The organism is Shewanella aegiceratis, assembly GCF_019457495.1.
Classification (GTDB): Bacteria; Pseudomonadota; Gammaproteobacteria; order Enterobacterales; family Shewanellaceae; genus Shewanella; species Shewanella loihica.
This window is the reverse complement of the sequence record NZ_CP080416.1, coordinates 57,672-173,014: the sequence shown is the minus strand read 5'-3', so window position 1 is coordinate 173,014 and position 115,343 is coordinate 57,672. Positions and strand designations below refer to the sequence as shown.

Sequence of the window (115,343 nt, the reverse complement as noted above, 5' to 3'; positions counted from 1 at the left end):
GCGCTCAACCTTCTCACCTTCGAACACGTTCAGGTTACGCCACTTAGGAATCATCTCCTCGTATGGCTTACCACCATCGGCAGGTGTGATCACCAGACGACGCTTACCTTTGGTCTCTTTACCGAACGAGATAGTACCTGAGTACTCAGCCAAGATGGCAGGCTCTTTCGGCTTACGCGCTTCGAACAAGTCAGCAACGCGTGGCAGACCACCGGTAATATCGCGAGTCTTAGAGGATTCTTGCGGAATACGTGCAAGCGCATCACCAACGGCGATTTGTGCGTTATCGTCTTGGTTAACGATCGCCTTACCAGGCAAGAAGTATTGCGCTGGTACTTCGGTACCAGGGATCATCAGGTCATTGCCATCGGCACCAACCAGACGGATCGCTGGACGCATCTCTTTACCCGCAGTAGGACGTTGACCCACATCCATAACCACGATTGAAGATAGACCTGTGAGCTCATCGGTCTGACGTGTCATGGTGACACCTTCGATCATGTCGACGAACTTGATGCTACCCGCTACTTCAGAAACGATTGGGTGAGTGTGCGGATCCCAGTTAGCGATGACTTCACCGGCGTTAACCGCTGCATCTTCTAGCTTCTCTAGGATAGTACCGTAAGGCACCTTGTAACGCTCTTTCTCACGACCCAGCTCATCGATAATCGCGATTTCAGATGAACGCGATACGATAACCAGCTTGCCTTCGGTGTTAACAACGTGCTTAGCGTTGTGCAGCTTAACGGTACCGGCGTTCTTCACCTGTACGTTGTTTTCTGCAGACGCTCTCGATGCCGCACCACCGATGTGGAAGGTACGCATCGTCAGCTGTGTACCTGGCTCACCGATTGACTGAGCAGCTACCACACCAATCGCTTCACCTTGGTTAATCAGGTGACCACGTGCAAGGTCACGGCCGTAACACGCCGCACACACACCGAAGTCTGTGTCACAGCTGATTACAGAACGAACCTTAACTTCGTCGATAGAGTGTTCTTCGAGCTTGTCACACCACGCTTCATCCAGCAGGGTGTTACGCGGCGCAAGTACATCTTCGGTACCTGGGTAGTAAACATCTTCAGCGACCACACGACCCAGTACACGCTCACGTAGCGGCTCAACAACATCACCACCTTCGATCAGCGGCTTCATTGTCAGACCTTCGTGTGTACCACAATCGTCTTCGATAACCACTAAGTCTTGTGCAACGTCAACCAGACGACGAGTCAGGTAACCCGAGTTCGCTGTCTTAAGCGCGGTATCCGCTAGACCCTTACGCGCACCGTGAGTAGAGATAAAGTACTGGAGTACGTTTAGACCTTCACGGAAGTTCGCTGTAATTGGGGTTTCGATGATCGAGCCATCTGGCTTCGCCATCAGACCACGCATACCCGCTAGCTGACGAATCTGTGCAGCACTACCACGAGCGCCCGAGTCGGCCATCATGTAGATGCTGTTGAACGAAGCTTGAGTTTCTTCTTCGCCGTCACGGTTAATCACTGTCTCGGTAGACAGGTTATCCATCATCGCCTTAGAAACTTTTTCGTTCGCACTTGCCCAGATATCGATAACCTTGTTGTAACGCTCACCGGCGGTAACAAGACCCGACTGGAACTGCTCTTGAATCTCAAGTACTTCAGCTTCGGCATCGGCAACCAGAGAGTATTTCTCATCTGGAATCACCATGTCGTTGATACCCACAGACGCACCAGAAACGGTCGCGAAGTGGAAACCGGTATACATCAGTTGGTCAGCGAAGATAACAGTATCTTTCAGACCTAGCTGACGGTAACAGGTGTTCAATAGCTTAGAGATCTGCTTCTTACCCATGTTCTGGTTAACCAGATCATAAGAAAGGCCTTTCGGCAGAACCTGAGACAATAAAGCACGGCCCACAGTAGTATCTACGATACGACGTGACTCGGTGCGCTCACCGTCTTCAGCGATAGTCGTCTCGGTAATACGTACCTTAACGCGAGCATGCAGCTCGGCAACGCCAGTACGGTATGCCTTTTCTACTTCGGCAACAGATTCGAATGCCATGCCTTCACCGCGGCCGTTGATACGCTCACGGCTGGTGTAGTACAGACCCAATACAACGTCCTGTGACGGTGTGATCACCGGCTCACCGTTCGCAGGTGACAGGATGTTGTTGGTAGACATCATGAGTGAACGTGCTTCCAACTGAGCTTCTAGCGTCAGTGGCACGTGAACCGCCATCTGGTCACCGTCGAAGTCAGCGTTGTATGCCGCACACACCAATGGGTGCAGCTGAATCGCTTTACCTTCAATCAGTACCGGCTCAAACGCCTGGATACCAAGACGGTGAAGTGTTGGTGCACGGTTAAGCATCACAGGATGCTCACGGATCACGTCATCGAGTACGTCCCAAACCTCTGGTACTTCGCGCTCAACCATCTTCTTAGCAGCTTTGATGGTAGTAGCCAGGCCACGACCTTCCAGCTTGCCGTAGATGAATGGCTTGAACAGCTCGAGTGCCATCTTCTTAGGCAGACCACACTGATGCAGACGCAGAGTAGGACCTACGGTAATTACCGAACGGCCTGAGTAGTCAACACGCTTACCCAGTAGGTTCTGACGGAAACGACCCTGCTTACCCTTGATCATATCGGCCAAAGATTTCAGAGGACGCTTGTTAGAACCCGTGATCGCACGACCGCGACGACCGTTATCCAATAGCGCATCAACAGACTCTTGCAGCATACGCTTTTCGTTGCGTACGATGATGTCCGGTGCAGCCAGGTCTAACAGACGCTTCAAACGGTTGTTACGGTTGATCACGCGGCGATACAGATCGTTCAGATCTGAAGTCGCGAAACGACCGCCATCCAGTGGAACCAATGGACGCAGATCAGGTGGCAGAACCGGTAGCACCTTGAGGATCATCCACTCTGGCTTGTTGCCAGACTGGTAGAAGGCCTCGATCAGCTTCAGACGCTTAGTAATCTTCTTACGACGAGTCTCAGAGTTGATCGATGGCAGCTCTTCGCGCATCTCTTCAATCTCTTTCTCAAGATCGATAGCGCGCAGCAGCTCAAGTACTGCCTCGGCACCCATCTTGGCTTCAAACTCATCACCGTACTCTTCGAGTGCGTCGAGGTAGTTTTCCTCGGTCAGCATCTGACCGCGCTCGAGGCTGGTCATGCCAGGCTCAATTACGACGAAAGATTCGAAGTAAAGCACACGTTCGATGTCGCGCAGAGTCATATCCAGCATCAAACCGATACGAGACGGCAGAGACTTCAAGAACCAAATGTGCGCTACTGGGCTGGCTAGATCGATGTGACCCATACGCTCACGACGTACTTTAGTTTGGGTTACTTCAACGCCACACTTCTCACAAATCACACCACGGTGCTTAAGGCGCTTATACTTACCGCATAAACACTCGTAGTCTTTAACTGGACCAAAAATACGCGCACAGAACAAACCTTCACGCTCAGGCTTGAAAGTACGGTAGTTGATGGTTTCTGGCTTCTTAACTTCACCAAATGACCAAGAGCGGATCAGATCAGGCGACGCTAGGCCGATCTTGATGCCTTCAAATTCTTCAGTCTTGCTTTGCTGTTTCAGAAACTTTAATAAGTCTTTCACGTTTCTCTCCTGAAGGAGTTAAACCAGGTGCCCTGCTCTCGCAGAGCACCGTTTATTGCCAAACTTCGGCGATGGCCAAGTCTTACTCTTGATCCAACTCGATGTTAATACCGAGCGAACGGATCTCCTTCAGCAATACGTTGAAGGACTCAGGCATACCTGGTTGCATCTGATGGTTACCGTCGACGATGTTCTTATACATCTGAGTACGACCGTTAACGTCATCAGACTTAACAGTAAGCATTTCTTGTAGCGTGTAAGCGGCACCGTATGCTTCAAGTGCCCATACTTCCATCTCACCGAAACGCTGACCACCAAACTGAGCTTTACCGCCCAGAGGCTGCTGAGTAACAAGACTGTAAGAACCTGTTGAACGCGCGTGCATCTTATCGTCAACCAAGTGGTTAAGTTTAAGCATGTACATGTAACCTACGGTTACTGGACGTTCAAACTCGTTACCGGTACGACCATCAAACAACTTCAGCTGTCCAGAGGTTGGCAGACCTGCTAGTTCAAGCATGTCCTTAATCTCTTTCTCTTTCGCGCCGTCGAATGCTGGAGTCGCAGTCGGAATACCGCCTTTGAGGTTCTTAGCAAGACGTAGAACTTCTTCATCGGTGAACGAGTCGATGTCGACCTGCTGCTGCACGTCTTCACCCAGTTCGTACACCTTCTTGATGTAGCCACGAAGCTCTGCAAGTTCACGCTGCTCTTCGAGCATAGCGGTGATGCGATCACCAATGCCCTTGGCCGCGGCACCTAAGTGCACTTCGAGAACCTGACCTATGTTCATACGTGATGGTACACCTAGTGGGTTCAGTACGATATCCACTGGGTTACCGTTTTCGTCGTACGGCATATCTTCGATTGGGTTGATCTTAGAGATCACACCCTTGTTACCGTGACGACCCGCCATCTTGTCACCAGGCTGGATAGTACGTTTAACCGCCAGGTAAACCTTAACGATCTTCAGTACGCCAGGTGCCAAGTCATCACCTTGGGTGATCTTGCGGCGTTTGATTTCAAATTTCTTATCGAAATCGGCTTTCAGCTCTTCATGCTGCTCGGCAAGTTGCTCGAGTTCGGTCTGCTTAGTTTCGTCTTCAATGGTTTGTACCAGTAGTTGAGGACGTGGCAGAGCATCAAGCTCGGCCTGTGCAAAACCTGCTCCAATGAGAAGGTTACGCGCACGGCCGAAGACACCTTCTTCAAGGATCTTGAACTCTTCGGTCAGGTCTTTCTTAGCCTGAGCGATGTGCATCTCTTCGATTTCTACAGCACGCTTGTCTTTTTCAACGCCGTCACGGGTAAATACCTGAACGTCGATGATGGTACCCTTAACAGAGTTAGGGACACGCAGTGAGCTGTCTTTAACGTCAGAAGCCTTCTCACCGAAGATAGCGCGTAGCAGCTTCTCTTCAGGGGTCAGTTGAGTCTCGCCCTTAGGCGTAACCTTACCAACCAGGATGTCGCCACCCTTCACTTCTGCACCGATGTAAACGATACCTGATTCATCCAGCTTAGACAGCGCAGACTCACCCACGTTAGGAATATCGGCGGTGATCTCTTCGCTACCCAGCTTAGTATCACGAGCGATACAAGAAAGCTCTTGAATGTGGATAGTGGTGAAACGATCCTCTTGCGCAACGCGCTCAGAGATTAAGATCGAATCCTCGAAGTTGTAACCGTTCCAAGGCATGAATGCGATACGCATGTTCTGACCAAGCGCAAGATCACCCAGGTCGGTAGATGGACCATCTGCCAATACGTCACCACGAACCACTGGCTCGCCAACGCTACAACATGGACGCTGGTTGATACAGGTGTTCTGGTTAGAACGCGTGTACTTGGTCAGGTTGTAGATGTCGATACCGGCTTCACCAGGAGTCAGCTCGTCTTCGTTAACCTTAACCACGATGCGGCTCGCATCGACATAGTCAACGTAACCACCACGCTTAGCGGCAACAACTACGCCTGAGTCAACGGCCAATGTACGCTCAATACCAGTACCTACTAGCGGCTTGTCAGCTCTAAGTGTCGGTACTGCCTGACGTTGCATGTTCGCACCCATCAATGCACGGTTCGCGTCATCGTGTTCTAGGAACGGAATCAGAGAGGCTGCCACAGAGATGATCTGCTGTGGTGATACGTCCATGTACTGAACGTCTGCTGCACGCATAAAGGTAGATTCACCCTTATGACGACAAGCGATCTGCTCTTCAACCATACGGCCATCGGCATCGACTTCGATGTTAGCCTGTGCGATCACGTAACGACCTTCTTCGATAGCAGACAGGTAATCCACCTGATCTGTGATCACACCATCAACCACTTTGCGGTATGGTGTTTCGAGGAAACCGTAAGAGTTGGTGCGCGCGAAGCTTGCCAACGAGTTGATCAGACCGATGTTTGGACCTTCAGGGGTCTCAATTGGACATAGACGACCATAGTGAGTTGGGTGAACGTCTCGAACCTCGAAACCTGCACGCTCACGGGTCAGACCGCCTGGGCCAAGCGCAGAAATACGACGCTTGTGTGTCACTTCTGACAGCGGGTTGTTCTGGTCCATGAACTGAGACAGCTGAGAAGAACCGAAGAACTCTTTCACTGCCGCAGAAATCGGCTTAGCGTTGATCAGATCTTGTGGCATCAGCTCATTAAGATCGCCAAGAGACAGACGCTCACGTACGGCACGTTCTACACGAACGAGACCAACACGGAACTGGTTCTCAGCCATTTCACCAACACTACGGATACGACGGTTACCCAGGTGGTCGATATCGTCGACTTCATCGTTACCGTTACGGATTTCGATGATCTTCTGCATTACTGCAACGATATCTTCTTTGGTCAGGATACCTGTACCTTCATCGTCATCGATACCGAGACGACGGTTGAACTTCATACGACCCACTTTAGACAGGTCGTAACGCTCTTCACTGAAGAAGAGGTTTTGGAATAGCGCTTCGGCAGCATCCTTGGTTGGCGGCTCGCCAGGACGCATCATACGATAGATCTCAACCAGCGCCTCTAGGCGGTTAGTGGTTGAATCGATACGTAGGGTGTCAGAGATATAGGCACCGTGGTCAAGCTCGTTGACGTATAGGGTGTCGATATCTTTGATGCCGGCCATAGACAGCTTAGCAAGATCTTCCAGGCTGATTTCGGCGTTAGCAGAAACCAGTACTTCGCCCGTATCTGGGTCGATGTAGTCTTGTGCAGCGATCTTGCCTGAAATGTACTCAACAGGTACTTCAAGCTCTGTGGTGTTTGTCTTTTCAAGTTGACGAATGTGGCGCGCAGTAATACGGCGGCCCTTCTCAACTATGATGTTACCTTCAGCATCTTTGATGTCGTAGCTGGCTGTCTCACCACGTAGGCGATCGGCAACCAGTGCCATGACTAGGCTATCTTTCTTGATCTTGTACTGAACACGTTCGAAGAACAGATCGAGAATATCTTGAGTAGAGTAGTCAAGTGCACGCAGTATGATAGACGCCGCAAGCTTACGACGACGGTCGATACGTACGAACAGTGCATCTTTAGGATCGAACTCGAAGTCCAACCATGAGCCACGGTAAGGAATAATACGTGCGTTATAAAGCACCTTACCTGAAGAGTGGGTCTTACCACGGTCGTGATCGAAGAATACACCAGGAGAACGGTGCAGCTGAGAAACGATAACACGCTCAGTACCATTGATAACAAAGGTACCGTTTTCAGTCATCAGAGGGATATCCCCCATGTAGACTTCTTGTTCTTTAATGTCTTTAACTGTGCCAGGCGCAGCTTCACGATCATACAGCACCATACGCAGTTTAACGCGTAGTGGAGCAGAGTATGTAACACCGCGAATTTGACACTCTTTCACATCAAAAACTGGCTCACCTAGCTTATAGCTGACATATTGCAGCTCTGAATTACCAGAAAAGCTCTTGATGGGAAAAACGCTACGGAAAGCGGCTTCTAAACCACGCTCACCTGTAGGATCTTGATCGGTGAACTTCTTAAACGAGTCCAACTGGATTGACAGAAGGTAAGGGATATCCAACACTTGTGGACGCTTACCAAAGTCTTTGCGAATACGCTTCTTTTCAGAATAGGAGTAAACCATGGGTTTCCTCTGATTGCGAGATGTGACCAAGACTGAAACAACGCAGGGTTGCAACAGCACGTTTGCCCATCACCGTTGAAAGCAAGAACCTAACCAATAATCTCTGCTAGGGACTGCGAAATCTGGCGACAAACGGTGAATAAAAAATCGCCTACGCTTACAGCGCAAAAAAGGCCGACGGTTAAAAAACCGCCAGCCTCCGCCCGATCACTCGGGAGGTTGTAAGTTAGAGTATAACTTACTTGATCTCTACTTGAGCACCAGCTTCTTCAAGCTCTTTCTTCAGTGCTTCAGCTTCTTCTTTAGAGATGCCTTCTTTAACAGCTACTGGAGCTGATTCAGCCATACCCTTGGCTTCTTTCAGGCCTAGACCTGTAGCGCCACGAAGAGCTTTAATTACTGCAACTTTGTTGTCGCCGTGAGAAGTCATAACTACGTCAAACTCTGTCTTCTCTTCAGCAGCAGCGCCTGCATCAGCACCACCAGAAACAACAGCAGCAGCGGCAGAAACGCCGAACTTCTCTTCCATTGCTTCGATTAGTTCAACAACTTCCATTACAGACATAGCTGCAAGGGCTTCTAAGATTTGGTCTTTAGTGATAGACATAACAAAAAATTCCTAATTGTACTGAATTCAATTTATTTAAGCGGCTTGTAAAATTAAGCAGCTTCTTTCTGATCGCGTAGAGCGGCCAATGTACGAACGAACTTGCCAGCAGATGCTTCTTTCATAGTCATCATGAACTGTGCTAGTGCTTCTTCGTATGTTGGTAGTTTTGCTAAACGATCAATGTCGCTTGCAGGGATTAATTCCCCTTCAAAGGCTGCTGCTTTGATTTCAAAGTTCCCTTGAGCTTTCGCGAAATCTTTAAGAAGACGCGCAGCGGCACCTGGGTGCTCGTTAGAGAATGCAATCAAAGTAGGACCAGTAAACGTTTCGCTTAGGCACTCGAAATCAGTACCTTCAACAGCGCGCTTAACTAGTGTGTTACGTACAACTTTAATGTAAACACCAGATTCACGAGCGGTTTTACGAAGACCGGTCATATCACCTACAGTCACACCGCGAGAATCGGCAACAACTGCAGATAAAGCACCTTTGGCAGCTTCGTTGACTTCAGCAACAATCGCTTTTTTGTCTTCGAGTCTTAATGCCATTGGCTTTACTCCTGGATTCAATCTAGGGATATCCCTAGCAATTACCATACTAAGTATTAAATACTCAGTTACTTACGGCGCGAATATCCAGGCAGAATAAATCTATCTGGGGTCCGACACCGTCTACGTAGGGAATTAAGCTAACGTTTATTCGTTAACACCTACGGTCTTGGACGTGAACCATTTACACGAATGAAAATGGTCCTCAACCCACAAGGTGCGCGCATTATAGACTAATCCCCGCACCTTGTAAAACAAGCTAAGAAATTAAGAAGTTGGGTTCAGAGTGCTCTGATCAACCGCAACACCTGCACCCATAGTGGTAGAGATGCTTACTTTCTTAACGAAAACGCCTTTCGCTGCAGCTGGCTTAGCTTTGATAAGCGCGCCTAGCAGAGCGTCTAGGTTTTCTTTCAATTGAACTGGTTCGAAGTCCACTTTACCGATGGTAGTGTGGATGATACCGTTCTTGTCGTTGCGGTAACGAACCTGACCAGCTTTAGCGTTCTTAACAGCTTCAGCAACGTTTGGCGTTACAGTGCCAGTCTTAGGGTTAGGCATCAGACCACGTGGGCCCAGGATTTGACCTAACTGACCAACAACGCGCATTGCATCTGGAGATGCGATAACTACGTCGAAGTTCATTTCACCAGCTTTAACTTGTGCAGCAAGCTCGTCCATACCAACTAGCTCAGCACCGGCTTCTTTAGCGGCGTCAGCGTTAGCACCTTGAGTAAACACAGCAACACGTACTTCACGACCAGTACCGTGTGGCAGAACAGTCGCGCCACGAACGTTTTGGTCTGATTTACGTGGGTCAACACCTAGGTTAACCGCAACGTCAACACTTTCAACGAACTTAGCAGTAGCTAGTTCTTTCAGTAGTGCAACAGCTTCGTTGATGTCGTAGCTCTTAGTCGCTTCTACTTTCTCGCGGATCAAACGCGCGCGTTTAGTTAGCTTTGCCATGATATTAATCCTCTACTACCAAACCCATTGAACGCGCAGTACCTTCGATTGAGCGAGTCATCGCTTCAATGTCAGCACCAGTCATATCAGCGGCTTTAGTCTCAGCGATTTCCTGGACAGCGCTACGCTTGATAGTTCCCACTTTTTCAGTGTTAGGACGGCCTGAACCAGACTTAAGACCAGCAGCTTTAAGCAGCAGGAATGAAGCAGGTGGCGTCTTAGTTTCAAAAGTGAAAGAGCGATCAGTGTAAACAGTGATCACAACAGGAATTGGCATACCTTTCTCGAACTTTTCAGTACGAGCGTTGAATGCTTTACAGAATTCCATGATGTTGACACCTTTTTGACCCAATGCAGGACCAACTGGTGGCGACGGGTTTGCAGCACCGGCTGCTACTTGTAGTTTGATGTAACCATCAACTTTCTTTGCCATGAGACATTTTCCTCAAGTTTGGGTACAAACGCTAGCGGCGACATGCCGATTAGCTCCCCGAAAATAATGGGTGCGGATTATACAAAAATCCGCACCCATTTCCAATACGTTTTGTGCTTTATTTAATCAGCTTTTTTCGATCTGGCTGAAATCTAGCTCTACCGGTGTTGAACGACCGAAGATCATTACAGACACCTTAACGCGGTTCTTCTCGTAGTCGACCTCTTCAACGGTGCCGTTAAAGTCGGCAAAAGGACCGTCGGTTACGCGAACCACTTCACCAGGCTCGAACATCACGCGATGAGTCGGAGACTCAGTCGTCTCTTGTAGACGCTGCAGAATCGCTTCAGCTTCGCGATCAGAGATAGGCGCTGGACGATCAGAGGTACCACCGATAAAGCCCATCACACGAGGGATGCTCTTCACCAAGTGCCAGCTTTCATCGTTCATTTCCATCTGTACCAACACATAGCCAGGGAAGAACTTACGCTCGCTCTTACGACGCTGGCCTGCACGCATCTCAACCACTTCCTCTGTAGGTACTAGTACCTCGCCGAAGTAATGCTCCATGCCGTGCATTTTGATGTGTTCAAGCAATGATTTGCATACACGACCTTCATAACCCGAAAAGGCCTGAACCACATACCATCTTTTTTTAGCTTCAGTCATATGAAATGCCTATACGCCCGTAATAAAATTAACAATTCTCAGCAGTACCGCATCCATTCCCCACAGAACCAATGCCAGTACGCCTGTTGCCAGTAGTACGATAAATGTCGTGTTTAGGGCTTCTTGACGCGTCGGCCATACCACTTTACGCACTTCAATGTGAGACTCGCGAGCGAAAGTCAGCGCTTGTTTACCCTTCTCGGTTTGAAGCGCGATAAAACCTGCTATAGCAAATGCCACTACGACACCGATAGCACGAACTAATACACTAGCTTCGCTATACATCTGATTAGCAATAATGGCGGCCGCTAGCAGTACGACTACTATGCCCCATTTAACGATATCCAGAGAGCTTCCCTGGTTTTCAGTATTTGTTGTCATCGGTTAATTCCGTTACTCACTACGACCTGAGCTTAAGTCTGGCCGGGCATAAAAAACTCGCAAGTGCTGAGATTGCCCAGTCCATACCACTAACATTCTCCGAACATACTCCCAGAGCAAGCAGTAAGCCCAGAGGGTCAAAAATCGGCCATAGATTGTATTCTTATTCCGCGCAGTAAGCAAGGCTAAGCCGCACAAGGATAAGCACAATATCTGGGAGTTCTAAAACAAAAAAGGCAGCCTAAGCTGCCTTTTTCAGTGTGTTTGTAAAATCAAATGCTATTAAGCGATGATCTTAGCTACAACACCAGCACCAACTGTACGGCCACCTTCACGGATAGCGAAACGTAGACCTTCGTCCATCGCGATTGGGCAGATCAGGGTAACAACCATCTTGATGTTGTCACCAGGCATTACCATTTCAACGCCTTCTGGCAGCTCGATAGTACCGGTTACGTCAGTTGTACGGAAGTAGAACTGTGGACGGTAGCCCTTGAAGAATGGAGTGTGACGACCACCTTCTTCTTTTGACAGTACGTATACTTCTGATTCGAACTGAGTGTGTGGAGTGATTGAACCAGGCTGAGCCAGTACTTGACCACGCTCAACTTCATCACGCTTAGTACCACGTAGTAGTACACCACAGTTCTCACCTGCACGACCTTCGTCAAGCAGCTTACGGAACATTTCAACACCAGTACAAGTAGTCTTAGTAGTTTCTTTGATACCTACGATTTCTACTTCGTCACCAACTTTAACGATACCACGCTCAACACGACCAGTTACTACAGTACCACGGCCTGAGATTGAGAATACGTCTTCGATTGGCAGAATGAATGCACCGTCGATAGCACGCTCTGGCTCTGGAATGTAAGAGTCTAGTGCTTCAGCTAGTTCTAGGATCTTAGCTTCCCACTCTGGCTCGCCTTCTAGGGCTTTCAGAGCTGAACCTTGGATAACTGGTAGGTCATCACCTGGGAAGTCGTATTCAGATAGCAGTTCACGAACTTCCATCTCTACTAGTTCTAGCAGCTCTTCATCGTCAACCATGTCACACTTGTTCATGAATACGATGATGAAAGGTACACCTACCTGACGAGAAAGCAGGATGTGCTCACGAGTCTGTGGCATTGGACCGTCAGTAGAAGCTACTACTAGGATAGCGCCGTCCATCTGTGCAGCACCAGTGATCATGTTTTTAACATAGTCAGCGTGGCCTGGGCAGTCTACGTGTGCGTAGTGACGAGTTGGAGTATCGTACTCGATGTGAGAGGTATTGATGGTAATACCGCGCTCACGCTCTTCTGGAGCGTTATCGATCTGTGCGAAATCTTTAGCTTCACCACCGTACGTCTTAGTCAGTACGTGAGAGATAGCAGCTGTAAGAGTTGTTTTACCATGGTCAACGTGACCGATGGTGCCCACGTTTACGTGAGGTTTGCTACGTTCAAATTTTTCTTTAGCCATGGTATTGCCCCAATTAAGAGATACTTGGTGATGAAATCTACATACAACAAAAAATCCGATGCCTATTATGTCATCGAATCGATTTAATTAAGATAATTACGGAAGCTTAGTTGGGAAGGCTGAAGGCAGTTTATCGTGAACTGGACCCTGTTGGGCTGGCTCATAGATACGGGCACAATCAGCGAAAATTGGAGCGGATGGCGGGAATCGAACCCGCGTTATCAGCTTGGAAGGCTGGAGTAATACCATTATACGACATCCGCGCAACCTAACTAAGGTTACCTAACTACCTAGAAAAATGGTGGAGGGAGAAGGATTCGAACCTTCGAAGGCTGAGCCGTCAGATTTACAGTCTGATCCCTTTGGCCACTCGGGAACCCCTCCAGAGAAATGGTGCCGGCACCAAGAGTCGAACTCGGGACCTACTGATTACAAGTCAGTTGCTCTACCAACTGAGCTATGCCGGCGTGTCATTTCGGTAGCGGATATTAGGTAATCGCGAGCACAAGTGCAATACCTAATTTTAAAAATCTGCAAAAAAATCGCCTAAACGTCGTTTTTTCCGCCACGCAAGCCTCAGAAAGTGCACTATTTACCCACTAAGCTCCGACAGGTTAATAAGCCATTATGGAATCGTGTTTTTGATGTTGTTCCACCGAGGTCTATGGTGTACTGTGCCTTGCCTAAGGGGAGATTTCATTCATGCGCGCCAACAACCAAATTCACAATGCACTCTATCTCGCATTTGCCCGCCAGCAGTGGGCCGAGCTGCGAAAATCAGTGCCTCTGACACTCAGCGAATCCGATCTCGACGATCTGCGCGGTATCAACGAATCTATCTCCCTCGATGAAGTCACCGACATCTATCTGCCCCTTAGCCGCCTGCTGAACCTAATCGTCGGCGCCAAGCAGCAGAGAGGACTGGTACTGAATCAGTTCCTCGGTCGTGTGCCGCCTAAGCGCCCCTATATTATCAGCATCGCTGGCAGTGTCGCGGTAGGCAAGAGTACTACGGCACGTATCCTTCAGGCGCTGTTGCGTCAGTGGCCCGAGCATCCCAAGGTGGATCTGGTCACCACAGATGGCTTCCTCTATCCCCTGTCCGAACTCAAACGCCGCGGACTGCTACAGCGTAAGGGATTTCCAGAAAGCTATGATATGAAGCTGCTGGTCGAGTTCATCTCCAAGATCAAGGCAGGTGAGAGTCTGGTACATGCCCCTATCTATTCTCATATCAGTTACGACCGAGTGGCCGATACCCATCAGGCCATAGAACAGCCTGATATCCTGATCATCGAAGGGCTCAACGTACTGCAGACGGGCCAAGATACCCATGTGGCCATACAGCAGCCCTTCGTCTCCGACTTTGTCGACTTCTCTATCTATGTGGATGCCGAAGAGCCGCTGCTCAAGGAGTGGTATATTTCCCGCTTCCTCAAATTCCGCACCGGCGCCTTTAGCGACCCTAACTCATACTTCCATCACTATTCAGAACTGACTGACGATGAGGCCACCAAGATAGCCGCCAACATCTGGGACAGCATCAACGGCCCTAACCTGAATCTGAATATTCTGCCTACCCGAGACAGGGCGCATCTTATCCTGCGCAAGGGCACAGATCATATGATGCACCAGGTGCTGATGCGTAAATAGGTTTAAAGTAGATAGCCAAGCACCTATAGATAGATAAACGGCCATCAAAAGATGGCCGTTTTGTTATGCAGGACGCATGGAGATCTCACCGCCGACGAAGGCCTTAGTGCCCTCCTCCGTCTTAAGCAATATTGCCCCCTGCTCGTCGATACCGCAGCAGATCCCCTCGACGCTATTCTCGCCCATCAACAGCTTGATAGGCTCACCGTCGAACAGATCGGCCTCGCGCCATCTTGACTGGAATGCCTTGAGACCTTGACGCTGAAACAGCTCAAGATCTGTCACCAACTGCTGCTGCAGCGCTATCATCAGCTCCGTTTTGTCCGGTAACTGCGCCAACTCTGACAGATCGCTCCAGGGCTGATCTATCTTATCCGCCTGCGCCGGCGACATAGAAAGATTAATACCGATACCTATCACCAGATCACAGACACTGTCTGCCTGACCACTCATCTCGATCAGTATCCCCGCAAGCTTCTTATGGTTGAGGTAGATGTCGTTCGGCCACTTAACCCCTATGCCATCGACCCCCAATGAACGAAGCACTGTTACCAAAGAGCAGCCAACCACCAGGCTAAGCCCCATCGCCTGGGCCATCCCCTGAGAAAACTGCCAATAGAAGGAGGTATAGAGGTGGCAGCCATAGGGAGATACCCATTGACGCCCGCGACGTCCACGCCCGGCAGACTGATACTCGGCCACACAGATATCGCCACTGCTGAGATCCTTCACATGCTCGAGTAGGAATCCGTTGGTGCTGTTGATCTCATTAAAATAGAAGCAGCGATTCTTGATAGCGGCCTTAAGCTTTGCCTCATCGATAAGCGAGATAGGTGTGGCTAGCTTATAGCCCTTACCTTTAACGCTATAGATGTCGACGCCAAACTCTTCTAAGTTGGCTACCTGCTTGCTGACTGCCGCCCGAGAAATACCGAGCTCACTGGCCAGCGCCTCGCCCGACACAAACTGTCCTTGACTCAACAAACGAATAATATCCCGGCGACGGGCCCACTGATCATGCATCTGCTAATTCCTTCTGTCCGGTTGCGCCTATGATCCTAGGTTCGACCTCTAACCTTACGCCAAATTGTTCGAATATCCTATCTATCACCAACTTCGCCAAGTCACATACATCCTGACCCCTACAGCCCCCTCTGTTGACAATGACTAAGGCCTGTTTAAGATGAACCGATGCATTGCCGACGGACTGCCCCTTGAGCCCTGCCTTGTCGATCAACCAGCCAGCAGCCAACTTAACCTGTGAATCCGAGAGCGCATAACCGACTATGTCGGCATATTGCTGCTTAAGCGCGTCGAATGTTTGCTGGCTCACCACAGGGTTTTTAAAGAAACTGCCGACATTACCTAATACGGCAGGATCGGGCAGTTTGGCCATGCGTGTCTCGCAGATGCAGTCGAACACCTCTCTTGGCGTCACCCCTTGGCTACGCTCACTCAATGCCTGCAATGGGCCATAGCTCAGATTAGGTTGCCATACCTTGGGTAGCACAAAGCCCACCCGCAAGATCACGGCGCTATGCTTTAAGGCATTCTTAAAAATGGACTCTCGGTAGGCAAACTCGCATTCAGCGCCTTTTAGCCGCTTTATTTCACCGCTAGCGAGGTCGAGATACTCGACCCAATTGCAGAACTGCGCCAGCTCTGCGCCATAGGCACCAATATTCTGAATGGGCGCGGCGCCAACAGAACCTGGTATCAACGCGAGGTTCTCGAGTCCTGGCATCTCATTATCGAGACAGAACTCGATCAGATCATGCCACACCTCGCCGGCCTCGACACTGAGGTAATAGCATTGGTCATCCTGACTCACCTCTATGCCCTTGGTCTCCACTAATACGGCTGTCCCTTGGAAGGTCTCGGTGAGCACAATATTACTACCGCCACCTATCAGCAATAGCGGCTCCTGCTGCCTAAAGGCCTGCAAACAGACGGCAATAAGCTCAGCCTCCTGCCTTGCCCTAACCAATCGAAAGCAGTCAGCCTTAAGGCCCAGGGTATTAAATTGCGTTAAAGAGTCAGTGTTCTTGGAGTCCATAGAGGAAGCGTGATTTATGTCTGTCAGCCAAAAAAGCCATTGTAACGTATCTAACCCCGGCAACCTAAATCCCAACAAAGATTAATCTTGATGGAGCTCATGATTCACTTATGAATAGACACTGAAAATAGGAAGGATCGTACCGGTCGGCAATCGACACCTGTAAAAGGGTACCCATACAGTTGCTAACAGAGCTGCGAAGAGTATCGACCTACTTAAAGCATTTTCTTCGCGCTCGTTGATAGATGTTCAATCTCACATGGGGGCGTAAGACATACGATTAGAACTGAACACAGGGAATAAACATTCCAGTTACTTTGTCAAAAGCAAAAGAACGGTAGCAGCAGAAAATGACCTACTCGGTTCGCACAGCGAACACATGGGGGTGAAAGTGAGACGCTTTAAATACGCAGTATTTAGCCTCACTTGAACGCGGAGAAGCTATGCTTCGTAGCCGGAGACCCCGCTTAGCGGTAGAGCGATATCGGAAGTAGGCATTCATGCCTACATAAGTGAATAAGCCACCTGACTTTAATTGAGGTGGTTTCGAGAAGGTACCCGATAATTTCATAAACCCCAAACGCAAAAAAGCCACCTTATTCAGGTGGCTTCTGCACTTAATTAGGCGCCTGTCATGGCCAGCTTCGAGCAGAGCTCTCCGCGTTCAGCCCTTGCATCAAACTTTGTTTGATAAACGCAAGAGCTTCACCCTACTTCACATGGAAATGTACCTCACTGTGTTCGGCTCTTTATATTTCCCATGTTCGAGTAGACATTTCAAAGGCTGTTAAACGAAAAAATCCCCAACACTAGGTGCTGGGGATTTCTCGTTTATTAGGCGCCTGGAAATGACCTACTCTCACATGGGGAGACCCCACACTACCATCGGCGCGATTGCGTTTCACTTCTGAGTTCGGGATGGGATCAGGTGGGACCACAATGCTATGGTTTCCAGACAAAATTGGAAATTCGGAAAGCTGTACTCTTATCTAAGAGTCAATCTGAGTTCGCACTTCAATCAAGTACTTTTGTATTCTTTTGATTACGTAAAACCATCTTACGAAACCCTTTTGGGTTGTATGGTTAAGCCTCACGAGTCATTAGTACAGGTTAGCTCAACGCCTCACAACGCTTACACACCCTGCCTATCAACGTCCTAGTCTCGGACGGCTCTTTAGAGACCTTAAAGGTCTAGGGATGACTCATCTTAGGGCTCGCTTCCCGCTTAGATGCTTTCAGCGGTTATCGATTCCGAACGTAGCTACCGGGCAATGCCATTGGCATGACAACCCGAACACCAGCGGTTCGTCCACTCCGGTCCTCTCGTACTAGGAGCAGCTCCCTTCAATCATCCAACGCCCACGGCAGATAGGGACCGAACTGTCTCACGACGTTCTGAACCCAGCTCGCGTACCACTTTAAATGGCGAACAGCCATACCCTTGGGACCGACTTCAGCCCCAGGATGTGATGAGCCGACATCGAGGTGCCAAACACCGCCGTCGATATGAACTCTTGGGCGGTATCAGCCTGTTATCCCCGGAGTACCTTTTATCCGTTGAGCGATGGCCCTTCCATTCAGAACCACCGGATCACTATGACCTGCTTTCGCACCTGCTCGACGTGTATGTCTCGCAGTTAAGCTGGCTTATGCCATTGCACTAACCGTACGATGTCCGACCGTACTTAGCCAACCTTCGTGCTCCTCCGTTACTCTTTGGGAGGAGACCGCCCCAGTCAAACTACCCACCAGGCACTGTCCTCAACCCCGATTCAGGGGCCAGAGTTAGAACATCAACACTACAAGGGTGGTATTTCAAGGATGACTCCACGAGAACTGGCGTTCCCGCTTCAAAGTCTCCCACCTATCCTACACATGTAGGGTCAATGTTCAGTGCCAAGCTATAGTAAAGGTTCACGGGGTCTTTCCGTCTAGCCGCGGGTATACGGCATCTTCACCGCAATTTCAACTTCACTGAGTCTCGGCTGGAGACAGCGTGGCCATCATTACGCCATTCGTGCAGGTCGGAACTTACCCGACAAGGAATTTCGCTACCTTAGGACCGTTATAGTTACGGCCGCCGTTTACCGGGGCTTCGATCATGAGCTTCTCCGAAGATAACCCAATCAATTAACCTTCCGGCACCGGGCAGGCGTCACACCGTATACGTCATCTTGCGATTTTGCACAGTGCTGTGTTTTTGATAAACAGTTGCAGCCACCTGGTATCTGCGACTCCCGTCAGCTTAGAGAGCAAGTCTCATCACCAACAGGAGCGTACCTTCTCCCGAAGTTACGGTACCATTTTGCCTAGTTCCTTCAGCCGAGTTCTCTCAAGCGCCTTGGTATTCTCTACCCGACCACCTGTGTCGGTTTGGGGTACGATTCCTGCTAACCTGAAGCTTAGAAGATTTTCCTGGAAGCATGGCATCAACTACTTCATCACCGTAGTGACTCGTCATCAACTCTCAGTATTAGGTACCCGGATTTGCCTAAGTACCCTACCTACAGCCTTAAACGCGGACAACCAACGCCGCGCTAGCCTAGCCTTCTCCGTCTCTCCATCGCAGTTAGCAGAAGTACGGGAATATTAACCCGTTTCCCATCGACTACGCCTTTCGGCCTCGCCTTAGGGGTCGACTCACCCTGCCCCGATTAACGTTGGACAGGAACCCTTGGTCTTTCGGCGAGGAGGTTTTTCACCCCCTTTATCGTTACTCATGTCAGCATTCGCACTTCTGATACCTCCAGCGTGGGTTACCCCTTCACCTTCAACGGCTTACAGAACGCTCCTCTACCGCACCAGCGCAAGCGCTAGTACCCATAGCTTCGGTGTATTGCTTAGCCCCGTTATATCTTCCGCGCAGGCCGACTCGACTAGTGAGCTATTACGCTTTCTTTAAATGATGGCTGCTTCTAAGCCAACATCCTAGCTGTCTAAGCCTTCCCACATCGTTTCCCACTTAGCAATAACTTTGGGACCTTAGCTGATGGTCTGGGTTGTTTCCCTTTTCACGACGGACGTTAGCACCCGCCGTGTGTCTCCCGAGTAGTACTCATTGGTATTCGGAGTTTGCAAAGGGTTGGTAAGTCGGGATGACCCCCTAGCCTTAACAGTGCTCTACCCCCAATGGTATTCGCTCGAGGCGCTACCTAAATAGCTTTCGAGGAGAACCAGATATCTCCCGGTTTGATTGGCCTTTCACCCCCAGCCACAAGTCATCACCGCATTTTTCAACATACGTGTGTTCGGTCCTCCAGTTGATGTTACTCAACCTTCAACCTGCCCATGGCTAGATCACCGGGTTTCGGGTCTACACCTTGCAACTAAACGCGCAGTTAACACTCGGTTTCCCTACGGCTCCGCTATTCGCTTAACCTCGCTACAAAATGTAAGTCGCTGACCCATTATACAAAAGGTACGCAGTCACGGTCTCAAGAACCGCTCCCACTGCTTGTACGTATACGGTTTCAGGTTCTATTTCACTCCCCTCACAGGGGTTCTTTTCGCCTTTCCCTCACGGTACTGGTTCACTATCGGTCAGTCAGGAGTATTTAGCCTTGGAGGATGGTCCCCCCATATTCGAACAAGATATCACGTGTCCCGTCCTACTCGTTTTCACCTAAAGTTAGTTTTCATGTACGGGGCTATCACCCTGTATCGCTGTGCTTTCCAACACATTCCACTAACACCCTCTAGGCTTAAGGGCTAATCCCCGTTCGCTCGCCGCTACTAGGGGAATCTCGGTTGATTTCTTTTCCTAAGGGTACTTAGATGTTTCAGTTCCCCTCGTTCGCCTCACTAAGCTATGTATTCACTTAGTGATGACACCTTATGGTGCCGGGTTTCCCCATTCGGACATCGTTAGCTCAAATGCTTGTTACTAGCTCGCCAACGCTTTTCGCAAGTTACTACGTCCTTCATCGCCTCTGACTGCCAAGGCATCCACCGTATACGCTTAGTCACTTAACCATACAACCCAAATGAGTTTCATCTGAGTCGCATCGCAACTAACGGTTTCTACTTTCGCCAAAAGAATACTCAAGTCACTTGATTAAAGTGTGTTTTGAGAACTCAATTATTTTTCGCAATAACCTTTCGGTTATTACTATCAGCTTTCCAAATTTTTAAAGAGCGGGCTTAAAAAAGCCAAAGATAAATTCTGCATTTATCTTTGGCATCTCTAACCATAACTGCATGCTCTCTTTAAGAGCAAATGGTGGAGCTATGCGGGATCGAACCGCAGACCTCCTGCGTGCAAGGCAGGCGCTCTCCCAGCTGAGCTATAGCCCCATTACATGCAGCGAACAAAGTATACCATTGCCAATTCGAGTTGAAACAAGGCATGTATTGAGGACGTTTAGCCTGCTAAACGACAAAATACATAACGCAGCATCAACGAAGAATTGGTGGGTCAGAGTGGACTTGAACCACCGACCTCACCCTTATCAGGGGTGCGCTCTAACCAGCTGAGCTACAGACCCATTTATACTTGTTTCTTTGCTCCATCGCGTTGTTGTTTTTCATTACTCACTCAGTCATGTAGTTATCTACATTCCTTCGTTAGCAATTCAAACGCCTAGCGCTGAAACAAATTAACAGCGTCTAAATAGACGTGTATATCTTTGCTCTATCTTCTATCAAGTAATCTGTGTGAACACTCAACAAATATCAGTCAATCGTATAGGTAAGGAGGTGATCCAGCCCCAGGTTCCCCTAGGGCTACCTTGTTACGACTTCACCCCAGTCATGAACCACACCGTGGTAAACGCCCTCCCGAAGGTTAAGCTATCTACTTCTGGTGCAGCCCACTCCCATGGTGTGACGGGCGGTGTGTACAAGGCCCGGGAACGTATTCACCGTGGCATTCTGATCCACGATTACTAGCGATTCCGACTTCATGGAGTCGAGTTGCAGACTCCAATCCGGACTACGACCGGCTTTGTGAGATTAGCTCCACCTCGCGGCTTCGCAACCCTCTGTACCGACCATTGTAGCACGTGTGTAGCCCTACTCGTAAGGGCCATGATGACTTGACGTCGTCCCCACCTTCCTCCGGTTTATCACCGGCAGTCTCCCTAAAGTTCCCGGCATTACCCGCTGGCAAGTAAGGATAAGGGTTGCGCTCGTTGCGGGACTTAACCCAACATTTCACAACACGAGCTGACGACAGCCATGCAGCACCTGTCTCAGAGTTCCCGAAGGCACCAATCCATCTCTGGAAAGTTCTCTGGATGTCAAGAGTAGGTAAGGTTCTTCGCGTTGCATCGAATTAAACCACATGCTCCACCGCTTGTGCGGGCCCCCGTCAATTCATTTGAGTTTTAACCTTGCGGCCGTACTCCCCAGGCGGTCTACTTAATGCGTTAGCTTGAGAACCCAGTGTTCAAGACACCAAATTCCGAGTAGACATCGTTTACGGCGTGGACTACCAGGGTATCTAATCCTGTTTGCTCCCCACGCTTTCGTACCTGAGCGTCAGTCTTTGTCCAGGGGGCCGCCTTCGCCACCGGTATTCCTTCAGATCTCTACGCATTTCACCGCTACACCTGAAATTCTACCCCCCTCTACAAGACTCTAGTTGACCAGTTCGAAATGCAGTTCCCAGGTTAAGCCCGGGGCTTTCACATCTCGCTTAATCAACCGCCTGCGTACGCTTTACGCCCAGTAATTCCGATTAACGCTTGCACCCCTCGTATTACCGCGGCTGCTGGCACGAAGTTAGCCGGTGCTTCTTCTGCGAGTAACGTCACAGCTAACGGGTATTAACCGTTAACCTTTCCTCCTCGCTGAAAGTGCTTTACAACCCGAAGGCCTTCTTCACACACGCGGCATGGCTGCATCAGGCTTGCGCCCATTGTGCAATATTCCCCACTGCTGCCTCCCGTAGGAGTCTGGGCCGTGTCTCAGTCCCAGTGTGGCTGATCATCCTCTCAGAACAGCTAGGGATCGTCGCCTAGGTGAGCCATTACCTCACCTACTAGCTAATCCCACCTAGGTACATCCAATCGCAGAAGGTCCGAAGATCCCCTCTTTTCCCCCGTAGGGCGTATGCGGTATTAGCAGTCGTTTCCAACTGTTATCCCCCTCGACTGGGCAGTTCCCTAGGCATTACTCACCCGTCCGCCGCTCGTCAGCAAAGTAGCAAGCTACTTTCTGTTACCGCTCGACTTGCATGTGTTAGGCCTGCCGCCAGCGTTCAATCTGAGCCATGATCAAACTCTTCAATTAAAAGTTTTTGTGCTTCACTCTTATTCAAAAGGAAGCGACTCAATGAATTCTGATTCATATAAATGACTCGGAAGAATCATCTATATGTTTGTACATATTGCTATGGACTCTCATCGTTGCATTGAGATTTAAATCGTTTTCGATTAACTCAATACCTGTGAGTGTCCACACAGATTACTTGATAAATTGTTAAAGAGCGTTAGCACATCCCGGTGATTCCCGAGTGGCTAGGGCTGCGTATTCTACGCAATCCCTTGTTCGCGTCAAGCAGTTTTTGCAAACTTTTTGAGGCTTCACTTTTCAGTGTCTGACCACCTTATCGCCATAGCTACCAAGTGTTTCGACGCTGCGTTGTCTGCTTTGCCGTGTCAGTGGATGCGCATTATAGGCAGTTCTGATTTGGGCGCAAGGGCTTTTTCAAGGATCGGCGATCGCAAGTCGATCTTTTAATCGCTTCGTTGAATTAAGAAACAAAATGAGGGGAAATCACACAGAATGGATCGAGATCTCGCAATATCAAAGGCCGCTAAAGTTCGTTTTTTCATCAATATGCTAGTGTAATTGCTAATAATTCATTACCATATACGAGCTGTTAACAGTTAATTATCAATTCCTCAGAGAACCTATTATATGCAAAAGCCATTTCTTATTGTTTTGATTGTCGCCATCCTGGGCGCATTGGCAATATCTCAGTTCACACCAGAGCTTTATTCAGCGGTCGCATTTTTTACTGGTGCTATTATTGCGAGTGTTATTTTTACACTTCAACCCTCTCCCGCTAACGCTACCGGAGGCGACACTTACACAGGACCCACAATGACACTCTATGTAGGCAACCTGCCTTACCGTGTGCATGAAGGTGAAGTGAAAGAGTTATTTGGCAAGTATGGTCCTGTTAGCTCGGTCAGATTGGTTCGCGATCGCAAGACAGGACGTCGTAAGGGTTTCGGCTTTATCGAGATGTCAGAGGCGGGCGCCAAGAAGGCGATGACCAAACTAAACGAATTCGAGTTCCAGGAACGCACCCTCAAAGTTCGTGAAGCTAAGTCGCAAGACGCAGAGAAAAACGAAGCAGCACAGGCCAGCTAAATTTAACCCGGCTTACTTTGATATTAATTGATATTAGAAAGTCAGCTTATATTTAGCAGCGTCATAACCTAGCTGCCTGTTGGCATCAGGCTATCGCGAAAGGCGGTAGCCGATCTGAATCCCCAGGCAGCTAAGGTCTTCCTTAATCCCTCGGAAATACTATCTGTCGTGTAGAGCGCCTGACTCTTACCTATCTCTCCACTCATGCTCGGCTCGAGCAGGCTCACCACCCTGGCCGCAATCGCATTGGATGAATCTAATAGATGCACGCCCTCACCCAAGTAGCTTTGCAGCTCCTCTCTTAGAATCGGAAAGTGAGTACAGCCAAGGATCAGGGTGTCTAACCCGGATGCTTTGATTGGTGCGAGGATATGATGCAGAGCCTCGCTATCCACAGGCCGCTGCGCCATCTTATCCTCGGCCAGATAGACCAGCTCGGAGGAGCCAAATCTGTCCACGCGACAATCGCTGGCAAACTGATCGATAAGATCTTGGGTGTATTGGCGATTGACAGTACCGGGCGTTGCCAATAGCCCAAGGTGTTTCTTCTTTGATAACACCGCCGCGGGCTTAATAGCCGGAACGACGCCCACCACGGGAATCGTCAGGCAGGCTCTTAACGCTGGCAATATAAGTGTGCTGGCACTGTTACAGGCCACGACCACGATATCTGCCTGGCACTGAATAACCGCCTGACTAATTAAGCTCACGCAACCTTGGATCAGCTCCTGCTCGTCGAGTTCGCCATAGGGTAGCCTGGCATTGTCAAACAGATAACAGTAGTTCGCACTGGGAAGCTGCTCTCGCACCGCCGCCAATATCGACAGGCCGCCTACCCCAGAATCGAACACGAGTATATTTGCTGACAAATTAGCTCTCCCATCATAGAAACGCAGACACACTAAAGGGGCGATTTTTTCACATTCGCGATAAAAGCTAAAGCCATAGGCCTCACAATTGGCTTTTATGGCAGCTTAATCCGCCGGGAAAGTCCGCTACAATGTTAGCCCCCCCCCCTAGACATCAACGACAAGTAGTATACTATTTGCGCCCCCAGAGACAGTAACGGTGTTAAGAAATGAATGTAGACGCAATGGATCCCCAGCAATATGACGCACAACTCGATGTGAAACGTCAGAAACTAGCCCAGCTATTTGTCGACTTCGAGACACCCGAACTGGAAGTGTTTGCCTCACAGAAGGCCCACTACCGCATGCGCGCCGAGTTCCGCGTCTGGCATGAGGGTGAGGATCTCTACTATTACATGTTCGATAAGGCGCAGAACCAGAAGATACGCTGCGAGCAGTTCTTACCGGCAAGTCAGTTGATCAACGACATGATGCCAGAGCTGATGGCGGCGCTGCGTCCTAACCCGGTCCTGAGACACAAGCTGTTCCAGGTTGATTTTCTCTCTACTCTCAGCGGAGAGATCTTAGTGTCACTCCTGTACCACAAGCAGCTCGATGCTCAGTGGCAAGAGGAGGCTCAGGCGCTGAAACAGGCACTGTCGAGCAAATTTAAGGTGGACATCATAGGCCGCGCTCGTAAGCAGAAGCTGGTGATGGATCGCGACTTCGTTATCGAATCCCTACCCGTCAACGGCAAGCAGCTTACTTATAAGCAGGTCGAAAACAGCTTTACCCAGCCAAACGGCGAGGTAGCGATCAAAATGCTCGAGTGGGCCATCGACATCACCCGCAATAGCAGTGGTGACCTGTTGGAGCTCTACTGCGGTAACGGTAATTTCTCTATCGCCCTGGCACAGAACTTCAACCGCGTGCTCGCTACCGAACTGGCCAAGCCATCTGTGGACTCGGCCCAGTACAACATAGAGGCCAACCAGATAGACAATCTGCAGATCATCCGTATGTCGGCGGAAGACTTTACCGATGCCCTGGCCAAGAAGCGCAGCTTCAGACGCTTAGAAGGTGTGGATCTGGACAGCTATGACTGCAACACCATCTTCGTCGACCCGCCAAGAGCAGGCTTAGATGACAACACACTATCTATGGTGCAGGGCTACGAGCGTATCCTCTATATCTCTTGTAATCCCAATACCCTGCTGGACAACCTCAAGGTGTTGGACAAGACCCATAAGATCACCCGCTTCGCGCTCTTCGACCAGTTCCCCTATACAGATCATATGGAATCTGGCGTCCTGCTGGAACGTCGTTAATCGGCTAGCTATAAGTCAAACAGTAAAAAAGGGCCCGATGGCCCTTTTTTTGTTGCTCGCTTGTCCGATTTATTACCGGCTAGCGGAGTTCCATCTTCTGCTGCAGGGACTCGGCGCCCTTAGCCACCATGCGCAGCTGGATCACCAGGCGATCCGCCAATATCTTGCGATCGACCCGCTTCATATCCAGCGCCGCGGCGCCGGCATTGAAGACTAAGGTCACTAGGGCCTCCGCCTGGGCTCTTGCCAGTTCGGGGGTGCGCTTGGTGGTCGCCTCGGTGTAGTGCGCTAACTCAGAGATGAAGTGTTCTATCTCTCTCGCCACCGCCGCACGAAACGGCGCCGAGGTGCCCGAACGCTCATGCAGCAATATGCGAAAGACGTTGGGGTTAGACTCCAAGACTTCCATAAAGGTATCGACTGAGATGCGAATCACGCTGCCGCCGGCCTCGGCGCGTTGACGTCCCTTGCGCATCATCTGCCTCAGGGTCAGGCCGCCTTCATCCACCATGGTGAGCCCCAGCTCGTTCATATCCTTAAAGTGACGATAGAAGGAGGTTGGCGCTATGTTGGCCTCACGAGCCACTTCCCGCAGACTCAGGCTAGAAAAACTGCGTTCGGCACTTAATTGATTAAATGCCGCATCGACCAAGGCGCGACGCGTTTTTTCTTTTTGCTGTGCTCTGATACCCATCATGATGAATCCACTAGATAAAACTCAATCTGGCCATCATACCTTCTTTGAGGCAAAAACGCAGCCCGCCTTGACCTGCTCCATTAAGTCAGTAGAATTGGCTTACAGCTGTACGCTCAACGAAGAGAACCTGGACATTATAATGAAAAAGCCTCCCCTCATCTGGACCAACATTTTACTCTTTGCCATCACCTTCTTAGGTGCTGTCATCCTGGTGCCTTGGTATGGCATCACCTATGGCTATGGCATGGCAGAGTGGGTTGCCTTTGTCGGGCTCGCCTTCGCCAGCGGCCTGTCGATAACTGCCGGATACCATAGGCTCTGGTCACATCGCACCTACAAGGCACACTGGTCGGTACGTTTTCTGTTTGCCTTGGGCGGCGCCCTGGCACTGCAGAACAGCGCCCTGCACTGGTCGTCGGATCATCGCATCCATCATAAGCATGTGGATGACAACGACAAAGACCCCTATTCGGCTAACATGGGTTTCTGGTACAGCCATATCGGCTGGATGCTGAGGGAGTATCAGGCGCAGCGTTATCACGATTATAAGAACGTCCGTGATCTGCAGAATGAGAAAATTGTGATGTGGCAGCACAAATATTATCTGCCGCTTCTCATCATCATGAACATAGGCCTGCCGGCGCTGCTGGGCTGGCTCAATGGCGATGTCTGGGCCATGTTACTGATGGCAGGTCTGCTGCGTCTGGTGGTCGTACACCACTGCACCTTCTTCATCAACTCGCTGGCCCACATCTGGGGCAGTCAGCCCTACACAGACAAAAACACGGCGCGTGACAACGGCGTGCTGGCACTGTTTACCTATGGCGAGGGCTATCATAACTTTCACCACATCTTCGAGAACGACTATCGCAACGGCATCCTCTGGTGGCACTATGATCCTACCAAATGGCTGATCAATGCTATGGCCTGGACCGGGCTGGCCAACAACCTCAGGGTCACGCCACAGGAGCGGATCGAGAGCGCCAAGTTGCAGATGCAACTGAAGAAGGCGCAGCATAAGGTCACACAGCTGGCCAACCACGAAGAGATCCTCGAGAAGATCCATGCGGAATATGAGCTGCTCAAGACCCATATTGCCGATTACTATCAGGCCCATAAGGAGCTGCTGGAAGCCAAGCGCAAACAACTGACCACACATCAGCTGATGCAGCAGGTGGAGCACCTGAAGCAGGAATTGCTGGCACGCCAGAAGCAGTGGAAGTCCCTCACCACAGGCTTTGCCTAATTCGATCTCGAAAGAGCCACCCCCGGGGTGGCTTTTTTACACCCTAACATAATCGGGAATGATAACGGCCTCCCGCCCTTCATATCTAAGTTAGGCGATTGAAGTGGCGCACCTATGGGTCTATCATGAGCGGCTCTCCACTTCATCCAGAGATAGTTTGCGGTTATGTCAGCAGAAAAGATTAAACTCACCGAATACAGCCATGGCGCTGGCTGTGGTTGCAAGATTTCACCTAAGGTACTGGGCACCATACTCGCCTCTCAGCTACCCAGCTTTGACGACCCCAACATCCTGGTAGGCAATCAGACCCGTGACGATGCCGCCGTTTACCGACTCAACGATGAAACCGGCATCATCAGCACCACTGACTTCTTCATGCCGATCGTGGATGACCCCTTTACCTTCGGGCGTATTGCCGCCACCAATGCCATCAGCGATATCTATGCCATGGGCGGCACCCCTATGATGGCCATCGCCATTTTAGGCTGGCCGGTCAACGTCTTACCTGCCGAGATCGCCCAGCAGGTGGTCGATGGCGGACGCCAGGCCTGTAAGGATGCCGGCATCATGTTGGCAGGCGGCCACAGCATCGATGCGCCCGAGCCTATCTTCGGTCTCGCGGTGACCGGACAGATCCCGTTAAACGAGCTTAAGCAGAACGATACCGCCAAGGCGGGCGACAGGCTGTTCCTGACCAAGCCGCTGGGTATCGGCATTCTGACCACGGCGCAGAAACAGAAGAAGCTGGCGGATGAGGATATCGACATCGCGCCGGGTGCCATGTGCCAGCTCAACAAGATTGGCGCGGCAATCGCCAAGATTTCCGGGGTTACCGCCATGACGGATGTCACCGGCTTTGGCCTCGCCGGCCACCTGATCGAGATGTGCCAGGGCGCCACGCTGGCGGCCAAGATAGACCTGAATGCCCTGCCCATGCTGCCAAAGGCGATGGATTACCTCAGACTCGGTTGTATCCCCGGCGGCACCCATAGAAACTACGACAGCTATGGTGAACATCTGCCAGAGGTGAACGACGAGCAGAAAGCCCTGCTGTGCGACCCACAAACCAGCGGCGGATTACTGATCGCCGTATCTAACAGCCATGAGGCCGAGCTACTGGCTCTGCTGGAAAAAGAGGGACTGCCGACCCAATGCATCGGCCACTTGGCGCCGCAAACCGCGTCGCAGCCACTGGTAGAGCTGATCTAATGGGTAATCATCAATTGGCTAACGTCATTCCAGCAAGCGAATATGGCCGTATCCTGGCCAGCGGCCATCCCATCATGGATGTGCGCGCGCCGATAGAGTTCACCAAAGGCGCCTTTCCAGCCAGCAGCAACCATCCCCTGATGCGCGACGATGAGCGGCAGAAGGTGGGCACCTGCTATAAGGAACATGGCCAGGATGCCGCCATCGCCCTGGGCCACTCACTGGTGTGTGGCGAGATCAAACAGCAGCGCGTAGACGCCTGGCTTGCCTATCTCGACGCCCATCCAGACGCCTACCTCTATTGCTTTCGCGGCGGCCTGCGCTCTCAACTGACCCAGCAATGGCTGGCCGAGGCCGGCAGAGACGTCCCCTATATCCAGGGCGGCTACAAGGCGATGCGCCAGTACCTTATCGACACCATAGACAGGGCGCCAGAGGCGAAACCTATGCTGATCCTCAGCGGCATCACCGGCAGTGGTAAGACAGACTTTCTGCTGCAGCGCCAAGAGGCGGTGGACCTCGAAGGACTGGCCCATCACAGGGGATCCAGCTTCGGCCGCTATCACGAGGGACAGCCGACGCAGATCAACTTCGAAAACAGTCTGGGCGTCGCCCTGCTCAGACACCAACAGAGCGCGGCAAGAATCCTGCTGCTAGAAGATGAGAGCTACCTTATCGGACGCTCGGCGCTGCCCAAGGCCTTCTACATGGGGATGCAAGCCGCCAGCGTGGTCATCCTGGAGGAACCGCTGGAGGCAAGGCTGACACGTCTACTGGACGAGTATGTCCACAAGATGCATCGAGGCTACGTCGAGCGTCTGGGCGAAGAAGCAGGTTTTGAGGCATTTGCCGAGTACCTGGCCAACAGCATCAGTGGCATCAAGAAACGCCTGGGCGGCAAGCAGCACGATGAGCTGCAACAGATGATCACAGACGCATTAGCCGTGCAGACCCAGCGCGGCGATACCCAGGGGCACCTCGAATGGATCGCCCTGCTGCTGAGCAAGTATTACGACCCAATGTATCAGTATCAGATTGGCAAGAAGGCCGACAGGGTGATCTTCCAGGGCGACCATCAGGCCATGCACCAATGGCTGGATGAATACGCCACTCGCTAGCAGACAAAAGCCAGGCATCAGCCTGGCTTTTCACTATTTAATCTCAAGCAGCAACCGACTAGGATGCGGGCAACATGGCCTCGACCCGCTCTCGCAGCAGATGGCGGTTAGCCTCTGTGCCCGACACCACATCATCCAGATCAACCGAGATCTTAGACCAGAAGCGCTTTGGCCTGGTACTCAGAGCATGGCCATCCTTGTGGCTGAAGTAGGAACCCCAGAGGCCGTTGAGGGCCATAGGGATAACAGGTACGGGGTCGCGGGCGAGGATCTTGTCGATACCGGGACGGAACTCACCCAGCTCACCGTTAGGCGTCAGACGCCCCTCGGGGAAGATACACACCAGCTCGCCATCGGCCAGCGCCTGATGGATAGACTCGAACGCCTGGTTATAGGTCGCCTCACTCTGACGCGGCGAACAGATGGGGATCACCCCCGCATGGCGAAACAGATACTTGAGCAGCGGCATCTCGCTGATAGATTTATCCATCACGAAACGGATCGGGCGGGTCGAGGCGCCCATGATGATCAAGGCATCCACGTAGCTCACATGATTGCACACTATGATGCCGGCGCCTTCGCTGGGCAGCTTGTCGCGGCCGGTAACCGTGACGCGATACAGGATATGGCTCAGCAGGTAACTAACAAATCTCTGGGTAAACTCGGGCACTTGGCTATAGACATAGAGGGCGACGACGGCATTGAGCAGCGCCAGCAACAGGAAGAGTTCTGTGATCTGCCAGCCAAACACCTCTAGCAGCAAGATAGACATGACCGCCGAGACCACCATGAACAGGGCATTCATGATATTGTTCGCGGCAATCGCCTGGGCACACTCACCCCGGTCGGCGCGCGACTGAATAAAGGCGTACAGGGGCACGATAAACAGGCCACCGCTCACCCCCACCATAAACAGGGCAAACATAACCCGATAGTGCTGTGACTCGGCGATAAAGCTGCTAAAGCTATAGATGGTCTCGGCTTGTACGGGCAGCTCGGGCAGCGACCACAGCAGATCCACACCAAACAGAGTTAGCCCAGCCACGCCGAAGGGCAAGAGCCCCAGCTCCACATGACCGAAGGAGAAGCGCTCACACAGGAAAGAGCCTGCCGCAATCCCGATAGAGAAGAGCGCCAACAAGAGTGAGACCACGGTGGCATCGGCGTGCAGATGCAACTTGGCAAAGTTGGGGAACTGGGTCAGATAGGTCGCCCCGAGGAACCAGAACCAGCTAATCGCTAAGATGGCCATCCAGATACTCGGCGTCTTCCTCACCTTGGCGATGCTGCGCCAGGTGCCAGACAAAGGCGCGAAACGTATCTTAGTGACATTTCCCTGTGGCGGCATGGCAGGGATCGCGCGGCTGGCCAGATAGCCGGCAACGGCCAGCACAAACACGGTCGCCGCGGTAGCTATAATGCCCTTGTCGCTGGCCACTAGAAGCCCGGCACTGAGTGTGCCTATCAAGATCGACAAGAAGGTGCCCATCTCCACCCAGGCATTGCCCGTCACCAGCTCATCTTCCGCAAGCGCTAGAGGCAACAGCGAGTATTTGACCGGCCCAAAATAAGCAGACTGGCTACCGGTCAAGAAGAGCAGCAACAACATCATCATGTAACTCTGAGTCAAGATCGCCATGGCGGCGCAGGACATGATTACCAGCTCGAGCTGCTTTAAGCGTCTGATCAATTTGGCTTTATCCATGTTATCTGCCACCACACCCGCGTGGGCGGAAAACAGGAAGAAAGGCAGGATAAACACGCCGGCGGCGAGGTTAACAAACAGATTAACGCTGATGGGCAGGCTCTCTATCTGGCTGTAAGTCACCATCAGCAGCAGCACATTCTTGTAGATATTATCGTTGAGCGCGCCCAGACACTGGGTCGCAAAATAGGGGAAAAACCGCTTGGTTAACAACATAACGCCTCCTTGTGATAACCCAATCCTTTAAGTTGTACCGCGAGATGATGACTAATAGCCTGCTCAATACCGATCCCGAGGGCAAAGAGCTTATCGTCCAGCGCCAGACTCACCAGGCCATGGACGCCGCCCCACAGGGCGCGGCTCGCCAGTAATAGTTGCTCAGTTGAAAGCTCGGGCAGCAGACGCGCCAGGCAAGCCTCAATAAGGCCGAACAGCTGCGCGATTAGCTGGGCATGGTGCTCGCTCAGCCCCTGCTCCTCCGTCGCCTTAAGCTCGAAGATCAGCTGAAACGCCCTTGGCTGCGCGAAGGCAAATTGCTGATAGGCCGCGGCCATTGCCTCAAGCTGACTCGACTCAGCCGCTTGGCTTTGAATCGGGTCAGCTTGAGCGCTAGCGGCCAGGCGCCGATACAGCTCGTCCAGAGTCTGCTCGGCAACCGCCAGCAATAAGCCCTGATAGCTACCGAAGAGATTCACCAGGGTGCTGGGCACATAACCTATGGCCGCCGCGACCTTGCGCAGGCTCAGGCTATCGAGCGGCTCGACCTCCAGGTGGCGCAGCACCGCAGTGGTCGCCATCGCCCGGATCTCATCATGAGTATGTTCTTTGCGTCTTGCCATCTCGGCTCCATCCCGCTGTTAATTTGTGCTCAAGTTACCAGCAAGCAAAATAAAAAACAACGTTCATAATAAGATTATTTTTCACCGGGTAGATGAAAATTAGGATTTTATCGCTGGAGTATCATGAGGATCCTATCTTCGCCCGGGCCGAAATAATCGGCCTCCAGCCCCTGCTCGACAAAGCCCAGCTTGGCGTAGAGGTGTCTGGCGGGATTCTCCGGCGCCACCGTGAGTTTCACCTGGGCCACACCATCTGGCAGCGCACTCAGAGACTCGGTGATCAGGCGCCTGCCTATGCCCTGCCCCTGAGCGGCATCATCGACGGCCACAGAGAGGATCCAGGCACAGTCGGCCTGTTCACTCCTAGCCAGCAAGATGTAACCGAGCAGGCGTTCAGCGTTATCGCAGGCGACAAGCAGCCCGCTCGGCCAGCAATCGAAGCTCTGACGAAAGAAAAAATCCGGGTAGGCATGGTCGCCAAAGAGCCCCTGCTCGAGACGATAGATCGCCGACAGCTGAGTCTTACAAGCCGCCTCGACACTGATAAGATTAGGATTATTCACCGGTTAACAACTCATCCCATGGCAGGTGAGTCGAGCCCACGACGATGAAGTTGGGGTTCTCTAGTGATTCGCGCTCGTTGTAGCTCAACGGCTGCAGCTCGAGATCCATCACCTGGCCACCAGCCTCTTCGATGATGATCTGCGCCGCACCTGTGTCCCACTCGCCGGTTGGGCCAATGCGCACATAGCAGTCGGCGCGGCCCTCTGCCACCAGGCAGCTCTTTAGCGCCGCACCGCCAAGCACCACGAGTTCACAGTGCTTAGGATGATTGAAGAGCTTCAACACAGATTGAGGATCCTGACGGCGGCTCACCGCCAGACGCAGGCTGGGCTCATCGTCTTTGGTCAGCTGCTTGCTGGCGATACGCACCTCGCCCTTGCTGCTACGCTTGTAGGCACCCAGGCCTGCCACGGCATAGTAAACTACACCCGTCATGGGCACATAGACGATCCCCATGATGGGACGATTGTGCTCGACCAGGGCGATGATCACCGAGAAGTCGCCGCTACCGGCGATAAACTCACCGGTACCATCTAGAGGGTCTACCAACCAGTAACGCTGCCAATCGGCGCGCTCGGAGAAGGGAATATCGGCATCTTCTTCTGATAGAACTGGGATCTCTGGCGTGAGACTACTAAGCTGGGAAGAGATGATCTTGTGGGCCGCGATATCGGCAGAGGTCACCGGGGTATTGTCGGATTTCACCTCTTTGTCAAAACTGCCCTCGAGGTAGATACCTTTGATGGCCTCACCCGCCTCGATGGCAATCGAAATCGCCTGCTCAACATACTCTTCTGGCTTCATCACAACTCCAACAGCCTACATCTGGCAATGCCTAATATGATAATTCGGATTAACTACTTTAGTTTTAGATGTTTCTGTGCCAAAAACAAGGCGCTAACGCTTCGAGATTCGGAAAAATCATCTTCTAATAACAGCTCAGACCACTGGCTCAATGGCCAGCGCACCACCTCTATGGGTTCGGGCTCATCACCCTGCAATCGACTCTCATACAGATCTTCGGCGACGAAGATCTGCATCTTGCTGGCAAAGTAGCCGGGCGCCAGGCTCAACTCCATCAGATGGGTCAGCTTACGCGCACCAAAACCTATCTCTTCCTGCAGCTCTCGGTTGGCCGCCTCCGCATGGGTCTCCCCGGGATCCACCAGGCCCTTGGGGAAACCCAGCTCATAGCTGTGGGTACCCGCCGCATATTCGCGTCCCAGCAATAGCTCCTCACCATGCACAGGCACCACCATCACGGCGCCACGGGCATTGCCCTTCATGCGCTCATACTGGCGCTCGACCTGGTTCGAAAATTTTAAATGCACCTGCTCTATCTGAAACAGACGGCTCTGGGCAACAACTTCAGCATGTAGGATCTGCGGCTTTTTGTCCGGCATGAAACTTCCTGATAAAAATGGCGTTTGCTTAACCACTCAATCTTACTATGATGGGCCTAATCCACAACTCAAACCAAGGAATTTTTTTACTCGCTTTATGTTTCCCTGGAATAAGATAGATACCGTGCTGCTGGATATGGACGGCACCCTGTTGGATCTGCATTTCGACAACCATTTCTGGCTTAGCCTGGTGCCTCAGGCCTTGTGTGAACAAAGGCAGATCTCAAAGGCCGACGCCCAACAACTGGTGGAGGATGCCTACGCCAAGGTGTTCGGCACCCTGGAGTGGTATTGCCTGGAATATTGGCAACAGGAGCTGGGTTTAGACATCCTGGCTTTGCACCACACTCTGGTGGACAGGATCCAGCTGCGTCAGGACAGCATGCCCTTTCTCACCGCTCTGGCCAGACACAGCAAGCGGCGCATCTTGGTCACCAACGCCCATCCCCACAGCCTGGCGCTGAAACTCGAGCACACAGATCTAGCTAACGGGCTCGACGAGATGCTCTCGAGTCACGCCACCGGCTATCCCAAGGAACACCCACAATTTTGGCGTCACCTGTTTAATGAGTTTTCCCTGGATCCCAGCCGTTGCCTGTTTATCGACGACAGCGAGCCCATACTACAGGCAGCCAAGCAGGCTGGCGTCGGCTACCAGCTGGGGATCAAGAATCCCGATAGCCAGAAGCCTCACAAGCAGTTTGCCGACTTCCCGGCCATCGACGATTACCATCATCTGCTGCTCTCCCTTGAACAGACGTAACTCGGCTAATCAATCACGCTGTAGGCGCTAATCGCTTGATGGGATTGGGAGAAAATCTGGTTAATACTTGCACTGTATAAAATACTGTATATACTGACAGGTACTGTATGGAAAGACAGGATTAATCATGAGACCCTTAACCCCGAGACAAGCCGAGATTTTAGATCTGATAAAACGCAATATTGCCGACACGGGCATGCCGCCTACCCGTGCCGAGATTGCGCGTCGATTAGGCTTTAAGAGCGCCAACGCCGCCGAAGAACACCTCAAGGCCCTGGCAAAGAAAGGCTGCATAGAAATCATGCCCGGCACATCACGTGGCATCAAGCTGACCCAGGAGGAAGAGCCTGAAGATCTCGGCCTGCCCCTCATAGGTCAGGTGGCCGCCGGTGAGCCCATCCTGGCCCAGGAGCATGTGGAACAACACTATCAGGTTGACCCTAGCATGTTCCGCCCCAGCGCCGACTTCCTGCTGCGCGTCAGGGGTGACAGTATGAAAGATATAGGTATTCTCGAGGGCGATCTGCTGGCGGTACATAAGGTCGAACAGGCAAGAAACGGCCAGATAGTCGTGGCGCGCGTGGAAGATGATGTAACGGTTAAACGCTTCGAGAAGCGTGGCAGCACCGTCTATCTGCATGCCGAAAATGAAGAGTATTCCCCTATCGTGGTGGACCTCACCACCCAGAGCCTGAGCATCGAAGGCCTGGCCGTCGGCGTTATTCGAAATGGAGACTGGCAATGAACAACCTAATGGGCATGGCGCCACGCCATCCAGGGCTGTGGGTCGATCTCGACAGCTCACTGAAGCGCGGCGATGGCAACACTATCTCGACTACGGCAAGTTCGACCCAGGGCAAGCAAGAGCTGCAGGCTCTCACTCCAGAGCTAGCCAGACTCAGTCAGCAGGGGCAATGGGTGGTGTTGATCAGCCCACCTAACATAGGCTACAAACAGATGCTGGCCGACGGCGGTGTGCGTATGGATCGCATCCTCTTGGTACACACCAAGGATGAGGTCGAAACCCTGTGGGCGATGGAAAAAGCCCTTACAAGTGGTACATCCAGTGCGGTGATCTGCTGGGCGCAAACCCTGGATGCCCGTGACAGTCGTCGCCTACAGATAGTTGCCAAGAATACTCGCGCCCTGGGGGTGGTGATCGAAGATGCGAACGGTCACTTACCTGCCAACCCTTTTCCCCAAGAGGATCTCGGCGGCCAGACCTTGAGTCTGTTCAGTTCGCTGCACTGATATTCCGCGCTCTACCTTTCCATACAGACGCCCCGCAAGGGGCGTTTTTGTGTCTGTTTTGTCTAGCAAAATAAAATAAAAGTGATCTTGATCAATATTTAAACAGCCATTAAGTTAGTAAGAGATATCAACGATTATTTGTTATATCGCACAATTTGGTTGTCGGCTTGAGCGGCGAAAATGAACCTGTATTACCTCGCCCACGGAAGCTGAAATTGGTCTGATATATTCAGCCGTAAGTGCAAGCGTGGTCACCACCAGCAGAACAAGAGATTCACCACCGACGCACTTTGAAGTCATCGTTGCTTTTTTGGGAACTGAAGAGTTTGCATAGAGCCGAGACATACTGTGTGGCTCTTCTTTGTAGTTGCCTTCGCAATTGACAGAGGAGAAGTCTAGTGAAGCAAGTGTTGTGTTGTTTGCTGGCGTTGCTATTTACGCCCACCATACTCGCAGCAGATATGCCCCTGAACATGACATCAGGGGTCACAGAGATCAGCAATAAGGTGTTTAGCCTTCATATGACGATTCTCTATATCTGTTGTGCCATAGGCCTAGTCGTCTTTGGGGTGATGATCTACGCCATCATCAACCATAGGCGCTCTAAGGGTGCCGTCGCGGCAAACTTTCATGAGAGCACTAAGGTAGAGATCGCCTGGACGCTCGTTCCCTTTGTCATCTTGATCCTCATGGCCATCCCGGCCACCAAGACCCTCATCGCCATGGAAGATCCCAGCAATGCCGATCTCACCATCAAGATCACTGGCTCCCAATGGAAATGGCACTACAGCTACTTCGATCAAGACATCAGCTACTACAGCCTGCTGGCGACCCCCAGAGAACAGATAGAAGGTAAGGAGACCAAAGGCGAACACTATCTGCTGGAGGTCGACAAGCCACTGGTATTGCCGGTTAATCGTAAAATCCGCTTCCTGATGACCTCGGAGGATGTGATCCACTCCTGGTGGGTACCGGCCTTCGCGGTAAAGAAAGATGCTAACCCAGGCTTTATCAACGAGGCCTGGACCCGCATCGACAAGCCAGGCATCTACCGCGGCCAGTGCGCCGAGCTTTGCGGCAAGGATCACGGCTTCATGCCGATAGTGGTGCAAGTACTTTCCGAGGCCGATTTCGACAACTGGATTGTCGAGCAGGAAGCACAGGCCAGCGCGGCCGCCGCCGAGGCGCAGGCTGCACTGTCGAAGACCCTGTCGAAAGAAGAGCTGATGACCCAGGGCGAACAGGTCTATATGGCCCGCTGCGCCGCCTGCCACCAGCCAAATGGTGCCGGTTTACCTGGCGTCTTCCCATCACTCATAGGCAGCCCAATCATCAAGGGCCCTGTCGCCGATCACCTAGATGTGGTGCTACATGGCCGCTCCGGCACAGCGATGCAGGCCTTCGCCCAGCAGCTCACCGCTACAGAAATAGCCGCAGTGGTTACCTTCGAGCGAAACGCCTGGGGTAACGACACCGGCGATACGGTTCAGGCAGCCGATGTCAACCAGGCAAACTCAGGCGCATCGAACGGGGCTAATACAGGAGCAGATACAGCTGCCGAAGCGGTTCAATCTGTGCCTACCCCGGCAGCCGAATCGAGTGCGGCAGCAAGCTCCGCCGCCGAGGAATCTCAAGCACCTGTGTTAGACGATCTGACCATGGACGAGCTGATGGCCAAGGGTGAAAAGGTATATCTCGGCCACTGCGCCGCCTGTCATCAGGCCACCGGCATGGGATTACCCGGCGCCTTCCCCGCCCTAAAAGGCAGCGCCATCGCCACAGGACCAGTTGAGAATCACCTAGACATAGTGCTTCACGGTAAGCCTGGAACCGCCATGCAGGCCTTCGCCAGCCAGTTAACGCCACAGGAACTCGCCTCGGTGATCACCTATGAGCGTAACGCCTGGGGTAACAACACAGGCGACATGGTTCAGGCAACAGACGTCAATCAACAGGGTCAATAGGGAGGCATTATGAATGCAATAACGCGTGAAGCAGATATGGATGCCACTCATATTGGCGAACATTCGACCCGCCATGAGGAGCACCCGACGGGCATAAAGCGTTGGCTGTTTACCACCAACCATAAAGACATAGGCACCCTGTATCTCTGGTTCAGTTTCATCATGTTCTTGACCGGCGGCGCCATGGCCATGGTGATCCGTGCCGAGCTGTTCCAGCCGGGTCTGCAACTGGTGGAGCCCAACTTCTTCAACCAGATGACCACGGTTCATGGCCTCATCATGGTGTTTGGCGCCGTGATGCCAGCCTTTACCGGCCTAGCCAACTGGCTGATCCCTATGATGATAGGCGCGCCGGATATGGCCCTGCCGCGGATGAACAACTGGAGCTTCTGGATCTTGCCCTTCGCCTTTGCGATCCTGCTCAGCTCGCTGTTTATGGAGGGCGGCGGGCCTAACTTTGGCTGGACCTTCTACGCCCCGCTGTCGACGGCCTATAGCCCGGACAGCACGGCGCTGTTTGTCTTCTCGGTACACATCATGGGTATCAGCTCCATCATGGGCGCCATCAACGTGATCGTGACCATAGTCAACATGCGCGCTCCGGGCATGAGCTGGATGAAGCTGCCACTGTTCGTCTGGACCTGGCTGATCACCGCCTTCTTGTTGATCGCCGTGATGCCGGTACTCGCAGGTACAGTGACTATGGTACTGACCGACAAGTTCTTCGGCACCAGCTTCTTCGACGCCGCCGGTGGTGGTGACCCTGTGATGTTCCAGCATATCTTCTGGTTCTTCGGCCATCCCGAGGTCTACATCATGATCTTGCCGTCCTTCGGCATCATCTCCGCCATAGTACCGGCCTTCAGCCGCAAGAAGCTGTTCGGCTACTCCTCCATGGTGTACGCCACCGCCAGTATCGCGATCCTCTCCTTCCTGGTCTGGGCACACCACATGTTTACTACTGGCATGCCTGTGTTCGCCGAGCTCTTCTTCATGTACTGCACCATGTTGATCGCCGTGCCGACCGGGGTGAAGGTATTTAACTGGGTCGCCACCCTCTGGCGCGGCTCGCTCACCTTCGAGACGCCCATGCTGTTTGCGCTGGCCTTTATCATACTCTTCACCATAGGTGGCTTCTCCGGGCTGATGCTGGCCATCACGCCGGTGGATTTCCAGTACCACGACACCTACTTCGTCGTGGCCCACTTCCACTATGTGCTGGTCTCAGGGGCTATCTTCTCCATCATGGCGGCGGCCTACTATTGGCTGCCTAAGTGGACCGGGCATATGTACAGCGAGAAGCTAGGTAAACTGCATTTCTGGTGCTCGGTGATCTCGGTGAACGTGCTCTTCTTCCCCATGCACTTCCTAGGGCTGGCGGGCATGCCGCGACGTATTCCGGACTACTCGATTCAGTTTGCCGACGTTAACCAGATAGTCTCTATCGGCGGCTTCACCTTCGGCCTGTCGCAGCTGATCTTCCTGGTGGTGGTGATAAAGTGCATCCGCGGCGGCGAGCCAGCACCCAGCAAGCCTTGGGATGGCGCTGAGGGACTGGAGTGGACATTGCCGAGTCCGGCCCCCTACCACTCATTCTCTACACCACCCGAGGTGAAATAGCATGACGGACACTAAGGCGTACTCCGACCGTAAGCTGATCGGCCTACTGCTGTTAGGTTGCGTGGGCATGTTCGGCTTCGGATTCGCCTTGGTGCCCTTATACGATGTGCTATGTGAAAAATTAGGCATCAATGGTAAGACGCAATCGACCGCCGCCGAATATAAGGCGGTGACCATTGACACCAGCCGCACGGTAACAGTGGAATTCATGGCACAGACCCAGAAAGATATGCCCTGGGTCTTCGCCCCCGAGATGAAACGCATTCAGGTGCATCCGGGTGAGGTAATTCGTACTCAGTTTCATGCCAAAAATCTCTCGGCGCAGCAGATTGTCGGACAGGCTATTCCCTCTGTCTCTCCGGGACAGGGCGCGGCCTATTTCCACAAGACAGAGTGCTTCTGCTTTAACCAGCAGAAGCTCGATGCCAATGCCGATGCGCAATTACCTTTGATCTTCTATGTCGATACCGAGCTGCCCGAGCAGATCTCGACTCTGACTCTCTCTTATACGCTATACAACATCACCGACAAGGGGTACGTAGATGATGTTGAGCAAGGAGCTGCGAAATGACAAGCAAACATGAACACTACTATGTCCCCGCCCAGAGTGCCTGGCCCATCATAGGTGCCTTCGGCCTCTTCCTCATCGCCTATGGCGCCGGCAGTTATGTACAGCAGTTACAGACGGAGCAGACCAGCGGCGGCTATATACTTACAGCCGGGATCGCCGTCATCCTCTACATGGTCTTCGGCTGGTTCAGGACAGTGATCGGCGAGTCCATGTCCGGCCTCTATTCCAAACAGATGGATCGATCCTTCCGCCAGGGAATGAGCTGGTTTATCTTCTCCGAGGTGATGTTCTTTGCCGCCTTCTTCGGCGCCCTGCTCTACGCCCGCACCATAGCCGTGCCCTGGCTCGGCGGCGCCTCGAACAATGCCATGACCCACGAGGTACTCTGGCCCAATTTCCAGGCGGTCTGGCCTCTGGTCACCACACCCGATGGCACCAAGACTGAGGCCATGGGCTGGACGGGTCTGCCTCTGTACAACACCATCATACTGCTGACCTCATCGGTCACCCTGCATTTCGCCCATGTGAGCCTGGAGAAGAGCAAACGCACCGCGCTCACCCTCTGGTTAGGCATCACCATACTCTTAGGTCTGGCCTTCCTCTTCCTCCAAGCCAAAGAGTATGCCCACGCCTATCAGGAGATGGGGCTGACCCTGTCATCCGGTGTCTATGGCAACACCTTCTTCCTGCTCACCGGATTTCACGGCATGCACGTGACATTAGGGACCATCTTTCTGTTCGTCCTCTTCTTGCGGGTACTGAGGGGACATTTCACACCGGATAAGCATTTCGCCTTCCAGGCAGGCAGTTGGTATTGGCACTTTGTGGATGTGGTCTGGCTCTGCCTGTTCGTATTCGTCTATGTGCTTTAGCGACGAATCGAGAGACTAATAGGGTCTGGGATTGGGGGTGATGATCCCCAGTCCCAAGGCAATCAATAGCAGGATCACCACCAGCACAGAGAAGAGCACACGCCGCCCCAGATACTGACTCATGGGCGCCTTGCCCTCTCCCTTCACCAAGACAAATAAGGCCCGGCCAAGATTAAAGATAATGAAGACCAATAGCAGTACTAAGACGATCTTAAATAGCAGTATTTCGCTCATGAAGGCTCCCACGGTTCGCGGTGGCACGATTTTTCTCGTTTTAGTTACTTTGCTGGTATTCACCATTCTGGTCAAGCTGGGACTGTGGCAGTTAGACAGGGCCGCCGAGAAGCAGGTGCTGCAACAGGCGCTCACCCTCAAGCAGGCCGCCGCACCGCTGGATTATCAGGGTCTGCTCGTCTTAGCCGAGCGAGAGTCCCTCACCGGCTATCGTCTGGCAGTTAAGGCGACACCTGTGGACGCCCCCATCATATTGCTGGACAACCAGGTGTATGAAGGCCATGTCGGTTATCTGGCCTACCAGGTGATGCGTGTCGAAGCCGAGGTCGAAGCAGGGGCCGAAGCCGACGCCCCTTTGCTGCTGGTCGAGCTCGGCTTTATCGACAGCGGCCTGGACAGACAGAAACTGCCCCAACTAACCAAGCTAAGCCAAGAGGTGACACTAAGCGGCCGCGTCTATCAGCGAGCCAGCAACCCCCTGAGTCAGCATCTGCTGGCCGAGACAGGCTCCCCCATGCGGATCCAGAACCTTAACCTGCCTGAGTTATCGCAAACGCTTAAGCTGCCGCTCGCCCCCGCCATACTCCAGCCCGAGGCGATACCTGGCAGCGCGCTACCCCATCCCTGGCAGCCGCTCCCCATGAGTGCCCAGAAGCATCAGGGTTACGCCCTGCAGTGGTTCTCCATGGCAACCGCCTTCCTGATGATTATGGCTTACCTTCTGATATTTAAGAGGAAAAATAAATAATCCAGTAAAGAAAAATGAGTGTCGTAACTTGTTGCGCAAAGTCAGCTGACCCTGTAGGTTAATCAATAGGCACCTTGATAAATAGGGTGCTTACCCAGGTAAATGGTCACTTCCTAGCCGTCTCGGGGAGTTGATATTTTTCGGTGTCTGGCACGCGCTAACCCATAAAATAATCAACAGAGGATTAAGATGAGATCCCCAAAGAGCCGAGGCGCAAAACCCCTACTGATCTTGCTACTGGTATTTGTCTTACCCGTTGCGGTGGCAAAGCTGGTGCTGAGTCTGAATCTCTACCATGGTGGCGTCACCAACAAGGGCGAACTCCTGCCGCCCGATACCAACTACGCCCGCCTGGCGATGGCCAACCCCATGCCCAAGCACTGGCAGATGATCTACCTGCTCCCGAGCCAATGCGATCAGGCCTGCATGAACCGACTCTACATACTGCATCAGAGCCAGATCGCCCTGGGACGGGACCAACACAGGGTCAACCCCATCATACTGCTGCAGGCAGACAGCGATCTCGCCGCGCTGCAGGAGAGTGAGTTCAGCTTCACCACAGCCCAGGCTACCGAGGCACTCAGCCAGATGCTAACCCGGGAAGAGATCATCATAGTGGATCCGCTGGGCTCCCTGGTGATGCGCTATGCCCAGGTCGAAGATGAGCAGGCCCAGCTGATGCTGGGCAAGGCGATGATCGCCGACTTAAGAAAGATGCTTAAACTGTCGAGGGTCGGCTAATGCAGATGACTTCCCTACTCAAACTCACCCTGGTCTTTACCCTGTGCGTGATACTTATGGGCGCCTACACCCGACTGTCTGACGCCGGGCTTGGCTGCCCCGACTGGCCCGGCTGCTATGGCATGATCAAGGTGCCTACCCAGAGCCATGAGCTGGCCAAGGCACAGGACAGCTTTCCCGAACACACGGTAGAACCTGAGAAGGCCTGGCTGGAGATGATCCACAGATATATTGCCGGCACCCTGGGCCTGCTGGTCGCCTTCATCCTCTTTATCAGCTTCAGGCGGCCCGATGCTCCCAAGAAGCTGCCGAGCTTTATCGCCCTGCTGATCCTGTTCCAGGCGGCGCTGGGGATGTGGACCGTCACCATGAAACTCATGCCCGTGGTGGTGATGTCCCACCTGATCGGCGGCTTTACCCTGATCTCCTTATTGTGGCTCCTCTACCTCAGGACCAAGCCGCTACGACTACCCGGCGGCGAGCCAAGGCTTCGAAAACTAGCACCCTACGCCCTCTTCTGCCTTAGCCTACTCGTGCTGCAGATCATTCTGGGCGGCTGGACCTCCTCTAACTATGCGGCGCTGGCCTGCACCACACTGCCCATCTGCGAAGGAGACTGGGTAAGCAACCTAGACCCGCTGCATGCCTTCTATCCCCTGCATAAGACGGAAGGTAGCTACGAGTTCGGCATCCTGGATTACTCCTCCCGCATGACGATTCATGTGGCTCACAGGTTCGGCGCCATCATCACGGCGACCGCACTACTCTGGCTGGTGTATCGCATGATCAAATTCTCACACTCTCAGCTGCTGAGACGCAGCGCCTGGGTACTCCTGGGGTTATTGTGCCTGCAGATAGCCCTGGGGATCAGCAACGTAGTGCTGCACCTTCCCCTGGGGATCGCCGTGTCCCATAACGCGGGCGCCGCACTCCTGTTACTCACCTTGGTCTTCATCAACTACGCCCTGTGGCGTAAGGCATAAGGAGGCATCGCCATGGCCAAACCTATGACAATCACTAAGCCTGTCGCCACCCCGCTACCCTGGCGCGCCTACCTCGAGATGACTAAACCTAGAGTGGTCGCCCTAATGCTGCTGACTGTGTTGGTCGGCATGTGTCTGGCGGTGCCAGGCGCGGTACCGGTTCAGCCACTGATCGCCGGCCTGGTGGGCATAGGCATGATGGCGGGGGCCGCTGCGGCCTATAACCATCTGATCGACCGCCGCATCGACGGCCTGATGGCCCGCACCTATAACCGTCCGCTCCCCAAAGGCCGGGTCTCTATCACCAAGGCGCTCACCTTTGCCACCGCCATGGCGATTCTCGGCTTTGCGCTGCTCTACTGGGCCGTCAATCCGCTCACCGCCTGGCTCACCTTCGCCAGCCTCATCGGCTACGCGGTGATCTATACCGCCTATCTCAAGCGCGCGACACCGCAGAATATCGTCGTCGGCGGCCTGGCCGGCGCCATGCCGCCCCTACTGGGTTGGACGGCGATCACCGGCGAGTTTCACGGCCACGCCTTGCTGCTGGTGATCATCATCTTCGCCTGGACCCCGCCCCACTTCTGGGCGCTGGCGATCCACAGGCGCGCCGAATATGCCAAGGTCGATGTACCCATGTTGCCCGTCACCCACGGCGTCGAGTTTACTAAGACCTGCATCATGCTCTATACGGTGTTGCTGGCGCTGGCCTGCCTCTACCCTGTGCTGGTCGGCATGTGCGGCCCCCTCTATCTGGTGGGGTCGACCCTGTTGAGTTGCGGCTTCATCTATAAGGCCTGGCAGCTCAAGTATCGAGACAAACCGGGCCTGCCGATGCAGGTGTTTCGCTTCTCTATCTACCATCTGATGCTGCTCTTCTTGCTACTTCTGGTCGACCACTATCTGTGGAGCTAACGCGATGAAACCGCTATGGATAGTCCTAACCTTACTCATCTTCAGCGGCCTGGGGGCGATCGCGGCGGTTAACTTCACGGGTCAAGCGACACCGCCCGAGCTGCTCACCAGCTATCGCTATCCCCAGCAGCGACCGCTATCCCCCTTCGAGCTGACGGATCAGAACGGCAAGGCCTTCACCAACGCCCGGCTAAAAGACAAGTGGAGCCTGTTCTTCGTCGGCTACACCTCCTGCCCGGATGTCTGCCCCACCACATTGGGTAAGCTGGCGGCGGCCTATCAACAGCTGGAAGGCGTGGTGGATCTACAGGTGGTATTTCTGTCGGTCGATCCGGCGCGGGATACCCAGGCAAAACTCAAGGATTACATCAACTTCTTCAATCCCAACTTCGTTGCGGTCACGGCGCCCCACAGCCAGTTACTGCCGCTGACCCGTGAGCTGGGATTCGTCTATACCATGGTAGGCGAAGGCGAAAACTATCAGGTGGATCACAGCGCCTCCATGGTGCTCATCTCTCCCGACGGCACCCGGGTAGCCACGGTTAAACCCACCAGCCTGGATCCACGGCAGCTGCCGCAGATCCGCAACAAGAACCTCATTCATGATGTGATCGCCCTGGCGACTCACTATGGTGAATAGCGAGACTCACTGGTCAAAATTGCTCTCATCACCGCTAATGGGTTCCCCTCTTGGGAGCCCATTTAGTTAAAAAACTGTTATTTTTCAGGCAAGCCTCTTATTTACCGTCTATCTTTTGATCCTAGTGGAGTCTTATTGACAGGGATTGTAGAGGAGCCCCCCCGATGACCCAGAGTCCGATTCGCTTAGCGTCCGAGCTGACGATTCGCAACATCCAGCAGGTCCACCACGATATTGCCGAACAACTCACAGCGTCCGACACCTTGTGCGTCGATGCCAGCCAGTTGACCCGGGTCGATACCTCAGGTGCGCAGCTGCTCTACTTTTTGCATCACTATTGCCAGACGCACCACCATGCCATCGAATGGACACCGCCCGCGGAGGAGGTCGGACATACCCTGGCCGAGTTGGGGCTCGACGCGACACAGATCTTTGCGCTTGCTCAGGAGAGAATTCAGGAATGAAGAAGATACTCGCAGTGGATGATTCAGCCTCCATGCGTCAGATGGTGGGCTTTACCCTCAAGACGGCGGGATTCGACGTGACCGAAGCCTGCAACGGTGACGAAGCCTTGACCCAGGCGAAGAGCCAAGACTATGACCTGGTGATCTCAGACGTCAACATGCCAGTGATGGACGGCATTACACTGATCCGTAATCTGCGCAGCCTGCCCAACTATAAGTTCACCCCCCTGCTAATGCTCACCACAGAATCGGGCAGCGACAAGAAGCAGGAGGGACGCTCGGCCGGTGCCACCGGCTGGATAGTCAAACCCTTTAACCCCGACCAGCTGCTTGCCACGGTCAACAAGGTGTTACGTTAATCAGCGTCTGGATGGTGGGATATGGAAATCGATCTGAGTCAATTCAGCCAAGTCTTCTTTGAAGAAAGCCTAGAGGGCTTGGAAAGCATGGAGTCCGAGCTGCTGAAGCTAGATATCGCCGCGCCGGATCCCGAGGCGATCAACACCATCTTTCGCGCCGCACACTCCATCAAGGGGGGCAGCGGCACCTTCGGTTTTAACCAGGTCGCCAACTACACCCACCTGCTAGAGACGCTGCTGGATGAGATCCGCGACGGCCGCCGCGAGATGACCAGCCATCATCAGGACATTCTCCTGCTGTCGGTCGACCTGCTGCGCAACATGCTCGACGCCGTCATGCATCAGCAAACCTTCGACGATCCCATGCTCAGCGATCTGGAGCAAAAGTTTGCCGCCGAGCTATCCCAGGGCGAGTCACAAGAAGATGAAACCCAGCGCGAACACGAGACGCCAGAACAGACGACCTGGCAGATCAGCTTCAAGGCGGGCACAGACATCCTCAGGTACGGTAACGACCCTCTGCTGATGTTCAACGAGCTGGGTCAGTGCGGAGAACTCAGTGTCGAGCTGCTGCCGCAGGAGATCCCCGACTTCACCCAGTATGACCCCGAGGCCTGCCACCTCGCCTGGTCGCTCACCCTCACCACAGACCAACCCCTTTCGCGTCTTAAGGAAGCCTTCGAATGGGTCGAGGATGAGTGCGACATTGACTATCAGACTCAGCCCAAGGCGAGCGAGGCCAGTGAGATAACGACTGAGAAAGAGATAGAGGCGACGGCAGAAAGCGATATTCAGGCCAGTACTCAAAAAACTACCCCAGCTAGTGTCCAACCCGAAAAACCCGCAAGCCAGACTAGGCCCAGCGTGGTCAGCAGCAAGACCCAGGACGCAGGCTCCATCCGCGTCAGTATAGAGAAGATAGATCTGCTGATCAACATGGTGGGCGAGCTGGTGATCACCCAGGCCATGCTGGGCCAGATAGGTCAGCAGGAGGAGATGACGCCTGAGTCTTTCATCACCATGAAGCAGGGGCTGGAGCAGCTGGCCAGCCACACCCGGGATCTGCAGGAGAGTGTCATGCAGATCCGCATGCTGCCCATCAGCTTCGCCTTCAACCGCTTCCCCCGTCTGGTACGGGACATAGGCCAGCAACTGGGCAAACAAGTAGAGCTGGTCCTCAAAGGGGAGGATACCGAGCTGGATAAGACTGTGATGGAGAAGATAGTCGATCCTATGGTGCACCTGGTGAGAAACTCCCTCGACCATGGCCTGGAGACCCCAGAGGTGCGCCGTCAGAAGGGCAAACCCGAAACCGGCACCCTCACCCTCAATGCCTTCCATCAGGGCGGTAACATCATCATAGAGATCATCGATGACGGCGCCGGGCTCAACACCCAAAAGATCCTCAATAAGGCACGCGCCAAGGGACTGGTCGGCAGCGACGAAGAGCTGAGCGAAGAGGCCATTCACCAGCTGATCTTCAAACCCGGCTTCTCTACGGCAGAGACGGTCTCAGACCTCTCCGGCCGCGGCGTTGGCATGGATGTGGTGCTGAGAAACATTCACGAACTCAACGGCACCATAGAGCTGAAATCCACCCAGGACAAGGGCAGTCGCTTTACCATACGCCTGCCGCTCACCCTGGCGATTCTCGACGGTCAGTTGGTACGCATTGGCACGCACACCTATGTGGTGCCCCTAGTGGCGATTCACGAATCCCTCGAGGTGCCCGCCGCCCATATCAATCGCCTGAGTGAAGAACATGAGGTGATCCGTCTACGGGACGAATACCTGCCTGTGCTCAAGGTCTATGAGGCCTTCCATCATGAGGCAGATGCCAAACAGATTAAAGATGGCCTGGTGATGGTAGTCGATGCCAACAACGACAAGGTGGGACTCCTGGTCGACGAGCTGCTATCCCAGCAGCAGGTGGTGATCAAGAGTCTGGAAGACAACTACAGCAAGGTGGCCGGTATTTCGGGCGCCACCATACTCGGCGACGGTACCGTTGCCTTGATCATAGACATTGCCGGATTAGTCAGCCTCGCGGGCATTAACAGCACCCAAGAGCACGCCGCCTAGGAAACCAAATGAGAAGGGAGATTCATCCATGACACAGGCAGATGAAGCAGGCATCACACTCACCGCCAAAGACGATGCCAGCGACCAGTATCTTACTTTCATCATGGCCGATGAGGAGTATGGCGTCGACATACTCTCGGTGCAGGAGATCCGCGGCTGGGAACCCACGACGGTTATTCCCAACTCCCCCAGCCATGTCAAAGGGGTCATCAATCTGCGCGGCACCATAGTCCCCATCATAGATCTGCGGCAACGATTCGGTATCGCCAGCCTGGACTACGGCCCCACGACTGTAGTGATCGTCATCAAGGTCTGTGTCGGCGACGAACACAAGGTGATCGGCATAGTGGTCGATGCCGTCTCAGATGTCTTCAGTGTCCACCAAAGGGATCTGCGCGACGCCCCCGACTTCGGTGAAGAGACAGATCTCACCTTCATCAAGGGACTCGCCAATCTGGCAGATAAGATGGTGATCCTGCTAGACATAGACACCCTACTTAGCAGTGAGGTGCTGCCCGAGGCCGCCCAACTGTCAAACATCATCAATAATATCGACGCTGCTTCAACACAGGCTGTCAGCGCCTAACCCGGCAAGAGAGGAACAGAGAATGGATGCAATGAACAGCAAGACTGGCAACGCAAACAATCTGCCGATCATTGGACTGCTGATCGCTGGCGTCGCAGCCCTATTGGCCTTTACCCAGCAGCCCTCGCTCTGGGTCGGCATAGCTCAGGTGGTTGCCATCGCCGTCATCGCCTTGGGTATTCAACAACAGGGGCAGATGCAACACAGTCTGCGGCAAGCCTTCGAGGAGATCCGCCAGGCACTCGACGGCAAGAATCCGCCGAGCTTTTCCGCCTTCGACTATCCCCATTGGCCTGAGATCAGCCAGAGCCTGACCCAGCAATGGCATGCCAACCAGGGCAATCAGGCACAGCTCAGGGCACTGGAGATCTGCCAGGCCAACGTGATGTTGGCCGACCCCCAAGGCAATATTAACTTCCTCAACCAGTCGCTACGCCAGACCCTGGAAAAGGCCGAGTCCGACATACAGCAGGCGATCGCCAGCTTCAGCGTCAACACGCTTATCGGCACCAACATGGATACCTTCCACCAGCAGCCCAGCCATCAACAGAACATCATAGCTAAGCTGCAGCGCCCTCACTCGGCGCAGATTAAGGTGGGTAGCCGCATCTTTTCCTTGATCGCCTCTCCGGTGTTTGACGACGAACATCAGCGCATCGCGACTGTGGTCGAATGGCAGGATAAGACCGAAGCCCTTGCCAAGGCAGACGCAGAGAACAAGCTGGCCCAGGAAAACAGCCGCATCAAGCAGGCGCTGGATGTCTGCCGCGCCAACGTTATGGTGGCAGACGCCGACTACAACATCATCTACCTCAACGACTCTGTCACCCAGATGCTTAAGGATAATGAGCAGACGCTGCAACAGACGCTGACCAAATTCAATACCGATAGCCTGCTCGGCAGCAATATCGATCTCTTCCATCAGAACCCTGCCCATCAACGTAAAATGCTCGACAGGCTCACCGGCAGCTACGACACCAGCATCCAGGTCGCGGGACTCGACTTCACCCTGATCGCCACCCCGGTATTTGAGAATGGCGTGCGCACGGGGACTGTGGTCGAGTGGCAGGATGTCACCGAGAAGCTGGCTAAGGAGGCGAAGGAGCGTCAGCTGGCCGCCGAGAATGCGCGCATCAAGCAGGCGCTGGACAATGTATCCTCCAATACCATGGTGGCCGACGCCGATCTGAACATCATCTACATGAACAAGGCCGTCAGCCAGATGTTCAAGCAGGCGCAGAATGATATTGCCAAGGATCTGCCTAACTTCGACGCCAGCAACCTCATGGGCGTCAACATAGACAACTTCCACAAGAATCCCAGCCATCAGCGCAACTTGCTCAAGACGCTGACCACCACCTACACCAGCCAGCTCAAGGTTGGCGGACGCACCTTCCAGGTAGTCGCCAACCCTATCCGCGATCCTAACGGTGAAAGCATAGGTACGGTTGTGGAGTGGGCCGACAGAACCGCCGAGGTGGCGATAGAGCATGAGATAGACTCCATCATAGGCGCCGCCAGCAAGGGGGATCTCTCCCTGAGGGTCGGCACCCAGGATAAAGAGGGGTTCTTCCTCAACCTCTCCAACGGCCTCAACCGTCTGGTCGGCATCGCCGACCAGGTGATAGGCGATGTGGTGAACATGTTCGACGGCCTGGCCAAGGGGGATCTCAATCGTCAAATCCAGGGCGAGTATCAGGGCCAGTTCGGCAAGCTACAGGCCGATGCCAATGCCACCGCTGCCAAGCTGACCGAGGTGCTAGATGGCATCAACCAATCTGCCAATACAGTGACCTCGGGCGCCGAAGAGATCGCCCAGGGTAACGCCGACCTGAGTCAACGCACCGAGGAGCAGGCTGCCTCCCTCGAAGAGACGGCCTCCAGCATGGAGGAGATGACGGCAACCGTCACCCAGAGCGCGCAAAACGCCACGGTCGCCAATCAGCTGGCCCAGGAGGCCAACACTAAGGCCGCCCACGGCGGCAAGGTGGTGGAGCAGGCCGTGACTGCCATGGAGGCAATCAACGAATCGAGCAAGCGTATCGCCGACATCATAGGGGTGATCGATGAAATCGCCTTCCAGACCAATCTGCTGGCCCTCAATGCCGCCGTCGAGGCCGCCAGAGCGGGCGAGCAGGGACGCGGCTTTGCCGTGGTGGCTGGCGAGGTGCGTAACCTGGCACAGCGCAGCGCCGGCGCCGCCAAGGAGATCAAGGAGCTGATCCGTGACAGCGTGACCAAGGTGACCGACGGTACCCAGCTGGTGAACCAATCTGGCGAGACCCTGGAAGATATAGTACAGGCGGTGACTAAGGTCGCCGACATGATCAGCCAGATCAGCATCGCCTCGGATCAGCAATCGGCGGGTATTCAGGAGGTCAACAAGGCGATCTCCCAGATGGATGAGATGACCCAGCAAAATGCCGCCCTGGTCGAACAGGTATCGGCCGCTGGCGATGCCATGGCCGAACAGGCACGCAACATGAAGTCTCAGCTCGGCTTCTTCCAGTCTCAAGCTCCGGTGCATTCGGGCATGACCTCGTCACCGCTCTCCCTGGTGGCCGGCGATAGCCACGGTCCCCTGAACATCAGCAACGAGGAGTGGAACGAGTTTTAGGAATCTGTGGGCGCCAGAGGAAGGCGCCCCATAGAGTCGATTCGATAGCCAGCAGCCAATATCAGGCTAGGGGATGCAATTGGAACAGAGCAACGAAAAGGAATTTCCGATGGCGCAGCAAGACTTCGAATTTATTCGACAGCTTGCCTATCGCGAGTCAGGCATAGTGTTGCCAGACAGGAAGCAGCACATGGTCTACTCGCGCCTCAGCAGACGCCTGCGCGCACTCAAGTTGAACAACTTCCATCAGTATTGCCAGAGACTAGAGGACGACGGCGGCGAGTTGATCAACTTCATCAACGCCCTGACCACTAACCTCACCTCCTTCTTTCGCGAGGCCCACCACTTCGACTATTTGGAGCGGCACCTAGTGCCTCAATGGCAACAGAGACGCGACCGTCGCCTGCGCGTCTGGTCGTCGGCCTGCTCCACCGGCGAAGAGGCCTACAGCATCGCCATGACCCTGGCAAAACACTTTCCGCCCGCCAGCTGGGATCTCAAAATCCTCGCCACGGATCTCGACACTAACGTGCTGGATAAGGCCAGGGCCGGTATCTACAGCCAGGAGGCGATGGCCAACCTGCCCAAGGCGCTGCTGAACCAATATGTGGAACCCGGGCCCCATCCCGGCGAGGTCATGCTGTGCGACTCACTCAAGCGGCTAATCCACTTCAAGCAGCTAAATCTACTAGGCGAGTGGCCCATGCATGGCCCCTTCGATCTCATCTTCTGTCGCAACGTGCTCATCTACTTCGATGCCCAGACCAAGGTGAAGATCATCCGCCAGTTTCGACGACTGCTCGCCGACGATGGCCACCTGTTTATCGGTCATTCGGAGACGCTGCATAATATCTCGAGCGATTTCAAATTGATCGGCCAAACCATTTATCAACCTCAACACGCCGCCCTGGTGCGGCAACGACTCGGTGTCGGCGCATGAACCAGATGACGCAAAAGGATGGCGCCATATGATAAAAGTATTGATCATAGATGACTCACCTCTGGTCAGGCAGCTGCTTACCCATATGCTCTCACAGGCGCCGGATATCAAGGTAGTCGCCACCGCCGAAGATCCCTATGAGGCCAGGAGCCTGATCAAGCAGTTCAACCCAGATGTGCTGACACTGGATATCGAGATGCCCAAGATGGACGGCATCGCCTTTCTGCGCAACCTGATGAAGCTCAGACCCATGCCGGTCGTCATGGTCTCGACCCTGACCCACAAGGGCGCCGAGATCACCCTGGAGGCGTTGGCCCTAGGCGCGGTGGATTTCATCTCTAAGCCCAAGTCGGATCTCACCAATACATTGCTGGATTATACCGATGAGCTGATCGACAAAGTGCGCACCGCCGCCGTCAGTCATGTTAAGCCGCTCACCCGGCCGGTTGTTCAGGTCGCTGCCAACAATAAGTTTTCCCTTACCGGAGACAAGTTGATCGCCATCGGTGCCTCGACCGGTGGGACCGAGGCGATCCAGCGGGTGATCACCCCGCTGCCGGCAAATACGCCGCCGATAGTGATCACCCAACATATTCCCGCCGCCTTTAGCCTCTCCTTCGCCAAGCGACTTGACAGCCATTCGGCGATGAAGGTGATCGAAGCCAAGGGCGGCGAGCTCATAGCATCAGGCACCGCCTATCTGGCCCCTGGGGATGCTCATCTCACGGTCGAGAAACACGGCGCCAGGCTCTATACCAAGCTGCTGGACTCAGATCCTGTCAATCGACATAAACCTGCGGTGGATGTGCTATTCAACAGTATCGCCGACTGCTTTGGAGCCAACACCATAGGCATACTGCTGACAGGAATGGGAAAAGATGGTGCCCTGGGGCTGGAACGCCTCAAGGCTGCCGGCAGTCACACCATAATACAGGATGAGGCCAGCTCTGTGGTGTGGGGCATGCCGGGCGCTGCCGCCGAGCTCAATGCCCACAGGGAGATACTGCATCTGGATAAGATCCCCGCCCGGCTGATGCAACTACTCAATACCGGCAAGACGGCGGAGATCTCCTAGGGCTTACGACTCATTTAGCTAATCTAGTCAATAACCTAGGTCGACTCATCTACCTAGGCTACTCCTTCACCCAGGTGCCGTCGTTTTTCGGCCGAACCCAGGCCTGGGAAAACCAATAATAGCGTCCGCTCGCCTTGCTTGGGGCGGTGCAGTTATAGCGCGAACGTCCCGGCGGCAGGTCTGTCACCGCCTGTATACTGAAGGTATCTTCACTTTCCCAGCTCGGCTTCATGGCGCCTTGTCCCTGCACAAAGCACATCACCTGTCCGGCGATAATATCTGTCATATCTAAGGTCACCTGCATCTCGGGCCGCCACTGCCCCTGAGGCAGTTGGGTATTGCGCGGGGTGATCGCCAACACAGGCATATTCAGGCTATAGAGCTTGGCCTTGAGCGAGGTGAGATCCGCATAGGCTCCCGCCACCGGGAAGCGCGGCAAGGCGGTAAGTGACGAGTAACCGCCGGCGGCGCCAGACTGCTGGCCGAAGCCCACGAAGCCCAGCTTCTGCACCAGCGTCTCTAAGGCCGTGTTATATTCGCCATAGGGATAGGCTAACATCTTCACGCTCTGACCGGTTTTCGCCTCTATCTCGGCCTCGGTAGCAAGTAGATTTTCTGTAATTCTACTCAGCCAGGTCTGCTCATCCTCACCGTGTAGACGGCGAATAAGATGCTCATGGCCCCAGCTGTGGTTGGCCAGCGTCACCCCCTCATCGCTCAGGCGTTTCAGGGTCGCCCAACTCATCACATTCTTATGCTTGCGCTCTATAGGGTCGATGGAGATAAAGATGGTGTAGGGATAGCCGAACTCCTTCAGGATAGGATGGGCGGTATCGGCAATGTTCTGATAGCCATCGTCGAAGGTGATGACCACCGTCTTGTCCGCCAGCTCTCGTCCCTGTTTTATCGCCTCGACCACTTGGCCCAAGGGCTTGACCTTGAAGCCATTCTCCCTCAGATAGCTCATCTGCTCTCTGAACTGAGCAGGTGTCACACTGGTCACCTTAGGGGTATCCTCGGATACATGATGATATTGTAGAATCACCACAGCATGAGCCGAATAACTGAGACAGGCCAATAGCGCTGCAATCACGCTTCTAAACATATTGAGTAACCTCTGAGAGTCTATGTCGCCACTAAACTTATTGTTAAATAAACAGAAAAACAGCCAGTTGTTCGCGCTCGCCGTGCCTATGATTCTGTCTAACATTACGGTTCCCCTGCTGGGGCTGGTCGATACTGCCGTCGTGGGACATCTGAGTAACGCCTATTATTTAGGGGGAGTCGCCGTCGGGTCAACGGTGATCACCCTGATTTTATGGATTCTGGGCTTCCTGCGCATGTCGACTACGGGCTTGGTAGCGCAGGCCTTCGGCGCCAAGGAGCTTAACACCCAATACCGTTTATTGATGCAGTCAGCCAGCCTGGCACTGCTGCTCTCCCTGCTGGTGCTACTCCTGCAGCAACCCATAATCGCCACGGCGATGGCGCTCTCCGACGCCAGTGAGCAGGTGCAGTATTACAGCCAGGCCTATTTTAACATCCGCATCTGGTCGACCCCCTTTGCCCTGGTCAACCTGGCCCTGCTGGGTTGGCTGCTGGGCCGCCAGCAGCCTAAGGCCGCCATGTGGCAGCTCATCGCCGCCAACCTCACTAACATACTTTTGGATCTGCTGTTCGTAATCGGACTTGGCTGGGGCGTCGAAGGAGCCGCTTTGGCCTCTGTACTGGCCGACATGACAGGCTTTGCCGTGGCCGCCAGCATGGTGGTGCGTACCATCAAGCGACAGGGAGGTTTCGAATTCCTGACCCTACTTAGCAGCCTGTCGCTCAATAGCTACCAGCGCCTGGTGCGCCTCAACCTGGATATCTTTATCCGTAGCCTCTGCCTGCAACTTGCCTTCGCCTTCATGACCTTTCAGGGAGCGAACCTGGGCGACAATACTGTGGCCGCCAACGCCGTGCTGCTCAACCTTTTGCTGCTCATCTCCTACGCCCTGGATGGTATCGCCTATTATGGTGAGGCCGAGGTGGGTCGGGCCGTGGGTGAAAAGAGCCATGAGCGCATGACCCAGAGCGTCACCCTTGCCGGGCTCTGGTCGGCCATCTTTGCCCTGTTGTTTACCCTGTTTTTTGCCCTGTGGGGCGAGCAGATCATCAAGCTACTGACCAACATCTCTGAGGTGCGCCAGGAGGCTCAGGCCTACTTGGGCTGGGTGGTCGCCCTGCCGCTACTCGCCTTCGGCTCCTACCTGTTTGATGGCGTCTATATCGGCGCCGCCCAAGGCAAGGCGATGCGTAACTCCATGATACTCGCCACCTTCGGGGTCTTCTTCCCCACATGGTTACTGTTGCAGGATTATGGCAACCATGCCCTGTGGGCCGCCATGAGTCTGTTTATGCTAACCCGCAGCCTCAGCCTGGCGCTGGATTACCACTACCGCCTCAGCAAGATGTTGACTCCAACGAAAACGGGATGACCTAAGTCATCCCGCTGTCTACTTGCTTACTCTTTATTGATAAGAGTGTTCACCGTGTTGATGTTCGGTGACATCGCGCACCCCGGTCAGCTCGCCAGGGAACATATCTAGTAGCTGCTTCTCGATACCATCTTTCAGAGTCACGTCGACCATAGAACAACCGTTACAGCCACCACCGAATTGCAGGATAGCGATACCGGCTTCGTCGATATCCACCAGCATGATGTTGCCGCCGTGGCTAGCCAGCTGTGGGTTGATCTCAGACTGGATCACATATTCGATACGCTCTTTCAGTGGCGCGTCGGCATCGACCTTACGCATCTTGGCATTGGGCGCCTTCAGGGTCAGTTGCGAACCCAGCTGGTCGGTGACGAAATCGATCGAAGCCTCTTCGAGGAAAGGAGCACTCTTCTCATCCACCATGGCATGGAAACCATTAAATTCGAGTTCTATGTCGTCTGCCTCTACGGCATCCGGCGGACAGTAAGACACGCCACACTCAGCCGAAGGGGTACCTGGACTGATAACAAAAACGCGAATATGAGTTCCTTCAGGCTGGTCAGCGAGTAGCTTAACAAAATGCGCCTGAGCTGCATCGGAAATGGTGATCATTAAGACATGCTCCGTCAGGATAAACCCGAGTGATTTAGTAAGAATTAAGCCTATAATACTCCGACTATCATCAGCTTTGTAGCCCCTTTGTCTAATAGTCGCGAGATTTTTGCCTTGGCAGTATGCTCTAAAGTCAGGTCGGAAGCTGGAAACTCATTGGCCTAACTGTTAATTTAGCCTTTATATACAATAATAAAGAGCATTACCATGCTGCGACTCTGCCTTTTGCTGCTTTCTATCGTCCCCCTGCTCGTAGGCTTTGCGACAAATGCCCAAAGCGTGATCTCAGTCGCGTCTGCAACCCAGAGTACCAGCAGCTTAGCGTCGCCCAGCGAGTTTCTCGGTTATCCCCTCGGCCAGTGGCATCTGCGCCACGATCAGATCAACTATTACCTCAAGCAGCTCGCCCAAAACAGCCCCAGAGTCAGCCTGGAATCGACGGGACAGAGCCACGAGGCCAGACAGCAGCTTACGGCGGTGATCACCTCGGCCGCCAATCAGGCCAGGCTGGCAGAGATAGTCCAGGGACGTCAGCAAGTGAAAGCGGGTAAGGCACCCGACGGGCCGCTTATCATCTGGCTGGCCTATTCGATTCATGGCGACGAGGCCAGCGGCGCCCATGCGGCGCTTGAGGTCAGCTATCGTCTCAGCCAGAGCCAGGAGCCCTGGGTGCAGGAGCTGCTGGACAAGGCCGTGGTGCTGATCACCCCATCGCAAAACCCCGACGGCCTAGATCGTTTCTCCACCTGGACCAACAACTACACAGGCAAGGTGAAGGTGAGCGATGAGAATCACAACGAGCACAGACAAAACTGGCCTGCCGGCAGGCGTAACCACTATTTTGCCGACCTGAACCGCGATTGGCTGTTCCTGCGCCATCCAGAGTCTCAAGGGCGCATCGCCCTGTTCCATAAGTGGCAGCCGCACTACCTGGGCGACTTCCACGAGATGGGCCACAACCAGACCTTCTTCTTCCAGCCCGGCGTACCGACACGTACCCATCCGCTGACCCCCAAAGAGAATCAGGCGATAACCTCAAAGCTCGCCAGTTTCCACGCCAAGGCGCTGGATGAGAGCAAGCAGCGCTACTTCACCAAACAGATGTTTGATGACTTCTACTATGGCAAGGGCTCGACCTACCCAGATATCAACGGCGCCGTGGGCATACTGTTTGAACAGGCCAGCGTGCGCGGCCAGCAGCAGGATTCTGAAAACGGCCTGCTGCGTTTTAGCCAGGCCATAGACAACCAGATCGCCACCTCCTTCTCCAGCCTCAAGGGGGCCCTGGCACTGGCAGATGAGCTGAAGCAGTATCAGAGCCGCTTCTATCAGCGCAAGGACAAACACCCGCCATCTGGGCGAGAAGCCGGCTTCCTGCTCGGCGCACCGGGGGATCCGGGCAGGCGTGACGATCTCGCCCAGCTACTGAGCCGCCATGGAATCGCCTTCTTCTATCTCAAGGACAAGATGCAGCAGGGCAGACACCAATACAGCCAGGACGACAGCCTGTTTGTCCCCATCAATCAGCCGCAGAAGACACTGCTGCTGGCGATGTTCGATCTGCGCACCGAATTTGAAGACGCCACCTTCTACGACGTCTCCAGCTGGAACCTCGCCTTCTCCTATAACCTGCAGATGGCCCGTAACGTTAACCTGAATGTCGACGACCTGCTCACCGAGCCGCAAGCCAAAACGCCCGGCATGCTCAGCAGCAATAACGTCGCGGTGTTGATCGATTGGCGACAGCAAAATGCCGCCCCCATGCTACAGACCCTGCTTAGCGAGGGCATTAGGGTCAAATTTGCCGCCAAGCCCTTCAGCCTCAAGGTCGATGGCCAGCCTCTGAACATGGAGGCCGGCACCCTGCAGATCCCAGTGGCCCAGGCCGCCATGACACCGAGAGAGCTGAGCGACAGGCTAGCATCGCTCGCCGAGCAGTATCGGGTACAGCTACAGGGAGTCGATAGCGGACTCGCCAGCTCAGGCATAGATCTCGGCAGCCCGGATTTTCATGACATCGCCCCCATCAAGGCGTTAGTAGTCACCGGCTATGGCACCTCATCGGCCGAGGTGGGTGAACTCTGGTATTTCATGGACAATCTTATCGGCGCCCCCCTGACTCAGGTGGATGTCAGTCGCCTGCCGAACATAGAGCTGACACCCTACACCCATCTGTTTTTGATGGATGGAAGCTATGCCAATCTGGATGAGAAATATGCCCGCAAGCTTGGACAGTTCGCCATTGAAGGCGGGGTGATCGTCGCGCAGAAAGGCGCGCTGCAGTGGCTCTCCAAGGGCAACCTGCTCAAGAGCGACATCAGAGAGAAGCGCTACTTCAGCCAGCTGTTTGCCACCGACGGTCTCTCTTTTGGCGATAAGGCCAAGCTGGATGCCCGCCAGGCGATCGGCGGCGCCGTATTGGCGCTGGATCTCGACACCAGCCACCCGATCACCTTCGGCCTGGGCACTAATCGCCTGCCCGTGCTGAAGAACAAGGTATTTGGTCTGAGTAAGAGCCAGGCCCCCTTCATCACGGCCGCCAGCTATGCCGACGAGCCCCTGCTGGATGGTTTCCTGGCCGAGGAATATCAGCGCAGCCTGAGTCAGACCCCGGCCATTGTGGTGGAGCGCCACGGTAAGGGCGCCCTGGTCGCCTTGGCCGATAACCTCTTGTTTCGCAATATCTGGCTCGGCTCGCAGAAGGTGTACGCCAACAGCCTCTACTTCATTCCGGCCCTACATTGATCTTCGCGCTTAACCCTTTTTCGACGCGCCAACGTTACTAAGGGTTAATACTGGTTCAGACAAACAGGAAAACGAGATGAAGATGACTAAGATCAAGAGCATGACTAAGACTATCGCGGCGCTATTTTTCACCCTTGGCTTGAGCGCCTGCCAGATGCAGAGCCAGGAGCAAGAGAGCCAGATGCAGAACACGAGCGAAACCAAACCGCTATCCATGGCCAACCCTGCGGCCGTCTATTGCGAATCCCTGGATGGCGCGCTCGACCTCGACAGCGGCATCTGCACCCTGCCAAGTGGTGAGCGGATCGAGCACTGGGATCTCTATCGCCGAGATCATCCACAGGCGCAAAACCAATAACAAAAAAAGCACCCTAGGGTGCTTTTTTAATGCTTGATGCTCAGATACTGGCGCTAGCCGATGAAACTGAGATAGCCCTGCAATATGATGGCATTGACTATGTCGATGAAGAAGGCACCAACGATAGGCACCACCATGAAGGCCTGCGGCGATGGACCCGTGCGTGACACCAGGGCGCCCATGTTCATCACGGCCGTCGGCGTGGCACCCAGGCCGAAACCACAGTGACCACCGGCCATGACGGCGGCGTCATAGTTGGCGCCCATCAGCTTGAAGGTAACCCAGTAGGCAAATACCGCCAACACGGCCGTCTGCACCAGGAGTATGATAAGCAGCGGCACCGCCAGGTCGAAGATCTCCCACAGCTTAAGGTTCATCAGTGCCATGGCAAGGAAGAGCGCCAGCGAGACGGTACCCAGGACGTCGACACACTCACGGTTGATCTTAAAGCCGCGGGACACCTCTGTGATGTTAGTGATCACCACACCGAAGAAGAGCGCATAGACAAAGTCAGGCATCTTCAACCAGCCGATATCCAGGTAGGCGATCAGAGAGCCAAACCACTTGGCACCGGCGACACACAGCAGCAGGATGAAGAGCACCTCCAGGATACTCTTGGCCGTGACCCTGTCTTCTTCCAGCTGGTCATAGGTCACCAAGTCAGGATGGTCCTTGTGATGATTCCCCCCGACACCGTAAGAGGAGAGCAGGCCATTCTTGTTGATCAGACGCTGAGCTACCGGGCCGCCGATGATGCCGCCCATCACCAGGCCGAAGGTCGCCGCCGCCATTGCCAGCTCCAGGGTGTTAATGCCGTACTGATCCGAGAAGGTCTGTGCCCATGCCGCTCCCGTGCCGTGCCCGCCTGACAGAGTGATCGACCCGGCGATCAGTCCCATCAATGGCTCCAGCCCCAGTGCGGTCGCCATGCTGACGCCGACGGCATTCTGAATGATGATGTAGAGCGAGGCGATCGCCAGGAAGAGGAATACCTTACTGCCCCCCTTCATCAATAGCTTGTAGCTGGCCGCCAGCCCCACGCTGCTGAAGAACATCAGCATCAGGGTGTTTTGCATCGAAAGAGAAAACTCAAGCGAGATATTGTAGGAGTGCAGTATGGTGATCACTGCCGCCACCAGCAGACCACCCACTATGGGTTCGGGAATATTATATTTGCGAAACGATGCCACGTGACGATTAACCGAATGGCCAATAAAGAGCACTAAGATCGCCACTAGAAATGACTCCAGCTCTCCAACGGTATAAACAGTATTCATGGTTCTCCTTATTAGGCGATAGCCATGCCGGCCTATCTTGCCTTGTCATTGGGTGGGCTGTTCAGCCGCCCAATCATTACCCGGTCTTGGGTCGCTCACGCCGGACATTTCTCCAAAGTGTAGCCCGTCCAAAGGTTAACGAGGGAAAGTGGTCTGCGAAAAGCCCCAAGGGGACGAATGAAAATGGATTGAGGAAGGTCTCTAACCTAAGAGACGAATTCAGCGGGTGGTTCTGCCGCCTCGGCGAGTCGTTCGCGTTCGGCTTTGGCGATATACTTAGGCTTACCTGAGCGATGAAGTTTAGCGTTCGCCTTCTTCGCCTTGGCCTTAAGTGTTTGATTGATTTTCTTCTTTCTGTTCATGGCAGCGATTATAGCCTAAAACGCCGCCCCATTGGGTTATCAGAAAGTTAACAGTACAATTTTAACGCAAGTCAGTTCAGCTTGTGTACAGCGAAAGCCGCCTAGTCCCCCTCGAATGCCTTAGCCGCCTGCGCCTCTATCTCTACCCGCCACAGCGGGTCGAACAGCCCCTGAACCAAGAGCAAGGTGGTCGGCAGTCCGCCCACATCGAAGCCTAAACGCGCCTTGGCGGCTTGGTAAGCAGGCAGATCGCCGCGGTCGACCAGATAGAGGCGCACCGATACCAAGTCTTGCAGGTCCATCTCGTTAGCCTGTAATACGGCACGTAGATTTTCCCACGCCTGTACTATCTGCCCCTCGGTATCAGGCGCAAGTCTGCCCTGCGGGTCTATGCCCAGCTGCCCGGCAATATTCAGCCAGCGTGAAGGCTGTGAAACCAGCGCACATTGATGGTAGTTGGCCGCAGGGGCCGCCAGGGTATCCGGACTCCAGATCTTATTCATCTTCTCTCCCTCATTCATATTAAGAGAAGTTAGTCTGGCCGCTAAGGATGCAGAGAAAAAGTGGGGACACCTGAACTCATAGTTCAGGATAAGGGTAACAATCAGCCATAAAAAAGCGCAGCCTAGGCCGCGCAATCATTTAATCTCAAACAAGCTAAGACTTAGCCCACCTAAGACTTAGTCACCACCCATAGGGCGTGCAACAGGCCTGGGATAAAGAACAGCAGGCAGAGAATGATGTTGATCAGCAGATCCTTACCGACACCACTCTTTAAGAAGACGGCAACCGGTGGCAACAGGATGGCGATGATGACCAGCAGTAGTTTATTGGTATCCATAGACGGGCTTCCTTAATTAAATCAATTTCGTTTTGGCCAATCTAACTTCTCAGGCTTACTCCATGTTTGCAACTGGTTTTTTACCCCATCTAAGCTAAATGCCTCGCCCTGCTCCGGCGCCTGATGATAGGCATACGCCTGCCCCTGCCACTCAAAGCCTAAGGCGTAGGCATGCAGGTAGCCACGGTCGGCATCCTCGCCGCCATAGAGTTGATCGCCGAGAATCGGCACCCCCAGGCTGGCCAGCGCCACCCTGAGTTGATGTGTCTTGCCACTCAGCGGCTTGAGCAGATAGAGACGCAGCCCCTCGGCCACCGACTGAGAGAAAAACTGGGTGATCGCCGGATTCTCCTTGCTGCGTAGCAGCTTGTACATGCTGCGACGGGACTTGGCCATGTCACCCACTATACTGCCCTGCTTCTTCTTCGGCTTGCCCTTGGCCAGCGCCAGATAGTACTTCTGCACCTTGTGCTCGCTAAAGCGCTGGGTAAAAGCTGCCGCCGCCTCGCTCGACTTGGCAAACAGCAGCAGGCCAGATGTCATGGTATCCAGGCGATGCACAGAATAGAGCTTGATATCGAGATCCCGCTCCAGCTGCGCCATCACGCCAGCGCTGCCATCCTGGCTGTGAAAATGAACGCCCGGCACCTTGTCGATCACCAAAAAGTCGGTCTCGTCGGCAATGATCTTGTACATGGATTGTCGGCCCTATGAAAAACGTATGCTCACCTGCAGCCCAGGCTGGTTATCGGAGAGTTCGATGCGGGCATTATGACGTTGCAGGATCGCCTTGACTAGCGAAAGCCCCAATCCCGTGCCCTTGTTGTGACGACTCGGATCCAGACGCACCAGACGATCGAACACCTTCTCGGTGGCATCATCAGGGATCCCCGGCCCGTTATCGCGGATCAGAATTTCATTGCCCTGCTGGATTATCTCTATTTTGGCGCCCTCGCCGGAATACTTGATGGCGTTGTCCACCAGGTTAAACAGCGCCTGGAACAGCAGGTATTTATCCCCCATCACGCTATAGTCTTGGTCCAGCGACAGGCTCAGGGTCTGGCCGTTGGATTCGGCCATCGCCTCGGCCATCTCAAACAAGTCCTGACACAAGTCGTTAAGGCTCAGGGGTTGTAGCTCGAGATCCTGCTGCCCCTCCTCGATACGGGTGAGAGATAGCATGGCATCGAAGGTCGCCAGGCAGTGATCCAGCTCCTCGATCAGGATGGCGCTGGCCTCGTCCAGCTCCTCGGCGGGCCGCTGCGGTAGCTGCTCCAGGCCTATCCTCAGGTGAGACAGCGGAGTTCTGAGATCGTGGGCGATATTGTCGGTGGCGCCGCGCACCGCGTGCAGGTTAGCCTCCAGGGTGTCCAGCACCTGGTTAAAGTTGCCCGCCAGCATATCGAACTCATCCTGGCGCCAGCTCACTGGCAGACGGGTGGAATACTCGCCCCGCTCGATGCGGCGACTCAGGCGGTTGTACTGCACCAAGCGGCGCAGAATCGCCTTGGAAAACAAATAGCCCAGGGCCAGGGTCAGCACGATAGTCAACATCAGCGCCGTGATGGCTGCGTTGACGAAGCGCTCAATCAGGGTGGCCAGCTGATCGGTACGGGTGGCGATCAGTACGGGACCATAACGGGTGATCACCAAACCGCCGGTTAAGATATGCAGCTTGTCCGGCCCGCTGGTGAGAATGGGAAAGTCACGCGTCTCCGGCAGCAGCGGCATGTCATCCGGCATCAGGCTCAAGGCCCCCACCAAATCCAGCGAGCTACGCCACACCACCAAGGCCGTCTTGGGGTCGGCGGTGCGGATCTGGGTGGCAAAGCTGCGTCTGTCCAGGGTGAGCGCCATCTGCTGATAACGCAGCTTCTCTGCCGCCAAGTGCTGATTAGTCTGCAGTTCCTGCTCATTGATCAATTGGCGATACATGCCAAACAACAGGGTGCCAATAATCAGGGTCACCAAGGCAGAGAAGATGATGGTAATGCGCCAGGCACTACTCTGATAGGGTCTAATGCCCTTGACGGAGGCGATAGCCAGCCCCTCGAACCGTTTCGATCAGCTCGCCAAAGCCCAGCTCTTCAAACTTACGTCTTAGCTTAGCGATATGCACGTCGATCACATTGGTGCGAGGATCGAAATGGTAATCCCACACAGCCTCGAACAAGAGGGTGCGGCTGATCACCTGATTCGGGTGTTCCATCAAGTACTTGAGCAGTTGAAACTCTTTGGGTTGCAGCAAGATCTCGCTGCCCGCCAGGGTCACCTTGCGGGTCAGCAATTCCATGACCAGCTCGCCCACCTTAAGCTCTGTCTGCGCCGGCGCTGAGTTACCACGCTGCATCAGCTTCTCGGCGCGCACCAGGAGTTCTGAGAAGGCAAAGGGCTTGGTCATGTAGTCGTCGCCACCGGCCCTGAGGCCCTTGACGCGCTCATCCACATGGCTAAGCGCCGACAGTATGAGTACCGGTGTCTGGTTGCCGGTCGCGCGCAGCGCCGCCAATAGCTTGAGGCCGTCGAGCTGCGGCAGCATGCGATCCAGTATCACCAGGTCATACTGCATACTGGTGGCCAGCAACAAGCCCTGATGGCCGTCGCTAGCGGTTTCGATATTGTGCCCCTGTTCGGCAAATCCCTTGACCACATACTCTGTGGTGGTCGCATCATCTTCTACCAGTAATATTTTCATCTGTTAATCCCACTTCAACAGGGGCAAAGGCCGCTGATTTTCGATATCGAAGGCTATCTTATGTTTGCCGTTGCCATCGATAAGCTTGAGTTCCAAGTAGCTGATGCCCAGGTCGTGATCCAGCTGCGCCTCGAGAATATGGGCGTTGCTGTCACCCATGGCCAGCTTAAGCAGTTGCGAGAAGCTCTGCTCCATCTCTTTGAGCAGGCGCACCGCCTTGAGCTCATCCTTATCGTCGGCCTCTAGGGCCTCCACCTTCTGGCGAATAAGTCGGCCATCTTTCGCCCAGAACTCAAATTCGCTGATGGTGTCGTCCTTGGTATTGATCATGCTGATCTCATAGATCAACTGACCATTTTCCACATCGATCTGAAACTCGGATATCACCCCAGGGTAGCTCTTCTCCGCCTGCTGGATCATCTTCTGTGGAGTCAGGCTTTGGCTATCCGATAGCAACTCAAGCACTGCCGGATTAGCCTGGGCCGCATTCGCCCCCGCCAGTCCAGACAACAGCATTAAACTGATAAACCAACGAGCCATAGCTCCTCCATTAAATTCTTCAATATCGGTATCTTACACGCAAAAAATCCCAGTACCAATGGGATAGACGAGGGGCTTAGGGCTTTCAAGATTAAATTTAGTTTAAACTCATTTGGCCCATTTCACCCCTGCCAGCGCTTTGGTCTCGGCCTAATGCGCCTGACCCACCAACTCTATGCTGTCGATCTCTATCTCGATACCGCGCCATTCGTCGTCCACCTCCCCCCTCAGGGTGACAGTGGTGTCACTGGAGACCTCTATGTCGCGCCACAGGGCGTTGTCTATCTCCACCTCGACTTCGCCGCTGCTGTCGCGAAACAGGTATTTCTCATCGCCCAGGCTCTTGATCAGCTTGCCTGTCAGCTCCACTGGTGTGTCATCTTTGGCCGTGTGGGCGTCGCTAGCCTGCTGGATCACGCCGCCCGCCTTGGGGCCGTTGTAGGCGGCGAAGGCAGGTAGGGTGAGTACGCAAGAAAGGATTAGGGTGCCTGTGAGTTTCTTTTGCATCATGTGTCTCCTCGAGTCTTAATACCCAAGGATAGATGACGGCAATTATCGGGGAGATGGAAGCCGTATTAAGGATTGATCATATTCTATTCAGCGGCGTAACAGCTTAGTCATTTTCCAAGATATGGATCAGCTCAGATTTGAGCGCCACCTCTGTCTCCACGCCGGGCGCCAGGCCCATCTTCTGGGCAAAATGCAGCGGCACCTCGGCATTGAGATGATGTTTCACCCCCTTGATGCTAGCGAGGATGCGCATGGTCTCCCCCATGCTGAGACAGGACTCTATGGTGATGCTGAGCTTGTTGAAGCTGCGACACAGGCGCCCCTTGGTGATGGAGTTAAACCTCACCCCCTGATTGGGGATCACCCAGCGCACCTTGGCGCCTATAGCCAGCTGCTCGCAGTAGTTACCGGCAATCAGATGCTCGCCAAACCTGAGCCAGGTGATCTGCCGCTCCGCCTCCTGTGCCACCACATGGGCGTCGAACAGGTTTCTCAGCCCCATCTGTTTGGCAACCGCCTCGTTGCGAGGACGGCTCAACACCTCCCGCGGACTGCCTTGCTGCAGTAGGGTGCCCTGACTGATGAGGATCATGCGATCCGCCAGCAGCAGCGCCTCGTTGAGATCGTGGGTCACCATGATCACAGGGATCGCCAGCTGCTCCTTGAGCCGGGCCAGCTCGAGATAGAGACGCTCGCGGGTCTCCCTGTCGACGGCGGAGAAAGGCTCGTCCAACAGCAGGACTCTGGGCTCTCGAGCCAGGGCCCTTGCCAGGGCCACCCGCTGACGCTGACCACCGGACAAGTTGGCTGGCAGGCGATCCGGCAGGCCGTGAAGATTTACCCGCTCGAGCCAGTCTTTGGCCCGCGCGACCCGCTCAGCCTTAGGAATATGATCCAGCGCCGCCACCACGTTAGCCAGGGCCGTCATGTTGGGAAACAGGCCAAAATGCTGCGGCACATAGCCAAGGTGGCGTTGCTGTGGCGTCAGGTAACGGCCACTCTCGCTGCTGAACCAGATGCTGTCACCATAGCGAATCTCGCCCGATTCAGGCTTGGTCAGGCCGGCGATCATCCGCATCAGGGTCGACTTACCGCCGCCCGAGGGGCCGACAACCGCCAGCACCTCGCCTGCCTTGCAGACAAACTCTGCGTTCAGGGCGATGCCCTCTTGCTGGAAGATCTTACAACTGAGATCAGCGACGTCTTGAGACACTCACGCCTCCTAATCGACGGGACAGACTCGTGGTGAGCGCCAACGCGGTAATGGCAAACAGCAGGAGCAGCAGTGACATCTGCCCCGCGGCGGCGAAATCGAACGCCTGCACGCTGTCATAGATGGAGATGGCGATCGTCTTGGTCTCGCCGGCGATATTACCACCCATCATCAACACCACACCAAACTCGCCCAACACATGGGAGAAACAGAGCACCAGCGCGGTCAGCACACCGGGCCACACCAGGGGCAGCTCTATCTTAAACAGCACCTTGGCCGGGCTCATGCCGCAGCAGGCTCCAGCGTCGCGCACCTCTTCGGGCACAGACTCGAAGGCGCGCTGAATCGGCTGTATGGCAAAGGGAATATTGACCAGCACTGAGGCCACCACCAGGCCCGAGAAATGGAATACCAGCTGCTGCCCCAGCAGGGCTTCTAACGTCTGACCCAGCCAGGATTGGCTGCCCAGCCCCACCAGCAGGTAGTAGCCGATCACCGTCGGCGGCAATACCAGAGGCACCATGATCAGCGCCTCCAGCCAGGACTTCCCCCTAAACTGACGGTACGCCAGGAAGCGGCCGGCCCAGATGGCAAAGGGGATCAACACCAGCACAGTGACACAACTTAACTTGATTGAAAGCAGCAGCGCCTGCCAATCCATCAGTGGTCTCCGGACGACTTGTTAGCAGCATCAGCGACTTCATCGCCCTGGCTGTCACCTGGCAGGCCGAAGCCAAACTCGAGGAATACCGCCCTCGCCTTCGCCTGCGACAGGTAGGCATAGAAGGCCTTGGCGGTCTCCCCCGCCTTAGGCGTAAGCACCATGCGCTGATTCATGGGCGAATGCCACTCGCTCGGCAGGGCCACATAGTGGCTGGCAGCGCGAAACTGAGGCGCCATCGCCAGCGACAGGGCGACGATGCCGCCATCGGTGGAACCGCTCAGGGCAAACTGCGCCGCCTGAGACACGTTCTCGCCGTAGATGAGATAAGGCTGCAGAGGTTGCCAGAGTCCCAGATGTTGCAGCGCCTCCCGGGCGCGCTCGCCATAGGGGGCGTGATCTGGGTTGGCGATGGCAAAACGCTTCAATTCACCCTGCTCAAGCAAGCGCTTCACGCCGACAAGCTCGGCATCTAGGCTCAAAGGCGAACGCTTAGGCGCCGCCAGCGCCAGACGACCTATGGCGTAGATCTCACCGTCGCTCTGAGTTACACCAAGCTTATGTAATTGATAGATATATTTATCGTCTGCCGACAGGAACAACTCGAACGGCGCGCCGTGACGCAGCTGCGCCACGAAGTTGCCCGAGGAGCCATAGGAGATGCGCACCCGCTTGCCCGTATCCAGGGTAAAGTCGGCGGCGATCTTATCCAGGGCAAACTTGATGTTGGAGGCGGCGGCGATGGCCGGCACCTCGGCCGCCCAGCTTGGGGTTACTCCCAACAGCAGCAGGCAGCCTAAAACAAAACCTCTGAGTAAATCCATTTCAACCCTCATCAACCGGGCACTCGTCCCGGCTTACTGCTTTTCCCACATCTTGGCCGCCTGTTCGTCGGCATCTTTCGCCTCGACCCAGTTCTTGCCCTGATCGCCCGCCTCTAACTTCCAGAATGGCGCCTTGGTCTTGAGGAAATCGATCAGGAATTCACAGGCCGCGAACGCCGCCTTGCGATGGGCACTGGTGACACCGATAAAGACGATCTGCTCGCCCAAAGCCATGGTGCCGACCCGGTGAATAATGGTCACATGGGTCAGTGGCCAGCGCTCTCTTGCCTCCAAGGCAATCTGATTCAGCACCGCCTCTGTCATGCCTGGATAGTGTTCCAGGGTCAGATCGGTCACTGCGCTGCCGTCGTTGAAGTCGCGCACCTTACCCACGAAGGTGACCACGGCGCCATCGCTGTCGTCCGCCGCGATACGGGCGTATTCATCCGGAACGCTAAAGTCTTGGGTCTGCACCAATACCCGGTCGATCGCTTGGCTCATATTAACCTCCGGTGACTGGCGGGAAGAAGGCTACCTCGTCGCCATCTTCGACCTGGGTATCCCAGCTGCTGATGGTCTGATTGACCGCCACCAGTAGCTTGTCGGAAGCCAATACTTTGCCCCACTTGTCATCTTTGGCCGCCAGCAAGGCACGCAGGCCTTCGGCTGTGGTGGTCTGCTCGCTTGCCTCGACTTCCAGGGTGCTCTCACCTAATAGTTCGCGCACCTGGGCGAAAAACAGCACATTTATCATAATCTTTACCCTAAATACTTGTCGCTTAAACCTTGAACTAAACCTTGACCTAAACCTTAAAATGTCCCGACTTACCGCCACGCTTCTCCAGCAGGCGTGTCTGAGAGATCACCATATCTTTCTGCACCGCCTTGCACATGTCGTAGATGGTCAGCGCCGCTACCGAGGCCGCGGTAAGCGCCTCCATCTCGACGCCTGTCTTACCCGACAGCTTACACAGGCTGGTGATACGCACTCGGTTATGCGCAGGCTGCGCCTCGAGATCCACCTCGACCTTGGTCAACATGAGAGGGTGGCACAGCGGGATCAGATCTGAGGTCTTCTTCGCCGCCTGGATCCCCGCGATGCGAGCCGTGGCGAACACGTCGCCCTTGTGGTGGCTGCCGCTCATGATCATCTCCAGCGTCTCGGGCGCCATCTCGATGAAGGCTTCGGCGCGGGCCTCGCGCTCGGTAACCGCCTTCTCGGTGACATCCACCATGTGGGCATTGCCATCGGCATTAATATGGGTAAATTCACTACTCATCAATTGCTACCTTCTTCACGTGCATCACAAAGTTACAGGGTCTGTGAGTGGCATCCAGTTGTTCTCTTAAAATCTTGTTCCAGCCCGTCTTGCAGGCACCGGTTGAGCCCGGCAGACAGAAGATGGCTGTCTTGTTGGCAAAGCCGCCCAGGGCGCGGGACTGCACCGTCGAGGTGCCCAGCTCGGTATAGGTGATATGACGGAACAGCTCGCCAAAGCCTTCAATCTCGCGATCAAATAGCGGTCTGACCGCCTGCGGTGTATTGTCGCGCTCGGTAAAACCTGTGCCGCCCGTGGTGATGATCACCTGCACATCATTCGATGCGATCCACTGAGACAATACCGAACGTATCTGATACTTGTCATCTTTAATCAGGCGGCGCTCCGCCAGCTTGTGCCCGGCCGCTAACACAGCGTCTTGTAAAAATTGTCCCGAGGTGTCCTGGCTAAGATCCCGGGAGTCAGACAGGGTTAATACCGCGATATTGAGCGGTTCAAATTGAGTTCTCGTGCAATGACCCATAACGTCTCTCTTCACTCTTGGTGTGGTTTGCGATTAACAGATGCGCCGACAGGAATATGGGCAGAGTATACCCACACGACGAACGCAACTTCTTGCGCTAGCGCAAGCCCTCTAGCCGCCGATAGACGCCAGATGCTGCGTTACGCCAGTGATGCCATCGTGGAGGAAGTGGGTTTCCTTCTTCGCCCTCAGCTGGCCATGGAGCCGTTCGATCAGCTCAGCGCGCTGCTCATGGGACTGCAACAGATCCCTTAGATCCACACCGTGCTCGGTGAAGAGGCAGAGATGCAGTTTCCCCTTGGCGGAGACACGCAGGCGATTACAGCTGGCGCAGAAGTTCTTCTCGTAGGGCATGATCAGCCCTATGCGCCCCTTGAAGTCGTCATGGCTGAAGTTTTGCGCCGGGCCATCGTCGACCGCCGACTGATCCAGCTGCCAGCCATCCTGAACAAGCTGCGACTTGATGTCGGCGCCTGCCAGATGATGAGCCTTGAAGTACTCGCGTCCCAGGCCGGTTTCCATCAGCTCGATGAAACGCAGGTCGATTGGAGTGTGCTTGATCCAGTGCAGGAAGCGCGGCAAGTCTTTGTCGTTTAAGCCCTTGAGCAATACGGCATTGATCTTTACCCGCTCGAAGCCCGCCTCCAGAGCTGCATCGACGCCACGCATCACCTCGTCGAACTTATTCTCGCCGGTGATCTGATAAAACATGCGTGGGTCCAGGCTGTCTACCGAAACGTTGATACGTCTCAGACCGGCATCGAACCACTCCTTGGCATGCTTCTCCAGACGATAGCCGTTGGTGGTGGTCGCCAGTGTCTTGATCTTGTCGTTGTCGGCGACGATACGCACGATATCGGTAAAATCTTTACGCAATGTGGGCTCACCGCCCGTGATGCGGATCTTCTGGGTGCCGACCTCGGCAAAGGCGCCCACTAGATTCTCGATCTCGTTGAGATCTAAAAACTTAGGCTTACCGTCGGGGCGATAACCATCTGGGAGGCAGTATGTACATTTGAAGTTACAGACATCGGTTACCGACATCCGTAAATAGTGAAATCTTCGACCAAAATTGTCTTGTAGTTGAGACATGATCACCTTTCCAAGTAAGGGGAGGTGAGTCAATTTCTTTCCTCACCCCGGTGGCACAATTGCCACGGCTTAATCTCCCTATCTGTGGACGTAGGAGAGAAAGCTCGGAGAACCGTCGTTTCTCAATTATAGGCCGATATAGACCGGGTTTTATAGCAGAAACTTCCCGTTTTTTGTTTAAGATCAATCGGGCGTTAACATAATGTGACACTGCTCACGAAGATAAATACCATCAATTAGTCTATCCTGACTGCTTAAACTCTGTGCCATTTCGCCATTTTAGGGTAAGGTGGAGACAAAGAATAAAACACCCGTTTCAATCGGGGGAAAGCTAAAAGAGGTGAAGTGATGGAACGCGAATCGATGGAGTTCGACGTCGTTATCGTTGGCGCAGGCCCTGCTGGCCTTGCTACCGCATGTCGACTAATGCAAATCTCACAAGACGCTGGCCAGGAGCTGACAGTCTGTGTGGTCGAGAAAGGCTCGGAAGTTGGCGCGCACATTCTCTCGGGTGCCGTGTTCGAACCTAAGGTGCTCGAAGAACTATTTGGCGACTGGAAAGAGCAAGGTGCACCGCTGCACACGGCGGTGACCCATGACGAGCTGTTTATGCTTAGCTCAGACTCGGCCTCACGCGCCATGCCCAATGCCTTTATCCCTAAGACGATGCACAACGATGGCAACTATATCATCAGCGTCGGCAACCTGGCCCGTTGGTTGGCCGAGCGTGCCGAGGCCTTGGGCGTCGAGATCTTCCCAGGCTTCCCCGCCAGCGAGCTGCTGTTTAACGAAGACGGCAGCGTCAAGGGGATCATCATAGGCGATATGGGCGTCGGCGCCGATGGCGAGCCCAAAGACAGCTATGAACCTGGCATGGAACTGCACGCCAAGTACACTGTATTTAGTGAAGGCTGCCGTGGCCACCTGGGCAAACAGCTGATCGAGAAGTTCCACCTGGACAACGGCAAGACGCCGCAACACTACGGCCTGGGCTTCAAGGAGATCTGGAAGGTGCCTGCGGAGCAACACCAGCAAGGCAAGGTAGTTCACACGGGTGGCTGGCCACTGACAGACGGCGCCTCGGGCGGCGGCTTCCTCTATCATATGGAAGACAACCAGATCGCCGTGGGGCTCATCATAGATCTCAACTATCAGAACCCACACCTGAGCCCCTTCGATGAGTTCCAGCGCTACAAGACACATCCAGTGATCAGCCAGTACCTACAGGGCGGTGAACGACTCTGCTATGGCGCCCGCGCCATCACCAAGGGTGGCCTCAACTCGCTGCCTAAGATGAGCTTCCCTGGCGGCCTGATCATAGGTTGTGACGCAGGTACCCTGAACTTCGCCAAGATCAAGGGCACCCACACGGCGATGAAGAGCGGCATGATCGCGGCCGAAACCATCTGCCACGCCCTGCATGCCGGCGTAGAAGGCGGCAAAGATCTCGACTGCTACCAGGAGAAGTTCGAACAGAGCTGGTTGCAGGATGAGCTCTACTGCTCACGCAACTTCGGCCCGGCGATGCACAAGTTCGGAGCCTACCTGGGCGGCGCCTTCAACTATATCGACCAGAACTGGTTTGGCGGCAAGTTCCCTATCACCCTGCGGGATGAGAAGGCCGACTATGCCCAGATGGCCGAGGTCAGCGCCTACAGCAAGATAGATTATCCTAAGCCTGACGGTAAGCTCAGCTTCGACAAGCTCTCCTCCGTCTACCTGTCGAACACTTTCCACGAGGAAGATCAGCTGTGTCACCTGCGTCTCAAAGACGAGCGTATCCCTATCGAGGTGAACCTGGTCAAGTTCGACGAACCGGCCCAGCGTTACTGCCCGGCGGGTGTGTATGAGGTGGTGGAAGAAGCCGGCGAGAAGAAATTTGTCATCAACGGTCAGAACTGCATCCACTGTAAGACCTGTGACATCAAAGATCCGAGCCAGAACATCACCTGGGTCACCCCAGAGGGTGGCGGCGGACCTAACTACCCGAACATGTAAGCCTGGCCTTGTTGCTCGGCAAACAGACAGATTCAAACGCGCCTTAGGGCGCGTTTTTACTTGCGCTTAACATCCCAGGCCACCATAATGGCGCCATACCTACAAGCGTTACCAAGACGCATTAAGTGATCCTAAAGGATCCTCCTGCCCTCAAAAAAGTTCAATGGTTTAGCGTGTTTAGAAAACAGCGACTAACCTTAATAATCTAGTATTCACACATCCGAGGCATGCTCGGACAGAGTAGATGCGAGTCATAAACGATGAAACTAAACATGCTCACCATCAAGCAGAAGATCTTACTCACGGTTACCGTCGCGGTATTGCTGTCGACCGTGCTCGTGGGTGTCTTGAGTCAACGTAGCGCCAAGGAAGTCGTCGAGCAGCGCATGCTCACCTCCGAGCTGCCCAACACCTTGCAGGCGATCCGCAATAAGGTAGAGATGGATATCGCCACCCTGATGAACGCCGCCGAGCAGCTGGCCAGCAGCAAGATGCTCAAGCAGTGGCTGGTCGAGGGCCGCCCTGCCGAGACAGAGCCCCTGGTGATCGCCCAGCTCAAGGATGTGCAGCAGCAATATAAGCTGGTGCAGGCCTCCTATGCCGACAGACAGACCGCCGCCTACTACACCCAGGACGGCTTCTTGCGGATCCTTACCCCGGATCAGGATGGCTGGTTCTTCAACTATAAAAACAGCGGCACAGAGCGCATGCTCAACGTCTTTACCGAGGCCAATGGCGAGGTGAAGCTCTTCATCAACTACCAACAGCCCAACGACCGCGGCTTGGTGGGACTGGCCAAGTCGCTGGACGACATGGTGCGCCTGCTGAAATCCTTCAAGATCGAAGATACAGGCTTCGTCTACCTGGTCGATGCCAAGGGTGACGTCAAGCTGCACTCGGACACCAGCCAGATAGGCAAGGCCAGTCTGAGTTCACTCTATGGCGGTAACGTGACCAGAGAGCTGCTCAACAAGGGCGACTTTGGCCTGACACAGACAGAGCTAGACGGTGAGACATTGCTGGTCGCCAGCAGCTATATTCCCTCAATGGACTGGTATCTGGTGGCCCAGGTGCCCAGGGCCGAGGTATTCGCCCTGCTCGAAGAGTCGGCCTATCAGATCCTCATCTGGACTGTGCTGATCGCCGCCGCCTTTATCGGCCTCTCCACCTTCGTCTCCGCCTCGGTGAGCCAGCCCATCGCCAAGGTGGCCGACATGCTGCAGGACATAGGTCAGGGTGAAGGGGATCTGCGCCAACGCCTGCCGGTCGAGGGGAACGACGAGTTGGCGCAACTTGCCAAGGGCTTCAACAGCTTCATCGAGAAGATCCAGCACTCCATCATAGAGGTGACAGACACCAGCGTGCAGCTGAGTCACGCCGCCAAGGATGTGGCCAATCAGGCCCAGCAGACTCAGGACGACAGCCAGCTGCAGAAAGATCAGACCATGATGGTGGTCACCGCTATCAACGAGATGGGCGCGACCGTGCACGAGATCGCCGGCAACGCCGCCCAGGCCGCCGACAACGCCAAGGACGCCGACAACGCCTCCAGCAACGGTCAGATAGTGGTGACCCGCGCCCGCGACACCATCAATCAGCTGTCTCAGGATGTGGAACAGGTGGGTAATGTGATCGAATCCCTGGCCACCCATACCACCTCCATCGGCAGTATCCTGGATGTGATCCGCGCCGTATCGGATCAGACCAACCTGCTGGCCCTCAACGCCGCCATCGAGGCCGCCCGCGCCGGTGAGGCAGGACGAGGCTTCGCCGTGGTCGCCGAGGAGGTACGTAACCTGGCCTCACGCACCGCCGCGTCGACCGACGAGGTGCAGAAGATGATCGACAACCTGCAGAGCGAGGCGGCCCGCGCCGTCGAGGCGATGACCCAGAGCAAGAGCCGCAGCCAGGAAGGGGTACAGGCGGTCGATGAGGCCAGCCATACCCTGACGGAGATCAGCCAACAGATCGGTGCCATCACTGACATGAATATTCAGGTCGCGGCGGCCACCGAGGAGCAGTCTACCGTGGTGGAAGATATCAACCGCAACGTCACGGAGATCAGCGAGATCACCCAGCGTACTAGCGAGACCTCCCAGGCAGTGGCCCAGGCCAGCCAGTCGCTCAACCAGCTGGCCCACAGGCTAGACAGCTTGGTCGCTGGCTTCAAGGTCTAGGCGGTTCGAAGCTTAAAGTGCTTCAGCCACAAAAAAGCCCGCAATCGCGGGCTTTTTTACATTGCATAACTGGTATCAAGACTTAAGAAACTTGATCGTCAGTGGATACTGGTAACTAATGCCTTCGCTGGCCTTCATGGCGGCGATGATGGTGACCACGATATCGAAGATCGCCAGCACACCCAGCAGGATAAAGCCGATACCGACAAACATGAGGATCATGCTGATGATGGCGTATACCATCACGCTTATCTTGAAGTTCAGGCAGTTGCGACCACAGCTGTCGACGAAGGCGATCTCCTCGCGCTTCATCAGCCAGACAATCAGGGGCCCCAGGATAGAACCGAAGGGGATCAGGTAGCCGGAAAAGCTGGCCAGATGCACCGCCACGCCCATGTTTCTATCGTCACGGGACAGTTGTTCAATATCAGACACGAATTACACTCCTTGATGATTCATTATCAATGTTACGTATTGCTACAGGCGGTTAGGCCCAAATAAACGCATTTCCCAAGGCTCAATCTTGCGACTTTCCAGGCGGCGCTGCAAGCTATTTACCCAAGACTTCGCCAGCCCCTCACTACTTGCCAGGCGATCATAGGCGCTGGCATCAAAGGTGGGCGAGAAATAGATACTCATCGCCTCGCGCAGGCTGATGTCGGTGCGGCGCTCGATAAGCCTGATATCGTCCTCCAGGCTGATTTCACCCGGCGTGATCACCCGATAGAACCAGCCACACAGGCCGCTGGTCTGCATGGCGAGGGCAAACTCGGGATGACCGAACTGATGATTGAGCTTGAAACAGGGGGAGCGAGGCTGAGTCACCTGCAGGCGCACCTCGCCGATGGCGATGATGTCGCCTATGTTCACCTGGGTCTCGTCCAGCCCAACGGTACTGATGTTCTCGCCCATGGCGGGCACATCCTTGAATCCCTGCATCATGTCCCAGCGACGATACTGACCATAATGCTCACGAGGAAAATGGTGCAGCACACGGTCGGCGCCGCCGTGATGCTTGGGATCCGCCTGGCCGTCACCCTCGACGCCCAGCTCACCCACCACCAAAAGAGTACACGCCTGCTTGGCGTCGATCATGCTGGGTATTCCCTCGAACGCCTCGGCCTTGTCACCACGATACAGGCCCGAAATCTTATTTACCAAACGTGTCATATCCTTCTCCCCCTGACTACTGCCTACTCGTCTCGCCCGCTGACAAAGGCGAGACAATTCAATACAAACTCCCTCTGTCGCCCCGGGGATCGCCCCTGCACAATAGCGGCTTAGTTCTCCTTGGGAAAGATATCATGAAAACAACTCCATTGGCCGCCTTCATACTGAGTTTCATACTCCTGCTGAGCGGCTGCGCCACCTCTTACGACACAGAAAAATCCTTCTGGAGCTTCGGCGAAGGCTTCGACGTGGTGCAGATAGCCGACGATAGCTGGCAGATCAGCTTCGTCGGTAACGACATGACAGACCGCGCCCTGGCCCGCAAATATGTTCTGCGCAAGTCCGCCGAGATAGCCCAGGCCCATGGCTATCCCTACTTTGCCCTCACCACAGAGCAGAACCACCGCGACGCGGTCGGCAACGACACCCTGGGCTTTGGCCACAAGGACTGGGGCTATGGCCTGGGTAAGGTGGAAAATGAGACCTCGGTGATCGTCGAAGTTACCGGCCTGCAGGATAAAGCATCGATGCCGACGACCAAGGTGTATGACGCCGCTTACCTGATCGATCACCTCACATGGTAGGCCAGTCCCTCAAAAAGAGTGTGAACTCGTCCCTGTTGGAGCTAGATAAATAATGTTAGATTTATCAACACACTCCCACGACGACTCACTCGACATGAGCATCAAAGTTGTACTCGTTGAAGATGACGAAAAGATCAGCCAGCTGCTGTCCTCCTATCTGACCATGCAGCAGATAGAGACTGTCTGTGTCCATGACGGCGCCGACGCCGTCACCACCATACTGGCCGAGCAACCGGATCTGGTCATCTTAGATCTCATGTTGCCCAATCTGGACGGCTTCAGCATCTGCCGTCAGCTGCAGCCCGTCTTCGATGGCAAGATACTGTTTCTCACCGCCAGCGAAGACGACATGGATCAGGTAGCGGCACTGGAGATGGGCGCCGACGACTTCATCATCAAGCCGATACAGCCCAGGGTCCTGCTGGCACGTATCCGCATGCTGATGCGCCGGGCCAAGGTGTCTGCTCCCCAGGAGCAGCATCATCTCAGCTTCGGCGAGCTTGAGCTCAATCAGCAGCGCAAGCAGTGTCTGTTGGCGGGGGAAGAGGTCAGCCTGACCACCAGCGAGTTCGACCTGCTCTGGCTACTGGCCGCCCATGCTGACGAGATCCTGACCCGGGAATATCTGGTCAAGCAGATCCGCGGCATAGAGTACGACGGCATCGACCGCACCATAGACAACAAGATAGTGGTGCTGCGCAAGAAGCTGGGCGACAACCCCGCCCTACCCCGGCGCATCATCACGGTCAGGGCCAGGGGCTATCTGTTTGTCCCCGACCGTTGGTGATCTTCTGTGACGCGTCTGTTTATCCTCATCTATAGCACAGCCCTGGCGATCTTCTTTATTGCGGTGATCGCCATGGACCAGTTTGAGCTCTTCTCCACCGACTCACTGGACGCCACCTCGCTGGCCAACGAGATCACCGCCACCCGCAACTTGGTAGACAAGATAGGCGAGGCTCAGGGAGCGCAGGCGGCGGAGCAGGCGCTGCAAGGCTTTGCCAAGGATATCCACCTGGCGCTGACCCGCTATGACATCAAGGATGACACCCTGAGCGAGGCGATCAAACTGGGGGTTATAGATTACGGTCTCTACATTGAAGATGTGGACGAGAATCAGGCCTACTTCAGCCTAGCGAGCAACCCAGAGGTGGTCTTTGGCATCATCAACGACCCGGACTCCCCCTTTATCAACACCCTCAACCGCAAAGAGTGGTTTGTCTTCGTCGAGCTATGTGCGGCGCTGGCGCTCATCAGCATCATGGTGCTGTTTGTGATCTCCCGGCGACTGGCGCGACTGGAGAAGACCTGTATCGCCTTCGCCTATGGCGATTTTAGCGCCCGCGCCTCCACCAGCAGCCTTCACAGCGTGGGTCAGCTTAACCTGTCGTTCAACATCATGGCCGATCGCATCTCACAGCTGATCCAGAGCCATAAGAACCTCACCAACGCCATCGCTCACGAGTCGCGCACCCCCATCTTTCGCATCCAGTGCAACCTGGACATGCTTGACGACTCGAGGGTACGCCCGGAGCAGATGCAATATCTTGAAGGGATTCAGGAAGATCTCAACGAACTGGGCGGCATGATCGAGGAGCTGTTGCACTTCGCCAAACTGGAAAGGCCAGATGCCCAACTCAGCCTGACACCAACCAGGCTCTACCCGCTGCTGGCCAGCCAGCTGGAACACCTGCAGTTCGAGACGCCCAAACGCCTGCAGCTTAGCGGTGACGACAGCCTGATTGCTCCCATCGCCAACCACCTGCTGCTGCGAGCCACCAGCAACATCATACGCAACGGCTACAAGTACGCCCAAAGTTGCGTCAACGTGACTCTTAGCAGCGACGAGACGAGCGTGCTGATCGAGATCGCCAACGACGGACCGCCCATTCCCCGGGACTATTGGCAGTCTATCTTCGAGCCCTTCGTGCGTCTGGACAAGGCCAGAGACAGGCAGAGTGGCGGCCACGGCCTTGGACTGGCCATCGCCAAGCAGATAGTGCGTCAGCATCAGGGCGAGCTGACCCTGGGCGACAGCGAGCTGGGCGGCCCCTGCTTTACCCTGCGCCTGCCCAAGGCAGAATGAGCCCGTTAAGAGCTCGGCGCCCAGATGAGACCTAAACTTACCGATTTAGCACTTAGCCAATTAGTGCTATCCCACTCAAAGCTTTTCTATTCAAAGCCTTCCGATACAAAGCCGAGACAAAGCCATACAGAGTGCTTCTGTTTCCCTGGGTCCCGCCTCCCCATAATGCGCTACAGATAATCACGGCACAGAACCCAAAGGCGTCGAGTCCTACGGCTCGCCAGGTTCATTGCCTTCGTCTGTAACCCATAAGGAAGTTGTATATGAGCCTGACACACAAGCCCAATCTATTGGCCTTTGGCACACTCGTCATGGCAACCGCCCTCCTCGGCGGCTGTAACCAATCGAGCAAGTCTGACACTAAGAAGGAGGTCACCAGCAAGGTGGGCACTTACGCCAGCGTCGACTGCAGTACGTTCACCAAGAGTAAGGATCTGCCCAAAGGCGCCAGCTGCGGCTATCTGACGGTCCCGGAAAAACACGCCATCAAGGGCCAGAGTGCCTCCAAGAAAACCATGGAGATCGCCGTGCTGAAGATCCCGGCGACCAAGACTGAGGCCAAGGCCGATCCCGTGGTCTACCTGCAGGGCGGTCCAGGCTACTCGGCCATCGACAGCCTGGAAGACTTCACCCAGAGCAAGGCGAAATACCTCTGGAACGACCGCGACTTCTATCTGGTGGATCAGCGCGGCACAGGCCACGCCAAGCCCGCCTACAAGTGCACCGAATTTAACACGGTCAAGGGCTCAATCGAGCAGGTCAAGGCCTGTAAGGCTCGCCTCAAGGCCAAGGGCGTCGACTTCAGCGCCTATCAGAGCGTGCAGAGCGCCCACGACTTCATCATGCTGAGAAAGGCACTCAAGCTCGACAGCTGGAATCTCTACGGCGCCTCCTACGGCACCCGCTTAGCTGAGACCATCATACGCGAAGACAGCCAAGGGATTCGCAGCGTCATCCTCGACGGTGTATTCCCCATAGAGGTCAACGGCCTGTCGGACACGCCCTGGGCCACCTATGCCACGCTGGATCGCATCGTCGCCAACTGCGATGCCTCGATTAATTGCGCATCAGAGATCCTCAAGCCGATGATCGAGTCCATCATCGAGCGACTACAGAATCAGGGGGAGGAGCAGGCAGCCATCCGTTTCGTCAACTACATCGCCAGTCTAGCGGGTGATACCAGGGTCGTCCCCCTGATCCTGGCGATCGACAAGGACCTGAACATCATCATCAATGAGAAAGACAACGAAGAGGCCGAGGGTTACTTTGCCCCTATGGCACTGTCAGTGGTCTGCGCCGAGGAGTATGCCTTCCTCAACCAGACGGCTCTAGAGGGTCGCAACGACAAAAACTGGTCCACCACGACCACACTGACAGTGAACAAGATGTTCCATGAGGGATTCGATATCGACAGCTGTAAGGCGTGGGATGTGGCCGCGGCCGACAGCATAGAGACCCAGGCCGTCACCAGTAATCTACCTATCTTGGTGATCAACGGCGGCAACGATCATCAGACGCCACCGGCATGGGGCGAGTTAGTGGTGAAGAACATGCCTAATGCCCAGCTGTTCACCAACCCTCAGGGTGGCCACGTACAGTTGACCTCACAGAACCCTTATCGCAACTGTATCGACGGCATCACCATGGCCTTCCTGGCGGCGCCGGATCAGAAGATCAAGACCCAGTGCACCAGCATGATCCCGGTATTTAAATACAACTAATAGCAAGCGTTCGGCCTAAGCCCTGACCAAAAGGTCGGGGCTTTTTTCGGGCAAAAAAAAAGCCCCAGAAGATGGGGCGAGAGAACAGAAAAACACACTATGTTAGAAAAGAAGCTACACAAAACAAGGTCAGGGAACTGCTTGCGACCAATGCCGATACTCTAAGCCGAGTTAATGACATTATGATGACAATTTATGCCCACTAGGCCTCTTCTTTCGCTCGCTCATTTTCCAGATAGTTTTTCAGTTCTGCTCCCGGTATCGAACTCTCTGTGGCCACCGCAAAGGCGGCCCAACGGGCACCTTCGGCCATGGCCTGACAAAACTCATCCCCACGCACCAGCCCATGGATCAGGCCCGCCGCATAGGCGTCTCCCGCCCCTGTGGTATCCACCACACTGGCCGACTCCGCCGCCACATGAGTCTGCGAATCTGCCTGATAGAGGATGGCGCCCGACTCGCCATCTGTCACTATGAAGGCCTGCAGGCAGTCTCCGGCAATGGAGAGGCCATACTGCCAGGGCGACAGTTCACTGCGCCCCTGCATGTCGGCCCGCGAGGCGATCAGCACATGGCAGGGACGCTCACGGTTATCCTTGGCTAGCTGCGCCACCACCAGACTGTGGGGCAAGGCTGTCTTGGCCCAGCTCACCGCGCCTTCGGCGGAAGAGTTGATATAGAGGGCATCCCACTGGCGCCAGTTAGGCGGCGCCGCCAGCTCGAATCTGGGGCGCTCGGGACGTATGATGGTGCGCTCGCCATCCGGGGTCATCACCAGCAGCATCTCACAGGTATGTTGCTGATAGCGCTGCATCAGGCGGCAATCTATACCTAGGGTGCTGGTCTCGGCCAGCAGCCAGTCGCCTATCTCGTCGCGGCCCACCTGACTCACCAGCGCTACCTCGTGCCCGGCCCACACCAGGCCTATGCCTGTGTTGGCACCACCGCCCCCCAGGCGCTGGCCACCATCTTGATAATGAAACCGTCCCCCCATCTTCAAGGGTTTATCGAGTCTGAGAATACGATCGCAATTGAGGTTGGCTACCAGCAGAATTTTGGCCATGCATGCTCCGAGTAACAGCGGATCAGGAGAAAAAGAAGCTCGCCTAAACGGGTTGAGAAAATTAGCCCCGGAAACCTAATACTTTGGGGCCCGCCGAGCCTCCTTTATATCAAGGCCCGCGGGGCTTCTCAACCAATTAGGCCTGTAACTTATACATGCCTTCGCTCGCCGGGCGCGAGTACTCGAAGCCAAATTTGAGATAAAGGGCAGGCACATCAGCCATTAAGGTGATGTAGGCCCCCTTAGGCGCCGTCTCGTCGAGATAGGCCATGATGGCGCTCATGATAGCGCTGCCCAGGCCGCGCCCCTGATATTCGGGATCCACGGCGATATCCACCAGCTCGAAGTTAAGGGCGCCGTCGCCCACTACCCGGCCCATGGCGATCACCCTGTCACCCGCCAAAAGATGCACCCCAAACAGGCTAAGAGGCAGGCCGAGTTCTGCCGCGGCGCGAGTCCTTGGAGTCAGGCCACTGATCTGCCGAAGACGCAAGAAATCATTGAGAGGCGCCACACGTTTGATCAGGCGAAACTCTTGCAGTGGCTCGCCCGTTTGCGCGTCGCGCCACTCCCACGCCAGCAGGCCATAGCCATACTCGCTGCCCCAACTGCCCTTGAAGAAGATGTTATCGCGATAGTGGGCCTCGCGGCGAAAGCCCAACCGCTCAAGCAGCCCCCAAGCGGCGTGATTTTGCACATCTGTGATGGCCGAGACTCTGTGTTTACCCAGGCGCTCAAACAGATACACCAACAACCCTTGCAACGCCTCACGGGCGAGCCCCTTACCCTGATGCTCGCTGGCCAGGGTAAAGCCTATCTCGACCTGCTGCGCATCGATGAAATGCAGCGCCAGATCCCCTACCAAGGCCTGGGTCTGACGACACACGAGGGCCAGCTGCATCCAGGTGCCGTTTGCTCCAAAGGGTGTCTGCTGCAAATTTTCGAACAGCGCTAGGGCATCCTGATACTGGTAGTCTTGCCAGCTCTGGTAGCGGGCCACCTCGGGATCGGCGCGGTAGGCGGTGAAGGCCTGAAGATCGGCCCGCTCGAAGGCGCGGCAGATAAGCCGCTCTGTCTCGAAATAGATCATCACTAGCGCCCTGCCGTAAGCCTAAGCCTGAGCCTGAGCCAGCGAATAGTAACCGCCGCTCGGCGGTGCGGCGAACAGTGACATGGCGGCCTGCATCTTATCCTTTGGATAAGCCTGCACCGAGGCCCTGTGCTGCTCGGCAGATTCCCAACGCTCGATTACCATCAGGCGGTCCGCCTCGTCGACCGGACACAATACCTCATAGCTGAGACAGCCCGGTGAGTTGCAAATATAATCGCTCAATGAGAGGAGGAAGGCCTTCAATGCCTCTGCCTGGCCCGGCGCGGCCTGAAATTCGCCAATACGTACTATCATCTGATTTCCCTGTACAAAATGAACAATTCACCAAGCTACCCTATTACCGGGTGCTCCACAAACGTCTCTTATGAGCTTTTCGACCAATGAGTGCGTAAGCGATCGCCCATATTAGCTTAGGTGATATGCGCCCTATTACCTGAGCCAACCTTGGTAATGAAATAAGTAGTTGAAAAAGTTAACAAAAACTCGTCAATCTTTCGGCTTATGAGGTTCTAGGATAAAAATCAGCCTCTACAAGCTGCCAACTTGACGTTAGGCTAACAAGCAAAAGAGGTTGTGAGGTTATTGAATGGACTCAATACTGACATTAGAAGAGCTGATGGATAAGCCCCTATGCAAGGAAGAAAAACTGCGCCGCTACCACCAGTGCCTGAGAGAATTTGAGCTGCTGGGCTACCAAGATCTCTTTATCGAACAGATACGCCAGGAGGCTCGCCAGCTCGAGCAGAAGTTGGCGCGCCGCGCCAAGGCTAACCATAAACAGGCGCCCAAGCAGCTCCCCTAGATCTCTTGCGCCAGCTGATCGAGAAAGTCCTGCATCACCCGGGTGCGATGGCGCGCCTCTTCCCTCGCTGCCGCCGTCTGCATGGTATCCGCCAGGGTAAACAGCTTCTGCGTGAAATGATCTAAGGTGTAGCGACTATCATCCGCCTCCCGCTCCCGACAGAAGGGATCTTCCGCAGCATACAGGGGCCGCCCCAAGGCGGTGCCCACCTGTAGGCAACGCACCACACCAATCGCCCCAAGCGCATCGAGCCTGTCGGCATCCTGTACTATCTTGGCTTCCAGCGTCTCGGGGGCGATACCCGCGCTGAAACTATGGGCGAGAATGGCATGGTGAATGGCGGCCAAGTACTGCTGCGGATAATCCACCTCGGCGAGGAAGGCGATCGCCTTATCGGCCGCCAGCAACGAACTCTGGCTGCGTCTTGGATCGTCTTTTGCCAGGGTGACACAATCATGCAGCCAGGCGGCTGGCACCACCACCTCGGCGCAGGCAGATTCGAGATCGCACAGGCGCTTGGCCGTCTTCACCACTCGCTTCACATGATTGAGATCGTGGGCGGCATCGGCGGGTAACTCGGCGGCGATAAACTGGGCAAACAGGGTCTCAAAGGCCTGCATGGATAGAGCTCCGACAATAAAAAAGGCCGATCTATGATCGGCCTCTTTCGCTCGGATAGCAAATGCCCCTTATATCTCGCAGGGCTACATATCACACGGCTACATGTCGCAGGGCTTAAGCGGTTTACGCAGCTGCGCCCGCACGTTGTCCATGCCTGAGTAGAACTCTTTCATCATCAACAGGCCCATCATCTTGCCGTTATCCGTGACGATCAGGTTATCGGGATCGTTCGGGTCGTTCTTGATGGCGCCGATCGCCTTCATCGAGGTCATCTCTTTAAACAGGGCCCAATCCAGGTTGACGCCGAAGGTGTCACGGAAATATTTGCGTGACAGGCGACCCGAGAACATGCCCAGCAGGAAGCGATACTGCATCACATCCTTCTGGCTGTAGTTTTTCTGCTGCTCGACGCCCATGCGACCCGAGGCGATATTCTCCTGATACTTGCGCAGGGAGAAGGTGTTCACATACAGGGTGTCGTTGAGGAAGCTGAAGGAGCCAGAACCTACGCCAAGATACTCGTCATAATCGATCACATACTCGTCGAAGCCTTCGTTGTTGGCCTTGCCAAATGCCCAGGCCGACAGCTGGTTGTACTGACCGTTAAGGCTGTTGAGGATCTGGCGGTATTGACGCGCCATATCCCCCTGAGGCGCGGCCAGCTTGCCCTTGACGCTCTTACGGGTCTGATGGGTGATCATCAAGGGATAGGTGGTGATCTGACGAGGATCCAAGCGTGAGGCCATATCCAGGTCGTGCTGAATCACCTCATCTGTCTGGCCACGGAAGCCGAAGATAAGATCCACGTTGATGATAGGAAACAGCTCCTTGGCCGCCATGATCTTATCGAAGGTCTGCTGACCCGAGCCAAACTTCTCCAGACGATCTGTCATCGCCAGTATGTCGTCGTTGAAGCTCTGCACCCCGATAGACATACGATCCACCAGGCCTTCCAGCTGTTTAAAGCCAGGGCTGTCCAGATGCTGAGGATCCGACTCGCAGGAGACCTCTTTGATGCTTGGGAACAGCTTCTTGGCAAATTCAATCGTGCGCGCCAGCTCATCTTCTAATACGGTTGTGGTGCCGCCGCCGATATACATGGACTCGAAGTCATATCCCAGCGCCTTAACCATCTCCATCTCCTTACGCAGCGAGACGAAATAGGCGCGCGCCTTCTCCTCCTTAAACAGGAAACGGTGGAAGGTGCAGAAGGAGCACAGGGTATGGCAGAAAGGCACATGGGCATAGAGCATGTACTTCTTGCCTTCGACGGGCGCCGGCATCATGGAGGCGGACTGAGTATCGAGTCGCAGATTCTTGTCGACATAATACTGCATCACTCGTTCCATCGAGCTCAGCATCCAGTTAGGGACGGTAATGTTAGCTTGGTACGGCTTAATCAATGCACCTGGCGCCGTTTGAATAATAGAAGACGAAGACATAGATATTCCTAGCTGAACCGGCCTTGAGAACAAAGCCTTTTAATAAATAAGGACTTAAAGCGATACACATCCATTTGCGGAACACAAAAGTATCACTTAAGGAATATATAAAACGTGAACTGGCTTGGAGTTACAACACCTAGCATTAGATTAGCCGAAGAATTGTTAAGCATGTCATGTTTTAGGAAATGTTGAATAAATGTGATCGCCCATTTTGACCCAATAGAGGCAAAGAGATGACGCAACGAGTGGCTAGCAAGCATCGACCTGTTGCGGCGAGAAATTAAATAGCGTAGGTTAAATAGTTAATAAAAATAATGATATAGACTCCGGCTGTTTCAGTGGAGCACAATTCGACACAAGGACGTTAAAAATGAAATGGAATCTATTGGTTTCGGTGCTGCTCACCGCATCGCTGGCACTCTTTGGCTATGTGAAATACACAGAACTCGCGGCCAACAACCTCGCCAACACCCAAGGACTCTCCGCCCTGAGCAAACAGATCGCCGAAACCGGCAGCATCATACCTGCCAAGACGGTGGCCTATTTCGATCTAGCCGCTTGCCCCGAGGGGTGGCAGCCCTATACCGAGGGGCGTGGTCGCTTTACCTTAGCCGTGAATCATCAGGAGAATGCGCTGTCGGTACGCAAGCTCAATGACAAAGGCGGCGAAGAGAAACATAAACTGACACTCGCCGAGCTACCCAAGCACACCCACGTCTATGACGACTGGTACTACTATGATTCGGGCGACGAACCGGAATACGCGACAGGCGAAGGGGACGATGTGGGCATGCGCCAACATCAGAAGCGTCGCACCGAACCCGAAGGCCACAGCGTCGCCCACAACAATATGCCGCCTTTCGTCGTGCTATTGCAGTGCATCAAGCAATAGAACTCTACCTGGCACATTCCCCCGGACTGTGGCTGAAGTAACGTTTGAACTCACGGCTAAACTGGGCCGGGCTCTCGTAGCCCACCTCGATGGCGGCCTGCTTCACCTTCACCCCGGGGCGCTGCAACAGCTCCTTGGCCTTGTTCAGGCGCACCTTCTTCAGGTACTGGATCGGCGATGAGGCAGTCACCTCCTTGAAGCAGCGATGAAACGCCGAGGGGCTCATGTTCACCAGGGCGGCAAGCTGATCCACCTCAATACTGGCGGCATAGTGTTTATGCAGGTAGCTTAGTGCCTTATCGATGCGCGACAATCTAGTATGACTCAGCGCCAGGGCATAGAGAGGCGCCGCGTTGGGCAAAGCCAGCAGGCGATATAGGATCTCCAGCACCATGGCTTCACCCAGCGCCTCGGCCTCCAGCGGCGATTGCAATGCCTGCAGCAGACGATGAATGCTGCACTCTATCGCCTCGCCGGTCGGGGCGATGAAATAGCCGGGCAGTCGCGACTCGCTCAGTGCCTGGGGCACCCTGTAATGGTTGTCCATGATAGGAATGAGACGATTAAGCTGCGCCAGATCGATATCTATCATCATCACCAGCACTGGCTCCTCCTTGCTGGCGAAGGTCTCACACTCCACCGGCATGGGCACTGTCATCACCAGGGTGTTCTGGGGATCATAGTCGAACACCCTGTTATCCAGATAGATACGCTTCTTGCCCTGCCCCACTATCATGATCCCCTGGGAGTAACACAAGGGGCCGCGGGCACCGTAGGCGGAGCAGCGAAATAGCTTGATACCTGGCAATACGCTGTCGTTCATCCCCTCATCTGGGGCCAGCTCAGACATCAACTCGGCAATACTCTTCACACTTCACCTCTTGGGACAGGATAAGGATTCAACTGATGGCGATAATATCACCCAAGCAGAAAAAGGCATCAAAATTTATCAAATTCATGCCTTTTAAACTCAATAAAGCAGAAATAGGCAAGAGTCGTGCAGCAATAGGTATTTAAAACTCGCGCCAAGAGACTAGTATGTGCAGCATATTATTAGGTGACACAAGGTATCCCCATGCTTAACTTCGATTATCGCAATCCCACACAGATCGTCTTCGGTAAAGACCGCCTGGCCGAGCTAGACAAGCTGATCCCCGCCGGCGCCCGCGTCATGGTGACCTATGGCGGCGGCAGCGTGAAACGCTTCGGCACCCTGGACAAGGTACTCAGCGCCCTGGGCGATCGCACCGTCGTCGAATTCGGCGGCATCGAAGCCAACCCACAGTATGAGACCCTGGCCAAGGCGGCCAAACTGGCAAGAGAGGAGTCTATCGACTTCTTGCTAGCGGTCGGTGGCGGCTCGGTGATGGATGGCACCAAGTTCATCGCCCTGGCGACACGCTTCGAGGGTGACAGCGCCAGCCTGCTGTTCCACGGTTTCGCCCCTGTGCCGGTAGAGGCGGATCAGGTCTTGCCATTGGGCACCATAGCCACGCTGCCTGCCACGGGCTCAGAGATGAACGCCTTCGGCGTAGTCAGCTATAACGGAGGCAAGTTCCCGGTTAACCATCCCAGCATCTACCCCACCTTCTCGCTGCTGGATCCGACCCTGACCTTCACCCTGCCAAAGATTCAGGTGGCTAACGGTGTGGTCGACGCCTTCGTCCACGTGCTAGAGCAGTATGCCACCTATCCGGTAGATGGCCGGGTACAGGACAGAACCGCCGAAGGCATAATGCGCACCCTGATCGAGATTGGCCCCATCACACTGGAAGAGCCGGAAAACTACAACGCCCGCGCCAACCTGATGTGGAGTGCCACCTCGGCCCTCAACGGCATGATAGGTGCCGGCGTGCCGTTTGACTGGACGACCCATATGATTGGTCACGAGCTGACAGCCCAGTTTGGCATCGACCACGCCCAGACCCTGGCCGCCGTGTTGCCGTCTGTCTGGCGCGTACGCAAGACCCAGAAGCACGCCAAGCTGCTGCAATACGCCGAGCGCGTGTGGGACCTCACAGAGGGCGACGAAGCCAGCCGCGTCGACTTGGCGATCGACAAGACGGAGCAGTTCTTCCAACAACTTGGCCTCAAGACCCGCCTGCGCGACTATGATATCGCCCAGGAGCAGATTGACGACATAGTCGCGGCGCTTGAAGCCCACGGCATGACCGCCCTGTCAGAATCAAGCGATCTCGGCCTGGATATCAGCCGCGAGATCCTGCAGCTGGCCTGGTAAGGCGCAAAACAGCACACGATAAAGGCATCCTCAGGGATGCCTTTTTTTTATGCCGCCTCCAGCAGCAACTCCTCCCAGCAATTCCTCTCCCATTCCGGTCGACTGACAAAGCGATACAAACTGCTGACAGTAATCACCAGTGGCCCTTATTACACTGATATTTTTATCGCAGGAGACCGCCATGCCACGCTTTATCCTACCCCTGCTGCTGGTGTTCAGCAGTCTACTGGGCTGTAACGCCGACCAACCCAGAGTGGAGCCGCCACTGGCTAACTTCACCTTTAGCGAGGCGAAACTCGAGGCGCTGATCCAGGAACGCGAACCGATATTCTCATCGATTCAACTCGAGTACCAACACACCCACTACGATAGGCTGGAATACGCCGACATCTTCGTCGACACCCAGAAACAGGTTCCATATCTGCTGCTGGCACTCAGCAGCGAGAAGGGTCATAGCCTCACCTTAGGGATCAAGTTTGACGAGTGGCAGCTGCTGGATTGTCAGATCTTTTCCGGCCCCCACCGCATCGACAGCTTCGACTGCTCTGACGCCAAACGACTAACACAGGATGGCAAGAGCATCTTCGAGCTGCGCACCCGCGAGAAGCAGCAATACCTGCACCTTAGCTTTGTCAGCGACTGGCTGGAGTACGCCTCCTCGATAGGCTCGACCCTCTTCTCGCCTCGGGAAGATGACACGGGTATTGAGATCCTCACCAGCAACTATTTCGAGCCGCTGATCAACAACCAGTGGTGCACGGCGGACTGCGACAACCCAGCTAGCTCGACCCTGGGGGTCACCAGCTATCAGGCGCTTAAACGCCTGGTGGATCATTACCCTAAGAGGAAGAAGGTGCTGGTGTTCGATAACTTTGTCGGCGGCTCCGCCGACGATGAGGTCAACATGTATACCGGCTTGCTGATCCGCGAGCAGGGGCTGGATACCAAGGTCAGCCGCGCGGGACGTGTCTTCTCCGGCGCCACGGATCTGTTTGCCGCCGGGGTAAGGCGCACCCTGGAGCTGCAAGATACCAAGTTTAGTGTCGCTGGAAACCAACAGGTTGGCGTGCACAGCTGGAGCGACGGCGAGCTTGGCCGGGATGCCACCGAGATCTCCTACAGCGACGCCGCCCACCGTAGTCAGGCGACCTACTTCAGCCGCATGTTGGGCAAACAGGGGATCCCCTTCTATCTGTTTACCCTCACCTCGGCGCCATCTGAAGGCGCACACTGGATGACGCAACAGGAGATGGCGCGCTATCGGCTCACCACAGAGATCCGCTGACGGGCACGCTGGGCTATGCTGCCATCGCTTGACGGCATCGGCCTCTACGCCAGGCCGCCATGGGTCAGGCGTTCGGGATCCAGCAGACGCCTGAGCTCCTCCTCGCTAAGGTCGGTGAGCTCCATGGCGACCTCGAGTATGGGCCTCTGCTCCTGATAGGCCTGCTTGACTATCTTAGCGGCCTGCACATAGCCGACCCTGGGGCTTAGTGCGGTAACCAGTATGGGATTGCGATGCAGGGAGTCGGCTATCTTGCCTCGATTCACCACGAAACTCGCAATCGCCTTGTCCGCCAACAGGCGCGAGACATTGCTGAGGATCTCTATGCTCTCTAGCAGGTTAACCGCGATCAGCGGCTGCATCACGTTGAGCTCGAAGTTACCGGACTGACCGGCGATGGTGATCGCCATATCCTTGCCCATCACCTGGGCCGCCACCATACAGGCGGATTCGGGGATCACTGGGTTGACCTTGCCCGGCATGATGGAAGATCCCGGCTGCAAAGGTTGCAGGCTAATCTCACCCAGACCCGCCAGTGGGCCGGAGTTCATCCAGCGCAGGTCGTTGCTGATCTTCATGATGGCCACCGCCAGCGTCTTCAGCTGGCCCGAGAGAGCGACGGCGGTATCATGGCTCGCCATGCGGCTAAACAGATTATCCGCCGGACGAAACTGGGTGCGGGTCAGGGCGCTGAGTCTCTCGCAGAACAGCCGGGAGAACTCCTCGTGGGTGTTGACCCCAGTTCCCACCGCCGTGCCGCCCACGGGCAGCTGGGCCAGGGCGTCGCCCTGGCTGGCGATCCGCTCGCGGCAATCATCGATCTGACTCGCCCAGCCCCCCAACACCTGATCGAAACGCACCGGCATGGCATCCATCAGGTGGGTTCGCCCCGTCTTGGTGACATCGGCCAGCTGCTGCGCCTTAGTGGCGATGGTCTGCGACAGCAGGGTTAGCGAGGGGAGCAGCGACTGTTCAACCGCCAGCAAGGCGCTGATATGGATAGCGCTGGGAATGATGTCGTTGCTGCTCTGCCCCAGGTTGATCACATCGTTGGGATGCACCGCCTGGCCCAGGCTCTTCGAGACCAGAGTCGCGAGCACCTCGTTGGCGTTCATGTTGCTGCTGGTGCCCGAGCCGGTCTGAAACATGTCGATGGGGAAATGACGCATCATCTGGGGATTCGCCAGCAGCTCCTGCACCGCCTGGGCGACCGCCGGGGCAATATTGGGCGGCAACAGCCTAAGCGCCACGTTGGCCTCGGCGGCGGCGAGCTTAGCCAGCAACAAGGCACGGATGAAGCTGCGGGGCATGGGACGACCGCTCACAGGAAAGTTCTTGATCGCCCGCGCCGTCTGCGCGCCGTAGAGGGCATCGGCGGGAATATTGAGGTCGCCCATGCTGTCGCTTACCGCTTTACTCTCCATCTCTCTCTCCTGCTTATTGAGACTAGCTTGATCTTAGGTCAAATACTGCCGGGTCGCGACCCGGCAACACGGCGCAAACCTGGCCGCAACAGCTAGCAAACAACCCATTATTATTCAATGTGTTATTGCAAGAAGTGATGCTGTTTCGCTTGCAAATGTCTCCCAAGCAGTTAGGCTGCCTCCACTTTATTTAATGCTAAGCGTTAACCTGTAGATGCGAGTAACCATGAGACATAAAGGAGCCTCTGGCTTTACCCTGATAGAGATGGTGGTGGTGATCATCATACTGGCCATTCTCAGCGTAGCGGCCGCCAGCAGGTGGATAAGCCTGACGCGAGAGGCGAGGATCGCCCAGCTCAAGCAGCTCGAGGCCTCGGTGCAGGCCGCGAATCAACTTGTCTATGCCCGCTCGGCCATCCTGGGGCTAGAGAAACAGCCTAAGGCCAGCTTCTTCCTCAACCCAGGCGACAGCCAAAAAATCCAGGTGAGATATGGCAACCCGGTATGGGGCGGCGATGCGGTAACTCAGCTGCTAACGGTCACCATGAGTGAATGGTTCTACGGCGGGCGCTGGACGGTGGAAGATATCGAGCTGCGCATCGGCGATCGCAGCCTGTATAAGACCCCGGGGGATCTCATGGCAGACGGCGCCCTCGCCTGCTATCTGAGGGTCGACACGACTGCCGATAGCGTGGCCACCAAAATCATGGACAACGACTGTTAAGTCAGTCACCTACCCTGTTGATGAGAAAGCTAAATGTCTGGTCGCCAAAGGTGAGCAAGGCGGCCTTGTCCAGGTCGACTATCGCCTGTGATTCTGTCTCATAGCCCTCGCCGCTCAGGCTAAAATCCACCAACACCTGAGCTGCATCGTGTGGCGTAACCTTAACGCTGAACTGGTACTTATCCGCCAGCATCACCCGCTCGGCCTCGGCCTTATCAATCATTAGCGTCGGCGCGCCAAGCACCTCGCCCTGCAGGCTGACCTCCGAGGTCACTCGAAAGGTATCGGCAAGGCTGCTAAAGCTCACACTTAAACTCAAACTAACACTCAGACTCAGGGCGAGCGCCATCAAGATCCTTCTGATCATATTCAGCTCCTTTATGGTGAAATTGCTTTCCTCACAACTTAGTGGCTTTGCGGTTATTGTCAACATTCTCAATGACTAATATTTCTACAGGTTAATGTTGCTAAAAGCTACTCTAGCTAGCAGCTACTATCACTGACAGCTACAGGCATTAAACCACTTACATTAAACGACAGGCATTAAACGACAGGCATTAAACCACTTACATTAAACGACAGGCATTAAACAGCAGGCATTAAACAGCAGGCATAAAAAAACACCCCGCCGGCAACCCGGTGAGGTGTTTTTTCATGGTAACAGGAAACGCTGATACGCGCGGCGAACGCCTTACGCTTTGTACTTCAGCGTGCCGTTAGCCTTGATCTCGTCATACCAAAGGTTGTGATGTTGGGTCGCCCAGTTTTCATCACAGTAGCCCGACACCATACACTCCATACCACCTTCTGACATCACGGTCGCCATGAAGATGTGAACGATAGAGAAGGCGCAGATAACGATGGCACTGACAGAGTGAAGTACCAGGGCGATCAGGCTCAGGGTGCGGCTAGGCTCGAACAGGTTCGGGAACAGCAGCAACATGCCAGAGGCCGAGATGATCAGGCCGAACAGGGCAAAAGCCCAGAACCACATCTTCTCACCGGCGTTGGCAAAGCCTGCATCCGGGTGCTTACCCTTGAAGGGACCGAAGTTGATGTAACCACCAACCACCAGGAACCATTTAACATCATACATCTTAGGCAGCTGATTCTTAGCCCACAGCGTGGTCATCAGTGCCCAACCAATCATGAAGGGGATAGCCATGTAGTCGTGGATCTGCTTAGCGCCATAGACCAGACCGGCCCAGAAGCCTTCACCCAGGTATGGCTGGAAGAAGAAACGTCCCGCCAACAGGGTCAGACCCGTGAGGATCAGTAGCAGACAAGGGATCGCCCCCAGCCAGTGGATAGAGACATCAAATTTCGACCAGCGATACACCATCTTGCCCGAGAAGCCATGATGCAACTTGGAGATGCCGTTCACCTTGATGAACAGCACGAAGATGATGATCATGCCAAACAGCGCCGCCATCAGGGCTGGTGCCAGCCAGTCGCTGCGAAGCTCGAGAACCCGCAGATCATAGCTGTTGATTGGCTGGTTGTGGAACTGACCGTGAGAGGTAGTGTATCCGGTGGCACCCGCCTGAATCTCAGACCAAATCTGCCCCTCGGTGGCAGCATGGGTATGGTCGGTCGCATCGCCATGGGCGAACGACAGGGCACTGAAGGTGGTACCTATCACTAGCGCTAAGATCACGCTAAATTGTTTGAACCATTTGTTCATATTACATCCTTATCGTCCACACCGGGCGAGCCAGGTGTGGATTGTTGTGGCCTTATACAAGCTGGGGATTAACCCCAAATCGCATTTTTCGAACCACGGTATGCAACACGCTCGCGGAAGATGTTTGAGATAACCTCAGCATCACCAGCAAGTAGCGACTTAGTCGCACACAGCTCGGCACACATAGGCAGCTTGCCTTCGGCAATACGGTTAGAACCGTACTTCTGACGCTCTGCATCTGAGTGATTCTCTTCAGGACCACCGGCACAGAAGGTACACTTGTCCATCTTGCCGCGGCTGCCAAAGGCGCCCTTCTTAGGGAACTGAGGCGCGCCAAACGGACAGGCGTACAGACAGTAGCCACAACCGATACAGGTGTCTTTGTTGTGCAGCGTCAGACCATCTTCCGTCTTGTAGAAGCAGTTAGCCGGACAAACCGCCTGACAAGGGGCATCGGTACAGTGCATACAAGCCACAGAGATAGAGGCTTCGCCTGGCTGACCGTCGTTGATGGTCACCACGCGGCGACGTTGAATACCCCACTCCAGCGCAGAGTCGTTTTCGTTCTTACATGCCGTGACACAGCCGTTACATTCGATGCAGCGCTTGGTATCACATAAAAATTTCATTGTAGCCATATTGGCAAATCTCCCGATACTTAAGCTTTAGTGATCTGACAAAGCGACGCTTTGGTCTCTTGCATCTGCGTGACAGGGTCATAACCATAGGTCAATGCCGTGTTCGCAGACTCACCAATCACATAAGGCACAGTACCTTCTGGATAGTTATTCTCTAGGCTCTCACCGTGCATCACACCGGCGAAGTGGTATGGCATCCAGGTAACACCTTGCTTAACGCGAGGGGTAACCATAGCCTTGATCTTGATGCGGCCGCCCTCGGCGCCTTCTAGCCATACGGTATCGCCGTTGCGGATACCACGATCGGCGGCATCGCCTGGGTGGATCTCAACAAACATCTCTTGTTGCAGCTCGGCCAGCCATGGGTTAGAGCGAGATTCTTCACCACCACCCTCGTACTCAACCAGACGACCAGAAGTCAGACCCAGTGGGTACTTAGTTGCCGTGTCTTTCTCTTGGATAGACTTGTACAGCGTTGGTAGACGATGTACCTGCATGTCGTCGTAGGTTGGGTACTTAGACACGAGATCGCGACGTGGTGTGTACAGCGGCTCGCGGTGCACAGGCACTTGATCCGGGAAGGTCCACACGATACAACGCGCCTTAGCGTTACCAAATGGAATACAGCCGTGCTTCATGGCCACACGCTGGATACCGCCAGAAAGGTCGGTCTTCCAGTTCTTGCCTTCGGCTTCTGCCTTCTCTTCGGCGGTCAGATCATCCCACCAGCCCAGTTGCTTGAGCAGCTTGTCGCTGAACTCTGGGTAACCGTCTTGGATCTCGCTGCCCTTAGAGAAGCTGCCTTCGGCCAGCAGGTTCTTGCCTTGGTATTCGACGCCATAACGGGCACGGAAGTTACCACCGCCCTGCAGCACGTGCTTGCTTGTGTTGTAGAGAATCTGGGTACCAGGGTGCTTCTGCTCTGGTGTGCCCCAACATGGCCATGGCAGACCATAGGTTTCGCCCTTGGCTGGACCGCCTTCTGCTTCAAGCGTCTTGTTGCTGAAGGTGCCCCAGTTTTGGGTGTGCAGCTTCAGACGCTCAGGGCTCTGGCCAGACATACCGATAGTCCACATACCGCGGTTGATCTCGCGGGTGATGTCTTCGATCACTAGCATGTCTTTGGCATCTTTAGCGATGCGCTTAGTGTATTCCTTGTCGAAACCGAGTTTCTGCGACAGGCGATACATGATCTCGATATCTGTCTTAGATTCGAATAGTGGCTCGATCACCTTCTCACGCCACTGCTGGCTACGGCCAGAGTTTGATACCGAACCTTCGGTCTCGAACTGAGTCGCCGCAGGTAGTAGGTAGACACCATTCTTACGACGGTGCATGACACCCGCCATAGTTGGGAATGGATCCACAACCACTACTGTGTCCATCTTATCCAGGGCGTCACGCACCTCGCGCTGACGGGTTTCTGTGTTAACAGATTGACCCCAGAAGAAGGCCATGCGCACGCGATCTTTCTGCGCCAGCTTCTCAGGCGTCTCTAATACGCCGTCGTGCCAACGAGAACATGGAATACCAGGAGTGTTCATTGGGATGCGACCCAGGTATTCGTTCTGATCGAAACGACCCTTAACCCAGTCGAAGTCCAAGTCCCAAACGTGTGACCAGTGCTTCCAAGAACCTGTCTTGAGGCCATAGTAGCCAGGCAGGGTATCGAATAGCAGACCTAAGTCGGTTGCGCCCTGTACGTTATCGTGACCACGGAAGATGTTAGTACCGCCGCCAGATACGCCCATGTTGCCCAGAGCCAGCTGCAGGATACAGTAGGCACGGGTGTTGGCGTTACCAACGTGGTGCTGGGTACCACCCATACACCAAACCACAGTACCAGGACGGTTTTCCGCCATCAGCTTAGCCGCTTGGTAAACCTGCTCTTCACTCACGCCTGTGATGTTGGCCACTTCTTGTGGTGGGAACTTCTTCACCTCTTCGCGGATAGTGTCCATCTCGAACACGCGCTGCTGGATGAAAGTCTTGTCTTCCCAGCCATTTTCGAAGATGTGCCACAACATACCGTAGATGAACGGAATATCGGTACCAGGACGCAGTGCACAGTGCAGATCAGAGTGAGCCGCGGTGCGAGAGAAACGTGGGTCAACCACGATGATCTTGGCGTTGTTCTTCTCTTTGGCGATCAGAATATGCTGCATGGCAACAGGGTGTGCCTCGGCAGGGTTTGAACCGATGAAGAAGATCGCGTTCGCATTCTGAATGTCGTTGAAAGAGTTGGTTTGCGCACCATAACCCCAGGTGTTAGCAACACCGGCTACAGTGGTAGAGTGACAGATACGTGCCGAGTGGTCGACGTTGTTGGTACCCCACATGGCCGCAAATTTACGGTACATGTAGCAGCCTTCGTTAGAGAACTTGGCGCTACCCATGAAGTAGAGTGAATCTGGGCCCGACTCTTGACGGATGCTCTGCATCTTGTCGCCGACTTCGTTGAAGGCCTGCTCCCAAGAGAGCTTCTTCCACTTACCGTCGACCAGCTTCATTGGGTACTTAAGACGCTTCTCGCCGTGACCATGTTCACGCAGTGCAGCACCTTTGGCACAGTGACCACCGGCATTGAATGGGTGATCGAATGCTGGTTCCTGACCCGTCCAGACACCGTTTTGGACTTCGGCATATAGACCACAACCCACGGCACATGCGCTACATACGGTACGCTTGATCTCGATAGGGGCATCGTGTGGAATATCTTTCGCTTCGGCGCGGCGCATCATGCCGGTACCGAGAAGAGAGGCTGCTGCGATACCACCGGTTGTGATACCCGCATGCTTCATGAATTGACGACGGCTGATGCCTAAGCTTGGCTTAGCCGCGGCGACTGCCTCATTTGTTTTGCGCGTTAACTTCATCGCTCAAATTCTCCTAATTAGCTACGCAAGCTATTGTAATAACTGCGGATATGTGCAGTTTCATGGTAGCCATCGGCATGTTTTTCTTGAGATTTACTTTCGGTTGCATTGGCAACACTCACACCACTCGCGGCGATGGCCACACCGGCCGTACCACCTATAGTGAGTGCTTTCAGCAAAGATCTGCGATTCAGATCGGGCTGTTGCTTCTTCATTCTTGCTCCTAGTGGATTAGGAAGTTTCGATTGGTAGGGATGATTTATTCAAAACCGCCATCGGCACCTTGGTTAAGGCAATGTTATTCACAGGTGGCGGTTTAGTAAAAATGCTATGTTTTTTAAAAACATCCGATTAATTGCCGTTGCAATATAGGTAAGAAGCGAGGCAGAGATATTGATCTAAACAGGGGTCAATAAGCGGAAAAAATGAATAAATGGCCAAAATGTTAAGCCAGTCATACTTTAGCCAATACACTTTGCTGGCAATCCCTAAAAATAGCTAAAACCGGGATCCAGTAGATGTAATGAAGTTGTTGTTATTGAAAATAAAAAGCGCGTACAAAAAACAGCCAAAGGTGATCTGGATCCGCTAAAATCCTCAACCTTTAACCATAAAAAAACACCCCGCCTAATACCTAGGTGGGGTGCTTCATTAATGCGCTTTTATTCAATAACGCGTCTGCGTTTTGAGTCTAGTCGCTGTAGGTCTAGTCCCTGTAAGTCAGGGTACCATTATCTTTGATCTCATCGTACCAAAGGTTGTGATGCTGTACTGCCCAGTTCTCATCACAGTAACCCGACTTCATGCACTCCATACCACCTTCACTCAGTACCGTCGCCATCCAGATGTGGACGATGGTAAAGGCGATGATGATTATGGCGCTGAGGCCGTGAACCAGCAGTGCCGCCATAGAGGCTTCACGTGGCAGTTCCAGGCCCGGCATCACCAGCATGATACCGGATACCGCGATAAACAGACCGAACAGGGTTAGCGTCCAGAACCACATCTTCTCACCGGCGTTGGCGAAGCCGCTGTCTGGGTGCTTGCCCTTGAAGGGTCCGAAGTTGATGTAGCCACCAACCACCAGGAACCACTTAAGGTCATACAGCTTAAATGTCTGCAACGGCATCCATTTAACCACACAGATAGCCCAGGCCACGATGAACAAGGGACCCGCGTAATCGTGGATCGTCTTGCTGCCGTAGATCAGCGAACCCCAAATGCCTGTGCCCACATAGGGTTGTAGCACATGCTTACCCAACATGATGTTAAGACCGGTAAAGATCAACGCCAGGCAGGAAAGCGCCATCACCCAGTGAATCCAAAGATCGGCCTTGCTCCAGCGCAATACCATCTTGCCAGAGAAACCATGACTTAGCTTTGAAGGGCCATTCACCAGGTAGAAGATCAAGAAAGCACCGAACACACCGCAAACGGCCAGCGCCATCACTGGGGTGAGATAGTCGTTCTTAACGTTAGTGCCTTCGATTGCCGACACGTTAATCATGACCCCACCCTCAGCGCCTTTGGCTGTGGTGTATCCCTTGTCTCCTGACTTCACGGCTCGCCATAGCTCAGCGTCGCTGGTATTTGCCATCTGTTGACTGGTCTGTTCGTCAACGGCATAGGCTGACGTCGTCAAGCCCAAGCCCATTGCCAAGACCAATGGCAATAACAACACAGTGAATAGGCTGCGCAGTGATTTTAATAACATAGTCACTCCTTTACAGACCGTAAGCCCGAAGGCTTACGGTACTATTCACTTTAAACGCCAGTCTTAGGGGTGTAGCCCCAGATCGCATTAGGGTTACCACGGGCCGCAATACGCTCACGGTAGATGTTGGAAACCACTTCCGCATCACCGGCGAGCAGTGCCTTGGTTGAACAAAGCTCGGCACACATAGGTAACTTACCCTCGGCCAGACGGTTAGCGCCATACTTCTTACGCTCGGCTTCGGAGAAGGTCTCTTCTGGGCCACCGGCACAGAAAGTACACTTGTCCATCTTGCCGCGGCTGCCAAAGGTGCTCTTCTTAGGGAACTGAGGCGCACCGAATGGGCAGGCGTATAGGCAGTAACCACAACCGATACAGGTATCTTTGTTGTGTAGTGTTAGGCCATCTTCCGTCTTGTAGAAGCAGTTTGCTGGGCAAACGGCCTGACAAGGGGCGTCGGTACAGTGCATACAAGCCACAGAGATCGAGGCTTCACCAGGTTGACCATCGTTGATGGTCACGACGCGACGGCGTTGGATACCCCACTCGAGAGCGGAATCGTTTTCGTTCTTACATGCTGTGACGCAACCGTTACACTCGATGCAGCGTTTGGTGTCACATAGAAATTTCATGACTGCCATAATGGCTTATCTCCTCATCAAGTTCCGTTAGGCTTTAGTGATCTGACACAAGCTAGACTTAGTCTCTTGCATCTGGGTCACCACGTCATAGCCATAGGTCAATACGGTGTTGGCCGACTCACCAATGATGTAAGGCACTGTACCTTCTGGGTAGCTCTTCTCCAGGCTCTCGCCTTCGAACATACCCGCGAAGTGGTACGGCATGAAACACTCACCTTCAATCACACGCGGTGTCACCATTGCCTGCACCTTGATCTTGGCGCCTTCTGGGCTGTGAACCCATACGACATCGCCATCACGTAGACCACGATCCGCCGCATCAGCAGGGTTGATTTCGATAAACATCTCTTGCTGAAGCTCTGCCAACCAAGGGTTAGAACGAGTCTCTTCACCACCGCCCTCGTACTCAACCAGACGACCAGAGGTCAAGGCGAGTGGGAACTCTTTGGCGAAGTCCTGATCCTGAATTGACTTGTACAGGGTAGGAAGACGCGCAACCATACGGTCATCGTAAGTTGGGTACTTAGACACAAGATCACGACGAGGCGTATACAGAGGCTCACGGTGAACCGGAATATCATCTGGGAAGTTCCAAACGATACAACGGGCCTTAGCGTTACCAAATGGGATACAACCGTGCTTGATGGCGACACGCTGGATACCACCAGAGATATCTGTCTTCCAGTTCTTACCTTCGGCAGCGGCTTTCTCTTCTGCGGTCAGGTCGTCCCACCAGCCAAGTTGCTTGAGCATCTTGTCGGTAAACTCTGGATAACCGTCCTTGATCTCACTGCCCTTAGAGTAAGAGCCTTCGGCCAGGATGTTGTTACCATCGTGCTCAACACCATAACGGGCACGGAAGTTACCACCACCGAAGCGGACTTCACGGTCGGTACGGTAGAGGATCTGGGTACCAGGGTGTTTCATCTCAGGAGTGCCCCAACATGGCCAAGGCAGACCATAGGTTTCGCCTTTAGCTGGACCACCCGGTGCTTCCAGGCTCTTGATGTCGAAGGTGCCCCAGTTTTCCTGGTGCATCTTGAGACGCTCAGGGCTCTGACCTGTGTAACCTATGGTCCACATACCCTTGTTGTATTCACGGACAATATCTTCGATCAACGGCTCGTCGCCATTCACCTGGATATGCTTACACAGTTCTTTCTCTATGCCCCACTTCTTCGCCAACTTGTACATGATGACGTGGTCAGGCTTAGATTCGAACAGCGGCTCGATCACCTGTGAACGCCACTGCAGTGAGCGGTTAGAGGCAGATACCGAACCATAGGTTTCGAACTGAGTCGCCGCCGGCAGCAGATAGACGCCATCTTTACGGGTATGCATCACACCCGCCATGGTTGGGAAAGGATCCACAACCACTACTGTGTCCATCTTGTTCAGTGCTTCACGCACCTCACGGCCACGGGTTTCTGTGTTAACCGACTGACCCCAGAAGAATGACATACGGATGTTGTCTTTCTGAGCGATCTTAGACTTGTCTTCCAGCACGCCGTCGTGCCAACGAGAACAAGGAATACCGGTAGAGGTCATAGGATCCTGACCCAGACGCTGTTCCTGGTCGAAGCGAGCCTTCACCCACTCATAGTCCAGATCCCATACGTTACACCAGTGCTTCCAAGAACCTGTCTTCAGGCCATAGTAACCAGGCAGGGTGTCGAACAGCAGACCGAAGTCGGTTGCGCCCTGTACGTTATCGTGACCACGGAAGATGTTAGTACCGCCACCAGAGACGCCCATGTTACCCAGGGCCAACTGCAGGATACAGTAAGCACGGGTGTTGGCATTACCTATGTGGTGCTGAGTACCACCCATACACCAGACTATGGTGCCAGGCTTAGTCTCGGCCAGTGTCTTGGCCACACGGTACATCTGCTCTTTCGGTACACCGACCACGTTTTCAACTTCTTCAGGGTTCCATTTAGCGGCAGCTTCGCGGATACGCTCCATGCCGTAGACACGCTGATCGATGAAGGTCTGGTCTTCCCACTTGTTTTCGAAGATATGCCACAGCAGACCGTAGATATAAGGAATATCGGTACCTGGGCGAATATGCACGTACTCGTCGGCCTTAGCCGCAGTACGGGTGAAACGAGGATCGACAACGATAATCTTCGCGCCGCGCTCTTTACCTTCCAGAATGTGTTGCATGGCAACCGGGTGAGCTTCTGAAGGGTTAGAACCGATAAACATCATCGCCTTGGCGTTGCGGATATCGTTGAACGAGTTGGTTTGCGCACCATAGCCCCAGGTGTTGGCAACACCGGCTACAGTGGTAGAGTGACAAATACGTGCCGAGTGGTCGACGTTGTTGGTGCCCCACATGGCAGCGAATTTACGGTAGAGGTAAGCCTGCTCGTTAGAGAACTTAGCACTACCCATGAAGAAGACTGAATCCGGGCCCGATTCCTTACGGATATCCAGCGCCTTCTGGCCCACTTCCTCGATAGCCTGATCCCAAGAGATACGCTTCCACTTACCGCCTTCGAGCTTCATGGGGTACTTGAGACGCTTCTCACCATGGCCGTGCTCACGCAGAGACGCACCCTTGGCACAGTGGCCACCGGCATTGAATGGATGGTCGAAAGCTGGCTCTTGGCCTGTCCACACACCATTTTGCACTTCGGCATAGATACCACAGCCCACTGAACAGTGAGAACAGATGGTACGCTTCACTTCGGTTGGCGCATCATGTGGCACTTCTTTCGCTTCGGCTTTGCGCATCATTCCAGCGCCAAGCATAGAGGCCGCGGCAATACCACCAGTAGCAAGACCTGCAGACTGAAGGAACTGACGACGACTTAGACCCAGGGCAGGCTTTTTAGCGACTTCTGCCTGGTCTGTTTTGCGGGTTAATCGCATCACACACTCTCCTAATGTTATTGAATTACTGCGTAATTACTCGTCCAAGGCTTACTTGGTACGTAAAGACGCGTAATAACTACGAATATGATCTGTCTCGTGGTAACCATCGCCGTGCGCTGCATCTTTTTGAGGTGCAGGCGTTGCCGCCGCGGCCTGGCCACTCACGGTTGCCACGGCACCCGCTGCACTGCCCAGGGCTAATGCTTTTAGCAATTGACGACGACCCATATCAGAAGCTTGCTTCTTCATAGTGTCTCCTTGATGTTGACTCAATTTAGGCTCTAGTCTCATCATCTCGGTCGATTAGGCTTTGCAGACAAGTCGACACTAAGACCAGAACCCGACGCTTGGTGAGGGTTGCCCCTCGGTTTCAATATGTCGGCGCGTTGGCGCCGACCACTAAGCTAAACCACAACCTAGGACGCGAGTTCGCTGGCTGTCGGTTCAATCTTCTCCGCTTCGCTGCCAGGGCAGTTCACCGGAATATCTAACTTAAGTTGCTCAAATTCGTTGGCTTCGATAACGAAAAACGCCTTGGCTAGCTGGGCCACGGTGGCATAGAAGGCCGCGCTCGGCGCCCGTCCCAGGTGGTCACAGAAGCGCTCGATCCAGCTGCCGATGTGGCGTTGGTAAAACGCCAACTGGCGGAAGCCAGGCGCCTCGAGGATCAGGGTGCCCATCACCTCACACAGGGCGGCCACATGATCTTCCGGCTCCTTCACCTCTTCGCTGCGCTCAAACCCCAGCTGAGCCAGATCCTGTCTGAGCAGGGCCAGCGGCTTGTCCATCAGCGAGCCCGTCATGAACCAGCTGCCATAGGGCAAGATCTCACCGCTACCCACGCCGAGGAAGATGTTGAAGTACTCATCTTCCAGCTGCTCAGGGGTAAACTGCTCCGCCGCCAATTTCAGCGCCAACCAGGCCTTGGTCATGTCGCTGTCATCGTCGGCATCTATCTCCAGGGTGGAAAGGAACTGCAATAGTTCAGCACTTGGCTGCTTGCGTAAAAGCGCCGCCAAAAGCTGGTAGATATCGGCTCTCAACTGATCGTTTTCTGAAACTTCTCTTACTAATTCGGTCATGGCTAAACTCTTATCGCAGTTGCTTTTCAGGATCTTGAAGTATGTCTTCAAACATGTCTTTTACCCGGCAGTCGCTACACATCTTCAGACGCTCGGTATTGGCACTGAAGGCACTGTGTCCGCCGACTACATCCAGCATCCGTTGCACCATGGATTGGGTGGCGAATGGGGTACCACAACGAATACATTCGAACGGGGCCTCCTCATTCAGGGTTTGACGGCTCTGACGAGCTGTCGCATCGAAATTAATCTGTGGTGTCAGGCTGATCACCTTCTCCGGACAGGCCGACTCACACAGGCCGCACTGCACACAGGCTTGCTCGACAAAATAGAGCGCCGGCTTCTCGCCGCCGTCGGTCAGCGCCTGAGTCGGACAGGTCGACACACAGGAGAGACACAGGGTGCAGTTATCGGTATTAACACTCACCTTGCCGTAAGGAATATTGCTCTTGCTCAGGCAGGCATCGGTAGAGGCCGCCTGGCTGTTGAGGTGATCGATCGCCGCGTAGAGGGTCTCACGCTTGGTAGTGGCGGCAAATTCGCCCGGCACTATCATGGGCCAGCTGGCACTCGGCTCGATCAATGTGGCCAGGTCGGCAATCTGACTGGCCTCAATCACGCTGACGCGCTGTGGCTGACCCATCTCGTCGAGGATCTCGTTGGCCAGCTTGAGCTCGCCGTTGAGCATCTGGGTCAGGGTTGGCGCCGTGGCCTCTGTGTTGAGCACCAAGATCTGACGCGCGCCCCAGGCCAGGGCCGCCATCCAATGATCCATGCTGGCGACCGTGATCTCCTCCAGCTCCACCGGCAAGATGGCACCGGGTAGCTCATCGCCGATCAGCGTGGCACCCAGGCTGGCATCGTGGAACAGGATCACAGGCGCGGTCTGCGCCGCACTGCGAAAACGTGTCACCAACTTGTTCAGGTAGGAGTGCAGCGCCTGTGGCGTCGGCAGGTCATAGCTGATGGCGCCGGTCGGACAGGCATTAGTACAGCTGCCCGCTCCGTGGCAGAGGTAAGGGTCGATCTCTATCTTATGGTTCACGCTGGCGATGGCATCGGCGGGACAGAAGTTGAGGCAGCGGTTACAACCATCGATGCCGTTTCTGTGGTGGGCACAGATATCGCTGTTTACCTTGACGTAGCGCGGCTTGTCGAACTCGCCGATCAGCTCGGGCAGCTGGGCGATGGCATCCATCAACTTGGCCTCATCCTGCCCCACGTAGAAGTAACCCGGCGGCAGCATCTCGAGGTTAATGCATGGCGCTTGGCTAAGGTCGAGGATAAGATCGAAATGGGCCTTGCGAATGGCCACCAGGCTGAGATCGGCAGTGCCATTGTCATGCTCAACCTTGACCTGGAATTGACCCAGGAAGCCTTTGATTTCGATGAGCTTGTTGTAATAACTCTCGACATCTTCGGCGGCGTTCATCACCTTCTCCAGGTGGTCTTCATCCTGACTGGTGATCGACTCGTTGGCCAGAATGGCGCGCTGACCCATGTTGGCCAGCTTGTCGGCCGCCAGGCGTGCCAAGTCTTCCGGGCCAATGATCAACACATTGCCCTCTGTGGTGTAACTCACTGTGGGTGGGATCAGGTTTTGCAGAATTTGTGTCTGTCCCAACACTTGCTGGCGCACCTGTTTCAGGTGGGCCAAATTGTCGCTCGTCTCTAAATGCATGCTCACATTGCGTTCCTAAGCAGTATTTGGCTGCTGTATCAGCCGGGTGGCTGTTGTGCTCTAACGGCATGCGCTTGTTGCGCCAGCTTCACCCTGAGTTCAACGATTATCTAACTCGTTGTTAATTGTCGTTAATACAGCAATTCACGTACCAAATTTATGGATTTAAAAGCACTCTAAACTTACCTTAAACAACAGGAGGCTTGGTTGAGGCCTGTATTTCTGGTTCATTTTGGGACACCTCGCCGGATGCCCTGTCCAAATTGTCCTCGACCTGCGCCGCAGCATTTTCCTGCTGTGCCAGCTGGGTTTCCGCAGTCTCGGCAGCCGCCTCGACCGCCTCGTCATCCTTGGTCAGATGCCTGAAGACCTTCTTGGCTAACTCGGCCGATACCTCGGCGGTCAGCTTGGGCTGATCTGTATAGTCCAGGGCATATTCCAGCAGGCCATCGATCTCGTGATAGTGTGGCTGCTTCCACAACGCCCTCAGGGCCGCCGTCTTGGCATCAGGATCGACATTGTCGGCCATGAAGCTGGCGAAGCTGCCGCCCACCTCTATCTTCTCGGGATCCGGCAGGTCCTCGGCGGTCAGTATCTTCTTCTCTTCGGGAGCGACTTGGTCGCTAGCTTCGACACCGTCCGCGCCTTCGGCCTCAACCGATGGCTCGACCGGCGTTTCCTGGGCCTGTTCGGCCAGACGCGCCGCCTCTTCCTCGGCCTGCACCTGTTGGCGACGCTGGGTCCAGCGTGCGAAGAGTCCGCTTGGCTTATCACTCATCAGGACACTAGCCCCCTATCCGGATTGGTGCTCGGTCCCTCGTTCTTACGACGATTGACATGCTTACGCCTATGGGCGCAGATCTCCACCTCGCCGTGACGGGTAATGAAGGCCTCTATCCAGCAGGCGATCGCCTTAGGCATGGGGAAGTTCAGCACTGGGGTGTCACCCTCCAGGCAACCGGCTGCGACATTTTGGTCGGCCGAGATATAGGCGGGCACCCAGGTGCCATCTTCCAGCTCGTCGCACACCACGTAGAGCATGGCATTGTCCATATCCAGGTTAATGCGATAGCTGCCGCGCTCATCTTTGTAGAGTTCAAGCATCACTATGTGGGCCCCGGCAGGCGCGGGCTGGGTGGCGGGAACTATCTGATCTAATTCCCAACTTTCAGCGGTCCAGCGCCCCATCTGTTTCTCCACCTTTTTCAGTGAGACATACATGGGCCATTGACTTTCGGTATGTTGCATTGCGTCTCCGTTTTGCCTAGCAGGCCGGCGTATTGCTGATTCGCCGGGCATTGGGTTAGCGATAGACCTAACGAAGCAATTTACATGCCATCGCTAGAAGGGGAATAGTTTGAACTGGATCATCAAATCCCTAACAAGCGTAGGACAATTTGTCCTAAAAGCCATTTTGGCCGGGACAGAAAAGGGCGACATCGCACAAAGTCGACGCCTGGATCACGCATTTACACTCGAAATCCTTGCGTAGGAACGATACTTGCTATGCTCAATGCGCCCCAATGCAACAAGACGAGAGCAATGACAAGTTTCAAACACCCCACACTGGTCAAGACCCAAGCCGATGCCCCGCTCACCATGGCGGTGAAAGCCATCAACGAGCAGGGCGAAGTAGTCGACAAATATATCGCCTGCGAGCGCCCCCTCACCCTCTACCTGAACTGGCGCCCCATAGTGACTCTGATGACACTGGGTGCCCGTCCCGAAGCGCTGGCACTGGGCTATTTGAAGAACCAGGGCTTCATCAGCGACGTCCATCAGCTCGAGTCTGTGATTGTGGATTGGGAGGTTAACTCGGCGGCGGTGATCACCAAGGAGTCGACGGCGCACCTGGAAGAGAAACTGGCGGAGAAGACAGTCACCACAGGTTGCGGCCAGGGCACCGTCTATGGCGGCTTCATGGATGGCGTCGAGGATATTCGCCTGCCCACGCCGCAGCTGAAACAGAGCATGCTCTACAGCCTGCTCAATAACATCAGCGCCTACAACGAGACCTATAAGAATGCCGGTGCAGTGCATGGCTGTGGCCTGTGCGAGGGCGATCAGATCATCGGTTTCGTCGAAGATGTCGGCCGTCACAACGCGGTCGACACCCTCGCCGGCGAGATGTGGCTCAAGCAACAGGGCGGCGGCAACAAGCTGTTCTACACCACAGGGCGTCTCACCTCGGAGATGGTGATCAAGGTGGCCAAGATGGGCATCCCCGTCCTGCTTTCGCGCAGCGGTGCCACCCAGATGGGGCTGGAACTGGCCCAGAAGCTAGGGATCACCATGATCGCCCGCGCCAAGGGGCGCCACTTCCTCATCTATCATGGTGCGGAAAATATCGAATTTGATGCCACACCGCCGAAGCGTAACCTAGGTTAACGGCGAAGGTTAAAGGATTATCCATGACTGAACCCAGCGAACTCGTCTACATGAGCGCCAAACAGGTCGCCGAATATCTCGACCTGAACGAGAAGAAGGTCTACTCCATGGCCAATGACCGCATTTTGCCCGCCACCAAGGTGACGGGTAAATGGTTGTTTCCCAAGATTTTGATCGACCGTTGGGTCATGGACTCCTGCCATAGCGGCATGCTGTCGGATCGCATGCATATCACGGGAAGCGACGATCCCCTGCTCTCCATGTTGGTGGCCCGCCTCATGTCTAAGATAGGCAAGAGCGATCTCATCAGCTACAGCTCAACCGGCTCCCGCATGGGGCTGGATCTCCTGTCGCGCGGCTATGCCGACGTCTGTACCCTGCACTGGGGCAACGTGGAGGAGCGCAACATACGTCACCCCGCCCTGCTCAAGGGCTACCCCAACCACCAGCAGTGGGTGATGGTGCACGGCTACACCCGTCAGCAGGGGCTAATGATGCGCAGCGAGATGCACCACAGATGCCAGGAAGAGGAGAAAGTGATCGGCCTGCCCTGGCGCTGGGTCGGCCGCCAAGCTGGCGCAGGTAGTCAGCAACATCTGGAACACTGGCTGATCAAGCAAGGTGCCAGCATAGAGCAGCTCAATCCGCAGATCACCGCCTATAGCGAGCGTGAACTGGCGGGCTTCATCGCCCGTAACGAGGCCGACATCGGCTTCGGCTGTCAATCGGTGGCGCTGGAGAGCGGCCTAAGCTTCGTGCCTCTGGTGACCGAATCCTTCGATTTCGTGATGCCCCAAGGGATCTACTTCCGTCGTCAGCTCCAGGCCCTGTTCGAGATGCTCGGCAGCACCCAGACCCGCCAACTGGCGGCTCAGCTGGGCGGTTATGATCTCAGCCAGTGCGGCCAGATGTTGTGGACGGCCCACTAAGCTAAGGGATCTTTTTAGGCCAGGCGCCACACATAGCCTGGTCTATGGGGTAGTATGTTAGCCATGACAGGAGAAAATCAGCCACAGGCAGATCTATGGAAGCAGAGTTAAACGAGATCCAAAACTTCTTAAGCCAATATCCCCCGTTTAACGCCCTGCCCGACGAGGTGGTCGCCATGGTGAGCCACCATGTTGAGATCGCCTACTACCGCCAAGACACCCCCATCATCCACTTCGGCGATCAGATCCATGACCTCTACATGGTGCGCAGCGGCGTGGTGGAGGTGTACCGCCGCAAGGGCGAACTCTATAACCGCCTGGACAGCGGCGATCTCTTCGGCCAGATGGGCCTGCTCACCAACAACAAGGTACGTTTCCCCGTCAAGGCGATCGAGGATACCCTGGTCTATTGCATCCCAGAGGCGATCTTCCAGCAGCTCTACGATCAATACGACACCTTCGCCGACTTCGTCGAGGTAGAGGACAGCGCCCGCCTACGCCAGACAGTATCTAACACCAGCGAACAGAACGACCTGACCACCTCTAAGGTGAAGACCCTACTCACCCGCGATGCCCCTGTGATCCACAAGGGCGAAAGCATACAGCAAGCCGCCATCATAATGGCCCAGGAGAATGTCTCTGCCCTCCTGGTGATCGACCCAGATTCCCTGGAGGATGAGGACGGCGACACCAGCCCGCTACTGGGGATCATCACAGACAGGGATCTCTGCACCCGAGTCGTGGCCGAGGGGATAGACCCGGCCACCGAGCTGGCCGGCGTGGTGAGCACAGAGGTGATCACCCTAGATCATAACGCCTATGTCTATGAGGCCATGCTCACCATGCTGCGCTACAACGTGCATCATCTGCCTGTGTGCAAGGGACGCAAACCCATAGGCATCATCGAAGCTACGGATATCGTCAGATACGAGTCGCAAAACTCCCTGCTACTAGTCAGCAGCATCTTCCAGCAACAGAGTCTGGAGGAGCTGGCCACCCTCGCCACCCAGGTCAAAGACAGCTTCGTGCGACTGGTGAACGAAGACGCCAACTCCCACATGGTGGGCAGCGCCATGTCGGTGATCGGCCGCAGCTTCAAACAGCGGATACTCGAGCTGGCCGAAGAGAAACTCGGTCCACCGCCCATCCCCTACTGCTTCCTGGCGCTGGGCTCCATGGGTCGCGACGAGCAGCTGATCGTCACCGATCAGGACAACGCCATCATACTCGACGACGACTTCGACAAGGCGAAGCACGACGACTACTTCAGCCAGCTGGCCAACTTCGTCTGCGACGGGCTAGATAGCTGCGGTTACAGTTACTGCACCGGAGATATCATGGCCACCAACCCCATGTGGCGCATGACGCGAAAAGAGTGGGAGGCCTGTTTCGCCGACTGGATAGACGATCCAAACCCTAAGGCGCTACTGAATGCCTCCATCTTCTTCGATCTCGACGGCGTCTATGGCCGCCTCAAGTGGGCCGAGCAGCTCAACGGCTTCATCGTGCGCCGGGCACGCAAGAACAACCGCTTCCTGGCCTGCCTCGCCCGCAACGCCTTGAATCGCACCCCGCCGCTGGGTTTCTTCAAAGATTTCGTGATGGAGAAAGATGGTCGCCACAACAACTCCATCAACCTCAAGCGCCGGGGCACGGCGCCGCTGGCGGATCTCATCCGGGTACACGCCCTGGCGGTGGGTTCACGCGCCCGCAACTCCTTCGAGCGCCTGGACGACATCATAGACGCCAACATCTTGCCCAAGGGGCGCGGCGAGGATCTGCGAGACGCCATGGAGTTCATCTCCATGGTCCGCATCCGCCATCAGGCCTTAGACGTGGAGCAGGGAATCGATCCCGACAACAACATAGAGCCAGAGCACCTGTCGGATTTCGAACGCCGCAACCTCAAAGATGCGTTTCAGATCTTGAGTAACGCCCAGAACTTCCTCAAGTTCCGTTACAACGCCAGCAACCAGTTTAAGTGAGCCTAAGATGCTGAAGAAGCTATTATCACCACCTAGCATCGACTGGCCGGGTAAGTTTGAGCAGCGGCTCAAGACCACGGAACATCAGGGGTTACGCCAGTATTATCTGGGCGGCCTGCCGGATCCCGACACGCCACTAGCAGAGGTCGAGCTGCTGGCGATGGACTTCGAGACCACGGGCCTGAACGTCGATAAGGATGATATCGTCAGCATAGGCACTGTGCCCTTTACACTTCGGCGCATCTTTCTCAACCGTGCCCAGCACTGGACTGTCAGACCCAGAGAACAGCTGGCCGAGGAGTCGGTGATCATCCACGGCATCACCCACAGCGACATACTGGACGCGCCGGATCTCTCCGCCATCTTCGAACAGGTGCTGGAGCAGATGGCGGGCAAGATCATGGTGGTGCACTATCAGGCGATTGAAAGGCTGTTCCTGGAGCGGGCGCTGATCCGCCGCATCCATCAGGGGATAGAGTTCCCCCTGATAGATACTATGGCACTGGAATCTGAGATACAGAAGCGCCAGCATGGCGGCCTGCTACAGCGCCTCAAGGGCGACAAGCCGGGCTCGGTGCGATTGGGTCAGAGCCGCTCGAGATACGGCCTGCCCAGCTATCCGCCCCACAACGCCCTGACCGACGCCATCGCCACCGCCGAGCTGCTGCAGGCACAGATAGCCCATCACTTCGACCCAAAGCGCCCCATCAAAGAGTTCTGGTGCTAGCGCTTGTATAAGTTCTGATGTTAGCGCTCGCATTGGATCTGTCATAGGCGCTGGCAATAAAAAAGGAGGCCAACGGCCTCCTTTTTTTCACTCAATCCGCGTTAGAAGCGCTCGGTGCGCATCCCCTTCAGCAGGCTGACACACATCAGCAGCAGTATCACGGTAAAGGGCAGCGCGGTCGAGATGGCGCCGGCCTGCAGGGCCTGAATCGCCTCTGTACCACCGATCCACAGCAGCGCCATGGCAATTGCACCCTCGAGCAGCGCCCAGAACACCCTCTGTGGCACAGGCGCGTCTATCTTACCGCCGGCGGTGATGCTATCGATCACCAGAGAACCCGAGTCCGACGAGGTGATAAAGAACACCAATACCAAGATCACGGCGATGATAGAGAGCAGAGTGCCGAACGGCAGCACATCGAACATCTCAAACATGGCCAGCGGCACGTCGGTCAGGCCCTTGGCCCCCAGCTCACCCACCTTGTTGACCACCTGATCGATCGCCATGCCACCAAATACCGACATCCAGATCAGCGTCACGCCGGTCGGCACCAGCAGCACGGCGGTGATGAACTCACGCACGGTACGCCCCTTAGAGACCCTGGCGATAAACATGCCCACGAAAGGCGACCAAGAGATCCACCAGGCCCAGTAGAATACTGTCCAGCCCTGGAACCAGGCCTCATCGGTACGCCCGTGTGGATTACTAAGCGGAATAATGTTCTCCACATAGGCCATCAGGGTGGTAGGAATGCTGCCCAGGCTGACGGCATAGCCGATCATGGCCACCAGGATCAGCAGCGCAAAGGCGACTATCATATTGATATTACTGATCACCTTAACGCCGCCGTCGATCCCGCGCACCACTGAGACTACGGCCAACAGGGTCACGGCGACGATAACTATCATCTGCAGCCCAAGGCCGGCATCTATGCCAAACACATGGTGGATACCGCTGGCGGCCTGTTGGGCACCTAGGCCTAGCGAGGTCGCCAAACCAAACAGGGTGGCCAGCACGGCCAAGATATCGACAATATGTCCCGCCCAGCCCCAGGCTCTGTCACCCAGCAGGGGGTAGAAGATGGAGCGGATAGAGAGGGGCATCCCCTTGTTATAGGTGAAGAAAGCCAACGACAGGGCGACCACACCATAGATGGCCCAGGGATGCAGGCCCCAGTGGAACATGGTGGCCCCCAGCGCCAACTTGGCCGCCTCCGGCGTGTTGGGCTCGACCCCGAGCGGCGTCTCATACCAACCGGTAAAGTAGGCCACGGGCTCGGCCACACTCCAGAACATCAGGCCTATCCCCATACCGGCGGCAAATAACATGGATAACCAGGAGAGGAAGGAGTAGTCCGCGGTGGCTTCGTTACCGCCGAGACGTATCTTGCCATAGGGCGAGAGGATCAGGCCCAGGCAGAAGATCACGAAAATATTCCCCGACCAGATAAACAGCCAGTCGAAGGCGCCGATAATCTTCCACTTGATGCCATCGAGCACAGACTTGGCCGTCTCGGCATCGGTCAACAGGGTCGCCAGCAGGAAGGCGGCAATTAGCCCGGCACTCACCCCAAACACGGGGTTGTGTACATCGAACCCCCACTTCTGCACATTGTCCTGGCCGATCGTATAGTCGGTGCTTTCAATGCTGTATTTATCAATACCTTTCGTCATCGATTCTCTCCGTTAAGACCTCAAAGAATCGCCACCAGGCCATCATTTAGATTTGATTAAAATGATTTGAACTCATAGCAATACAATAGAAATATTCGGCACTATTGTAACGCCATAGCGCTTTTATTCCAAATTGCAGCCAATTTTCGACCATTTAGATCCAATTTAAGCGCTAAAAACCCGATTTATACTGCATGTGGATGAACGACAACATAATTTGAACACAAACAATAAAAGTGATTATAGATCGAGATTAAACTTATGACTATTCACATAGCTCAGGCCGAGGATAGGACTCATATTCCCTAAAAGCACTTGAACCCGGCGAGCCGCGAAAGCTACTATCGGCTGCAATATCGGGAATCAAAGAGTGCATCAGGATGCAAAAAAACATACTCATCACAGGCGTAGGCAAGCGTATCGGCCTCTATCTGGCCGAGGCCTTTCTCGCCCGCGGACACAAGGTGATAGGCACCTATCGCAGCCACTACCCCAGCATAGATGCCCTCACCGAGCTGGGCGCCGAACTTTACCCCTGTGACTTCACCGTTCAAAGCCAGCTCGAAGAGCTTATCCAGACGCTAAAGCAGAACTATCGGCAGCTGGATGCGGTGATCCACAACGCCTCGCTCTGGCTGAGTGATGATGACACTGCGGGCGTCGACCAGGTGATCGCCCAGATGATGCAGGTCCATGTCTATGCGCCCTACCAGCTCAATCTCGCCCTGGCACCGCTACTACAAAATCCCGAGACCATGACGGACGTCATCCATATCACCGACTATGTGGCGCAAAAGGGCAGCAAGAAACATATCGCCTACGCCGCCAGCAAGGCCGCGCTGGAAAACATGACTCTCTCCTTCGCCGCCA

Annotated in this window: 105 protein-coding genes, 5 tRNA genes, 3 rRNA genes, 1 pseudogene and 1 riboswitch (2 of these 115 cut by a window edge); of the genes and pseudogenes, 44 read left to right on the top strand and 70 right to left on the bottom strand. The window is 54.6% G+C overall.

All coding sequences use genetic code 11. The features are described 5' to 3' along the window. From rpoC to K0H80_RS00740, 12 genes are all read right to left on the bottom strand, one after another. Nucleotides 1-3,618, bottom strand: the 5' portion of a protein-coding gene (rpoC, locus tag K0H80_RS00795) for a DNA-directed RNA polymerase subunit beta' (RefSeq protein WP_220072787.1). Its footprint begins 597 nt before the window's first position; only the first 3,618 of its 4,215 coding nucleotides appear in the window; its start codon is at nucleotides 3,616-3,618; its stop codon lies beyond the left edge, outside the window. An 82-nt stretch (nucleotides 3,619-3,700) separates the two neighbouring features. Further along, nucleotides 3,701-7,732 (bottom strand): DNA-directed RNA polymerase subunit beta, encoded by a 4,032-nt coding sequence (rpoB, locus tag K0H80_RS00790; RefSeq protein ID WP_220072786.1) that lies wholly within the window; start codon nucleotides 7,730-7,732, stop codon nucleotides 3,701-3,703. Nucleotides 7,733-7,970: 238 nt separating this feature from the next. Then, entirely contained in the window at nucleotides 7,971-8,339 is a 369-nt protein-coding gene (gene rplL, locus K0H80_RS00785; RefSeq protein ID WP_011863959.1) for a 50S ribosomal protein L7/L12, read from the bottom strand. Between the two features lie 53 nt (nucleotides 8,340-8,392). Further along, nucleotides 8,393-8,890, bottom strand: coding sequence for a 50S ribosomal protein L10 (gene rplJ / locus K0H80_RS00780; RefSeq protein WP_011863958.1), 498 nt, complete (start codon nucleotides 8,888-8,890; stop codon nucleotides 8,393-8,395). A 267-nt stretch (nucleotides 8,891-9,157) separates the two neighbouring features. Beyond that, nucleotides 9,158-9,859, bottom strand: a complete 702-nt coding sequence (gene rplA / locus K0H80_RS00775) for a 50S ribosomal protein L1 (RefSeq protein ID WP_220072785.1) — start codon at nucleotides 9,857-9,859, stop codon at nucleotides 9,158-9,160. Nucleotides 9,860-9,863: 4 nt separating this feature from the next. Beyond that, nucleotides 9,864-10,292, bottom strand: coding sequence for a 50S ribosomal protein L11 (gene rplK, locus K0H80_RS00770; protein ID WP_011863956.1), 429 nt, complete (start codon nucleotides 10,290-10,292; stop codon nucleotides 9,864-9,866). Nucleotides 10,293-10,418: 126 nt separating this feature from the next. Then, nucleotides 10,419-10,961 (bottom strand): transcription termination/antitermination protein NusG, encoded by a 543-nt coding sequence (gene nusG / locus K0H80_RS00765; RefSeq protein ID WP_144204495.1) that lies wholly within the window; start codon nucleotides 10,959-10,961, stop codon nucleotides 10,419-10,421. A 9-nt stretch (nucleotides 10,962-10,970) separates the two neighbouring features. Next, the gene (gene secE / locus K0H80_RS00760; RefSeq protein WP_011863954.1) at nucleotides 10,971-11,342 is read right to left on the bottom strand and encodes a preprotein translocase subunit SecE; all 372 of its coding nucleotides are present in this window, start codon (nucleotides 11,340-11,342) and stop codon (nucleotides 10,971-10,973) included. Between the two features lie 282 nt (nucleotides 11,343-11,624). After that, nucleotides 11,625-12,809, bottom strand: coding sequence for an elongation factor Tu (gene tuf, locus K0H80_RS00755; protein ID WP_011863965.1), 1,185 nt, complete (start codon nucleotides 12,807-12,809; stop codon nucleotides 11,625-11,627). Nucleotides 12,810-12,998: 189 nt separating this feature from the next. Further along, nucleotides 12,999-13,072, bottom strand: a tRNA-Gly gene (locus K0H80_RS00750). A gap of 36 nt (nucleotides 13,073-13,108) precedes the next feature. Continuing rightward, nucleotides 13,109-13,193: transfer RNA gene (locus tag K0H80_RS00745), tRNA-Tyr, on the bottom strand. 7 nt (nucleotides 13,194-13,200) lie between these two features. Next, nucleotides 13,201-13,276, bottom strand: a tRNA-Thr gene (locus K0H80_RS00740). Nucleotides 13,277-13,511: 235 nt separating this feature from the next. Here K0H80_RS00740 and coaA point away from each other — a divergent pair. Further along, nucleotides 13,512-14,462, top strand: coding sequence for a type I pantothenate kinase (coaA, locus tag K0H80_RS00735; protein ID WP_220072784.1), 951 nt, complete (start codon nucleotides 13,512-13,514; stop codon nucleotides 14,460-14,462). 63 nt (nucleotides 14,463-14,525) lie between these two features. Here coaA and birA read toward each other — a convergent pair whose 3' ends face one another. The 7 genes from birA to K0H80_RS00700 form a co-directional block, all read right to left on the bottom strand. Next, nucleotides 14,526-15,485 carry a bifunctional biotin--[acetyl-CoA-carboxylase] ligase/biotin operon repressor BirA gene (gene birA, locus K0H80_RS00730; RefSeq protein ID WP_220059587.1) on the bottom strand — a complete coding sequence of 320 codons (960 nt, stop codon included), beginning with the start codon at nucleotides 15,483-15,485 and terminating at the stop codon, nucleotides 14,526-14,528. Further along, complete coding sequence (gene murB, locus K0H80_RS00725) at nucleotides 15,478-16,518, bottom strand: UDP-N-acetylmuramate dehydrogenase (protein WP_220072783.1); 1,041 nt, start codon at nucleotides 16,516-16,518, stop codon at nucleotides 15,478-15,480. The genes birA and murB overlap by 8 nt, the downstream gene beginning before the upstream one ends. An 840-nt stretch (nucleotides 16,519-17,358) precedes the next feature. Then, nucleotides 17,359-17,474 (bottom strand): 5S ribosomal RNA (gene rrf, locus K0H80_RS00720). Between the two features lie 123 nt (nucleotides 17,475-17,597). Further along, nucleotides 17,598-20,490, bottom strand: a 23S ribosomal RNA gene (locus K0H80_RS00715). Between the two features lie 245 nt (nucleotides 20,491-20,735). Next, nucleotides 20,736-20,811, bottom strand: a tRNA-Ala gene (locus K0H80_RS00710). 114 nt (nucleotides 20,812-20,925) lie between these two features. Continuing rightward, a tRNA-Ile gene (locus K0H80_RS00705) sits at nucleotides 20,926-21,002 on the bottom strand. 204 nt (nucleotides 21,003-21,206) lie between these two features. Continuing rightward, nucleotides 21,207-22,749 (bottom strand): 16S ribosomal RNA (locus tag K0H80_RS00700). The 16S, 23S and 5S rRNA genes sit together here with 2 tRNA genes alongside, the layout of an rRNA operon. A 630-nt stretch (nucleotides 22,750-23,379) precedes the next feature. Between K0H80_RS00700 and K0H80_RS00695 the strand changes: the two genes are divergently transcribed. Continuing rightward, entirely contained in the window at nucleotides 23,380-23,838 is a 459-nt protein-coding gene (locus K0H80_RS00695; RefSeq protein ID WP_220072782.1) for an RNA recognition motif domain-containing protein, read from the top strand. 68 nt (nucleotides 23,839-23,906) lie between these two features. Here the strand turns inward: K0H80_RS00695 and murI are convergent, their stop codons facing one another. After that, the gene (gene murI, locus K0H80_RS00690; protein WP_220072781.1) at nucleotides 23,907-24,707 is read right to left on the bottom strand and encodes a glutamate racemase; all 801 of its coding nucleotides are present in this window, start codon (nucleotides 24,705-24,707) and stop codon (nucleotides 23,907-23,909) included. Nucleotides 24,708-24,916: 209 nt separating this feature from the next. Between murI and trmA the strand changes: the two genes are divergently transcribed. Continuing rightward, nucleotides 24,917-26,014 carry a tRNA (uridine(54)-C5)-methyltransferase TrmA gene (trmA, locus tag K0H80_RS00685; RefSeq protein ID WP_220072780.1) on the top strand — a complete coding sequence of 366 codons (1,098 nt, stop codon included), beginning with the start codon at nucleotides 24,917-24,919 and terminating at the stop codon, nucleotides 26,012-26,014. Between the two features lie 79 nt (nucleotides 26,015-26,093). Here trmA and fabR read toward each other — a convergent pair whose 3' ends face one another. Further along, nucleotides 26,094-26,708: an HTH-type transcriptional repressor FabR gene (gene fabR, locus K0H80_RS00680; protein ID WP_220073889.1), complete on the bottom strand. Its 615-nt coding sequence runs from the start codon at nucleotides 26,706-26,708 to the stop codon at nucleotides 26,094-26,096. Between the two features lie 142 nt (nucleotides 26,709-26,850). Between fabR and K0H80_RS00675 the strand changes: the two genes are divergently transcribed. The 3 genes from K0H80_RS00675 (at nucleotide 26,851) to mnmH (ending at nucleotide 30,284) form a co-directional block, all read left to right on the top strand. Beyond that, nucleotides 26,851-27,957 carry a fatty acid desaturase gene (locus K0H80_RS00675; RefSeq protein ID WP_011863945.1) on the top strand — a complete coding sequence of 369 codons (1,107 nt, stop codon included), beginning with the start codon at nucleotides 26,851-26,853 and terminating at the stop codon, nucleotides 27,955-27,957. Between the two features lie 165 nt (nucleotides 27,958-28,122). Next, nucleotides 28,123-29,166, top strand: a complete 1,044-nt coding sequence (selD, locus tag K0H80_RS00670; protein ID WP_220072779.1) for a selenide, water dikinase SelD — start codon at nucleotides 28,123-28,125, stop codon at nucleotides 29,164-29,166. Further along, entirely contained in the window at nucleotides 29,166-30,284 is a 1,119-nt protein-coding gene (gene mnmH / locus K0H80_RS00665; protein ID WP_434086631.1) for a tRNA 2-selenouridine(34) synthase MnmH, read from the top strand. Before selD ends, mnmH begins: the two co-directional genes overlap by 1 nt. 58 nt (nucleotides 30,285-30,342) lie before the next feature. On the opposite strand, the gene K0H80_RS00660 is transcribed toward mnmH, so the two are convergent. From K0H80_RS00660 to nudE, 5 genes are all read right to left on the bottom strand, one after another. Then, entirely contained in the window at nucleotides 30,343-32,205 is a 1,863-nt protein-coding gene (locus K0H80_RS00660) for an MFS transporter (RefSeq protein WP_220072778.1), read from the bottom strand. Then, nucleotides 32,196-32,828, bottom strand: coding sequence for a TetR/AcrR family transcriptional regulator (locus K0H80_RS00655; RefSeq protein ID WP_220072777.1), 633 nt, complete (start codon nucleotides 32,826-32,828; stop codon nucleotides 32,196-32,198). Before K0H80_RS00655 ends, K0H80_RS00660 begins: the two co-directional genes overlap by 10 nt. A 107-nt stretch (nucleotides 32,829-32,935) precedes the next feature. Beyond that, nucleotides 32,936-33,391 (bottom strand): GNAT family N-acetyltransferase, encoded by a 456-nt coding sequence (locus K0H80_RS00650; RefSeq protein ID WP_220072776.1) that lies wholly within the window; start codon nucleotides 33,389-33,391, stop codon nucleotides 32,936-32,938. After that, entirely contained in the window at nucleotides 33,384-34,196 is an 813-nt protein-coding gene (gene cysQ / locus K0H80_RS00645; RefSeq protein ID WP_220072775.1) for a 3'(2'),5'-bisphosphate nucleotidase CysQ, read from the bottom strand. Before cysQ ends, K0H80_RS00650 begins: the two co-directional genes overlap by 8 nt. A gap of 53 nt (nucleotides 34,197-34,249) precedes the next feature. Beyond that, nucleotides 34,250-34,795, bottom strand: a complete 546-nt coding sequence (gene nudE, locus K0H80_RS00640; protein ID WP_011863938.1) for an ADP compounds hydrolase NudE — start codon at nucleotides 34,793-34,795, stop codon at nucleotides 34,250-34,252. A gap of 97 nt (nucleotides 34,796-34,892) precedes the next feature. Here nudE and yrfG point away from each other — a divergent pair, with 97 nt between their 5' ends. The 7 genes from yrfG to K0H80_RS00605 all read left to right on the top strand — a co-directional run bounded on the left by yrfG (nucleotide 34,893) and on the right by K0H80_RS00605 (nucleotide 41,836). After that, nucleotides 34,893-35,558 (top strand): GMP/IMP nucleotidase, encoded by a 666-nt coding sequence (yrfG, locus tag K0H80_RS00635; protein ID WP_220072774.1) that lies wholly within the window; start codon nucleotides 34,893-34,895, stop codon nucleotides 35,556-35,558. 127 nt (nucleotides 35,559-35,685) lie between these two features. Beyond that, complete coding sequence (gene lexA / locus K0H80_RS00630) at nucleotides 35,686-36,303, top strand: transcriptional repressor LexA (protein WP_011863936.1); 618 nt, start codon at nucleotides 35,686-35,688, stop codon at nucleotides 36,301-36,303. Further along, a complete protein-coding gene (locus tag K0H80_RS00625) occupies nucleotides 36,300-36,809 on the top strand; it encodes a cell division inhibitor SulA (protein WP_144202452.1) in 510 nt (169 codons plus the stop codon). Before lexA ends, K0H80_RS00625 begins: the two co-directional genes overlap by 4 nt. 398 nt (nucleotides 36,810-37,207) lie before the next feature. Beyond that, nucleotides 37,208-38,773, top strand: a complete 1,566-nt coding sequence (coxB, locus tag K0H80_RS00620) for a cytochrome c oxidase subunit II (RefSeq protein ID WP_220072773.1) — start codon at nucleotides 37,208-37,210, stop codon at nucleotides 38,771-38,773. Between the two features lie 36 nt (nucleotides 38,774-38,809). Further along, nucleotides 38,810-40,393 (top strand): cytochrome c oxidase subunit I, encoded by a 1,584-nt coding sequence (ctaD, locus tag K0H80_RS00615; RefSeq protein ID WP_220073887.1) that lies wholly within the window; start codon nucleotides 38,810-38,812, stop codon nucleotides 40,391-40,393. A 1-nt stretch (nucleotide 40,394) separates the two neighbouring features. Continuing rightward, nucleotides 40,395-40,964, top strand: coding sequence for a cytochrome c oxidase assembly protein (locus tag K0H80_RS00610; protein ID WP_220072772.1), 570 nt, complete (start codon nucleotides 40,395-40,397; stop codon nucleotides 40,962-40,964). Further along, complete coding sequence (locus K0H80_RS00605) at nucleotides 40,961-41,836, top strand: cytochrome c oxidase subunit 3 (RefSeq protein WP_011863931.1); 876 nt, start codon at nucleotides 40,961-40,963, stop codon at nucleotides 41,834-41,836. Before K0H80_RS00610 ends, K0H80_RS00605 begins: the two co-directional genes overlap by 4 nt. A 15-nt stretch (nucleotides 41,837-41,851) precedes the next feature. On the opposite strand, the gene K0H80_RS00600 is transcribed toward K0H80_RS00605, so the two are convergent. Next, entirely contained in the window at nucleotides 41,852-42,070 is a 219-nt protein-coding gene (locus K0H80_RS00600; protein ID WP_220072771.1) for a DUF2909 domain-containing protein, read from the bottom strand. Here K0H80_RS00600 and K0H80_RS00595 point away from each other — a divergent pair. From K0H80_RS00595 to K0H80_RS00540, 12 genes are all read left to right on the top strand, one after another. Continuing rightward, nucleotides 42,069-42,818, top strand: a complete 750-nt coding sequence (locus K0H80_RS00595) for an SURF1 family protein (protein ID WP_220072770.1) — start codon at nucleotides 42,069-42,071, stop codon at nucleotides 42,816-42,818. The two genes, K0H80_RS00600 and K0H80_RS00595, sit on opposite strands and share 2 nt — an antisense overlap. 189 nt (nucleotides 42,819-43,007) lie before the next feature. Further along, nucleotides 43,008-43,559: a redox-active disulfide-containing membrane protein gene (locus K0H80_RS00590; protein WP_011863928.1), complete on the top strand. Its 552-nt coding sequence runs from the start codon at nucleotides 43,008-43,010 to the stop codon at nucleotides 43,557-43,559. Then, the gene (locus K0H80_RS00585) at nucleotides 43,559-44,542 is read left to right on the top strand and encodes a COX15/CtaA family protein (RefSeq protein ID WP_220072769.1); all 984 of its coding nucleotides are present in this window, start codon (nucleotides 43,559-43,561) and stop codon (nucleotides 44,540-44,542) included. Before K0H80_RS00590 ends, K0H80_RS00585 begins: the two co-directional genes overlap by 1 nt. Nucleotides 44,543-44,554: 12 nt before the next feature. Next, complete coding sequence (cyoE, locus tag K0H80_RS00580) at nucleotides 44,555-45,457, top strand: heme o synthase (protein WP_220072768.1); 903 nt, start codon at nucleotides 44,555-44,557, stop codon at nucleotides 45,455-45,457. 4 nt (nucleotides 45,458-45,461) lie between these two features. Further along, on the top strand, nucleotides 45,462-46,097 hold the full coding sequence (locus tag K0H80_RS00575; protein ID WP_220059569.1) for an SCO family protein: 636 nt from the start codon (nucleotides 45,462-45,464) through the stop codon (nucleotides 46,095-46,097). A 164-nt stretch (nucleotides 46,098-46,261) separates the two neighbouring features. Continuing rightward, a complete protein-coding gene (locus K0H80_RS00570; protein WP_220072767.1) occupies nucleotides 46,262-46,561 on the top strand; it encodes an STAS domain-containing protein in 300 nt (99 codons plus the stop codon). Continuing rightward, nucleotides 46,558-46,920 (top strand): response regulator, encoded by a 363-nt coding sequence (locus K0H80_RS00565; protein ID WP_033538855.1) that lies wholly within the window; start codon nucleotides 46,558-46,560, stop codon nucleotides 46,918-46,920. The genes K0H80_RS00570 and K0H80_RS00565 overlap by 4 nt, the downstream gene beginning before the upstream one ends. A 21-nt stretch (nucleotides 46,921-46,941) precedes the next feature. Next, on the top strand, nucleotides 46,942-49,002 hold the full coding sequence (locus K0H80_RS00560; RefSeq protein ID WP_220072766.1) for a chemotaxis protein CheA: 2,061 nt from the start codon (nucleotides 46,942-46,944) through the stop codon (nucleotides 49,000-49,002). A 28-nt stretch (nucleotides 49,003-49,030) separates the two neighbouring features. After that, entirely contained in the window at nucleotides 49,031-49,588 is a 558-nt protein-coding gene (locus K0H80_RS00555) for a chemotaxis protein CheW (protein ID WP_220072765.1), read from the top strand. A gap of 22 nt (nucleotides 49,589-49,610) precedes the next feature. Further along, on the top strand, nucleotides 49,611-52,205 hold the full coding sequence (locus tag K0H80_RS00550; RefSeq protein ID WP_220072764.1) for a methyl-accepting chemotaxis protein: 2,595 nt from the start codon (nucleotides 49,611-49,613) through the stop codon (nucleotides 52,203-52,205). A 109-nt stretch (nucleotides 52,206-52,314) separates the two neighbouring features. Next, nucleotides 52,315-53,145 carry a CheR family methyltransferase gene (locus K0H80_RS00545; RefSeq protein WP_220072763.1) on the top strand — a complete coding sequence of 277 codons (831 nt, stop codon included), beginning with the start codon at nucleotides 52,315-52,317 and terminating at the stop codon, nucleotides 53,143-53,145. 28 nt (nucleotides 53,146-53,173) lie between these two features. Further along, the gene (locus tag K0H80_RS00540) at nucleotides 53,174-54,220 is read left to right on the top strand and encodes a protein-glutamate methylesterase/protein-glutamine glutaminase (protein WP_220072762.1); all 1,047 of its coding nucleotides are present in this window, start codon (nucleotides 53,174-53,176) and stop codon (nucleotides 54,218-54,220) included. A 58-nt stretch (nucleotides 54,221-54,278) separates the two neighbouring features. Here the strand turns inward: K0H80_RS00540 and K0H80_RS00535 are convergent, their stop codons facing one another. Beyond that, a complete protein-coding gene (locus K0H80_RS00535) occupies nucleotides 54,279-55,325 on the bottom strand; it encodes a polysaccharide deacetylase family protein (RefSeq protein WP_220072761.1) in 1,047 nt (348 codons plus the stop codon). A gap of 22 nt (nucleotides 55,326-55,347) precedes the next feature. Here K0H80_RS00535 and K0H80_RS00530 point away from each other — a divergent pair, with 22 nt between their 5' ends. Further along, nucleotides 55,348-56,700, top strand: coding sequence for an MATE family efflux transporter (locus K0H80_RS00530; protein WP_220072760.1), 1,353 nt, complete (start codon nucleotides 55,348-55,350; stop codon nucleotides 56,698-56,700). A gap of 33 nt (nucleotides 56,701-56,733) precedes the next feature. Here the strand turns inward: K0H80_RS00530 and nfuA are convergent, their stop codons facing one another. Continuing rightward, complete coding sequence (nfuA, locus tag K0H80_RS00525; RefSeq protein WP_144202418.1) at nucleotides 56,734-57,312, bottom strand: Fe-S biogenesis protein NfuA; 579 nt, start codon at nucleotides 57,310-57,312, stop codon at nucleotides 56,734-56,736. Between the two features lie 207 nt (nucleotides 57,313-57,519). Here nfuA and K0H80_RS00520 point away from each other — a divergent pair, with 207 nt between their 5' ends. Next, nucleotides 57,520-60,057, top strand: a complete 2,538-nt coding sequence (locus K0H80_RS00520; RefSeq protein ID WP_220072759.1) for a M14 family zinc carboxypeptidase — start codon at nucleotides 57,520-57,522, stop codon at nucleotides 60,055-60,057. Between the two features lie 76 nt (nucleotides 60,058-60,133). Continuing rightward, nucleotides 60,134-60,415, top strand: a complete 282-nt coding sequence (locus K0H80_RS00515; protein WP_220072758.1) for a putative hemolysin — start codon at nucleotides 60,134-60,136, stop codon at nucleotides 60,413-60,415. A 53-nt stretch (nucleotides 60,416-60,468) separates the two neighbouring features. Here K0H80_RS00515 and gltS read toward each other — a convergent pair whose 3' ends face one another. The 17 genes from gltS to moaA form a co-directional block, all read right to left on the bottom strand. After that, a complete protein-coding gene (gene gltS, locus K0H80_RS00510) occupies nucleotides 60,469-61,692 on the bottom strand; it encodes a sodium/glutamate symporter (RefSeq protein WP_011863912.1) in 1,224 nt (407 codons plus the stop codon). Between the two features lie 206 nt (nucleotides 61,693-61,898). After that, nucleotides 61,899-62,054, bottom strand: coding sequence for a DUF2986 domain-containing protein (locus K0H80_RS00505; RefSeq protein WP_220072757.1), 156 nt, complete (start codon nucleotides 62,052-62,054; stop codon nucleotides 61,899-61,901). A gap of 101 nt (nucleotides 62,055-62,155) precedes the next feature. Beyond that, a complete protein-coding gene (locus K0H80_RS00500; protein ID WP_220072756.1) occupies nucleotides 62,156-62,557 on the bottom strand; it encodes a RidA family protein in 402 nt (133 codons plus the stop codon). Nucleotides 62,558-62,727: 170 nt separating this feature from the next. Continuing rightward, nucleotides 62,728-62,895 (bottom strand): YqaE/Pmp3 family membrane protein, encoded by a 168-nt coding sequence (locus tag K0H80_RS00495; RefSeq protein ID WP_011863909.1) that lies wholly within the window; start codon nucleotides 62,893-62,895, stop codon nucleotides 62,728-62,730. Between the two features lie 21 nt (nucleotides 62,896-62,916). Beyond that, nucleotides 62,917-63,591, bottom strand: coding sequence for a TIGR01621 family pseudouridine synthase (locus K0H80_RS00490; protein ID WP_220072755.1), 675 nt, complete (start codon nucleotides 63,589-63,591; stop codon nucleotides 62,917-62,919). Nucleotides 63,592-63,603: 12 nt separating this feature from the next. Further along, nucleotides 63,604-64,863 carry a sensor histidine kinase gene (locus K0H80_RS00485; RefSeq protein ID WP_011863907.1) on the bottom strand — a complete coding sequence of 420 codons (1,260 nt, stop codon included), beginning with the start codon at nucleotides 64,861-64,863 and terminating at the stop codon, nucleotides 63,604-63,606. Between the two features lie 49 nt (nucleotides 64,864-64,912). Next, nucleotides 64,913-65,590: a response regulator transcription factor gene (locus tag K0H80_RS00480; RefSeq protein ID WP_011863906.1), complete on the bottom strand. Its 678-nt coding sequence runs from the start codon at nucleotides 65,588-65,590 to the stop codon at nucleotides 64,913-64,915. 3 nt (nucleotides 65,591-65,593) lie between these two features. After that, nucleotides 65,594-66,130: a PepSY domain-containing protein gene (locus K0H80_RS00475; RefSeq protein ID WP_220072754.1), complete on the bottom strand. Its 537-nt coding sequence runs from the start codon at nucleotides 66,128-66,130 to the stop codon at nucleotides 65,594-65,596. 150 nt (nucleotides 66,131-66,280) lie between these two features. Then, entirely contained in the window at nucleotides 66,281-66,640 is a 360-nt protein-coding gene (locus tag K0H80_RS00470; RefSeq protein ID WP_258406147.1) for a NirD/YgiW/YdeI family stress tolerance protein, read from the bottom strand. Nucleotides 66,641-66,743: 103 nt separating this feature from the next. Beyond that, on the bottom strand, nucleotides 66,744-67,853 hold the full coding sequence (locus tag K0H80_RS00465) for an ABC transporter ATP-binding protein (RefSeq protein WP_220072753.1): 1,110 nt from the start codon (nucleotides 67,851-67,853) through the stop codon (nucleotides 66,744-66,746). After that, complete coding sequence (modB, locus tag K0H80_RS00460) at nucleotides 67,834-68,514, bottom strand: molybdate ABC transporter permease subunit (protein ID WP_011863902.1); 681 nt, start codon at nucleotides 68,512-68,514, stop codon at nucleotides 67,834-67,836. The genes K0H80_RS00465 and modB overlap by 20 nt, the downstream gene beginning before the upstream one ends. Then, on the bottom strand, nucleotides 68,514-69,338 hold the full coding sequence (gene modA, locus K0H80_RS00455; protein WP_220072752.1) for a molybdate ABC transporter substrate-binding protein: 825 nt from the start codon (nucleotides 69,336-69,338) through the stop codon (nucleotides 68,514-68,516). Before modA ends, modB begins: the two co-directional genes overlap by 1 nt. Nucleotides 69,339-69,371: 33 nt before the next feature. Continuing rightward, nucleotides 69,372-69,839, bottom strand: a complete 468-nt coding sequence (gene moaE, locus K0H80_RS00450; protein WP_220072751.1) for a molybdopterin synthase catalytic subunit MoaE — start codon at nucleotides 69,837-69,839, stop codon at nucleotides 69,372-69,374. 1 nt (nucleotide 69,840) lies between these two features. Further along, on the bottom strand, nucleotides 69,841-70,092 hold the full coding sequence (gene moaD / locus K0H80_RS00445) for a molybdopterin synthase sulfur carrier subunit (protein WP_220072750.1): 252 nt from the start codon (nucleotides 70,090-70,092) through the stop codon (nucleotides 69,841-69,843). A gap of 49 nt (nucleotides 70,093-70,141) precedes the next feature. Further along, nucleotides 70,142-70,618 (bottom strand): cyclic pyranopterin monophosphate synthase MoaC, encoded by a 477-nt coding sequence (moaC, locus tag K0H80_RS00440; RefSeq protein WP_041509675.1) that lies wholly within the window; start codon nucleotides 70,616-70,618, stop codon nucleotides 70,142-70,144. After that, nucleotides 70,611-71,141 (bottom strand): molybdenum cofactor biosynthesis protein B, encoded by a 531-nt coding sequence (gene moaB, locus K0H80_RS00435; protein ID WP_220072749.1) that lies wholly within the window; start codon nucleotides 71,139-71,141, stop codon nucleotides 70,611-70,613. Before moaB ends, moaC begins: the two co-directional genes overlap by 8 nt. Nucleotides 71,142-71,252: 111 nt before the next feature. Further along, entirely contained in the window at nucleotides 71,253-72,233 is a 981-nt protein-coding gene (moaA, locus tag K0H80_RS00430; RefSeq protein WP_041406244.1) for a GTP 3',8-cyclase MoaA, read from the bottom strand. Next, a riboswitch (molybdenum cofactor riboswitch) is annotated at nucleotides 72,221-72,355 on the bottom strand. It overlaps the preceding gene by 13 nt. Nucleotides 72,356-72,581: 226 nt before the next feature. Between moaA and K0H80_RS00425 the strand changes: the two genes are divergently transcribed. After that, the gene (locus K0H80_RS00425) at nucleotides 72,582-74,231 is read left to right on the top strand and encodes an electron transfer flavoprotein-ubiquinone oxidoreductase (protein ID WP_011863895.1); all 1,650 of its coding nucleotides are present in this window, start codon (nucleotides 72,582-72,584) and stop codon (nucleotides 74,229-74,231) included. Between the two features lie 260 nt (nucleotides 74,232-74,491). After that, nucleotides 74,492-76,408 carry a methyl-accepting chemotaxis protein gene (locus K0H80_RS00420; protein ID WP_220072748.1) on the top strand — a complete coding sequence of 639 codons (1,917 nt, stop codon included), beginning with the start codon at nucleotides 74,492-74,494 and terminating at the stop codon, nucleotides 76,406-76,408. Nucleotides 76,409-76,483: 75 nt separating this feature from the next. Here the strand turns inward: K0H80_RS00420 and K0H80_RS00415 are convergent, their stop codons facing one another. Together K0H80_RS00415 and K0H80_RS00410 are read right to left on the bottom strand one after the other, a co-directional pair. Further along, nucleotides 76,484-76,804 carry a DUF4870 domain-containing protein gene (locus K0H80_RS00415; RefSeq protein ID WP_220073885.1) on the bottom strand — a complete coding sequence of 107 codons (321 nt, stop codon included), beginning with the start codon at nucleotides 76,802-76,804 and terminating at the stop codon, nucleotides 76,484-76,486. A gap of 81 nt (nucleotides 76,805-76,885) precedes the next feature. Beyond that, nucleotides 76,886-77,578, bottom strand: a complete 693-nt coding sequence (locus K0H80_RS00410; RefSeq protein WP_220072747.1) for an MOSC domain-containing protein — start codon at nucleotides 77,576-77,578, stop codon at nucleotides 76,886-76,888. A gap of 134 nt (nucleotides 77,579-77,712) precedes the next feature. On the opposite strand from K0H80_RS00410, the gene K0H80_RS00405 reads away from it, so the two are divergent. The 4 genes from K0H80_RS00405 to K0H80_RS00390 all read left to right on the top strand — a co-directional run bounded on the left by K0H80_RS00405 (nucleotide 77,713) and on the right by K0H80_RS00390 (nucleotide 81,969). Continuing rightward, entirely contained in the window at nucleotides 77,713-78,162 is a 450-nt protein-coding gene (locus K0H80_RS00405) for a CC0125/CC1285 family lipoprotein (RefSeq protein ID WP_220072746.1), read from the top strand. 52 nt (nucleotides 78,163-78,214) lie between these two features. Continuing rightward, nucleotides 78,215-78,949 (top strand): response regulator, encoded by a 735-nt coding sequence (locus K0H80_RS00400; protein ID WP_258406146.1) that lies wholly within the window; start codon nucleotides 78,215-78,217, stop codon nucleotides 78,947-78,949. A 6-nt stretch (nucleotides 78,950-78,955) separates the two neighbouring features. After that, complete coding sequence (locus tag K0H80_RS00395; RefSeq protein ID WP_220072745.1) at nucleotides 78,956-80,248, top strand: ATP-binding protein; 1,293 nt, start codon at nucleotides 78,956-78,958, stop codon at nucleotides 80,246-80,248. A 263-nt stretch (nucleotides 80,249-80,511) separates the two neighbouring features. Then, on the top strand, nucleotides 80,512-81,969 hold the full coding sequence (locus K0H80_RS00390; protein ID WP_220072744.1) for an alpha/beta fold hydrolase: 1,458 nt from the start codon (nucleotides 80,512-80,514) through the stop codon (nucleotides 81,967-81,969). A 202-nt stretch (nucleotides 81,970-82,171) separates the two neighbouring features. Here K0H80_RS00390 and K0H80_RS00385 read toward each other — a convergent pair whose 3' ends face one another. From K0H80_RS00385 to K0H80_RS00370, 4 genes and pseudogenes are all read right to left on the bottom strand, one after another. After that, nucleotides 82,172-83,032 carry a PfkB family carbohydrate kinase gene (locus K0H80_RS00385; RefSeq protein ID WP_220043846.1) on the bottom strand — a complete coding sequence of 287 codons (861 nt, stop codon included), beginning with the start codon at nucleotides 83,030-83,032 and terminating at the stop codon, nucleotides 82,172-82,174. Between the two features lie 136 nt (nucleotides 83,033-83,168). Next, nucleotides 83,169-83,444: a GNAT family N-acetyltransferase gene (locus K0H80_RS00380; protein WP_258406226.1), complete on the bottom strand. Its 276-nt coding sequence runs from the start codon at nucleotides 83,442-83,444 to the stop codon at nucleotides 83,169-83,171. Between the two features lie 153 nt (nucleotides 83,445-83,597). After that, nucleotides 83,598-84,122, bottom strand: a pseudogene (locus tag K0H80_RS00375) (GNAT family N-acetyltransferase); the annotation flags it as partial. 21 nt (nucleotides 84,123-84,143) lie between these two features. Beyond that, entirely contained in the window at nucleotides 84,144-84,437 is a 294-nt protein-coding gene (locus K0H80_RS00370) for a putative quinol monooxygenase (RefSeq protein WP_220072743.1), read from the bottom strand. A gap of 292 nt (nucleotides 84,438-84,729) precedes the next feature. Between K0H80_RS00370 and K0H80_RS00365 the strand changes: the two genes are divergently transcribed. After that, entirely contained in the window at nucleotides 84,730-84,945 is a 216-nt protein-coding gene (locus K0H80_RS00365) for a hypothetical protein (RefSeq protein ID WP_220072742.1), read from the top strand. Here the strand turns inward: K0H80_RS00365 and K0H80_RS00360 are convergent. Together K0H80_RS00360 and K0H80_RS00355 are read right to left on the bottom strand one after the other, a co-directional pair. Beyond that, on the bottom strand, nucleotides 84,942-85,565 hold the full coding sequence (locus K0H80_RS00360) for an HD domain-containing protein (protein ID WP_220072741.1): 624 nt from the start codon (nucleotides 85,563-85,565) through the stop codon (nucleotides 84,942-84,944). The genes K0H80_RS00365 and K0H80_RS00360 overlap by 4 nt on opposite strands. A gap of 99 nt (nucleotides 85,566-85,664) precedes the next feature. Next, nucleotides 85,665-87,008 carry a coproporphyrinogen III oxidase family protein gene (locus K0H80_RS00355; RefSeq protein ID WP_011863883.1) on the bottom strand — a complete coding sequence of 448 codons (1,344 nt, stop codon included), beginning with the start codon at nucleotides 87,006-87,008 and terminating at the stop codon, nucleotides 85,665-85,667. 373 nt (nucleotides 87,009-87,381) lie between these two features. Between K0H80_RS00355 and K0H80_RS00350 the strand changes: the two genes are divergently transcribed. Continuing rightward, complete coding sequence (locus tag K0H80_RS00350) at nucleotides 87,382-87,903, top strand: hypothetical protein (protein WP_220059542.1); 522 nt, start codon at nucleotides 87,382-87,384, stop codon at nucleotides 87,901-87,903. A gap of 4 nt (nucleotides 87,904-87,907) precedes the next feature. Here K0H80_RS00350 and K0H80_RS00345 read toward each other — a convergent pair whose 3' ends face one another. Continuing rightward, a complete protein-coding gene (locus K0H80_RS00345; RefSeq protein WP_220072740.1) occupies nucleotides 87,908-88,774 on the bottom strand; it encodes an AraC family transcriptional regulator in 867 nt (288 codons plus the stop codon). A 204-nt stretch (nucleotides 88,775-88,978) separates the two neighbouring features. On the opposite strand from K0H80_RS00345, the gene K0H80_RS00340 reads away from it, so the two are divergent. After that, complete coding sequence (locus K0H80_RS00340; protein ID WP_220073882.1) at nucleotides 88,979-90,142, top strand: iron-containing alcohol dehydrogenase; 1,164 nt, start codon at nucleotides 88,979-88,981, stop codon at nucleotides 90,140-90,142. A 181-nt stretch (nucleotides 90,143-90,323) separates the two neighbouring features. Further along, nucleotides 90,324-91,427 carry a hypothetical protein gene (locus K0H80_RS00335; RefSeq protein ID WP_220072739.1) on the top strand — a complete coding sequence of 368 codons (1,104 nt, stop codon included), beginning with the start codon at nucleotides 90,324-90,326 and terminating at the stop codon, nucleotides 91,425-91,427. A 44-nt stretch (nucleotides 91,428-91,471) separates the two neighbouring features. Here K0H80_RS00335 and K0H80_RS00330 read toward each other — a convergent pair whose 3' ends face one another. After that, nucleotides 91,472-92,851: a class II fumarate hydratase gene (locus tag K0H80_RS00330; RefSeq protein WP_220072738.1), complete on the bottom strand. Its 1,380-nt coding sequence runs from the start codon at nucleotides 92,849-92,851 to the stop codon at nucleotides 91,472-91,474. A gap of 226 nt (nucleotides 92,852-93,077) precedes the next feature. Here K0H80_RS00330 and K0H80_RS00325 point away from each other — a divergent pair, with 226 nt between their 5' ends. Continuing rightward, the gene (locus K0H80_RS00325; RefSeq protein WP_220072737.1) at nucleotides 93,078-93,575 is read left to right on the top strand and encodes a type II secretion system protein; all 498 of its coding nucleotides are present in this window, start codon (nucleotides 93,078-93,080) and stop codon (nucleotides 93,573-93,575) included. A 1-nt stretch (nucleotide 93,576) separates the two neighbouring features. Here K0H80_RS00325 and K0H80_RS00320 read toward each other — a convergent pair whose 3' ends face one another. From K0H80_RS00320 to K0H80_RS00260, 13 genes are all read right to left on the bottom strand, one after another. Then, a complete protein-coding gene (locus K0H80_RS00320) occupies nucleotides 93,577-93,942 on the bottom strand; it encodes a hypothetical protein (RefSeq protein ID WP_220072736.1) in 366 nt (121 codons plus the stop codon). Between the two features lie 324 nt (nucleotides 93,943-94,266). Continuing rightward, nucleotides 94,267-95,259 (bottom strand): formate dehydrogenase subunit gamma, encoded by a 993-nt coding sequence (locus K0H80_RS00315; RefSeq protein ID WP_144202365.1) that lies wholly within the window; start codon nucleotides 95,257-95,259, stop codon nucleotides 94,267-94,269. Nucleotides 95,260-95,327: 68 nt separating this feature from the next. Next, nucleotides 95,328-95,897 (bottom strand): formate dehydrogenase FDH3 subunit beta, encoded by a 570-nt coding sequence (gene fdh3B / locus K0H80_RS00310; RefSeq protein WP_011863874.1) that lies wholly within the window; start codon nucleotides 95,895-95,897, stop codon nucleotides 95,328-95,330. A gap of 20 nt (nucleotides 95,898-95,917) precedes the next feature. Next, entirely contained in the window at nucleotides 95,918-98,773 is a 2,856-nt protein-coding gene (locus K0H80_RS00305) for a molybdopterin-dependent oxidoreductase (RefSeq protein WP_220072735.1), read from the bottom strand. 17 nt (nucleotides 98,774-98,790) lie between these two features. Next, nucleotides 98,791-98,988, bottom strand: coding sequence for a twin-arginine translocation signal domain-containing protein (locus K0H80_RS00300; RefSeq protein ID WP_011863872.1), 198 nt, complete (start codon nucleotides 98,986-98,988; stop codon nucleotides 98,791-98,793). A 491-nt stretch (nucleotides 98,989-99,479) separates the two neighbouring features. Then, nucleotides 99,480-100,487, bottom strand: coding sequence for a formate dehydrogenase subunit gamma (locus K0H80_RS00295; protein WP_220043834.1), 1,008 nt, complete (start codon nucleotides 100,485-100,487; stop codon nucleotides 99,480-99,482). Between the two features lie 50 nt (nucleotides 100,488-100,537). Further along, complete coding sequence (fdh3B, locus tag K0H80_RS00290; RefSeq protein ID WP_011863870.1) at nucleotides 100,538-101,128, bottom strand: formate dehydrogenase FDH3 subunit beta; 591 nt, start codon at nucleotides 101,126-101,128, stop codon at nucleotides 100,538-100,540. Between the two features lie 27 nt (nucleotides 101,129-101,155). Beyond that, nucleotides 101,156-104,005 (bottom strand): formate dehydrogenase subunit alpha, encoded by a 2,850-nt coding sequence (locus K0H80_RS00285; RefSeq protein WP_220045179.1) that lies wholly within the window; start codon nucleotides 104,003-104,005, stop codon nucleotides 101,156-101,158. Between the two features lie 51 nt (nucleotides 104,006-104,056). Continuing rightward, entirely contained in the window at nucleotides 104,057-104,257 is a 201-nt protein-coding gene (locus K0H80_RS00280; RefSeq protein WP_011863868.1) for a twin-arginine translocation pathway signal, read from the bottom strand. A 167-nt stretch (nucleotides 104,258-104,424) separates the two neighbouring features. Beyond that, nucleotides 104,425-105,090, bottom strand: a complete 666-nt coding sequence (locus K0H80_RS00275; RefSeq protein ID WP_011863867.1) for a TorD/DmsD family molecular chaperone — start codon at nucleotides 105,088-105,090, stop codon at nucleotides 104,425-104,427. 10 nt (nucleotides 105,091-105,100) lie between these two features. After that, entirely contained in the window at nucleotides 105,101-106,771 is a 1,671-nt protein-coding gene (locus tag K0H80_RS00270) for a 4Fe-4S binding protein (RefSeq protein WP_220073881.1), read from the bottom strand. 187 nt (nucleotides 106,772-106,958) lie between these two features. Beyond that, the gene (locus K0H80_RS00265; protein ID WP_220072734.1) at nucleotides 106,959-107,549 is read right to left on the bottom strand and encodes a DUF3306 domain-containing protein; all 591 of its coding nucleotides are present in this window, start codon (nucleotides 107,547-107,549) and stop codon (nucleotides 106,959-106,961) included. Next, nucleotides 107,549-108,019: a DUF3305 domain-containing protein gene (locus tag K0H80_RS00260; RefSeq protein ID WP_144202355.1), complete on the bottom strand. Its 471-nt coding sequence runs from the start codon at nucleotides 108,017-108,019 to the stop codon at nucleotides 107,549-107,551. Before K0H80_RS00260 ends, K0H80_RS00265 begins: the two co-directional genes overlap by 1 nt. Before the next feature lie 294 nt (nucleotides 108,020-108,313). On the opposite strand from K0H80_RS00260, the gene K0H80_RS00255 reads away from it, so the two are divergent. From K0H80_RS00255 to K0H80_RS00240, 4 genes are all read left to right on the top strand, one after another. Next, on the top strand, nucleotides 108,314-109,159 hold the full coding sequence (locus K0H80_RS00255) for a formate dehydrogenase accessory sulfurtransferase FdhD (protein WP_011863863.1): 846 nt from the start codon (nucleotides 108,314-108,316) through the stop codon (nucleotides 109,157-109,159). Nucleotides 109,160-109,182: 23 nt separating this feature from the next. Then, on the top strand, nucleotides 109,183-110,088 hold the full coding sequence (locus K0H80_RS00250) for a substrate-binding domain-containing protein (RefSeq protein WP_220043831.1): 906 nt from the start codon (nucleotides 109,183-109,185) through the stop codon (nucleotides 110,086-110,088). 95 nt (nucleotides 110,089-110,183) lie between these two features. Further along, the gene (locus K0H80_RS00245) at nucleotides 110,184-112,073 is read left to right on the top strand and encodes a DUF294 nucleotidyltransferase-like domain-containing protein (protein WP_220072733.1); all 1,890 of its coding nucleotides are present in this window, start codon (nucleotides 110,184-110,186) and stop codon (nucleotides 112,071-112,073) included. Between the two features lie 7 nt (nucleotides 112,074-112,080). Beyond that, nucleotides 112,081-112,800, top strand: a complete 720-nt coding sequence (locus K0H80_RS00240) for a 3'-5' exonuclease (protein WP_220072732.1) — start codon at nucleotides 112,081-112,083, stop codon at nucleotides 112,798-112,800. Between the two features lie 101 nt (nucleotides 112,801-112,901). Here K0H80_RS00240 and K0H80_RS00235 read toward each other — a convergent pair whose 3' ends face one another. After that, nucleotides 112,902-114,473 carry a BCCT family transporter gene (locus tag K0H80_RS00235; RefSeq protein ID WP_220072731.1) on the bottom strand — a complete coding sequence of 524 codons (1,572 nt, stop codon included), beginning with the start codon at nucleotides 114,471-114,473 and terminating at the stop codon, nucleotides 112,902-112,904. Between the two features lie 380 nt (nucleotides 114,474-114,853). Here K0H80_RS00235 and folM point away from each other — a divergent pair, with 380 nt between their 5' ends. Then, nucleotides 114,854-115,343: the 5' portion of a dihydromonapterin reductase gene (gene folM / locus K0H80_RS00230; RefSeq protein ID WP_220072730.1), read on the top strand. Its footprint extends 218 nt past the window's final position; 490 of the gene's 708 nt are visible here — the first part of the coding sequence; its start codon is at nucleotides 114,854-114,856; its stop codon lies beyond the right edge, outside the window.

Excerpts from the sequence above, each read along its gene's own strand:
- rpoB (WP_220072786.1), bottom strand. The coding sequence starts at position 7,732 with ATGGTTTACTCCTATTCTGAAAAGAAGCGTATTCGCAAAGACTTTGGT.
- rplL (WP_011863959.1), bottom strand. The coding sequence starts at position 8,339 with ATGTCTATCACTAAAGACCAAATCTTAGAAGCCCTTGCAGCTATGTCT.
- rplJ (WP_011863958.1), bottom strand. The coding sequence starts at position 8,890 with ATGGCATTAAGACTCGAAGACAAAAAAGCGATTGTTGCTGAAGTCAAC.
- rplA (WP_220072785.1), bottom strand. The coding sequence starts at position 9,859 with ATGGCAAAGCTAACTAAACGCGCGCGTTTGATCCGCGAGAAAGTAGAA.
- rplK (WP_011863956.1), bottom strand. The coding sequence starts at position 10,292 with ATGGCAAAGAAAGTTGATGGTTACATCAAACTACAAGTAGCAGCCGGT.
- nusG (WP_144204495.1), bottom strand. The coding sequence starts at position 10,961 with ATGACTGAAGCTAAAAAAAGATGGTATGTGGTTCAGGCCTTTTCGGGT.
- secE (WP_011863954.1), bottom strand. The coding sequence starts at position 11,342 with ATGACAACAAATACTGAAAACCAGGGAAGCTCTCTGGATATCGTTAAA.
- tuf (WP_011863965.1), bottom strand. The coding sequence starts at position 12,809 with ATGGCTAAAGAAAAATTTGAACGTAGCAAACCTCACGTAAACGTGGGC.
- coaA (WP_220072784.1), top strand. The coding sequence starts at position 13,512 with ATGCGCGCCAACAACCAAATTCACAATGCACTCTATCTCGCATTTGCC.
- birA (WP_220059587.1), bottom strand. The coding sequence starts at position 15,485 with ATGCATGATCAGTGGGCCCGTCGCCGGGATATTATTCGTTTGTTGAGT.
- murB (WP_220072783.1), bottom strand. The coding sequence starts at position 16,518 with ATGGACTCCAAGAACACTGACTCTTTAACGCAATTTAATACCCTGGGC.
- K0H80_RS00695 (WP_220072782.1), top strand. The coding sequence starts at position 23,380 with ATGCAAAAGCCATTTCTTATTGTTTTGATTGTCGCCATCCTGGGCGCA.
- trmA (WP_220072780.1), top strand. The coding sequence starts at position 24,917 with ATGAATGTAGACGCAATGGATCCCCAGCAATATGACGCACAACTCGAT.
- fabR (WP_220073889.1), bottom strand. The coding sequence starts at position 26,708 with ATGGGTATCAGAGCACAGCAAAAAGAAAAAACGCGTCGCGCCTTGGTC.
- K0H80_RS00675 (WP_011863945.1), top strand. The coding sequence starts at position 26,851 with ATGAAAAAGCCTCCCCTCATCTGGACCAACATTTTACTCTTTGCCATC.
- selD (WP_220072779.1), top strand. The coding sequence starts at position 28,123 with ATGTCAGCAGAAAAGATTAAACTCACCGAATACAGCCATGGCGCTGGC.
- mnmH (WP_434086631.1), top strand. The coding sequence starts at position 29,166 with ATGGGTAATCATCAATTGGCTAACGTCATTCCAGCAAGCGAATATGGC.
- K0H80_RS00660 (WP_220072778.1), bottom strand. The coding sequence starts at position 32,205 with ATGTTGTTAACCAAGCGGTTTTTCCCCTATTTTGCGACCCAGTGTCTG.
- K0H80_RS00655 (WP_220072777.1), bottom strand. The coding sequence starts at position 32,828 with ATGGCAAGACGCAAAGAACATACTCATGATGAGATCCGGGCGATGGCG.
- cysQ (WP_220072775.1), bottom strand. The coding sequence starts at position 34,196 with ATGAAGCCAGAAGAGTATGTTGAGCAGGCGATTTCGATTGCCATCGAG.
- nudE (WP_011863938.1), bottom strand. The coding sequence starts at position 34,795 with ATGCCGGACAAAAAGCCGCAGATCCTACATGCTGAAGTTGTTGCCCAG.
- yrfG (WP_220072774.1), top strand. The coding sequence starts at position 34,893 with ATGTTTCCCTGGAATAAGATAGATACCGTGCTGCTGGATATGGACGGC.
- lexA (WP_011863936.1), top strand. The coding sequence starts at position 35,686 with ATGAGACCCTTAACCCCGAGACAAGCCGAGATTTTAGATCTGATAAAA.
- K0H80_RS00625 (WP_144202452.1), top strand. The coding sequence starts at position 36,300 with ATGAACAACCTAATGGGCATGGCGCCACGCCATCCAGGGCTGTGGGTC.
- ctaD (WP_220073887.1), top strand. The coding sequence starts at position 38,810 with ATGGATGCCACTCATATTGGCGAACATTCGACCCGCCATGAGGAGCAC.
- K0H80_RS00610 (WP_220072772.1), top strand. The coding sequence starts at position 40,395 with ATGACGGACACTAAGGCGTACTCCGACCGTAAGCTGATCGGCCTACTG.
- K0H80_RS00605 (WP_011863931.1), top strand. The coding sequence starts at position 40,961 with ATGACAAGCAAACATGAACACTACTATGTCCCCGCCCAGAGTGCCTGG.
- K0H80_RS00595 (WP_220072770.1), top strand. The coding sequence starts at position 42,069 with ATGAAGGCTCCCACGGTTCGCGGTGGCACGATTTTTCTCGTTTTAGTT.
- K0H80_RS00600 (WP_220072771.1), bottom strand. The coding sequence starts at position 42,070 with ATGAGCGAAATACTGCTATTTAAGATCGTCTTAGTACTGCTATTGGTC.
- K0H80_RS00590 (WP_011863928.1), top strand. The coding sequence starts at position 43,008 with ATGAGATCCCCAAAGAGCCGAGGCGCAAAACCCCTACTGATCTTGCTA.
- K0H80_RS00585 (WP_220072769.1), top strand. The coding sequence starts at position 43,559 with ATGCAGATGACTTCCCTACTCAAACTCACCCTGGTCTTTACCCTGTGC.
- cyoE (WP_220072768.1), top strand. The coding sequence starts at position 44,555 with ATGGCCAAACCTATGACAATCACTAAGCCTGTCGCCACCCCGCTACCC.
- K0H80_RS00575 (WP_220059569.1), top strand. The coding sequence starts at position 45,462 with ATGAAACCGCTATGGATAGTCCTAACCTTACTCATCTTCAGCGGCCTG.
- K0H80_RS00570 (WP_220072767.1), top strand. The coding sequence starts at position 46,262 with ATGACCCAGAGTCCGATTCGCTTAGCGTCCGAGCTGACGATTCGCAAC.
- K0H80_RS00565 (WP_033538855.1), top strand. The coding sequence starts at position 46,558 with ATGAAGAAGATACTCGCAGTGGATGATTCAGCCTCCATGCGTCAGATG.
- K0H80_RS00560 (WP_220072766.1), top strand. The coding sequence starts at position 46,942 with ATGGAAATCGATCTGAGTCAATTCAGCCAAGTCTTCTTTGAAGAAAGC.
- K0H80_RS00555 (WP_220072765.1), top strand. The coding sequence starts at position 49,031 with ATGACACAGGCAGATGAAGCAGGCATCACACTCACCGCCAAAGACGAT.
- K0H80_RS00550 (WP_220072764.1), top strand. The coding sequence starts at position 49,611 with ATGGATGCAATGAACAGCAAGACTGGCAACGCAAACAATCTGCCGATC.
- K0H80_RS00545 (WP_220072763.1), top strand. The coding sequence starts at position 52,315 with ATGGCGCAGCAAGACTTCGAATTTATTCGACAGCTTGCCTATCGCGAG.
- K0H80_RS00540 (WP_220072762.1), top strand. The coding sequence starts at position 53,174 with ATGATAAAAGTATTGATCATAGATGACTCACCTCTGGTCAGGCAGCTG.
- K0H80_RS00535 (WP_220072761.1), bottom strand. The coding sequence starts at position 55,325 with ATGTTTAGAAGCGTGATTGCAGCGCTATTGGCCTGTCTCAGTTATTCG.
- K0H80_RS00530 (WP_220072760.1), top strand. The coding sequence starts at position 55,348 with ATGTCGCCACTAAACTTATTGTTAAATAAACAGAAAAACAGCCAGTTG.
- nfuA (WP_144202418.1), bottom strand. The coding sequence starts at position 57,312 with ATGATCACCATTTCCGATGCAGCTCAGGCGCATTTTGTTAAGCTACTC.
- K0H80_RS00520 (WP_220072759.1), top strand. The coding sequence starts at position 57,520 with ATGCTGCGACTCTGCCTTTTGCTGCTTTCTATCGTCCCCCTGCTCGTA.
- K0H80_RS00515 (WP_220072758.1), top strand. The coding sequence starts at position 60,134 with ATGAAGATGACTAAGATCAAGAGCATGACTAAGACTATCGCGGCGCTA.
- gltS (WP_011863912.1), bottom strand. The coding sequence starts at position 61,692 with ATGAATACTGTTTATACCGTTGGAGAGCTGGAGTCATTTCTAGTGGCG.
- K0H80_RS00505 (WP_220072757.1), bottom strand. The coding sequence starts at position 62,054 with ATGAACAGAAAGAAGAAAATCAATCAAACACTTAAGGCCAAGGCGAAG.
- K0H80_RS00500 (WP_220072756.1), bottom strand. The coding sequence starts at position 62,557 with ATGAATAAGATCTGGAGTCCGGATACCCTGGCGGCCCCTGCGGCCAAC.
- K0H80_RS00495 (WP_011863909.1), bottom strand. The coding sequence starts at position 62,895 with ATGGATACCAATAAACTACTGCTGGTCATCATCGCCATCCTGTTGCCA.
- K0H80_RS00490 (WP_220072755.1), bottom strand. The coding sequence starts at position 63,591 with ATGTACAAGATCATTGCCGACGAGACCGACTTTTTGGTGATCGACAAG.
- K0H80_RS00480 (WP_011863906.1), bottom strand. The coding sequence starts at position 65,590 with ATGAAAATATTACTGGTAGAAGATGATGCGACCACCACAGAGTATGTG.
- K0H80_RS00475 (WP_220072754.1), bottom strand. The coding sequence starts at position 66,130 with ATGGCTCGTTGGTTTATCAGTTTAATGCTGTTGTCTGGACTGGCGGGG.
- K0H80_RS00470 (WP_258406147.1), bottom strand. The coding sequence starts at position 66,640 with ATGATGCAAAAGAAACTCACAGGCACCCTAATCCTTTCTTGCGTACTC.
- modB (WP_011863902.1), bottom strand. The coding sequence starts at position 68,514 with ATGGATTGGCAGGCGCTGCTGCTTTCAATCAAGTTAAGTTGTGTCACT.
- modA (WP_220072752.1), bottom strand. The coding sequence starts at position 69,338 with ATGGATTTACTCAGAGGTTTTGTTTTAGGCTGCCTGCTGCTGTTGGGA.
- moaE (WP_220072751.1), bottom strand. The coding sequence starts at position 69,839 with ATGAGCCAAGCGATCGACCGGGTATTGGTGCAGACCCAAGACTTTAGC.
- moaD (WP_220072750.1), bottom strand. The coding sequence starts at position 70,092 with ATGATAAATGTGCTGTTTTTCGCCCAGGTGCGCGAACTATTAGGTGAG.
- moaC (WP_041509675.1), bottom strand. The coding sequence starts at position 70,618 with ATGAGTAGTGAATTTACCCATATTAATGCCGATGGCAATGCCCACATG.
- moaB (WP_220072749.1), bottom strand. The coding sequence starts at position 71,141 with ATGGGTCATTGCACGAGAACTCAATTTGAACCGCTCAATATCGCGGTA.
- moaA (WP_041406244.1), bottom strand. The coding sequence starts at position 72,233 with ATGTCTCAACTACAAGACAATTTTGGTCGAAGATTTCACTATTTACGG.
- K0H80_RS00425 (WP_011863895.1), top strand. The coding sequence starts at position 72,582 with ATGGAACGCGAATCGATGGAGTTCGACGTCGTTATCGTTGGCGCAGGC.
- K0H80_RS00420 (WP_220072748.1), top strand. The coding sequence starts at position 74,492 with ATGAAACTAAACATGCTCACCATCAAGCAGAAGATCTTACTCACGGTT.
- K0H80_RS00415 (WP_220073885.1), bottom strand. The coding sequence starts at position 76,804 with ATGGGCGTGGCGGTGCATCTGGCCAGCTTTTCCGGCTACCTGATCCCC.
- K0H80_RS00410 (WP_220072747.1), bottom strand. The coding sequence starts at position 77,578 with ATGACACGTTTGGTAAATAAGATTTCGGGCCTGTATCGTGGTGACAAG.
- K0H80_RS00405 (WP_220072746.1), top strand. The coding sequence starts at position 77,713 with ATGAAAACAACTCCATTGGCCGCCTTCATACTGAGTTTCATACTCCTG.
- K0H80_RS00400 (WP_258406146.1), top strand. The coding sequence starts at position 78,215 with ATGTTAGATTTATCAACACACTCCCACGACGACTCACTCGACATGAGC.
- K0H80_RS00390 (WP_220072744.1), top strand. The coding sequence starts at position 80,512 with ATGAGCCTGACACACAAGCCCAATCTATTGGCCTTTGGCACACTCGTC.
- K0H80_RS00385 (WP_220043846.1), bottom strand. The coding sequence starts at position 83,032 with ATGGCCAAAATTCTGCTGGTAGCCAACCTCAATTGCGATCGTATTCTC.
- K0H80_RS00370 (WP_220072743.1), bottom strand. The coding sequence starts at position 84,437 with ATGATAGTACGTATTGGCGAATTTCAGGCCGCGCCGGGCCAGGCAGAG.
- K0H80_RS00365 (WP_220072742.1), top strand. The coding sequence starts at position 84,730 with ATGGACTCAATACTGACATTAGAAGAGCTGATGGATAAGCCCCTATGC.
- K0H80_RS00360 (WP_220072741.1), bottom strand. The coding sequence starts at position 85,565 with ATGCAGGCCTTTGAGACCCTGTTTGCCCAGTTTATCGCCGCCGAGTTA.
- K0H80_RS00355 (WP_011863883.1), bottom strand. The coding sequence starts at position 87,008 with ATGTCTTCGTCTTCTATTATTCAAACGGCGCCAGGTGCATTGATTAAG.
- K0H80_RS00350 (WP_220059542.1), top strand. The coding sequence starts at position 87,382 with ATGAAATGGAATCTATTGGTTTCGGTGCTGCTCACCGCATCGCTGGCA.
- K0H80_RS00340 (WP_220073882.1), top strand. The coding sequence starts at position 88,979 with ATGCTTAACTTCGATTATCGCAATCCCACACAGATCGTCTTCGGTAAA.
- K0H80_RS00335 (WP_220072739.1), top strand. The coding sequence starts at position 90,324 with ATGCCACGCTTTATCCTACCCCTGCTGCTGGTGTTCAGCAGTCTACTG.
- K0H80_RS00330 (WP_220072738.1), bottom strand. The coding sequence starts at position 92,851 with ATGGAGAGTAAAGCGGTAAGCGACAGCATGGGCGACCTCAATATTCCC.
- K0H80_RS00325 (WP_220072737.1), top strand. The coding sequence starts at position 93,078 with ATGAGACATAAAGGAGCCTCTGGCTTTACCCTGATAGAGATGGTGGTG.
- K0H80_RS00320 (WP_220072736.1), bottom strand. The coding sequence starts at position 93,942 with ATGATCAGAAGGATCTTGATGGCGCTCGCCCTGAGTCTGAGTGTTAGT.
- K0H80_RS00315 (WP_144202365.1), bottom strand. The coding sequence starts at position 95,259 with ATGAACAAATGGTTCAAACAATTTAGCGTGATCTTAGCGCTAGTGATA.
- fdh3B (WP_011863874.1), bottom strand. The coding sequence starts at position 95,897 with ATGGCTACAATGAAATTTTTATGTGATACCAAGCGCTGCATCGAATGT.
- K0H80_RS00305 (WP_220072735.1), bottom strand. The coding sequence starts at position 98,773 with ATGAAGTTAACGCGCAAAACAAATGAGGCAGTCGCCGCGGCTAAGCCA.
- K0H80_RS00300 (WP_011863872.1), bottom strand. The coding sequence starts at position 98,988 with ATGAAGAAGCAACAGCCCGATCTGAATCGCAGATCTTTGCTGAAAGCA.
- K0H80_RS00295 (WP_220043834.1), bottom strand. The coding sequence starts at position 100,487 with ATGTTATTAAAATCACTGCGCAGCCTATTCACTGTGTTGTTATTGCCA.
- fdh3B (WP_011863870.1), bottom strand. The coding sequence starts at position 101,128 with ATGGCAGTCATGAAATTTCTATGTGACACCAAACGCTGCATCGAGTGT.
- K0H80_RS00285 (WP_220045179.1), bottom strand. The coding sequence starts at position 104,005 with ATGCGATTAACCCGCAAAACAGACCAGGCAGAAGTCGCTAAAAAGCCT.
- K0H80_RS00280 (WP_011863868.1), bottom strand. The coding sequence starts at position 104,257 with ATGAAGAAGCAAGCTTCTGATATGGGTCGTCGTCAATTGCTAAAAGCA.
- K0H80_RS00275 (WP_011863867.1), bottom strand. The coding sequence starts at position 105,090 with ATGACCGAATTAGTAAGAGAAGTTTCAGAAAACGATCAGTTGAGAGCC.
- K0H80_RS00270 (WP_220073881.1), bottom strand. The coding sequence starts at position 106,771 with ATGCATTTAGAGACGAGCGACAATTTGGCCCACCTGAAACAGGTGCGC.
- K0H80_RS00265 (WP_220072734.1), bottom strand. The coding sequence starts at position 107,549 with ATGAGTGATAAGCCAAGCGGACTCTTCGCACGCTGGACCCAGCGTCGC.
- K0H80_RS00260 (WP_144202355.1), bottom strand. The coding sequence starts at position 108,019 with ATGCAACATACCGAAAGTCAATGGCCCATGTATGTCTCACTGAAAAAG.
- K0H80_RS00255 (WP_011863863.1), top strand. The coding sequence starts at position 108,314 with ATGACAAGTTTCAAACACCCCACACTGGTCAAGACCCAAGCCGATGCC.
- K0H80_RS00250 (WP_220043831.1), top strand. The coding sequence starts at position 109,183 with ATGACTGAACCCAGCGAACTCGTCTACATGAGCGCCAAACAGGTCGCC.
- K0H80_RS00245 (WP_220072733.1), top strand. The coding sequence starts at position 110,184 with ATGGAAGCAGAGTTAAACGAGATCCAAAACTTCTTAAGCCAATATCCC.
- K0H80_RS00240 (WP_220072732.1), top strand. The coding sequence starts at position 112,081 with ATGCTGAAGAAGCTATTATCACCACCTAGCATCGACTGGCCGGGTAAG.
- K0H80_RS00235 (WP_220072731.1), bottom strand. The coding sequence starts at position 114,473 with ATGACGAAAGGTATTGATAAATACAGCATTGAAAGCACCGACTATACG.